This window comes from Mycolicibacterium stellerae (assembly GCF_003719305.1).
Taxonomy (GTDB): Bacteria; Actinomycetota; Actinomycetes; order Mycobacteriales; family Mycobacteriaceae; genus Mycobacterium; species Mycobacterium stellerae.
On record NZ_RARC01000001.1, the window covers coordinates 230,217 to 343,479 of the forward strand.

General features: G+C 66.8%; 107 protein-coding genes, 1 tRNA gene and 1 pseudogene (2 of these 109 only partly in view). 60 read left to right on the forward strand and 49 right to left on the reverse strand.

Annotated features, from left to right (window positions below; genetic code table 11):
• The 4 genes from D6M19_RS01095 to D6M19_RS01110 form a co-directional block, all read left to right on the forward strand.
• A protein-coding gene (locus D6M19_RS01095; RefSeq protein ID WP_123023309.1) for an SDR family oxidoreductase crosses the window boundary here: on the forward strand, window positions 1-494 show its 3' portion. The gene continues 268 nt to the left of window position 1, outside the view; the window shows 494 of its 762 coding nt (coding positions 269-762); its start codon lies off the left edge, out of view; the stop codon is at window positions 492-494.
• Between the two features lie 43 nt (window positions 495-537).
• Entirely contained in the window at window positions 538-1,119 is a 582-nt protein-coding gene (locus D6M19_RS01100) for a DUF1707 SHOCT-like domain-containing protein (RefSeq protein WP_123023310.1), read from the forward strand.
• Window positions 1,120-1,364: 245 nt separating this feature from the next.
• Complete coding sequence (locus tag D6M19_RS01105; protein ID WP_123023311.1) at window positions 1,365-2,930, forward strand: HNH endonuclease signature motif containing protein; 1,566 nt, start codon at window positions 1,365-1,367, stop codon at window positions 2,928-2,930.
• A gap of 141 nt (window positions 2,931-3,071) precedes the next feature.
• Window positions 3,072-3,362, forward strand: a complete 291-nt coding sequence (locus D6M19_RS01110; protein ID WP_164478276.1) for a hypothetical protein — start codon at window positions 3,072-3,074, stop codon at window positions 3,360-3,362.
• 2 nt (window positions 3,363-3,364) lie between these two features.
• Here the strand turns inward: D6M19_RS01110 and D6M19_RS01115 are convergent, their stop codons facing one another.
• The 11 genes and pseudogenes from D6M19_RS01115 to D6M19_RS01165 form a co-directional block, all read right to left on the reverse strand.
• Complete coding sequence (locus tag D6M19_RS01115; protein WP_123023313.1) at window positions 3,365-5,383, reverse strand: VWA domain-containing protein; 2,019 nt, start codon at window positions 5,381-5,383, stop codon at window positions 3,365-3,367.
• Window positions 5,376-6,758 (reverse strand): sigma 54-interacting transcriptional regulator, encoded by a 1,383-nt coding sequence (locus D6M19_RS01120; protein WP_123023314.1) that lies wholly within the window; start codon window positions 6,756-6,758, stop codon window positions 5,376-5,378. The genes D6M19_RS01115 and D6M19_RS01120 overlap by 8 nt, the downstream gene beginning before the upstream one ends.
• A 76-nt stretch (window positions 6,759-6,834) precedes the next feature.
• Window positions 6,835-7,488 (reverse strand): LpqN/LpqT family lipoprotein, encoded by a 654-nt coding sequence (locus tag D6M19_RS01125; protein ID WP_123023315.1) that lies wholly within the window; start codon window positions 7,486-7,488, stop codon window positions 6,835-6,837.
• A gap of 12 nt (window positions 7,489-7,500) precedes the next feature.
• Window positions 7,501-9,084: a bifunctional phosphoribosylaminoimidazolecarboxamide formyltransferase/IMP cyclohydrolase gene (gene purH / locus D6M19_RS01130; protein WP_123023624.1), complete on the reverse strand. Its 1,584-nt coding sequence runs from the start codon at window positions 9,082-9,084 to the stop codon at window positions 7,501-7,503.
• A gap of 14 nt (window positions 9,085-9,098) precedes the next feature.
• Window positions 9,099-9,728: a phosphoribosylglycinamide formyltransferase gene (gene purN / locus D6M19_RS01135; RefSeq protein WP_123023316.1), complete on the reverse strand. Its 630-nt coding sequence runs from the start codon at window positions 9,726-9,728 to the stop codon at window positions 9,099-9,101.
• Between the two features lie 9 nt (window positions 9,729-9,737).
• Window positions 9,738-11,246 carry a cell division protein PerM gene (locus D6M19_RS01140; RefSeq protein ID WP_123023625.1) on the reverse strand — a complete coding sequence of 503 codons (1,509 nt, stop codon included), beginning with the start codon at window positions 11,244-11,246 and terminating at the stop codon, window positions 9,738-9,740.
• 61 nt (window positions 11,247-11,307) lie between these two features.
• Window positions 11,308-12,177 carry a DUF5336 domain-containing protein gene (locus tag D6M19_RS01145; RefSeq protein WP_123023317.1) on the reverse strand — a complete coding sequence of 290 codons (870 nt, stop codon included), beginning with the start codon at window positions 12,175-12,177 and terminating at the stop codon, window positions 11,308-11,310.
• Between the two features lie 155 nt (window positions 12,178-12,332).
• Window positions 12,333-12,740 (reverse strand): annotated as a pseudogene (locus tag D6M19_RS01150) (hypothetical protein); the annotation flags it as partial.
• 13 nt (window positions 12,741-12,753) lie between these two features.
• Window positions 12,754-13,890 carry a type III PLP-dependent enzyme domain-containing protein gene (locus tag D6M19_RS01155; protein WP_123023318.1) on the reverse strand — a complete coding sequence of 379 codons (1,137 nt, stop codon included), beginning with the start codon at window positions 13,888-13,890 and terminating at the stop codon, window positions 12,754-12,756.
• Complete coding sequence (locus D6M19_RS01160) at window positions 13,859-14,380, reverse strand: hypothetical protein (RefSeq protein ID WP_123023319.1); 522 nt, start codon at window positions 14,378-14,380, stop codon at window positions 13,859-13,861. The genes D6M19_RS01155 and D6M19_RS01160 overlap by 32 nt, the downstream gene beginning before the upstream one ends.
• 47 nt (window positions 14,381-14,427) lie before the next feature.
• Window positions 14,428-14,811 (reverse strand): hypothetical protein, encoded by a 384-nt coding sequence (locus D6M19_RS01165; protein WP_123023320.1) that lies wholly within the window; start codon window positions 14,809-14,811, stop codon window positions 14,428-14,430.
• A gap of 105 nt (window positions 14,812-14,916) precedes the next feature.
• Here D6M19_RS01165 and D6M19_RS01170 point away from each other — a divergent pair, with 105 nt between their 5' ends.
• Window positions 14,917-15,765 carry an LLM class F420-dependent oxidoreductase gene (locus D6M19_RS01170; protein ID WP_123023321.1) on the forward strand — a complete coding sequence of 283 codons (849 nt, stop codon included), beginning with the start codon at window positions 14,917-14,919 and terminating at the stop codon, window positions 15,763-15,765.
• Here the strand turns inward: D6M19_RS01170 and D6M19_RS01175 are convergent.
• From D6M19_RS01175 to sucC, 5 genes are all read right to left on the reverse strand, one after another.
• Window positions 15,723-16,304 (reverse strand): TetR/AcrR family transcriptional regulator, encoded by a 582-nt coding sequence (locus D6M19_RS01175; RefSeq protein ID WP_123023322.1) that lies wholly within the window; start codon window positions 16,302-16,304, stop codon window positions 15,723-15,725. The two genes, D6M19_RS01170 and D6M19_RS01175, sit on opposite strands and share 43 nt — an antisense overlap.
• Window positions 16,288-16,722 carry an SRPBCC family protein gene (locus D6M19_RS01180; RefSeq protein WP_123023323.1) on the reverse strand — a complete coding sequence of 145 codons (435 nt, stop codon included), beginning with the start codon at window positions 16,720-16,722 and terminating at the stop codon, window positions 16,288-16,290. Before D6M19_RS01180 ends, D6M19_RS01175 begins: the two co-directional genes overlap by 17 nt.
• A 323-nt stretch (window positions 16,723-17,045) precedes the next feature.
• On the reverse strand, window positions 17,046-18,572 hold the full coding sequence (locus tag D6M19_RS01185) for an acetyl-CoA acetyltransferase (protein WP_123023324.1): 1,527 nt from the start codon (window positions 18,570-18,572) through the stop codon (window positions 17,046-17,048).
• Window positions 18,573-18,725: 153 nt separating this feature from the next.
• Window positions 18,726-19,628 (reverse strand): succinate--CoA ligase subunit alpha, encoded by a 903-nt coding sequence (gene sucD, locus D6M19_RS01190; protein WP_123023325.1) that lies wholly within the window; start codon window positions 19,626-19,628, stop codon window positions 18,726-18,728.
• 12 nt (window positions 19,629-19,640) lie between these two features.
• A complete protein-coding gene (sucC, locus tag D6M19_RS01195; RefSeq protein WP_123023326.1) occupies window positions 19,641-20,804 on the reverse strand; it encodes an ADP-forming succinate--CoA ligase subunit beta in 1,164 nt (387 codons plus the stop codon).
• 255 nt (window positions 20,805-21,059) lie between these two features.
• Here sucC and D6M19_RS01200 point away from each other — a divergent pair, with 255 nt between their 5' ends.
• Both D6M19_RS01200 and D6M19_RS01205 read left to right on the forward strand, forming a co-directional pair.
• Window positions 21,060-22,154, forward strand: coding sequence for a M23 family metallopeptidase (locus tag D6M19_RS01200; protein ID WP_164478277.1), 1,095 nt, complete (start codon window positions 21,060-21,062; stop codon window positions 22,152-22,154).
• A 2-nt stretch (window positions 22,155-22,156) separates the two neighbouring features.
• Entirely contained in the window at window positions 22,157-22,744 is a 588-nt protein-coding gene (locus D6M19_RS01205; protein ID WP_407665279.1) for a hypothetical protein, read from the forward strand.
• A gap of 116 nt (window positions 22,745-22,860) precedes the next feature.
• Here D6M19_RS01205 and pcrA read toward each other — a convergent pair whose 3' ends face one another.
• Window positions 22,861-25,185, reverse strand: a complete 2,325-nt coding sequence (gene pcrA, locus D6M19_RS01210) for a DNA helicase PcrA (protein WP_123023328.1) — start codon at window positions 25,183-25,185, stop codon at window positions 22,861-22,863.
• Between the two features lie 200 nt (window positions 25,186-25,385).
• On the opposite strand from pcrA, the gene D6M19_RS01220 reads away from it, so the two are divergent.
• The gene (locus D6M19_RS01220; protein ID WP_123023329.1) at window positions 25,386-25,685 is read left to right on the forward strand and encodes a chorismate mutase; all 300 of its coding nucleotides are present in this window, start codon (window positions 25,386-25,388) and stop codon (window positions 25,683-25,685) included.
• 9 nt (window positions 25,686-25,694) lie between these two features.
• On the opposite strand, the gene D6M19_RS01225 is transcribed toward D6M19_RS01220, so the two are convergent.
• Both D6M19_RS01225 and D6M19_RS01230 read right to left on the reverse strand, forming a co-directional pair.
• Window positions 25,695-27,749: an SGNH/GDSL hydrolase family protein gene (locus D6M19_RS01225; RefSeq protein ID WP_407665285.1), complete on the reverse strand. Its 2,055-nt coding sequence runs from the start codon at window positions 27,747-27,749 to the stop codon at window positions 25,695-25,697.
• 86 nt (window positions 27,750-27,835) lie between these two features.
• Window positions 27,836-29,284 (reverse strand): NAD-dependent succinate-semialdehyde dehydrogenase, encoded by a 1,449-nt coding sequence (locus tag D6M19_RS01230; protein ID WP_123023330.1) that lies wholly within the window; start codon window positions 29,282-29,284, stop codon window positions 27,836-27,838.
• A gap of 48 nt (window positions 29,285-29,332) precedes the next feature.
• Here D6M19_RS01230 and pgi point away from each other — a divergent pair, with 48 nt between their 5' ends.
• Window positions 29,333-31,000, forward strand: a complete 1,668-nt coding sequence (pgi, locus tag D6M19_RS01235) for a glucose-6-phosphate isomerase (RefSeq protein ID WP_123023331.1) — start codon at window positions 29,333-29,335, stop codon at window positions 30,998-31,000.
• 37 nt (window positions 31,001-31,037) lie between these two features.
• On the opposite strand, the gene D6M19_RS01240 is transcribed toward pgi, so the two are convergent.
• The 3 genes from D6M19_RS01240 to D6M19_RS01250 all read right to left on the reverse strand — a co-directional run bounded on the left by D6M19_RS01240 (window position 31,038) and on the right by D6M19_RS01250 (window position 32,632).
• Window positions 31,038-31,409: a hypothetical protein gene (locus D6M19_RS01240; protein WP_123023332.1), complete on the reverse strand. Its 372-nt coding sequence runs from the start codon at window positions 31,407-31,409 to the stop codon at window positions 31,038-31,040.
• A gap of 108 nt (window positions 31,410-31,517) precedes the next feature.
• Window positions 31,518-31,835 (reverse strand): hypothetical protein, encoded by a 318-nt coding sequence (locus D6M19_RS34100; RefSeq protein WP_164478278.1) that lies wholly within the window; start codon window positions 31,833-31,835, stop codon window positions 31,518-31,520.
• Window positions 31,836-31,882: 47 nt separating this feature from the next.
• Entirely contained in the window at window positions 31,883-32,632 is a 750-nt protein-coding gene (locus D6M19_RS01250; RefSeq protein WP_123023334.1) for an SDR family oxidoreductase, read from the reverse strand.
• A gap of 26 nt (window positions 32,633-32,658) precedes the next feature.
• On the opposite strand from D6M19_RS01250, the gene D6M19_RS01255 reads away from it, so the two are divergent.
• Window positions 32,659-33,228, forward strand: a complete 570-nt coding sequence (locus D6M19_RS01255; protein ID WP_123023335.1) for a chorismate mutase — start codon at window positions 32,659-32,661, stop codon at window positions 33,226-33,228.
• On the opposite strand, the gene D6M19_RS01260 is transcribed toward D6M19_RS01255, so the two are convergent.
• On the reverse strand, window positions 33,221-34,093 hold the full coding sequence (locus tag D6M19_RS01260; RefSeq protein WP_123023336.1) for an Fpg/Nei family DNA glycosylase: 873 nt from the start codon (window positions 34,091-34,093) through the stop codon (window positions 33,221-33,223). The two genes, D6M19_RS01255 and D6M19_RS01260, sit on opposite strands and share 8 nt — an antisense overlap.
• Before the next feature lie 28 nt (window positions 34,094-34,121).
• Between D6M19_RS01260 and D6M19_RS01265 the strand changes: the two genes are divergently transcribed.
• Window positions 34,122-35,303 (forward strand): aminotransferase class V-fold PLP-dependent enzyme, encoded by a 1,182-nt coding sequence (locus tag D6M19_RS01265; protein ID WP_206428413.1) that lies wholly within the window; start codon window positions 34,122-34,124, stop codon window positions 35,301-35,303.
• 7 nt (window positions 35,304-35,310) lie between these two features.
• Here D6M19_RS01265 and D6M19_RS01270 read toward each other — a convergent pair whose 3' ends face one another.
• From D6M19_RS01270 to D6M19_RS01280, 3 genes are read right to left on the reverse strand one after another with little or no spacing between them, the layout of a single operon-like run.
• A complete protein-coding gene (locus D6M19_RS01270) occupies window positions 35,311-35,709 on the reverse strand; it encodes a phage holin family protein (protein ID WP_123023338.1) in 399 nt (132 codons plus the stop codon).
• 9 nt (window positions 35,710-35,718) lie between these two features.
• Window positions 35,719-36,459 (reverse strand): precorrin-6A synthase (deacetylating), encoded by a 741-nt coding sequence (cobF, locus tag D6M19_RS01275; RefSeq protein WP_123023339.1) that lies wholly within the window; start codon window positions 36,457-36,459, stop codon window positions 35,719-35,721.
• Between the two features lie 15 nt (window positions 36,460-36,474).
• Window positions 36,475-37,524 (reverse strand): YihY/virulence factor BrkB family protein, encoded by a 1,050-nt coding sequence (locus D6M19_RS01280; RefSeq protein WP_123023340.1) that lies wholly within the window; start codon window positions 37,522-37,524, stop codon window positions 36,475-36,477.
• Window positions 37,525-37,653: 129 nt separating this feature from the next.
• On the opposite strand from D6M19_RS01280, the gene D6M19_RS01285 reads away from it, so the two are divergent.
• Both D6M19_RS01285 and D6M19_RS01290 read left to right on the forward strand, forming a co-directional pair.
• Window positions 37,654-38,565 (forward strand): AurF N-oxygenase family protein, encoded by a 912-nt coding sequence (locus tag D6M19_RS01285; RefSeq protein ID WP_123023628.1) that lies wholly within the window; start codon window positions 37,654-37,656, stop codon window positions 38,563-38,565.
• Window positions 38,562-39,344: a DUF4873 domain-containing protein gene (locus D6M19_RS01290; protein WP_123023341.1), complete on the forward strand. Its 783-nt coding sequence runs from the start codon at window positions 38,562-38,564 to the stop codon at window positions 39,342-39,344. Before D6M19_RS01285 ends, D6M19_RS01290 begins: the two co-directional genes overlap by 4 nt.
• On the opposite strand, the gene D6M19_RS01295 is transcribed toward D6M19_RS01290, so the two are convergent.
• On the reverse strand, window positions 39,302-40,519 hold the full coding sequence (locus D6M19_RS01295; protein WP_234834640.1) for an MFS transporter: 1,218 nt from the start codon (window positions 40,517-40,519) through the stop codon (window positions 39,302-39,304). The genes D6M19_RS01290 and D6M19_RS01295 overlap by 43 nt on opposite strands.
• Window positions 40,520-40,705: 186 nt before the next feature.
• Between D6M19_RS01295 and D6M19_RS01300 the strand changes: the two genes are divergently transcribed.
• The 5 genes from D6M19_RS01300 to D6M19_RS01320 are packed head-to-tail and all read left to right on the forward strand — an operon-like array spanning window position 40,706 to window position 45,934.
• Window positions 40,706-40,942, forward strand: a complete 237-nt coding sequence (locus tag D6M19_RS01300; RefSeq protein ID WP_123023342.1) for an ABC transporter permease — start codon at window positions 40,706-40,708, stop codon at window positions 40,940-40,942.
• A gap of 55 nt (window positions 40,943-40,997) precedes the next feature.
• Window positions 40,998-42,044, forward strand: coding sequence for a hypothetical protein (locus D6M19_RS01305; RefSeq protein WP_123023343.1), 1,047 nt, complete (start codon window positions 40,998-41,000; stop codon window positions 42,042-42,044).
• A 9-nt stretch (window positions 42,045-42,053) separates the two neighbouring features.
• Window positions 42,054-43,457, forward strand: a complete 1,404-nt coding sequence (locus tag D6M19_RS01310) for a hypothetical protein (RefSeq protein ID WP_123023344.1) — start codon at window positions 42,054-42,056, stop codon at window positions 43,455-43,457.
• Between the two features lie 19 nt (window positions 43,458-43,476).
• The gene (locus D6M19_RS01315; RefSeq protein ID WP_123023345.1) at window positions 43,477-44,658 is read left to right on the forward strand and encodes a hypothetical protein; all 1,182 of its coding nucleotides are present in this window, start codon (window positions 43,477-43,479) and stop codon (window positions 44,656-44,658) included.
• Between the two features lies 1 nt (window position 44,659).
• Complete coding sequence (locus D6M19_RS01320) at window positions 44,660-45,934, forward strand: hypothetical protein (RefSeq protein WP_123023346.1); 1,275 nt, start codon at window positions 44,660-44,662, stop codon at window positions 45,932-45,934.
• 3 nt (window positions 45,935-45,937) lie between these two features.
• On the opposite strand, the gene D6M19_RS01325 is transcribed toward D6M19_RS01320, so the two are convergent.
• Entirely contained in the window at window positions 45,938-46,210 is a 273-nt protein-coding gene (locus tag D6M19_RS01325; RefSeq protein ID WP_123023347.1) for a DUF4235 domain-containing protein, read from the reverse strand.
• A 75-nt stretch (window positions 46,211-46,285) separates the two neighbouring features.
• On the opposite strand from D6M19_RS01325, the gene D6M19_RS01330 reads away from it, so the two are divergent.
• Together D6M19_RS01330 and D6M19_RS01335 are read left to right on the forward strand one after the other, a co-directional pair.
• A complete protein-coding gene (locus D6M19_RS01330) occupies window positions 46,286-47,152 on the forward strand; it encodes a TIGR03619 family F420-dependent LLM class oxidoreductase (RefSeq protein ID WP_123023348.1) in 867 nt (288 codons plus the stop codon).
• Between the two features lie 31 nt (window positions 47,153-47,183).
• A complete protein-coding gene (locus tag D6M19_RS01335) occupies window positions 47,184-47,933 on the forward strand; it encodes an STAS domain-containing protein (protein WP_123023349.1) in 750 nt (249 codons plus the stop codon).
• Here the strand turns inward: D6M19_RS01335 and D6M19_RS01340 are convergent.
• Window positions 47,930-49,108, reverse strand: coding sequence for an ROK family protein (locus D6M19_RS01340; protein WP_123023350.1), 1,179 nt, complete (start codon window positions 49,106-49,108; stop codon window positions 47,930-47,932). The two genes, D6M19_RS01335 and D6M19_RS01340, sit on opposite strands and share 4 nt — an antisense overlap.
• A 146-nt stretch (window positions 49,109-49,254) precedes the next feature.
• Here D6M19_RS01340 and D6M19_RS01345 point away from each other — a divergent pair, with 146 nt between their 5' ends.
• A complete protein-coding gene (locus tag D6M19_RS01345) occupies window positions 49,255-50,481 on the forward strand; it encodes an MFS transporter (RefSeq protein ID WP_123023351.1) in 1,227 nt (408 codons plus the stop codon).
• Here the strand turns inward: D6M19_RS01345 and D6M19_RS01350 are convergent.
• Together D6M19_RS01350 and D6M19_RS01355 are read right to left on the reverse strand one after the other, a co-directional pair.
• The gene (locus tag D6M19_RS01350) at window positions 50,440-51,390 is read right to left on the reverse strand and encodes a cation diffusion facilitator family transporter (RefSeq protein ID WP_123023352.1); all 951 of its coding nucleotides are present in this window, start codon (window positions 51,388-51,390) and stop codon (window positions 50,440-50,442) included. The two genes, D6M19_RS01345 and D6M19_RS01350, sit on opposite strands and share 42 nt — an antisense overlap.
• Window positions 51,387-51,767 carry an ArsR/SmtB family transcription factor gene (locus D6M19_RS01355; protein ID WP_123023353.1) on the reverse strand — a complete coding sequence of 127 codons (381 nt, stop codon included), beginning with the start codon at window positions 51,765-51,767 and terminating at the stop codon, window positions 51,387-51,389. The genes D6M19_RS01350 and D6M19_RS01355 overlap by 4 nt, the downstream gene beginning before the upstream one ends.
• A 61-nt stretch (window positions 51,768-51,828) precedes the next feature.
• Here D6M19_RS01355 and D6M19_RS01360 point away from each other — a divergent pair, with 61 nt between their 5' ends.
• A complete protein-coding gene (locus tag D6M19_RS01360; protein ID WP_123023354.1) occupies window positions 51,829-52,251 on the forward strand; it encodes a DUF2834 domain-containing protein in 423 nt (140 codons plus the stop codon).
• Window positions 52,252-52,257: 6 nt separating this feature from the next.
• Here the strand turns inward: D6M19_RS01360 and D6M19_RS01365 are convergent, their stop codons facing one another.
• Window positions 52,258-53,097 carry an SDR family oxidoreductase gene (locus tag D6M19_RS01365; protein ID WP_123023355.1) on the reverse strand — a complete coding sequence of 280 codons (840 nt, stop codon included), beginning with the start codon at window positions 53,095-53,097 and terminating at the stop codon, window positions 52,258-52,260.
• A gap of 119 nt (window positions 53,098-53,216) precedes the next feature.
• Between D6M19_RS01365 and D6M19_RS01370 the strand changes: the two genes are divergently transcribed.
• On the forward strand, window positions 53,217-54,566 hold the full coding sequence (locus D6M19_RS01370) for an FAD-binding oxidoreductase (protein WP_123023356.1): 1,350 nt from the start codon (window positions 53,217-53,219) through the stop codon (window positions 54,564-54,566).
• Window positions 54,563-55,393: an NmrA/HSCARG family protein gene (locus D6M19_RS01375; RefSeq protein WP_123023357.1), complete on the forward strand. Its 831-nt coding sequence runs from the start codon at window positions 54,563-54,565 to the stop codon at window positions 55,391-55,393. Before D6M19_RS01370 ends, D6M19_RS01375 begins: the two co-directional genes overlap by 4 nt.
• Here D6M19_RS01375 and D6M19_RS01380 read toward each other — a convergent pair.
• Window positions 55,387-55,968 (reverse strand): TetR/AcrR family transcriptional regulator, encoded by a 582-nt coding sequence (locus tag D6M19_RS01380; protein ID WP_164478279.1) that lies wholly within the window; start codon window positions 55,966-55,968, stop codon window positions 55,387-55,389. The genes D6M19_RS01375 and D6M19_RS01380 overlap by 7 nt on opposite strands.
• A gap of 55 nt (window positions 55,969-56,023) precedes the next feature.
• Window positions 56,024-56,857: a class II fructose-bisphosphate aldolase gene (locus D6M19_RS01385; protein WP_123023359.1), complete on the reverse strand. Its 834-nt coding sequence runs from the start codon at window positions 56,855-56,857 to the stop codon at window positions 56,024-56,026.
• 92 nt (window positions 56,858-56,949) lie between these two features.
• Here D6M19_RS01385 and D6M19_RS01390 point away from each other — a divergent pair, with 92 nt between their 5' ends.
• The 6 genes from D6M19_RS01390 to rnhA are packed head-to-tail and all read left to right on the forward strand — an operon-like array spanning window position 56,950 to window position 62,227.
• Entirely contained in the window at window positions 56,950-58,272 is a 1,323-nt protein-coding gene (locus tag D6M19_RS01390) for an FGGY-family carbohydrate kinase (protein WP_123023360.1), read from the forward strand.
• Window positions 58,269-59,054, forward strand: coding sequence for a DeoR/GlpR family DNA-binding transcription regulator (locus D6M19_RS01395; protein WP_123023361.1), 786 nt, complete (start codon window positions 58,269-58,271; stop codon window positions 59,052-59,054). The genes D6M19_RS01390 and D6M19_RS01395 overlap by 4 nt, the downstream gene beginning before the upstream one ends.
• Window positions 59,051-60,004 (forward strand): 1-phosphofructokinase, encoded by a 954-nt coding sequence (gene pfkB, locus D6M19_RS01400; RefSeq protein WP_164478280.1) that lies wholly within the window; start codon window positions 59,051-59,053, stop codon window positions 60,002-60,004. Before D6M19_RS01395 ends, pfkB begins: the two co-directional genes overlap by 4 nt.
• Entirely contained in the window at window positions 60,001-61,083 is a 1,083-nt protein-coding gene (locus tag D6M19_RS01405; RefSeq protein WP_123023362.1) for an alcohol dehydrogenase catalytic domain-containing protein, read from the forward strand. Before pfkB ends, D6M19_RS01405 begins: the two co-directional genes overlap by 4 nt.
• A gap of 16 nt (window positions 61,084-61,099) precedes the next feature.
• Complete coding sequence (locus D6M19_RS01410) at window positions 61,100-61,735, forward strand: VOC family protein (protein ID WP_123023363.1); 636 nt, start codon at window positions 61,100-61,102, stop codon at window positions 61,733-61,735.
• A 36-nt stretch (window positions 61,736-61,771) separates the two neighbouring features.
• Window positions 61,772-62,227: a ribonuclease HI gene (gene rnhA, locus D6M19_RS01415; protein WP_123023364.1), complete on the forward strand. Its 456-nt coding sequence runs from the start codon at window positions 61,772-61,774 to the stop codon at window positions 62,225-62,227.
• On the opposite strand, the gene D6M19_RS01420 is transcribed toward rnhA, so the two are convergent.
• The 3 genes from D6M19_RS01420 to D6M19_RS01430 are packed head-to-tail and all read right to left on the reverse strand — an operon-like array spanning window position 62,217 to window position 66,080.
• Window positions 62,217-63,200, reverse strand: coding sequence for an FAD binding domain-containing protein (locus tag D6M19_RS01420; RefSeq protein ID WP_123023365.1), 984 nt, complete (start codon window positions 63,198-63,200; stop codon window positions 62,217-62,219). The two genes, rnhA and D6M19_RS01420, sit on opposite strands and share 11 nt — an antisense overlap.
• Window positions 63,197-63,778: a (2Fe-2S)-binding protein gene (locus D6M19_RS01425; RefSeq protein ID WP_123023366.1), complete on the reverse strand. Its 582-nt coding sequence runs from the start codon at window positions 63,776-63,778 to the stop codon at window positions 63,197-63,199. The genes D6M19_RS01420 and D6M19_RS01425 overlap by 4 nt, the downstream gene beginning before the upstream one ends.
• On the reverse strand, window positions 63,768-66,080 hold the full coding sequence (locus tag D6M19_RS01430; protein WP_234834641.1) for a xanthine dehydrogenase family protein molybdopterin-binding subunit: 2,313 nt from the start codon (window positions 66,078-66,080) through the stop codon (window positions 63,768-63,770). The genes D6M19_RS01425 and D6M19_RS01430 overlap by 11 nt, the downstream gene beginning before the upstream one ends.
• Window positions 66,081-66,192: 112 nt before the next feature.
• On the opposite strand from D6M19_RS01430, the gene D6M19_RS01435 reads away from it, so the two are divergent.
• Window positions 66,193-67,284 carry an NADH:flavin oxidoreductase/NADH oxidase gene (locus D6M19_RS01435; RefSeq protein ID WP_123023367.1) on the forward strand — a complete coding sequence of 364 codons (1,092 nt, stop codon included), beginning with the start codon at window positions 66,193-66,195 and terminating at the stop codon, window positions 67,282-67,284.
• Window position 67,285: 1 nt separating this feature from the next.
• Window positions 67,286-68,485, forward strand: a complete 1,200-nt coding sequence (locus D6M19_RS01440; protein WP_123023368.1) for an FAD binding domain-containing protein — start codon at window positions 67,286-67,288, stop codon at window positions 68,483-68,485.
• On the opposite strand, the gene D6M19_RS01445 is transcribed toward D6M19_RS01440, so the two are convergent.
• Both D6M19_RS01445 and D6M19_RS01450 read right to left on the reverse strand, forming a co-directional pair.
• Window positions 68,427-71,243, reverse strand: a complete 2,817-nt coding sequence (locus tag D6M19_RS01445) for a helix-turn-helix transcriptional regulator (RefSeq protein ID WP_164478281.1) — start codon at window positions 71,241-71,243, stop codon at window positions 68,427-68,429. The two genes, D6M19_RS01440 and D6M19_RS01445, sit on opposite strands and share 59 nt — an antisense overlap.
• A gap of 114 nt (window positions 71,244-71,357) precedes the next feature.
• The gene (locus tag D6M19_RS01450) at window positions 71,358-73,181 is read right to left on the reverse strand and encodes a helix-turn-helix domain-containing protein (protein WP_234834642.1); all 1,824 of its coding nucleotides are present in this window, start codon (window positions 73,179-73,181) and stop codon (window positions 71,358-71,360) included.
• 103 nt (window positions 73,182-73,284) lie between these two features.
• On the opposite strand from D6M19_RS01450, the gene D6M19_RS01455 reads away from it, so the two are divergent.
• The 7 genes from D6M19_RS01455 to D6M19_RS01485 all read left to right on the forward strand — a co-directional run bounded on the left by D6M19_RS01455 (window position 73,285) and on the right by D6M19_RS01485 (window position 80,635).
• Window positions 73,285-74,772 carry an aldehyde dehydrogenase gene (locus D6M19_RS01455; protein WP_123023371.1) on the forward strand — a complete coding sequence of 496 codons (1,488 nt, stop codon included), beginning with the start codon at window positions 73,285-73,287 and terminating at the stop codon, window positions 74,770-74,772.
• A gap of 38 nt (window positions 74,773-74,810) precedes the next feature.
• Window positions 74,811-76,175 carry an MFS transporter gene (locus tag D6M19_RS01460; RefSeq protein WP_123023372.1) on the forward strand — a complete coding sequence of 455 codons (1,365 nt, stop codon included), beginning with the start codon at window positions 74,811-74,813 and terminating at the stop codon, window positions 76,173-76,175.
• Entirely contained in the window at window positions 76,172-77,362 is a 1,191-nt protein-coding gene (locus D6M19_RS01465; protein ID WP_123023373.1) for an FAD binding domain-containing protein, read from the forward strand. The genes D6M19_RS01460 and D6M19_RS01465 overlap by 4 nt, the downstream gene beginning before the upstream one ends.
• A 38-nt stretch (window positions 77,363-77,400) precedes the next feature.
• On the forward strand, window positions 77,401-77,847 hold the full coding sequence (locus D6M19_RS01470; RefSeq protein WP_123023374.1) for a cupin domain-containing protein: 447 nt from the start codon (window positions 77,401-77,403) through the stop codon (window positions 77,845-77,847).
• Window positions 77,844-78,833, forward strand: coding sequence for an amidohydrolase family protein (locus D6M19_RS01475; protein WP_123023375.1), 990 nt, complete (start codon window positions 77,844-77,846; stop codon window positions 78,831-78,833). Before D6M19_RS01470 ends, D6M19_RS01475 begins: the two co-directional genes overlap by 4 nt.
• A gap of 408 nt (window positions 78,834-79,241) precedes the next feature.
• Window positions 79,242-80,042, forward strand: coding sequence for an alpha/beta hydrolase (locus tag D6M19_RS01480; RefSeq protein ID WP_123023376.1), 801 nt, complete (start codon window positions 79,242-79,244; stop codon window positions 80,040-80,042).
• Window positions 80,039-80,635 (forward strand): TetR/AcrR family transcriptional regulator, encoded by a 597-nt coding sequence (locus D6M19_RS01485; RefSeq protein ID WP_123023377.1) that lies wholly within the window; start codon window positions 80,039-80,041, stop codon window positions 80,633-80,635. Before D6M19_RS01480 ends, D6M19_RS01485 begins: the two co-directional genes overlap by 4 nt.
• 28 nt (window positions 80,636-80,663) lie before the next feature.
• Here D6M19_RS01485 and D6M19_RS01490 read toward each other — a convergent pair whose 3' ends face one another.
• A complete protein-coding gene (locus D6M19_RS01490; RefSeq protein WP_123023378.1) occupies window positions 80,664-82,931 on the reverse strand; it encodes an ATP-dependent DNA ligase in 2,268 nt (755 codons plus the stop codon).
• Between the two features lie 31 nt (window positions 82,932-82,962).
• Between D6M19_RS01490 and D6M19_RS01495 the strand changes: the two genes are divergently transcribed.
• Window positions 82,963-83,190 (forward strand): hypothetical protein, encoded by a 228-nt coding sequence (locus tag D6M19_RS01495; protein WP_123023379.1) that lies wholly within the window; start codon window positions 82,963-82,965, stop codon window positions 83,188-83,190.
• Window positions 83,191-83,218: 28 nt separating this feature from the next.
• Here the strand turns inward: D6M19_RS01495 and D6M19_RS01500 are convergent, their stop codons facing one another.
• The 6 genes from D6M19_RS01500 to D6M19_RS01525 are packed head-to-tail and all read right to left on the reverse strand — an operon-like array spanning window position 83,219 to window position 89,910.
• On the reverse strand, window positions 83,219-84,484 hold the full coding sequence (locus D6M19_RS01500; protein WP_123023380.1) for a DUF4032 domain-containing protein: 1,266 nt from the start codon (window positions 84,482-84,484) through the stop codon (window positions 83,219-83,221).
• A gap of 28 nt (window positions 84,485-84,512) precedes the next feature.
• Window positions 84,513-85,589, reverse strand: coding sequence for an ABC transporter ATP-binding protein (locus tag D6M19_RS01505; RefSeq protein WP_123023381.1), 1,077 nt, complete (start codon window positions 85,587-85,589; stop codon window positions 84,513-84,515).
• Between the two features lie 31 nt (window positions 85,590-85,620).
• Entirely contained in the window at window positions 85,621-86,493 is an 873-nt protein-coding gene (locus D6M19_RS01510; protein WP_123023632.1) for a carbohydrate ABC transporter permease, read from the reverse strand.
• Between the two features lie 23 nt (window positions 86,494-86,516).
• Window positions 86,517-87,491 (reverse strand): carbohydrate ABC transporter permease, encoded by a 975-nt coding sequence (locus D6M19_RS01515; RefSeq protein ID WP_123023382.1) that lies wholly within the window; start codon window positions 87,489-87,491, stop codon window positions 86,517-86,519.
• Window positions 87,491-88,867, reverse strand: coding sequence for an ABC transporter substrate-binding protein (locus tag D6M19_RS01520; protein ID WP_164478282.1), 1,377 nt, complete (start codon window positions 88,865-88,867; stop codon window positions 87,491-87,493). The genes D6M19_RS01515 and D6M19_RS01520 overlap by 1 nt, the downstream gene beginning before the upstream one ends.
• Before the next feature lie 11 nt (window positions 88,868-88,878).
• Window positions 88,879-89,910: a sugar-binding transcriptional regulator gene (locus D6M19_RS01525; RefSeq protein ID WP_407665280.1), complete on the reverse strand. Its 1,032-nt coding sequence runs from the start codon at window positions 89,908-89,910 to the stop codon at window positions 88,879-88,881.
• Window positions 89,911-90,026: 116 nt separating this feature from the next.
• On the opposite strand from D6M19_RS01525, the gene D6M19_RS01530 reads away from it, so the two are divergent.
• From D6M19_RS01530 to ku, 4 genes are read left to right on the forward strand one after another with little or no spacing between them, the layout of a single operon-like run.
• Window positions 90,027-91,025 (forward strand): NAD(P)-dependent alcohol dehydrogenase, encoded by a 999-nt coding sequence (locus tag D6M19_RS01530; protein ID WP_123023385.1) that lies wholly within the window; start codon window positions 90,027-90,029, stop codon window positions 91,023-91,025.
• The gene (locus D6M19_RS01535; RefSeq protein WP_123023386.1) at window positions 91,022-92,455 is read left to right on the forward strand and encodes a mannitol dehydrogenase family protein; all 1,434 of its coding nucleotides are present in this window, start codon (window positions 91,022-91,024) and stop codon (window positions 92,453-92,455) included. The genes D6M19_RS01530 and D6M19_RS01535 overlap by 4 nt, the downstream gene beginning before the upstream one ends.
• Window position 92,456: 1 nt before the next feature.
• Window positions 92,457-93,419: a carbohydrate kinase family protein gene (locus D6M19_RS01540; protein WP_123023387.1), complete on the forward strand. Its 963-nt coding sequence runs from the start codon at window positions 92,457-92,459 to the stop codon at window positions 93,417-93,419.
• A gap of 9 nt (window positions 93,420-93,428) precedes the next feature.
• Window positions 93,429-94,373: a non-homologous end joining protein Ku gene (gene ku, locus D6M19_RS01545; RefSeq protein ID WP_123023388.1), complete on the forward strand. Its 945-nt coding sequence runs from the start codon at window positions 93,429-93,431 to the stop codon at window positions 94,371-94,373.
• A gap of 12 nt (window positions 94,374-94,385) precedes the next feature.
• On the opposite strand, the gene D6M19_RS01550 is transcribed toward ku, so the two are convergent.
• Complete coding sequence (locus tag D6M19_RS01550; protein WP_123023389.1) at window positions 94,386-94,667, reverse strand: DUF732 domain-containing protein; 282 nt, start codon at window positions 94,665-94,667, stop codon at window positions 94,386-94,388.
• A 369-nt stretch (window positions 94,668-95,036) separates the two neighbouring features.
• On the opposite strand from D6M19_RS01550, the gene D6M19_RS01555 reads away from it, so the two are divergent.
• From D6M19_RS01555 to D6M19_RS01605, 12 genes are all read left to right on the forward strand, one after another.
• Entirely contained in the window at window positions 95,037-95,828 is a 792-nt protein-coding gene (locus D6M19_RS01555) for an SDR family oxidoreductase (RefSeq protein ID WP_123023390.1), read from the forward strand.
• 10 nt (window positions 95,829-95,838) lie between these two features.
• Window positions 95,839-96,924, forward strand: coding sequence for an NAD(P)H-dependent amine dehydrogenase family protein (locus D6M19_RS01560; RefSeq protein WP_123023391.1), 1,086 nt, complete (start codon window positions 95,839-95,841; stop codon window positions 96,922-96,924).
• A gap of 21 nt (window positions 96,925-96,945) precedes the next feature.
• Entirely contained in the window at window positions 96,946-97,272 is a 327-nt protein-coding gene (locus D6M19_RS01565) for a hypothetical protein (RefSeq protein WP_123023392.1), read from the forward strand.
• 37 nt (window positions 97,273-97,309) lie between these two features.
• A complete protein-coding gene (locus D6M19_RS01570) occupies window positions 97,310-97,552 on the forward strand; it encodes a hypothetical protein (RefSeq protein WP_123023393.1) in 243 nt (80 codons plus the stop codon).
• A gap of 79 nt (window positions 97,553-97,631) precedes the next feature.
• The gene (locus D6M19_RS01575; RefSeq protein WP_123023394.1) at window positions 97,632-98,858 is read left to right on the forward strand and encodes an Nramp family divalent metal transporter; all 1,227 of its coding nucleotides are present in this window, start codon (window positions 97,632-97,634) and stop codon (window positions 98,856-98,858) included.
• 10 nt (window positions 98,859-98,868) lie between these two features.
• Complete coding sequence (locus D6M19_RS01580; RefSeq protein WP_123023395.1) at window positions 98,869-99,930, forward strand: poly-gamma-glutamate hydrolase family protein; 1,062 nt, start codon at window positions 98,869-98,871, stop codon at window positions 99,928-99,930.
• A gap of 79 nt (window positions 99,931-100,009) precedes the next feature.
• Entirely contained in the window at window positions 100,010-101,317 is a 1,308-nt protein-coding gene (locus D6M19_RS01585; RefSeq protein ID WP_234834643.1) for an NAD(P)/FAD-dependent oxidoreductase, read from the forward strand.
• The gene (locus D6M19_RS34660) at window positions 101,311-102,048 is read left to right on the forward strand and encodes a DUF1365 domain-containing protein (RefSeq protein ID WP_234834644.1); all 738 of its coding nucleotides are present in this window, start codon (window positions 101,311-101,313) and stop codon (window positions 102,046-102,048) included. Before D6M19_RS01585 ends, D6M19_RS34660 begins: the two co-directional genes overlap by 7 nt.
• Window positions 102,045-103,319: an SAM-dependent methyltransferase gene (locus tag D6M19_RS01590; protein ID WP_234834645.1), complete on the forward strand. Its 1,275-nt coding sequence runs from the start codon at window positions 102,045-102,047 to the stop codon at window positions 103,317-103,319. Before D6M19_RS34660 ends, D6M19_RS01590 begins: the two co-directional genes overlap by 4 nt.
• Complete coding sequence (locus D6M19_RS01595; protein WP_123023397.1) at window positions 103,316-104,101, forward strand: DUF1295 domain-containing protein; 786 nt, start codon at window positions 103,316-103,318, stop codon at window positions 104,099-104,101. Before D6M19_RS01590 ends, D6M19_RS01595 begins: the two co-directional genes overlap by 4 nt.
• A gap of 5 nt (window positions 104,102-104,106) precedes the next feature.
• Complete coding sequence (locus D6M19_RS01600) at window positions 104,107-104,679, forward strand: sigma-70 family RNA polymerase sigma factor (protein WP_123023634.1); 573 nt, start codon at window positions 104,107-104,109, stop codon at window positions 104,677-104,679.
• Window positions 104,676-105,392 carry an anti-sigma factor gene (locus D6M19_RS01605; RefSeq protein ID WP_123023398.1) on the forward strand — a complete coding sequence of 239 codons (717 nt, stop codon included), beginning with the start codon at window positions 104,676-104,678 and terminating at the stop codon, window positions 105,390-105,392. The genes D6M19_RS01600 and D6M19_RS01605 overlap by 4 nt, the downstream gene beginning before the upstream one ends.
• Window positions 105,393-105,396: 4 nt before the next feature.
• On the opposite strand, the gene D6M19_RS01610 is transcribed toward D6M19_RS01605, so the two are convergent.
• Complete coding sequence (locus D6M19_RS01610; RefSeq protein ID WP_123023399.1) at window positions 105,397-106,491, reverse strand: glutamate--cysteine ligase 2; 1,095 nt, start codon at window positions 106,489-106,491, stop codon at window positions 105,397-105,399.
• 180 nt (window positions 106,492-106,671) lie between these two features.
• Between D6M19_RS01610 and D6M19_RS01615 the strand changes: the two genes are divergently transcribed.
• Entirely contained in the window at window positions 106,672-107,493 is an 822-nt protein-coding gene (locus D6M19_RS01615; protein ID WP_123023400.1) for an LLM class F420-dependent oxidoreductase, read from the forward strand.
• Here the strand turns inward: D6M19_RS01615 and D6M19_RS01620 are convergent.
• Window positions 107,490-107,672 (reverse strand): CsbD family protein, encoded by a 183-nt coding sequence (locus D6M19_RS01620; protein WP_123023401.1) that lies wholly within the window; start codon window positions 107,670-107,672, stop codon window positions 107,490-107,492. The genes D6M19_RS01615 and D6M19_RS01620 overlap by 4 nt on opposite strands.
• A gap of 63 nt (window positions 107,673-107,735) precedes the next feature.
• On the opposite strand from D6M19_RS01620, the gene D6M19_RS01625 reads away from it, so the two are divergent.
• The 3 genes from D6M19_RS01625 to D6M19_RS01635 all read left to right on the forward strand — a co-directional run.
• Window positions 107,736-107,808 (forward strand) — tRNA-Arg (locus D6M19_RS01625).
• Window positions 107,809-108,700: 892 nt separating this feature from the next.
• On the forward strand, window positions 108,701-109,180 hold the full coding sequence (locus D6M19_RS34525) for a hypothetical protein (protein WP_206428433.1): 480 nt from the start codon (window positions 108,701-108,703) through the stop codon (window positions 109,178-109,180).
• A gap of 31 nt (window positions 109,181-109,211) precedes the next feature.
• On the forward strand, window positions 109,212-113,263 hold the 5' portion of the coding sequence (locus tag D6M19_RS01635) for a choice-of-anchor D domain-containing protein (protein WP_123023402.1). The gene runs 115 nt beyond the window's last position; 4,052 of the gene's 4,167 nt are visible here — the first part of the coding sequence; the start codon lies at window positions 109,212-109,214; its stop codon lies off the right edge, out of view.

A 113,263-nucleotide genomic window follows, 5' to 3' on the forward strand; every position in this document is an offset into this window, starting at 1 on the left:
GCCGGGCCAAGACGGCCAACATCGTCTACGTGTCGATCGTCGGGATCGACCGCATCCCGCTGCCGTACTACACGGCCAAGCTGCGCGTCGAAGAGGCGCTGACGGCCTCCGGGCTCGGCCACACGATCACCCGGATCACGCAGTTCCACGATCTGATCGAGACGACATTCTCGATCCAGCGCTTCTCGCCTGCGCTGTTCACGGTCAAGGGCGTCCGCTTCCAGCCCATCGACACCCGCGATGTCGCGACGCACCTGGTGTCACTCATCGACAGAGGCCCCGCGGGTCGCGTCGACGACATCGGAGGACCGGCGGTCTTCGCCCACGACGAGCTCGCACGCATGTACCTGACCTCCCGCGGCAGCCGCCGACGCGTGCTCACGCTGCCATTGCCGGGTGGCATCGTCGCAGGTCTGAGGTCCGGCGCCAACCTCGTGCCTGCAAACCCCGTCGGGACCATCGGCTTCGCGCAGTACCTGGCGCGAAGTACATGATCGGCCTGTGCTTCCTTATACCTTCAACGTAGGCTCGTGACTGATGACCACTCCAGCGTCGCGAAACCGATCGGAGCCCGCTGCGGACACCGATCGTATGCAGGTAGCGCACCTGCTCGCCGATGCCGCGGCCGCTGGTCGGCTCCCGATGACCGAGTACGAAGCCCGCTTGTCCAAGGCCTACGCCGCCAAGACGTACGACGATCTGGAACGCCTTAGCGCCGATCTGCCCGGGGCTGTCACCGCCACCCGCCGGGGCGGCCCGTGCCATCCCGCGCCGTCCACGCTGCTGCTGGCCATCATGAGTGGATTCGAGCGACGCGGCCGCTGGAACGTGCCGAGGAAGCTGACAACCTTCACGCTATGGGGCGGCGGAATCGTCGACCTGCGCTACGCCGACTTCACCTCACCCGAGGTCGAGATCCGCACCTACTCGATCATGGGCGGTCAGACGATCCTCGTGCCGCCTGAGGTCAACGTCGATCTGCGCGGCCACGGCGTGATGGGCACGTTCGACCACCTGGAAACCGAGCAGGGTCTGCCCGGCGCGCCGCGGGTCAAGGTCCGCGGCTTCTCGCTGTGGGGCAAGGTCGCCGTCAAGCGCAAGAAGCGCAGGACCGGCTAGCGCAGCTCTGCGCGACTCCACGAATTACTCGCGGGTGCTGAATCGGCGCCACGCTGCTCGGGTCGCCCTTGAAGTTGCACTCGCGAATGGGAAATCCATTCCTCAACTGTGTGCGGCCGCCGCTAAGCGAGGTGCTTAGGCGTTCCGTGTCAACCGGCTTCGCCAGGTTATCCACAGTTGCGATTTCATCCACAGGGCCCGGAACCCTCAGAGCCATTCGAACATTAGTTCGATAAATTTGGGCCATGGACATCCAGCGGGACGAGATCCGCGCCGCACTTGATGCGGTCGATACGGGTTACGCCCGGCTGCGTGCCGCGTGCTCGGACTCCGTGGGCAATGCGTTCCGCGTCGAGGTCGCCGAACGACTCGAAACCCAGCATCGGGTCAACCGTGGGCTGATGTACCGGTTCTTCGGCGAGCTTATGGAACCGCCCGACGGACCCGACGACCCCGACCTGCCCGCAGGCACCGTCATGTCGAAGCTGCTGTGGAAGCGCCTGCGCATCACCACCGGCGAGGTGAAGCGCCGCATCGCGCTCGCTGCCCGAATCCGCCCCCGCCGCACCCTGACCGGTCCGGTCTTGCCACCTGAACTGCCGTGCCTGGCCGCCGCTGTCGAGGCGGGCGCCCTCGGTGACGACCACATCCGCGCCGTCTGCGGCGGCATCGACCTGCTGCCCTCGGCGCTGGGACATAAGAAAGACACCTGCGAGCGCATCCTGGTGCGCCACGCCAACGACCAAGACGCCAACTTCGTCAAAAGCATCGGCAAGGGCATCGCCGAACACCTCAACCCCGACGAACTGTTCGACGACACCGACCGCGCCCGCCGCCGCGGGCTCACCCTCGGTCCCCAACAACCCGACGGGCTGAGCCGAGTACACGGCTGGGTCGATCCCGAGATGCGCGCCTACATCGAAGCAGGCAGCGCAGCCGTGCGACCCGGCCGCCACCGGCCCGCTGAGCCTGAGTCCGCTGAGGACGCCCAGCCCGACCACGCCGACAATGGTGAATCAGCTTCGTGTGCGGACGATTTCGACAACCCCGAGCCGGACTCGGACGCTGAGGACCTCGTGGTGCCGCCCGGCTCAGACCCTACGGCTGAGCACGCCGAGAATGCCGAGCTCGTCGACGGGGCCGGGCATGTCGAAGTGACGCCCGACCCGCGCAACGCTCGCCAACGCCTACACGACGCACTCAAACTCGGTTTGCGAGCGGGGCTCGCCTCAGGCGCCTACGGCCAACACCGCGGGCTGCCTGTCACCGTGATCGCGACAGTGACACTGAGCGAGCTGAATCAGGCCGCCCGTGCAGTCAACGATCCATCGATTCCGATGCCCCCGCCCGCGCGCACCGGCGGTGGGTCGCGGCTGCCGATGCGCGATCTGATCCGGTTGGCCGCCAACTCCATTCACTACCTGGCGGTGTTCGACGATCACTCCAACCGCCCGCTATACCTTGGCCGTACGAAACGCATCGCGTCCGCCGACCAACGCATCATCTGCTACGCCCGTGACCGCGGTTGCACAAGGCCGGGCTGCACCGAACCCGGTTACCACTGCGAGGTCAACCACGACCCGTCCTGGGCCGCGGGCGGACGAACCGACGCCGACTGCCTCTTCTTCGACTGCGGGCCCGACCACACCCTCATCAGCAAGGGTCTACTCCAGACAAAAGTCACCGACACCGGCAGGCTGGCGTACAGCGACGGCAACGGGCCGTTCGAAGTCAACCTCGCACATCACCCCGAGGAGCTCTTGAGGGAGCTCTTCGAAAGCGATGATGGCCCGAACGGCGACGACCCCTAGCTGCATCAAGTCTGTTGCGCTGCAACACTTATCGACGCCTGCGTAAATCTATTGTTCGCCCAATACGCCGATGCGAAGGCGGTTTTGGGTCCATGCTGGCGTCGAGGGCAAATCACTGCCGCTCATCTGGGAGGGGAAGTCATGCGACGCATTTCAAGATTGGCCGGAATCGCTGCTGCGGCCGCAATCGCCGGAGCAACGGCGATGGGTGTTTCCGCACCGGCCGGGCCTGCCGGTACGTTCGCCCAGGAAGATCCTGCCTGCGGGTGGCTGGGCTGGGCGCATCCGGCGTGTGCCGGCGGCGCATTCGACGCGCCGGTGGACGACGGGATACCGGGAGACAACGCGGCGGAAGGCGGGATTCCGGCCCCGGCGATGGTGCCGAACGTCGATGGCTCGCTCAGTCCCCCCGGCACGCCCGGCGCGATATAGGACTAACGGCGACGCCGGCGCGACCGCAGGTAGTCGCCGACGACCGCCGCGCCCAACCCGTCCAGGTCGGGCAGCACGACGCGGCCCTCGACCCGTCGCGCGACCTGGTCGATGAATCTGGCCAGGCCGGGATCGTTGCCGAGCCGGAAGATCGTCACCTGTGCGCCAAGGCGGGCCATGTCGTCGAAGCCCTTCACGGTGTGGGCGATCGTTCGCGGATGCGGCGGATAGTCGAAGAACACCGACGGCGGCTGAGCCGCCGAACCAGCGCCAGCGCCGTCTCCATATCTCTCCAGGTGCGCGGTCGGCTCGCCGTCCGTCACGACGAGGACGACGGGCTGCGCGTTGGGGTGTCGGCGCAGATGCCTTCCCGCCAAAGCAAGCGCGTGGTGCAGGTTGGTGCCCTGCTCGTACACGCCCTCCAAACCGGTCAGCTCCGCGGGCGACACCGTGCGTGCGTACCGGCCGAAGGCGATGATCTGCAACGCATCCGAGCGAAACCTGGTGCTGACCAGATGGCTCAACGCCAGCGCCGTGCGCTTCATCGGCAGCCAGCGGTTCTCCATCACCATCGAGAACGAGGTGTCGACCAGCAGTGCCACCGCGGCCTGCGCGCGCGTCTCGGTCTCCGACACCTCCACGTCATCGACGGTGATTCGCAGCGGCGGCTCGGCCACACCCGTACCCGCCTGCCGCAGAACGGCATTGGTCAGCGTGCGGGTGACGTTCCACGGCTCGGTATCGCCGAACTGCCAGGGCCGCGTCGCGCCCGTCAGCTCGCCTGCCGCGCCCGCCCGCCGCGTCTCACGTTCCCCGTGCCGCCCCGAAAGCTGCTGAGCCACATCGCGCAAGGCCGTCTGCCCGAGCTGTCGCATGGCCTTCGGGGAGAGCCGCCACTGCCCGTCGGACCCCCGGTCAAGGAAGCCCTGATTGACGAGGGCCTTTTCCAGCTCGGACAGTGTCTGCGCATCGAGCGCGGCCTCCGGCCCGAGTTGGCGGGCCAGCGACTCGAGGTCGACATCGTCCATCGTCGCGCCCGCATAACTCTGCGACAGCGCCTCGGCCAACTGCTCGAGTTCGGCGATGTCCGACATCGCCTGCGCGCCCTCGCCCATGCCGAGCGGGTTGTCGCCGGAGAAACGCGACGACCCGTTCCAGTCCTCGCCGGGCCTGGCCGCCTGCAAATGTCCGTCGAGCCGGTTGAGCGCGTTCATCAACGACGGCGAGCCGAACGCCTGCTGCGCCAACGCATCCAGCTCGGCGCGCTGGTCGGGCGACAGACTGTTACGGAACCGCTGCGCCGCCGCGGCGCGCTGAGCCAGCGAGTCCAGCAGCTCGTCCACGTTCTGCGGGTTCTCCGGAAAGAACTCGCCGTGCTTCTTCATGAAGTCGTCGAAGTCCTGCTGGGTGTCCTCGCCACGGGAATGCTTGTCCAGCAGGTCATTGAGATCATCGAGCATTTCGTTGACGCGCTGACGATCCTCGTCGGTGGCGTTCTCCAGCGCCTGCTTCATTCCCGCGAATCGCTGGTCGAGCATCTCGCGGCCGAGCAAGTCCTTGATCTGGTCGTACTTCTCGCGCGCCTCGTCGCTTCGCCACTCGTAGTCGGACAACTCCTGCACGGCCTTGGCAGGCGACGGCGGCAGCGATTCGATCCGCATCTCCTGGAACCGGGCGTCGTCGTCGAGCGCGCGCGCCAATTCCTTGCGCTCGGCAAGCACCGCCTCGTCGAGCAGCTTCTTGATCTCCTGCAGGGTGCCGTCAAGGTTGTTGCGCTGCAATAGCTCCCGACGACGGCGGTTCGCCTCGGCGGCCAGCTTGTCGGCGCCGCGCATGTTCTGGCTGCCGCGCCGCAGCAGCTCCTGCATCGCGCGACGCGGCGACGAGCCCTCCATCACGTCCTGCCCGATCGCCTCGAGGGCTTCGCGCAGATCGACCGGCGGCGCCAGCGGGTCCGGGCCGCCGGTGTAGCCGGAGTACCGGGCCGAGCGCCCGTGGCCTCGTTGCAGGCCCTTAGCCATAGACGGTTTCGCCTTCTCCCGACACCTTGTCGATCCGCTTCGCGAGATACAACGCCTCGAGCGCCAGCTCGACGGCAGCGGCCCGCTGACCGTCGGACTTCGCACCCAGCTTCGACTGCACCTGGGCGATCGCCGACACCTCGGGCACCGCCGCCAACACGTCGCGCGCCGACACCCGTTCGCCGGTCGTCACGGCCGTGCCGCCCTCGATCGCCACCACCAGCGGCCCGACGTCGATACCGCCGAGCAGCCGCTGCGCGGTGTCGGCCGTCGCGCGCCGCAGCAGGTGCTCGAGCACCGCCTGCTCGCGGCCCTCCTCGCCGGACTCGAACTCCAGCTTCCCGCGCAGCACGTCTATCACCGTGCCGAGGTCGACCACGCGCGCCACCGGGTCGTCCTCACCGAGAATCGCCGAACGGTGCCGCGCCGCAGCGGCGACCGTCTCGGCGGCCGCGATCGCGAACCGCGCCGACACACCCGAACGCTGGTCGATCGAGCTCGACTCGCGCAGCAGCCGTGCGAATCGGGCCAGGATCTGCAGCAGGTACTCCGGCACCTCCGCGGCCAGATGCGCCTCCTGGGTGATGACGCCGATCTCGGCGGCCAGCGCCAGCGGGTAATGCGTGCGGATCTCGGCGCCGAACCGGTCCTTCAGCGGGGTGATGATGCGCCCACGGTTGGTGTAGTCCTCGGGGTTCGCGCTCGCGACGACGACCACGTCGAGCGGCAGCCGCAGCGTGTAGCCACGCACCTGGATGTCGCGCTCCTCCATCACGTTGAGCATCGACACCTGGATGCGCTCGGCGAGGTCGGGCAGCTCGTTGATCGCGACGATGCCGCGGTGCGCCCGCGGGATCAGCCCGTAGGCGATGGTCTCCGGGTCGCCGAGGCTGCGGCCCTCGGCCACCTTGATCGGGTCGATGTCGCCGACCAGGTCGGCCACGCTGGTATCGGGGGTGGCCAGCTTCTCGAAATAGCGCTCGCTGCGATGCCGCCACTCGATGGGCAGGTCCTCGCCCGACTCGCCAGCCCGCCGGATCGACTCCGGCGTGATCGGCGTGTACGGGTGCTCACTGAGCTCCGAGCCCGCGATCACCGGCGTCCACTCGTCGAGCAACCCCGACAGCGCGCGAAGCAGTCGCGTCTTACCCTGACCGCGCTCGCCGAGCAGCACGATGTCGTGGCCGGCGATCAAAGCCCGCTCAAGCTGCGGAAGAACGGTGTCCTCGAAGCCGAGGATGCCCGGCCACGCGTCGCGACCCTCGGCCAGCGCTGCCAGCAGGTTCTCGCGGATCTCGGCCTTGACGCCCCGCTCGCGATGGCCGGAGGCACGCAGCTCACCGACAGTCCGGGGCAGATCATTAGATGGGGTCACTACTCCACGCTACGACTGCTACCCCGGGAAGGCACTCGCTACGCCTTACGCGAACATGACGAGCTCCGGCGAGCAGCTAGGCGTCGGACGGCGGGAGCATCTGGAAACCGGTCAGGATCGTCTCGGCGTCACGCTGAAATACCGCGTTGTCCGGGTCGGCGCTCTGCACCGTCATCGTCATCGCGTACGTGTCGTCTTCGGTGTGCATCACCGCCGTCAGCACGCTGGCCGGATGTGGCGGCAGCATCCCGATCTGCGGCGTGGTGTAGTCGATGGTCTCCGCGGGCAGCTCGCAAACAGTGGTTTCGCTGACGCTCACATTCGTCGCGCCGATGGCGGACTCCAGCGCGTCCTGCTGCGCGTCGAACACCTCTCGCGGCTCGGCCATACCCGGATGGCTTTCGAGTGTGACCACCGCCGTCGGCGCGAAGCCGTCCTTCGCCAACGCCTCGTTGCGCATCGTGAACCGGATCAGTTCGGAGTCCATCATCGTCACCCGCTCCCAGCCTTCCGGCTGCGGGATCTTCAGCACGGGCTCTTCATCGGTGTGATCGGGGATCGAGGTCATCGGCGCGTCGACCTTTGTGCAATCGGAGGCCGTCGCCGCCGCCTTGCCCATATCCGGGGCGGCGACCACGCGGGCGTCGTCGACGACGCGGGTGCAGGCCGTCGCCAGCACAATCGTGGCGGCGCCGAGGACCACCGCCACCGCACGCGCAGCCATCGTCATGGCGGCAACCTATCAGTGCGCGAAGTGCCGCGCTCCGGTCACGTAGAGCGTCACGCCTGCCTTGGCGGCCGCCTCGGTGACCAGCTCGTCGCGCATCGACCCGCCGGGATGCACGATCGCCTTCACCCCGGCGTTGGTCAGCATCTCCAAACCGTCGGGGAACGGGAAGAACGCGTCGGATGCGCCGACCGCTCCACGCACCCGGTCGCCGCCGCGTTCCACCGCAAGCCGTGCGGCATCGACGCGGTTCACCTGGCCCATGCCGACGCCGACGGTGGCCCCGTTCGCGGCCACGACGATCGCATTGGACTTCACGGCGCGGCAGGACCGCCACGCGAAGACCAGGTCGGCGAGCGTGGCCGGGTCCGCGGGCTCACCCGTGGCCAATGTCCAGTTCACCGGATCATCGCCCGGCGCGTCGAGCGCATCGCGCTGCTGCAGCAGCAGGCCCCCGCTGATCGGCCGCACCTCGACGCCGCCGACCAACGGCTCCGACGCCACGAGGACACGGATGTTCTTCTTGCGCGCAAGCACTTCCACCGCGCCGTCCTCGTAGGCGGGCGCGATGATCACCTCGGTGAAGATGTCGGCGACCGTCTCGGCCATCTCGACGCTGACCGCGGTGTTGGTCGCGATGACGCCGCCGAACGCGCTCAGCGGATCGCACTCGTGTGCCTTGCGGTGCGCGTCGGCGACCGACTCCGACGAGATGGCGATACCGCACGGGTTCGCGTGCTTGATGATGGCCACACAGATCTGCTCGTGATCGAAGGCGGCTCGCCACGCCGCGTCGGCGTCGGTGAAGTTGTTGTAGGACATCTCTTTTCCGTGCAACTGCTCCGCCTGCGCCAGCCCCGGCCACGCCGCGTCATCGCTGTAGAGGGCCGCCTGCTGGTGCGGGTTTTCCCCGTAGCGCAGCACACCGGTCCGCCGCCACGTCCCGCCGAACCAGGCGGGCAGCTTCTGCGCATGCTCCTCGGGAGCCAGCGTCTCCCCCATCCAGCTTGCGACGGCCACGTCGTACTCGGCGGTGTGCCGAAACGCCAACGAAGCCAGTATCTTCCGCTCCGCGAGCGTGAAGCCGCCCGCACGAACCGCCGCCAGCACACCGTCGTAGCCGAGCGGTTCGACCACCACGGCCACACTGGGGTGGTTCTTGGCGGCCGCCCGCACCATCGATGGGCCGCCGATGTCGATCTGCTCGACGCACTCGTCGACGTCGGCGCCAGAGGCGACCGTCTCGCTGAACGGATACAGGTTCGCCACGACGAGGTCGAACGGCTCGATGCCGAGCTCCGCCAGCGCCGCGGCGTGCTCGGCCTTGCGAAGATCGGCCAGCAGGCCCGCATGCACCCGCGGATGCAGCGTCTTGACCCGGCCGTCGAGCACCTCGGGAAACCCGGTGAGCTCCTCCACCGGCGTCACCGGAACACCGACGCCGGCAATGGTTTTGGCGGTCGAGCCGGTCGAGACGATGACGACGCCCGCGTCGTGCAGACCCTTGGCCAGTTCGGGCAGGCCGGTCTTGTCGTAGACGCTGACCAACGCCCGTCGAATCGGCTTACGCGTGCCGCCGGAGGCGCCTGGCCCCGACATCGTGCCGCTGTCCGTCATCCGATTACCGCCCTTCGTCCAGTCCAGGTCACTCCGCCCGTTGCCAGCGCGGCCAGGACATCCACCAACAGTCTGCGTTCGACCACCTTGATCCGCTCATGCAGGGTGGCTTCGTCGTCGTCGTCGAGCACCGCGACCGGCTGCTGGGCCAGCAGCGGGCCGGTGTCGGTGCCCGCGTCCACCAGATGCACGCTGCAGCCGGTCACCTTGACGCCGTACGCCAGCGCGTCGGGTACGGCGTGCGCGCCGGGAAAAGCGGGCAGGAGCGCGGGATGGGTATTGATGATCCGGCCCATGAAGCGTGAAAGGAACTTGGGCCCAAGTATTTTCATGAAGCCGGCCGACACGATCAGGTCGGGCTCGTGCTCGGCAGTCGCGTCGGTGACGGCCGCGTCCCACGCGTCGCGGTCCGGGTAGTCGCCAAGCCGTACCCGGTAGCTCGGCAGCGACGCGGCCGAGGCCACCTCGACGGCGCGGCAGTCACGGTCGACGCCGACGGCGACGATGCGGGCCGGATAGTTGCCGACCGCGGACTCGAGCAGGGATTCCAGCAGCGAACCGGTGCCCGACGCCAGCACCACCACCCGCGCCGGTGCGCTCGGGGGCACACGGAGGGGTTGCTGCACGCGACGAGCCTAATCGTCGGCCGGGCGTTGCCGGCCGCCAGTGGGGCCAGGAGCGGCGTCGTCGTCGTCGATGTATTCCAAGTCCTCCGGATCGGGCAGGTCGTCGTCGAATCCGGCAGGCAAGGTGCGGACGATCGGCGTCGGCTCGAAGTCTTCGGGTTCGTCGTCCAGCGGCGCGTCCTCCAGGGGCTCGAAGGCGGGTTCGAGGTCAGATTCCGCGTCTGGTTCGGCATCGAAGGCGGGCTCGAAGGCCGGTTCGAAGTCGGCCTCGGGCTCGAAGTCGGGCTCTGGCTCGAAGTCGGCCTCTGGCTCGAAGTCGGCCTCGAGATCGACGTTTTGGTGGGCCGTACTCGCACTTTCCCGCCCAAACGTTGGTTTGGGCGAAGGACGAGTGCGGGCGATACCGCCCGCCATCGCCACCGTCAGCCCGCCGATCGCCACGAACCACAGGAACACCGCGGGCCCGAACGTGGCCTGATCGACCCCGACGTGGCCGAAGTTGCCCAGTTCGCCGCCGCCGGCATATCCCAGCAGCACCATCGTCGCCGCCCCGAGTGCCGACGCGATGACGAGCTTGCCCAGCGCGGGCAGAAGCGGCAGCGGCCGTCGTCCGCACTGCTGGCCGACCACCACGGCGGAGGCGGCCCCGACGATCAGCAGCGCAACCCAGATCGGGCCCAGCGGCGGCGTCGGCACCGCCGCGAGCACCGGAAGCGCAGGGATGTCGCCGCCGAACACGGTGAACGAACTGAAGGTCGCCAAGCCGACATGCGCGCTGGACCCCACCGCGACGGCGGACGTGCCGACGATGACGTTGGGCAGATAGAGCGCCGACAACAGTGAAAGGCTCAACTGGCCGAACGCCGAGTCGGTGATCGCATACAGCTCGTGCATCGTCGACCAGTGCACCACCAGCGACAACGCCGTGACCGCGCCGGACAACCCGAACAGCGCCAGCACCCCGGCCATCGCGGGCCGCCCCGCATCGGCCACCCACGCCGGCAGCCCGGCCAAGGTCACCAACCGTCGGCCTGCCCGGGAGCCGACGCCTATCGCGGCGCCGATCGCGTGCACGGCCAGCACCCCGGAGAACGCCCGCAGCGCGTTGGGCGTCTGCAGCTGGGTCAGCACCGACGAGGCGTCGTGGATGACGGCCAGCGAGATGGCCGCGATCAGCAGCGGACCGCCAAGCGCCGACGCGACGATCCACCGGATGACGAACCAGGATCCCTGCGGCGGGGTGGCGGCCGCCGTGGTGCGCGCGGTGCCCCACACCATCGCAAGCACCGGCAGCAGCGGCATCACGCCCAGCTCACGACCGCCGATCGAGACCGGCACCTGGTGCACGCCCAGCCACATGCTGGCGATCGCGCCCGACGCGCCGGTCATGTCGCTGTTGGCGATGAGCAGCTGCAGCAGCACCACAGCGGCGATGATGACCAGCGCCACCACCGACGGGCCGAACGCAACACGGAACAGGTCGCGAGCCTGGCGACTGCCGACCGACCTGTTCTCCACCACTAGCGGTATAGCAGTTCTTTGCTCGCGAGCGCGGGATTCACGCTCGCGCGGCCGGAGATTATGACGGCGAGTTGCCGGACTGATTCGACGAAGACGACGAAGACGACGACTGCGGCTGCGCGGGCGTCTGGCCCGTCGGCGCGGACGGCGTCGCCTGCGGCTGGCCGTACGTGGGGAAACCCGTCGGCGGGGTCGGCGGGCCGTTCTGCTGGCCGATCGCCTGGTAGCCGCCACCGGACGACGCTCCACCCGAATAGCCGCCGCCGTACTGGCCCGGGTAGGGCGGACGCTGCTGCTGTGCGCCCTGGTGCGGCGCGTGCTGGCCGTAGTACTGGTTCGGGGCGCCGTACTGGCCGTACTGCGGCTGCTCGTACTTCGGCTGCTTTGGCTTCGACACCGGTGCCGAGAGGATGCCCGCGTCGAGAAGCAGGGCGCCGATACCCAGCGCGGCCTGCAGGAACGTCAGGAAGATGACGACGTACAGCGCCCAGCCAAGGCTGACGCCGTCCGGGGTCTGGATGACCTCGGCGATCACGAGCAGGAACGCCAGCACGGCCACCGCGGCCACGATGCCAACCGGGGCCTTCTGCTTGGGCAGCAGGCTGGCCGCGGCGATCAGCGCAGACAGCAGCGCAGCGACCACGGCGAGGCCGAGCCCCAGCGACGTGCCTGTGGCGCTGCCCAACTGCGGGAAGTCGGTGTTCTCGATCTTGAACTGGGGACCGAAGCTGAACAGATACACCAGAAGGCCGAGTACCCCGATAGTGGCGAGCAGGATGAACGGCAGCTTGCTCGGACCCGCGGCGGTCGCGGCGGGACCCTGCGCCGACGGCTGGTCGACCTTGCCGAACTGCTGGGTCGGAGCGCTGAACTGAGTGGTCGGCTGCTGACTGGGCGGATATCCGGAACTGCTGGGCGGGTAGGTCATGACCTCTCCTGCTGATGTTTGAGCGTCGCTACGCGCGACGCTGCGTCGGAACGCCGTTCACGAATTCGTGGACGCGGACCATATGAGCGTTTCCACACCACGCTAGCGCACCGCGCGTTATGCAGAGACAAGCACAGGAGCGTCGGTCCACTTCTGTCAGCGTTCTCGATTTCGCGAACCAACGGCCACCACCCGCGATCCGAAGTACTCGATCTCCTCCTGAAAATGCAGGAAGCCACCGAGGATCAGGTCGACGCCCCGTTTGCGATACGCCGCAATACGTTCCGCGATCTGCTCGGCCACGCCGTCGAAGTCCTTGCCGTTGGAGAAGTACTTGCGCAGCACCTGCAGGAACTCCGCGCTTCGCCGATACCGCTCATCGTGCTCGAGCCAGGGCTCGCCGAGGTGGGTGAACTGCTCGTCGACTCGTGCTGATACTCGGCGCCGTGGCTGGCCTCGTAACGCACCTGGGACAGCGCGTAGTCGAAGCCGTTGTTCTCCGCGGTCGAAGCGAGCTTGATGTTGTAGTCGTAACCCCAGTCGGTGCGCTGCTCGATGTCGCTGGCTGAAGGAAAGTCAGACTTCGACGATCTTGGTGGCCGAGACCACGTTGAATTGCGTCGAAGCCACCGCCGGGTAGGCACCCATCATCGGGCTGACCACCACATCGCCGACGCCGAGCGTCGGCATCGGGTAGTCGCACGCGAACACGTCGGCCCCGTCACATGTCGGTCCCGCCAGCACAACCGGCTCGCAGTCGATGGGACCCTCGAGGATCTCTCGCAGCGAGAGGATCGGCGGGTGCACGTCGTCGATCCCGTCGTCGAGATAGTGCCAAAGGCGGCCCCCGCGCACGGCGCTGCCCGCCACGCCGGTCAGCAACGTCATGGCGTCGGCGGCAAGGAACCGGCCTGGATCGGCCAACAGGGTGAACTCATCACGCCGGTCACCGAGCGTCTCGTCGACGATGTCTGAGATTTTGTCGATCGTCGACCTCGGGTCGCGGAGGCTCACCGGAAGGCCTCCGCCGATTTCAATGACATCGGTTGTGACGCCGAGTGTTTCGGCGATGTGGGTGACGAGATCCAGGGTGCCACGCAGAGCTGAGCCGTACGACTCGGGCTTCGTTCCCCGACCGTCGACGTGGAAGCTGAAGCCGGCGAATCGGACCCCGGTGGCCAATACGTGCTTGACGACGAGCTCGGCGTCGGCGGGATCCACACCGAACTTGACGGACAGCCCCGACTTCGCCGACGGGTTCGGGAACGCAAGCCGAACAAGGATGTTGATGTCGGCAGGCAGGCCCGCGAACTTCTGCGCCTCGAGTGGATTGTCGACGACGAAGGTGCGGACCCCTGCCAGGTAGGCGCGGTCGATGTCGGTGAGCTTCTTGATCGGGTTGGTATTGATGCACCGGTCGATCGGAAGACCAAGCTTGCCAAGGAGATCGAGCTCTGCCCTTGCCGTCACGTCGAAGCCGCAGCCGCTGGCGGCGACCGCCCGCAGCACCGCCGGATGGGGCAACGTCTTCACCGCGTAGTGCAGGCCGAACCCGCGCAGATGCGATTTCAGCAGTCGGCACCGCTCGACGACACGGTAGGGATCGAGCACCAACAGGGGTGTGCCGTGCTGCGCGATGAGCGCGCGCCAGCCCTCGGCGTCGGACCTCGCTTTCAGCGAGTCACGCAATTGCGACCGCAGGGACGGATCCACCGTCGACCTCCTCGCTCGGTTGTCGGTGTCCCGCGACGAGGCCCTCGAAACGCTCGTAGCTGAAGATCGCCATCACGTAGAAGGCGACATCGGCGGCGATGCTGCCGGCGACCCAGCCGGCGGCCACATTTCCCAGCAAGAACGGGCCCGCATAGAGCGCGATCGGCCTGATGACGATGCTGTCGATCGCCTCGGCGGGACCGAACTCGACGGCGATGCTGCGGATGGCGAGCGCGTTGGCGATCAGCACCCGCTTGGGCCTCGTGCGCCCGGCCTGCGCGCGATACGTCCAGCAGACCACGTTGACGTATGCCGTCGCGTAGTAGCCGACGGAGGCCCCGATGGTCCCTGCGACGACGGCTGCCGCATACGAGCCCGTCAGGTAGTACGTCGCCGCGGCACCACCCAGCTCGCCGACCCAGCCTGCGATCTCATTGGGCAGGTAGCGCCGCACCCATTCGAAGGCCTTGACGCGGAATCGAGTCCCCATGCTTGGGAACACTGGCCGCGCGAGTTCGCTGGGTCACGCGTAGTCGGCTACGCCAGAGTGACGAGCACGTACACCGCGCCCGCTGCCAGAACAAGCAGCGCAACCAGCAGCAGCACCCACGTGACGCGCCGCAGGCGCGGGTCATCCTCGGGCACCGCGCGCACCGACAGCCGCCCCGAGCGGTCGAAATCGATGACCAACCGGTGCCACGGCTCGCCGATCTCGGCTGCTCGCCGCTGATGCGAAGCGATGTCCTGCAACGCCTCTGGTGAGATGTCCAGCCGAACCGCTTCGTCCGCCGATTCGGTGTCGACGGTGGCCGACGCCTTCACCGGGGTGAACACCGCGCGCAGACTGACCCAATCGGACGGTGCACCTGCAGCCATCGCAGCTACCGCCGACTCGACGGCCTTGTCCTGATCGTTGGGCATTTCACTACACCTTCGCACACTTTCGAGCCTGCGCTGACGGCGGAAATCGGCCGCTTCGGCACCCCGCCCTTGCCCGCCAGACTGGAACACGTTCTAATTCTGGGTATGGACTATGGGCTTGTTCTGTTCACCAGCGATCGCGGGATCAACCCGGCGGCGGCGGCCAAACTGGCCGACGACCACGGGTTCACCACGTTCTACGTTCCCGAACACACCCATATCCCGATCAAGCGGCAGGCCGCCCACCCGACCACCGGCGACGAGTCGCTGCCCGACGACCGCTACATGCGCACCCTTGACCCGTGGGTGTCGCTGGGCGCCGCGTGCGCGGTGACCTCGCGGGTGCGGCTGTCGACGGCCGTCGCATTGCCGGTCGAGCACGACCCGATCACGCTGGCCAAGTCGATCGCCACCCTCGACCACCTTTCCGGTGGCCGGGTCAGCCTTGGCGTCGGATTCGGTTGGAACACCGACGAACTGGCCGACCACAACGTGCCCCCTGGGCGCCGCCGCACCATGCTGCGCGAGTACATCGAGGCGATGCGCGCGCTGTGGACCGAGGAGGAGGCCGAATACGACGGCGAGTTCGTCAAGTTCGGGCCGTCATGGGCATGGCCGAAGCCCGTTCAGTCCCACATTCCGGTGCTCGTCGGCGCGGCGGGCACCGAGAAGAACTTCAAGTGGATCGCCCGGTCGGCCGACGGCTGGATCACCACGCCGCGCGATTTCAACATCGACGAGCCGGTCAAGCTGCTGCAGGACACCTGGGCAGGCGCCGGCCGCGACGGTGCACCGCAGATCGTGGCGCTGGACTTCAAACCCGACCCCGAGAAGCTCGCGCACTGGCAGGAACTCGGCGTCACCGAGGTTCTCTTCGGCCTGCCCGACAAGACCGAAGACGAAGTCGCCGCCTACGTGGAGCGGCTCGCGGGCAAGCTGGCCGCGCTGGTCTGAGCCCGGCGCAGCAGTTCGACGAACGCTTGGGCTGCGGCGTCGACGCCGTCGTCGTCGTCCGTGGCGACCAGGTCGAGCAGCAGGCCGCGCGTGACGGCCAGCCCGAGTCGCACGAACGCCGGGTCGGCAGTTCCGCCCGTCTTGGCGTCCACCTCGGTCAGCCAGGAATCGACGGCGCCGGGCAGCATGCGCGCATACGGCTGCTCGCCCTGCGCGCCGCGGGCGTAACACTCGAAGAAGAGCCGCTCGAACGGCCGCAGCTCGGACCTGCGGACGTCGGCCCACATCGCGGCCATCGCGTCGGCAGGCTCGGTGGCCGCGTCGGGCAGAACCGACATCTGCCGACGCTCGATCTCGTCGACGATCGTCAACATCAGCTCGCCTCGTGACCCAAAGTGGTGCAACAGCATTCGATGGCTGGTGCCGACCGCCTCGGCGATTTCACGAAGTGAGCGATCGCCGATGCCGCCGTCGGCAAAAGCGTCGATGAGTGCGTCGAGCAGATGTCGGCGCCGCTCGAGGTCAGGAGGTCGAGCCACGCAACTGCTCGCTGCGCGCCTTGAGACCCTGCGCCTCGAGCTCGAGGTAGCGCTTCGTGGTGCCGCGCATCATCCTGGCGACGAGCGAGCCGACTGGCCCATGCTGGTCGAGCCGCTGCATGACCTTCGTGCGGCCTTCCGTTGGATGCACCTCGTGAACGGCGATGGTGCGGCCGCCGGGCGAGTGCTGCTCCCACGTCCACGACCTGCCCTCGTCGAGCGCGGTCACCTGCCACACCAGCCTGGGCAGCCGCGGCTGCTTAATCTCGAACCGCTTTCCGACCGCGAGGCCCGGCCCGTCGAGCGCTTTCAGGCTGGTCACCGATGCGGTCCAGTCCGGCCAGCGCTCGACGTCGGAGAACACGTCCCACACGCGCGCCGCGGGGGCATCGATGTCGATGGCATGATCGGTAAACATGTACCAGATGGTACAAGAACGGTCGCGCGGTGTGAAGTAGTGGACCGCCCCGCACTCGCGTAGTCGACTACGCGTGCCCCGCCGTCCGGTCGGCACGAGAGTCGTAGACACCAGAGCTTCCGCATGACCCAACGAAAGGGAATCCCATGCCTTCCATCAGCCCGCTGATTGCCCGCGTATTCGATGATCCGCACGCAAACGTTCGCCACAACAGGCGGGCAAACCGGACCCGTGTCGAGTCCAAGGGACGCGTGGCCAAACGTCGCGCACGATGACCCGGGCCCCGCGATAGTCGATTTCGACTCATCACTGCTTGCGTGGGATTAGGCCAGGCGTGCGCGGTTGCCGTGCTCGGTGGACGTCACGACGATGTGTGCGCCGAGCGGATCGCCGTCGGACATCAGGCCGACGAGATCCTCGTCCTCCGCCAGCGCCATGAACCGGGAGTCATCGGCGTCGAGCCTGCCGATGATGACCCCGGTGCGCACCGGCCAGTCGTAATGCACAGAGTAAGTCTCGACCGTCGCGGGGCCGTCAACCTCTTCCGTCACGGAAACCGCTGGTAACGCAGCGATCTCGTCGTTCAGCTCCTTGCTGCGATCGGTCCGCCAATCGACCGGCATGGTCGAGTAGATGCCAACCGAATACTTGCTCATCGTTCCGCCGTTGGCGCCGACCAAGCCGAATCTGCCTGGCTTGTCGCGCATCTCGGCCACCGTCTCGGCAATCGCGTGCAGCGAATAGCTGTTCCCGGGCCCGCCGAAGTAGGGCAGCCCGCCCGTCAGCGTCAGCCCGCGCGGGTCGTCGCCGTTGATGCCAAGGGCTTCGCACGCGACGAAGACGGGAAACGGGAAGCAGCTGTAGAGATCGAAGGTATCGATATCGTCGACGCCGATCTGCGCGACGCGCAGTGCCTCCTCGACGGCATGCACTGCCGCGGGGCTGGCGCCCAGGTCGACGCGGTCCAGCAGGGCCTGCTCGACCATGTCGGAATGGCCGTGCACGTAGACCCACTTCTCCTCGGGCACCCCGAGGCGACGCGCGGCGTCCACCGACATCATCACCGTCGCCGCGCCCTGGTTGACCTGATCGCGAGCGACCAGCAGCCGCGGGTAGGGGTCACAGATCATCCGGTTGTCGTCGGTGACGGTGACGATCTCCTCGACGGAACGCTCAACCGGCGACGACGAAAACGGGTTCTTGGCAGCGATTTTCGACAGCGGCGCGAACAGCTCGGCCATCTGCAGGCGGTAGTCGGCGACGCTCTGGCCGAGCCTGGCGCGGCGGGCGTTGTCCAGCAGCCCGTACTGCACCGCGGCGCCCGTCAGCCCGTGTTTGGCGGTGTACTCGCTGATGTACTGCTGAATCTGGTGGCCGCGGTCTTCGATCTGCCCGTCGATGTGCTCGCTGAAGTCGGGCTTGTCGTCCCGCTTCGCGAAGTAGCGGGCCGTCGAACCCGGCTCGGAGCCGATGATCATCACGACATCGGCCTCGCCGTTGGCGATCGCGGTGCCGAACTCGGTGACGAGCTTCTGCGGCCCCTGGCCGCCGACGGGCTCGATCACCGAGCGGGCCGGCTGCCCGCCGAGCCGTTGCATGACCGACCGCGGGTAATTGTTCGACTTGCCAAGCCTGGCGGGCATCGGCCCGGAGATCTCGAACTGACGGAGGCCGACAACGGCATCGATGGCCTTGGCGACGTCGTCTCGGTCGGCAGCGGTGTCGGTCAGCGCGGCCTTGGCGGCCTCTGTAGCCAGCTCGACCGAGGACATGCCCCGGTAGTCGGGGTCATCGATCTTCTCGGTGAACTGGCCCACGCCGACGAGTACAGGGGTACGCGGGTCGACCATTACAGACCTCCTGACGACTGTTAATTCGTCAGGCTAACTGAAAACTGGAACGTGTTCCTAATCTTGCGGCGTCCGTCACACCGCGAGCGTGCGCACTTGTACGCGTTGCCGCGGCGTGTCGTGGGCAGACACGCACGCTCGCGGTGCAACGGGCTACAAGGTTTTCAGGATTTCCCGGGCCAGGTTCGCGGTCTCCGACGGAGTCTTGCCGACCTTGACGCCTGCGGCCTCGAGCGCTTCCTTCTTGGCGGCCGCGGTGCCCGACGAGCCCGACACGATCGCGCCCGCGTGGCCCATGGTCTTGCCTTCCGGCGCAGTGAAACCCGCGACATAACCGACGACGGGCTTGGAGACGTTGGCCTTGATGTAGTCGGCCGCACGCTCCTCGGCGTCGCCGCCGATCTCACCGATCATCACGATGACCTTGGTCTCGGGGTCCTTCTCGAACGCCTCGATGGCATCGATGTGGGTGGTGCCGATGACCGGGTCGCCGCCGATGCCGATGGCCGTCGAGAAGCCGAAGTCGCGCAGCTCGAACATCATCTGGTAGGTCAGCGTGCCCGACTTCGACACCAGGCCGACCGGGCCCGAGCCGGTGATGTTGGCGGGCGTGATGCCCGCGAGCGCCTCACCCGGCGTGATGATGCCGGGGCAGTTGGGACCGATGATCCTGGTTTTCTGGCCCTTGTCGACGTTGTAGGCCCACGCATATGCACTGTCCTGCACCGGGATTCCCTCGGTGATGACGACAAGCAGCGGGATCTCGGCGTCGATGGCCTCGATGATCGCGTCCTTGGCGAACTTCGGCGGGACGAAGACGACGGACACGTCGGCGCCGGTCTCCTTGATCGCCTCGGCGACGGTGCCGAACACCGGCAGCTCGACGTCTTTGCCGTCTTTGTCCTTGTGCGACACCGTCGTTCCCGCCTTGCGGGCATTGACGCCACCGACCAGCTGCGTGCCCGCCTTCAGCATCAGCGCGGTGTGCTTGGTGCCCTCGCCGCCGGTGATGCCCTGGACGATGACCTTGGAGTCCTTGTTCAGAAAAATCGACATGTCAACGGTCCCTTACTTGTTCGCCAGCTCGGCGGCTTTGTCGGCGCCGGCGTCCATGGTGTCGGCCTGGATCACGAGCGGGTGGTTGGCGTCAGCGAGGATGCGACGGCCCTCCTCGACGTTGTTGCCGTCGAGGCGGACGACGAGCGGCTTGTTGGCCTCGTCGCCGAGGATCTTCAGCGCGTTGACGATGCCGTTGGCCACGGCGTCGCAGGAGGTGATGCCGCCGAACACGTTGACGAACACGCTCTTGACCTGAGAGTCGTTAAGGATGACGTCGAGGCCCGCTGCCATCACCTCGGCCGACGCGCCGCCGCCGATGTCGAGGAAGTTGGCCGGCTTCACGCCGCCGTGCTTCTCGCCCGCGTAGGCGGTGACGTCGAGCGTCGACATGACAAGGCCCGCGCCGTTGCCGATGATGCCGACCTCGCCGTCGAGCTTGACGTAGTTGAGGTCGTGCTCTTTTGCCTTGAGCTCCAACGGATCTGTGGCGTCGCGGTCCTCGAACTCCGCGTGGCCGGGCTGCCGGAAGTCGGCGTTGGCGTCCAGCGTGACCTTGCCGTCCAACGCGAGGATCTGATCATCGGGCGTGCGCACCAGTGGATTGACCTCGACCAGCGTGGCGTCCTCCGCGACGAACACTTCCCACAGTTTCTGGATCGTCACCGCGGCCGCGTCGAGTACCTCGGCGGGCAGGTGGCCCTGCTCGGCGATCGAGCGCGCGGTAGCGAGGTCGACGCCCTTGACGGCATCGACGGGCACCTTGGCCAGCCGGTCGGGCTTGGTGGCGGCGACCTCTTCGATCTCCATACCGCCCTCGACCGAGCACATGGCCAGGTAGGTGCGGTTGGCACGGTCGAGAAGGAAGGAGATGTAGTACTCCTCGGCGATGTCGCTGGCCTCGGCGACCAGCAGCTTCTTCACGATGTGGCCCTTGATGTCCAGGCCGAGGATGTTCTGCGCGTGGGTGAACGCGTCGTCGGGGGTGGCGGCGTACTTCACGCCACCCGCCTTGCCGCGGCCGCCGACCTTGACCTGTGCCTTAACCATCACCGGCTTGCCGATCTCCTCGGCGATCGCCTTCGCCTCTTCGGCGGTGGTGGTCACCCGTCCGGGTGTGGTGGGAACGTTGTGCTTGGCGAACAGCTCCTTCGCCTGATACTCGAAAAGATCCATCAGCTCGCTGTCTGTTTAGGAACGCTGTCTGTTTGACTTCTGTGTATGCACCCGACGGGTTCGGGGGAACTTTATCGACACCAGTCGAAGACTCCGGCACCGCCCACCGGTCATGTGGCAGATCTCACCGGGCACCGAGGGTGATACAAGTCACATTCTTGGTAGGAATACTCTCTCGGGTTGCCGAGAACATTGGGATTTGGTTAACGTCTACCGGTCTAGATAACGTTCCGGTCACGACAATAAGGATTCAGGTTGGCGGGGCACCGTTCTTTCGAATCTCCTTCCGGAGGCGCGTCGAACGCTCGCAATAGATGGGTTGACCCCGAAGCCACTGAAATCACCGACATCATTCCTTTCAATGAGTTCGGAAAGCTGTCTGACCTGGAGTTTCATCACAGTTCCGCGTTCGATCGCGAATGCCAGGTCATGCACGCGCCCGAGCTGGACGACATGGCCGACACCGACGACCTGATCCCGATGCGCCTCGTCGTGCCGTCGGAATTCCGGCCCGACGTGCGCGAAGAGCGCGGCTCGTCGTCGCGCGGGGCGCGAAATACAACGCACGCGTACCGCGACAGCAAGACCGACGTCAGCGACGGCATGGCGGCCACCGACATCATCGACATCACCGCCCGCCGTGCCGCCCAGCACCGCAAGGAGACCGCCACCGCGGTCAAGGGCAGGCTGATGATCGCGGCGATGGCCGCAGGCGCCACCGCGGCCGCCGCGCACTCGGTGATGAACAACTCCGACACCACAACCACCGACACCGTGCTGGCCTCAGATCAGTCGACGCTCGCCGCGGGCGCCATCGCCGGCTCCACCGACGGGATGCAGGTGGTGACGGTCGCATCGGCCACCGAAGCCGTTGTGCACGCCGAGGAGATCACCAAGGCGGCCGCATTCGCCCAGGAGCGGGCCGAGCGGGAGGCGCGGCTACAGCGCCCGCTGTTCGTGATGCCGACGAAGGGCGTATTCACCTCCGGCTTCGGCTATCGCTGGGGCGTGCTGCACGGCGGCATCGACATCGCCAACTCGATCGGCACCCCGATCGTCGCCGCCGCCGACGGCGTCGTGATCGACGTGGGTCCGACCGCCGGCTACGGCGCATGGGTCAAGCTGCGGCACGCGGACGGCACCGTCACGCTCTACGGCCACGTCAACACCTGGACCGTCAGCATCGGCCAGCGAGTCTGGGCAGGCGACCAGATCGCCACAATCGGCAACCGAGGCAACTCGACCGGCCCGCACTGCCACTTCGAGGTGCTTCTGAACGGCACCGACCGCATTGACCCGGTCGGCTGGCTGGCCAAACGGGGTCTCAGCCCCGGCAGCTACTCTCCGTAGGTGTGACCGAACCGGACCTTCCCGATGAGTCCGAAGAGGATTCTGCTCCGCCCTCCGACGGGTTGTCCGCGCCCAAGACCAGCATCATCCGGCGTGCGCCGACGGGGTCACTGCCCACTCTCGACGAACCGCACACCACGCACATCAGTTCCGGCAGCCACCCGGAGCAGCCGACCACCTACTTCCCGCGGGCCACGCCGGTATCGATCCGCGGGCGCCGGACAGCGCGGCCGAAAATGGCGGCCGCGACGGCGGTCTTCTCGATCGTCAGCGGCTGGGCCACCGCGGTCATCGCCACCGACCTGATCACCGGCTGGTGGTCGTCGGACCGGCTGTTCTGTGTCGCTGTCGGATTCCTGACGTTGGTCTCCGCGGGTGCCCTGATCAGCGGGTTGATCGCGCTTCTGCTTCGACGCCGGATGGCAAGGACGCTTGTCGTCGTCGGTTCGGTGATCGGGCTGATGATCTTCGCGAGCCTGTTCATCGCCGGCGCGAAGCTGGCGCCCCTGGTTTACGCGATACCCGCGCTTCCGGTGATCACGATCGTGCTGGCGCTGCTACCCGCCACCGCGCGGTGGGCCCGGCCGTAATCGCGCGCCGAGTGTTCGCGCATCGCGGTGCCCGCATCTCAAACCCCGTACGGATGGGCGGCCTCGTCCGGATGGGCGGCGTGGGCGCACCGCGCCCGGCCGTATCGCCTGCGCGGCTAGAGCTTCGATACCGGAGCGTGGTTGTGCATCAGCTTCACGCGCCCGGCACTGCCGAAGTCGATCAGCGACATGGCGGATTCGCCCATCCCGGAGACCTCCTCCACCCGCCCGAGGCCGTACTTGTCGTGGGTGACGCGATCCCCCGGCTCCAGCACGATCAAGGCGCGCTTGCCCGCCGCCGAGCGGGTAGGCGACGGCCGGGGCGTGCCGAAGCGACCCGCCCCGCTGACCGGCGCCGACAATGACGGCGCGGGATCGACGCGCCGCCAGTCGATGAGCTCCTGCGGGATCTCGCGAAGGAACCGCGACTCGGGGTTGAGCATCGGCTGACCCCATGACGAGCGGACCTTGGCGCGGCTCACGTAAAGTCGTTGGCGCGCACGGGTTATGCCGACGTAGGCCAGTCGCCGTTCCTCGGACAGTTCGGTGGGATCGCCGAGCGCTCGCATATGCGGGAACATACCGTCCTCCCAGCCGGTCACGAACACGACGGGGAACTCCAACCCTTTGGCGGTGTGCAGCGTCATCATGGTCACCACGCCTGCGCCGTGCTCGGGCAGGTCGTCGGCGTCGGCGACGAGCGACACCCGCTCGAGGAACTGCGCAAGCACACTGGTGTCGGGCACGTCCTCGTCGTCCAGATCCGTTCCCAACGCCTCGGCATTCGCCAGGTCGATGCTGAATTCGTGTGCGACGCTGACTAATTCGTTCAGGTTATCCAACCGGGCCAAATCCTGCGGGTCGCTGGACGCCTCCAGTTCCGTGCGATATCCCGTGCGGTCCAGCACCGCCTCGACCAGCTCACCCAGCTCGCCGTCCAGACGCCCACGCAGTTCGTCGAGCATCTCGACGAAGCCGCCGATGCACTTCTCGGCGCGGGTGTTCAGCATCGGCACCTTGCCTTCGGCGGCCGCCTGCAGGGCATCGTTGAAGCTGGCGCCGGTGTTCTCGGCGTAGACAGCGACGCAGGCTTCGGCCCGGTCGCCGATCCCCCGCCGCGGGGTGTTCAGGATTCGCCGCATGCTGACCGAGTCGCCCGGGTTGTCGAGCACCCTCAGATAGGCCACGATGTCGCGGATCTCCCTGCGCTCGTAAAAGCGAACGCCCCCAACGACTTTGTACGGGATTCCGGCCCGGATGAACACTTCTTCGAGGGCGCGTGACGAGTTGTTTGTGCGATAGAACACCGCGACGTCGTTGTAGGTGATGTCGCCGGCACCGTTAGCGCCGTCGACCAGCGCGTCGATCTCCTCGGCGACGAACCGCGCCTCGTCGTGCTCGTTGTCGGCGACGTAGCCGACGATGAGTTCGCCTTCGCCCGCGTCGGTCCACAGCCGCTTCTCGCGGCGGCCGCTGTTGCGGGCGATGACGGAGTTGGCCGCCGTCAGGATGTTCTGCGTCGAGCGATAGTTCTGTTCGAGCAGAATCGTTGTGGCATTGGGGTAGTCGCGTTCGAAGTCTTCGATGTTGCGAATGGTCGCGCCGCGGAACGCGTAGATGGACTGGTCCGCGTCGCCCACGACGCACAGTTCGGCAGGCGGGACGGATCCGTCGGACTCGGTGGCCCCGCCTCCTACCAGCTCACGCACCAGCACGTACTGCGCGTGGTTGGTGTCCTGGTACTCGTCGACCATGATGTGCCGGAAGCGCCGCCGGTAGTACTGGGCGATCTGCGGAAAGGCTTGCAGCACAGCGACTGTCTCGCCGATGAGATCGTCGAAGTCCAGCGCGTTGGCCGCGCGCAGCCGACGCTGGTACTCACCGAAGACCTCGGCGATGATGCGGGCGAGCTCCTCTTCGGCCTCCGATGCCTCGGCCGCGGCCTGCTGGGGCCCGATCAGCTCGTTTTTGAGGTTCGAGATCCCGTTGGCCAGCAGCCGCGGCGAGTACCGCTTGGTGTCGAGCCCCATGTCCTTGCCGATCATCAGCAGCAGACGGCGTGAATCGTCGGCGTCATAGATCGAGAAGTTGGACTTGAGGCCCGGCAGCAGCGACGCCTGATTGCGGAGGATACGCACGCAGGTGGAGTGGAACGTCGACACCCACATCGACCGGGCCCGCGGGCCGACAAGCGACACGACCCGTTCGCGCATCTCGGCGGCCGCCTTGTTGGTGAACGTGATGGCCAGCACCTGCCCGACCCCGACGTCGCGGGCGGCCAGCAGATAGGCGATCCGGCGGGTGAGCACGGCCGTCTTACCCGATCCGGCGCCCGCCACGATGAGCAGCGGCGAGCCTTCGTGCAGGACTGCTTGGCGCTGCTGGGGGTTGAGTCCGTCGAGGAGCTGGTCGGCGGCCGAGTCGGTTACGTGCACACTCATGTCCGTCCTAACTTACCGCTGCGCGCGGACATTCTTTGCGCTGGCGGCGGCCGAGATGGCACACTTATTTGGTGCTCAACAGGCAGCATCGATTTTTCTACGGGTACCGGCCAGCGGTGCCCGTGGTTTAGCTGCTTCCAAGAGCCCCGCGGTCCGCTACCGGATCCGGGGCTCGTTTCTTGTGTGAGGCCCGAAACCGGATGAGACCACAACCCCCACACAATGAGGAGCCCACAATGTCTATCGAAACGGAACCCGTGGCCGAAATCGACGATCTGCGCCTGGAGATCGACCGGCTGGACGCCGAGATCCTGGCGGCGGTCAAGCGTCGCACCGAGGTGTCCCAGATCATCGGCAAGGCCAGGATGGCATCCGGCGGCACCCGGCTGGTGCACAGCCGCGAGATGAAGGTCATCGAGCGCTACAGCGAGCTCGGCCCTGAGGGCAAGGACCTCGCCATGCTGCTGCTGCGCCTTGGCCGCGGCCGCCTCGGCCACTGAGCGAAACCGCTACTTGCGGAGCGCGTTCTCGAGCCACGGCGTCAGCCAGTTCACCGCTTCCGGCGTTGGGTGCAGCCCGTCGATACGCATCTTGATGCCGTCGATCCTGTTGGTGTAAACGCCGTCGGGACCCAGCTTCTCGTTGAGATCGAGCACGGACGCGTACTTGCGCTGGCCGACGACACGGCGCAACAAGGTGTTCCACTCGTCGACGCGATCGGGCTCGTCCTCCGGGTAGAGCGACCCGTCCGGCTGTTCGCCGCGCCTGTTGTACGGGGTGGTCGTCACGACGACGCGGGCGCCGGTGGATCCGAGGATGTCCAGCGCGCGGCGCAGTTCGCCTGCGATGTACCCGTCGAAGCCCGGATCGCCGACGTGTGTCCAGTGCCCTTCGTTGACGCGGTCGACGGTCTCCCAGCGGCCGATGATGAGCAGCACAACGTCGGGCTTGGCGTGGCTGATCCGCTGGGCCCAGCGGGCAGGCCAGGTCTCGCATTCGGGCTTCTGGGTGAGCGTCTCGCCGGTTGACCGGTACGGCCCGCCGCGGGCGATGCCGCAACCGATGGTGGTGTAGTCGATGAACTTGAACCCCGGCGTCGGCGGCAGGTAGCGCATCATCGTCCACGCCATCGAGTCCCCGAACACCGCGACCGTGCGGGTACCCGGCGCAGGTGCAGCGTTCCCGCCGATCTCGACCGGCACCTCCGGCTGCACGGCGGCGGCGAGGACGTCGGGACCCTGGCGGCCTTCACCGGCCTGCTTGATGTCGACAGGCACCACGACCATCGTCGCGACCGCAGCGGTCGCCAACGTCGCGACGGCAAGCCGCAGCTGCGGAACATGCACCGGCCGCCAGCGCTTGATCGGCTGCTCGATCAGCCACCACGACATCGCGGCCAGAGTCACCGTCGCGAGCGCCCGGACCGCGAACAGCTCCATGCCCGTCAGGCCGGTGCGTTCGCCGTTGAGCGCGAGGAATACCGGCCAGTGCCACAGGTACACGCCGTAGGAGATCATGCCAAGCCACACCAGCGGCGGAAGCGCAAGCACCCGCGCGACGAGCCCGCGCTGCTCCAGCGCCACCGGGGCGACGATGAAGACCGCAGCGACGGCCACCACGGTCAGCAGTCCGCGGCGGAACTCAGGGGCGGTGCCGGTCGCGAAGTGCGCGACGACCCCGAGCATCGTCAGCCCGATGACCGGGAGTATCTGCGCGATCCAGCGGCCCCAGCGCGGCCGGATCTGCCTGCCGTAGCGGGCCAGCTCCGACCAGTCGCGCACCAACAGCGCTGCCGCGGCGGCGCCGACGAGCAGCGCCTGCACGCGGGTGTCGGTGCCGAAGTAGACGCGGTTGAGCGACGAGTCCGACACCATCAGGAGCGCCGCGGCCGCCGACGCCGCCGCACCCGCGATGGCGATGCCCGCGACGGCCATCCGGACGGTCCGCAGCTTCGGCCGGGTGTCTCGGTGCCTGGTGAGCAACGCGAGCAGCACGGCGACGGCCACCAGCACCAGCGGCCACACGACGTAGTACTGCTCCTCGACCGCGAGCGACCAGGTGTGCTGCAGCGGCGACGGCGGGTCGCCCTGCGTGAAGTAGTCCGTGCGGCGGAACACGAAGACCCAGTTGGCTGCCCAGAAGAAGGCGGCGACGGCGTCGTCGCGCACGGCGCTGACCGCTTCGGACGGGAACACTTCGCGCAGTACGACGACCGTCATCACGACGACGATCAACGCAGGCAGCAGCCGTCGGGCGCGGCGCACCCAGAACGCAGGCAGGTCTATCCCGCCGGTGCGGCCAAGCTCCTCGAGAAGCAGCGAGGTGATCAGGAATCCGCTAAGCACGAAGAACACGTCGACGCCGATGAATCCGCCGGGAACGCCGGGGATTCCGCCGTGATCGGCGAGCACAAGCGCGACCGCCAACGCGCGGATGCCGTCCAGCGCAGGGATGCCTGCCGGACCGCCGGTGCCACGCCGAGGTCGAGGCGACGCCCTCGGGGCGCCCCGATCGACGGCGCGCTCGGGCGGCGCGACCCACCGGTGGCCACTCACCGATGGAATCTTTCCCGCGCGAGCAGACGCAAAAGTCCCCGACACGCCGAGCGCCGGGGAGCTTTTGCGTCTGCTCGCGGGTTGGGCCCAGATCGCTACTTGGTCAGCGCTATGTACTTCGTCTCGAGGTACTCGTCGATGCCCTCGAATCCGCCTTCCCTGCCGAAGCCGGATTCCTTGACGCCGCCGAACGGCGCGGCCGGGTCGGAGATCACTCCGCGGTTGACGCCGACCATGCCGGCCTCGATGCCCTCGGAGACCCGAAGGGCGCGGTCGAGGTCGCGGGTGTAGATGTAGGCGGCCAGGCCGTACTCGGTGTCGTTGGCGGCGGCCACGCCCTCCTCCTCGGTATCGAAACCGGTGATCGGGGCGACCGGCCCGAAGACCTCCTCCTTGAGGATGCGGGCGTCGGCGGGCACGTCGGCCAGCACCGTGGCGGGGTAGAAGTTGCCGGGGCCGCCGGGTGCGACGCCGCCGACGGCGACGGTTGCACCCCGCGAGACGGCGTCGGACACCAGGTCGGCGACGGTGGCCACCTGCTTGGCGTTGATCAGCGGGCCGAGCGTGGACGACGAGTCGAGGCCGTTCCCGACGGTGAACTCGCTCATCCGCTTGACCAGCTTCTCGGTGAACTCCTCGCGCACGGAGTTGGCGACGTGGAAGCGGTTGGCCGCCGTGCAGGCTTCGCCGCCATTGCGCATCTTGGCCAGGATCGCGCCGTCGACGGCGGCGTCCACGTCGGCGTCGTCGAACACCACGAACGGGGCGTTGCCGCCCAGCTCCATCGACTGTCGAAGCAGCGCATCGGATGCCTGCTTTGCCAGCGCCTTGCCAACGCCCGTCGAGCCGGTGAAGGTCAGTTTGCGCAGGCGGCCGTCGTCGATCAGAGCGGTGGTCACCTCGCCGGGGTGCTTCGTGGGCAGCACCGAAAGCACGCCCTTTGGCAGGCCCGCCTCGTCCATCAGCTTGGCCAGCAGCAGCATCGTCAGCGGTGTCTCCTGGGCGGGCTTGACGATCATCGTGCAGCCGGCCGCCACCGCGGGCCCGATCTTGCGGGTGCCCATCGCCAGCGGGAAGTTCCACGGGGTGATCGCGTAGCAGGGCCCGACGGCCTGCTTGGTGACGATGATGCGACCGGTGCCTGCCGGGCTCGGCGTGTAGCGGCCGTGGATGCGCACGGCCTCTTCGGCGAACCAGCGGAAGAACTCCGAGCCGTATTTGACCTCGCCCATGCTCTCGGGCAGCACCTTGCCCATCTCCAACGTCATCAACGTGGCGATGTCCTCGGCGCGTTCGCTGATCTTCTCGAACACCGCCCGCAGCACCTCGCCGCGTTCGCGTGGCGGCGTTGCCGCCCATTCCGCCTGCACCCCGGCCGCGGCATCGAGCGCGGCGATCGCGTCCTCTGCTGTGGCGTTGGCGACCGAGGTCAGCACCGAGTCGTCGGACGGGTCGAGGACGTCGAACGTCGACGACGCCTCACGCTCCTCCCCGCCGATCCACAGGCCGGTGGGAACTGACTTCAGCAGCGCGTTCTTATCCATAACTCCCTCTTACACCTTTGGTCAATTAGCCGCACTAGGGTCGGGAGTATGACCGCCGACTTGCAGCACATCCCGGACATCTCGGCCACCCCAGCATGGCAGGCCCTGGCACGGCATCACGATCAGATTCGAGACAAACATATCCGCGAACTGTTCGACGAGGATCCGGCCCGCGGTACCGAACTGGCATTGACAGTCGGCGACCTCTACATCGACTACAGCAAGCACCGGATCACCCGCGAAACGCTGAGACTGCTGATCGATCTCGCGACGGCCGCCGGCCTCGAGCAACACCGCGACGCGATGTTCTCCGGCGTGCACATCAACACCTCCGAGGACCGCGCCGTCCTGCACACCGCGCTTCGGCAGCCGCGGGGCGTCGAGTTGACCGTCGACGGCCAGGACGTCGTGACCGACGTGCACGAGGTGCTGGACCGGATGGGTGAGTTCACCGACCGGCTGCGCAGCGGCGAGTGGACCGGCGCGACGGGCGAGCGGATCACCACCGTCGTCAACATCGGCATCGGAGGCTCCGACCTGGGGCCGGTGATGGTCTACGCCGCGCTGCGCCACTACGCCGACGCGGGCATCTCGTGCCGGTTCGTTTCCAACGTCGATCCCGCCGACCTGGTGGCGAAGTTGGCCGGACTCGAGCCTGCCACAACGCTTTTCATCGTCGCGTCGAAGACGTTCTCCACGCTGGAGACGCTGACGAATGCGACGGCAGCGCGGCGGTGGCTGACCGATGTACTCGGCGACGCCGCGGTGTCCAAGCATTTCGTCGCGGTGTCGACGAACAAGAAGCTCGTCGACGAATTCGGCATCAACACCGACAACATGTTCGGCTTCTGGGATTGGGTCGGCGGCCGGTACTCGGTCGACTCGGCGATCGGCCTTTCGGTGATGGCGGCCATCGGCAAGGAGCGGTTCGCCGAATTCCTCGCCGGCTTCCATATCGTCGACGAACACTTCAAGACCGCGCCGCTGGAGGCGAATGCGCCTGCGCTGCTTGGCCTTATCGGGCTCTGGTACAACAACTTCTTCGGCGCCCAGTCGCGCGCGGTGCTGCCCTACTCCAACGACATGTCCCGCTTCGCCGCCTATCTGCAGCAGCTGACGATGGAGTCCAACGGCAAGTCCGTGCACGCCGACGGGTCGCCTGTCACCACCGACACCGGCGAGATATTCTGGGGCGAACCGGGAACCAACGGCCAGCACGCGTTCTACCAACTGCTGCACCAGGGCACGCGCCTGATCCCCGCCGACTTCATCGGGTTCAGCCAGCCTACCGACGACCTGGCCACCGCCGACGGCACCGGCAGCATGCACGACCTGTTGATGAGCAACTTCTTCGCGCAGACGCAGGTGCTGGCCTTCGGCAAGACCGCCGAGGAGATCGCCGCGGAGGGCACACCGCCAGAGGTGGTGCCGCACAAGGTGATGCCGGGCAACCGACCGTCGACGTCGATCCTCGGCACCCAGTTGACGCCGTCGATCATCGGCCAGCTGATCGCGCTCTACGAACACGAAGTGTTCACCGAGGGTGTCATCTGGGGCATCGACTCGTTCGACCAGTGGGGTGTGGAGCTGGGCAAGACGCAGGCGAAGGCGCTGCTGCCGGTGCTCACCGGTGATGCGTCGCCGCCCAAGCAGTCGGACAGCTCAACCGACGCGCTCGTGCGGCACTACCGCGCCGAGCGCGGTAGAACGGCCTGAGTGCGGTTTCACGTCAAGAACTCAGGCAGTGGGCCCGCTACGGCGCGGGGATGCTGAGGCAGCCCACGTTCGGCACGCAGGCACTGGCACCGCCGCGATCGGCCGCGCCGGTCGGCCCGTTCCAGAACCCGCCGCTTGCCCCACCGCCGTCGGCGGAACCAAACGGGCCGTAGGGGACATCCCCGGTCGCACCGCCGCGGTCGGCCGATGCGCTCGGGCCGTACGGGATGTTGATGTCGGCACCGCCCGCGTTGATGTTTCCGAGGCCCGAACACGCCGAGCCGTCGGCGTTCACACACGGCGGCGGAGGTGGTGGATCCGCACCGGCGGCCGGGGCAAGCGCGACCGCAGCAGACGCAGCGGCACCGGCGAACAGCACGGGTATCAGTCGCGTAATTTTCGCCATCATGATCTTGGTTTACCACCAAAACGACGAACGCGACAACAGCACCGTCGATCGTGCTGTCGCCGCGTTTGTCAGGCGCTATTCGATTGTCGGACTACAGGTTTGCCAGAGTTACGGTGTCACGACCCGACACGGGCCACCGGGGACACAGGCTTCAGCGCCGCCGGGGCCGAAAACGGCCCACGGCCCGCCGGGAATGCTGGCCGAACCGGTGCCGTCGGGATGCGCCATCGCGCCAGGTCCGCCGGGCACTTCAGCGCCTGCACCCTCGGGTCCAGCCGCGGGTGCGCATGGCGTGCCGTCTGGGTTGAAGCACGGCGGCGGGGGTGGCGGGTCGTCTGCGGCGGCAATCGGTGCGAGCGCGATCGACGATGCCGCAGCGCCCGCGAACAACATGGACGTCATTGCTTTTTTCAGTGTCGCGTTCATGCATTTTGGCTACCCGCGACCGCGGAATTCCTAAACCTTAAGTTTGTCTAAGCAAACGGCTTCGTCAGGCGCGGTGGTAACACCTTCATCAGCTGCACCAGCGGCCCCCATGGCCACCACGGCACCGCCGCCCGGCCGGTTTCGCGCTCGATGGCGTTGACCATCGCCTTGGTTCCGGTCTCGTTGTCGACCATCAACATCGTCGAACCCGACTTGGCCGTCATCTCCGATTCGATGTAGCCGGGCTCAAGGACCGTCACCTTGATCGGGCCGCTTGGATACTCGGCGCGCAGCGATTCGCCCAGCGACGACACGCCCGCCTTGCTCGCGGCGTAGGCGGCCTTGACGCCGGGCACCCCCTTGTTGCCGAGCACGGATGAGATCAGTACCAGGTGCCCGCCGCCGCCATTGGTGAACATCTCGATGGCGGTTTCGATCTGGACCAGCGCTGCGACCAGATTCGTCTCGATGGTCTGCTTGTTGGCCCACAGCTTGCCCGATCCCAGCGGAGCGCCCTTGCCGATGCCCGCGTTGACGATGACGCGGTCGATGCCGCCCAGCCGGTCTTCCAGCTCGGCGAACACCTTCGGCACCTGCTCGTGGTCGTTGACGTCGAGCGTCGCTACGGCGACGGTGATTCCGGGGTGCCGCTCGGTCAGCTCGGCCTTGAGCTCGTCGAGCCGGTCAAGGCGTCGGGCGCACAGTGCGAGGTCGCGACCCATGGCGGCGAATGCCCGTGCCATGCCCGCGCCCAATCCGGAGCTGGCACCTGTGATCAAGATTTTCTGGCGAGTCACCCGGATAGCCTAAGCATGATGGAGCGATGAGTCGTAATCGAACTGCTTTGCTGCTGGTGGCCGGGTCGCTGCTGGTGGGCGCGTTTCCCGCCACCGCAGGCGCCGAGCCCGTGAACCCGCTGTACCGCCTCGTCGACACGGCCGCGCAGCGGCTGGCGACCGCAGATCCCGTCGCGGCGTCGAAGTGGATCAACGGCGGCCCCATCACCGATGTGCAGCGCGCCAACCAGGTGCTGGACGCTGTCGGGGCCGACGCCACCGCCCACGGCATCGAACCGCGGTACGTGCGGACGGTCTTCACCGACCAGATCAATGCCACCGAAGGCATCCAGTACACCCGATTCGGGCAGTGGAAGTTCGACCCGCCGACCGCACCGACCACCGCACCAGACCTGGCCGACTCGCGCACTGCGATCGACGGATACAACAAGACGATGGTCGACGAGATTGCGCTGCAATGGAATTCGCTGCACAGCCTGACATGTTCGGCCGAGCTGCACGAAGCGACCGACGCCGTCGCCACCGAACGTCGACTCGATCCGCTGTACCGGCAGGCGTTGTCGTCGGCGACGCGGTCCTATTGCCCGGCTACTTGAGCAGTCGCGACAAGCGCCGGTCGGCGAGCACCTTGCCGCCGGTCTGGCAGGTCGGGCAGTACTGAAAAGACTTGTCGGCGAACGACACTTCGCGCACCGTGTCGCCGCACACCGGACACGGCAGGCCGGTACGGGCATGTACCCGCAGGCCCGAACGCTTCTCGCCCTTCAACGTCGCCGCCTGCTGTCCGACCGACCGCGACACGGCGTCGGTGAGCACCGAGATCATCGCGTCGTGCAGCGCCGCGAGCTGCGCGGCGGTCAGTTTGTTGGCCGTCGCGAACGGCGACAGCTTGGCCACGTGCAGGATCTCGTCGCTGTAGGCGTTGCCGATGCCCGCGATCACCTTCTGGTCGGTGATGACGGTCTTGACCCGGCCGCCCTGCGTCGCGAGCACCTCTGCCAAGCCGTCGCGCGAAAGATCCAGCGCGTCCGGGCCGAGCGCGGCGATCCCGGGGACCTTCGCGGGGTCGTCGACCAGCCAGACCGCCAACCGCTTCTGGGTGCCGGCCTCGGTCAGATCGAATCCGACGCTTTCGTCCGGTGTGCTCGGATTTTTCAAGTGCACCCGTAGCGCGATCGGCCCCTTGCCCGGCTTGAGCGGCGCCGGGGCCAACCGATCGGACCAGCGCAGCCAGCCCGCCCTAGACAGATGCGTGATCAGATGAAGGCCACCCACCTGCAAACCGAGATACTTGCCCCACCGGTTGGCGCCGGTGACGTCGCGGCCGTGTAGCGCGGTCGTCGGCGGATCGAACGTCTTGAGTACGGATAGGGCGGACACGTCGACGCGTCCGACGGTGAGGCCGACGGCGTGCCGACGGAGGTGGTCGGCCAGGGCCTCGACCTCGGGCAGTTCCGGCATGAAACCAGTCTGCCTTACCCTTCCGGAGATGACGTCTGACGGCATGAACATCGCTGAACTGCGCGCTCTGACCCCCGGCTGCCAGCACCGCAACCACCTCAACAATGCGGGCGCGGGCCTGCTCAGCGCCCCGACGATCGCCGCCATGACCCACCAGTTGCAGCTCGAGGCGCAGATCGGCGGGTACGAGGCGGCTGAGGCGGCCGCGAGCCAGATCGACGAGACCTACCGTGCAGTCGCCGAACTCCTCGGCGCCTCCGCGCCGGAGATCGCGCTGTTCGACAACTCGACGCACGCGTGGAACGCCGCCTTCTACTCGGTGCCGCTCGCCGCAGGCGACCGCATCCTGACCGGCCGCAGCGAGTACGGCAGCAACGTGCTTGCCTACCTCCAGGTTTCGCAGCGCACCGGCGCCGAGGTCGTCGTCGTACCCGATGACGACAGCGGACAGCTCGACGTCGCCGCGCTGACCGACCTCGTCGACGAGCGGACGAAGCTAATCGGCCTGAGCTGGGTTCCGACCGCGAGCGGTCTGGTGAATCCGGCCGCAGAGATCGGCAGAATCGCCCAGGAGGCGGACGCCCTGTTCCTGCTCGACGCCACCCAGGTGGTCGGGCAGTTTCCGATTGACGTGCACGCCGTCCGGTGTGACATGTTGACCGGCACGGGCCGGAAGTTCCTCCGCGGACCTCGCGGCACCGGGTTCCTGTACGCGGGACCACGAGCGATCGACCGGCTCGAGCCGTTCGTCGCCGAGATTCGTTCCGCCACCTGGGACGGGGGGCGCTCGTTCACCTGGGCCGAGGGCGCGCAGCGGTTCGAGACCTGGGAGAACAGCTACGTCAACATCGTCGGCCTCGGCGTCGCGGTGCGCCAGGCGCTCGATCTCGGGCTGGCCGAGATCTCAACGCGCAGTAGCAACCTCGGCGTGCGATTGCGCGACGGTCTGGCCGCGGTCGACGGCGTGACGGTGCACGATCTCGGCCGCGAGCGATGCGCGATCGTGACGGCGAAGGTCGCGGGTGTGGCCAGCACGTCTGTGGCGGAAGCACTGGCGGCGCAGCGGATCAATGTCAGCACGACGGTGCCCGACCACAACCAGTTCGACATCCGCGGTGTGCACCCGCTGGTCCGTCTCTCGCCGCACTACTACAACACCGAGGACGAGGTCGACCGGGCGATCGAGAGTGTCGCGACACTGGCCCGCTAGCGAAACCTCAAGCGCGCGTGAGACGTTTGGTGTCGCCGACCACCAGCGACAGCACCCAGCTGACGATCGACAGCACGATCGCCGCCCAGATCGCCGTCCACCAGAAGTCGTCGATGTACAGACCCCAGTGCGTGGTGTGCTCGGTGATCCACGAGGTGATCCACAACATCAATGCGTTGATGACGATGTGGATCAGGCCGAGCGTGAGGATGTAGAGCGGGAAGGAGATGATCTGGACGATCGGCTTGATGACCGCGTTGACCAGACCGAAGACGAGCGCGACGAACAGGATGATTCCGACCCGTTGCAGGGTGGTGTCACCGCCGACGAAATCGATACCGGAAACCAGCAGCGTGACTATCCACAGAGCGAAGCCGGTCACTGCCACACGCAGCAGAAATGCCATACAGCGAGGTTACCTGTGTCGCAACAGATACGTGTCCATGATCCAGCCGTGGCCCGCGCGTGCCTCGGCGCGCAATTTCGCGATCTTCTCGCCGACCTCGCCGACGGTGCCCGACACCAGCAGCTCGTCGGGCGTGCCGAGGTAGGCGCCCCACCAGATGCGGGTCTGCGGCGGACACGATCGGAATGCGCAGTCGCCGTCGAGCATCACCACGGCGCTGCCCGCCAACCCGTCTGCTGCCAGTCGCCTGCCGGTGGTGATCAAAACGGGTTCACCGATGTCGTTGAGCGGGATGCGATGTCGGGCCGTCAGCGCCTGGATCGCGGTGATCCCTGGGATGACGTCGTAGGAGATCTCGACGCGCTGAGCCACCGTTTCCAGGATCCGCAGCGTGCTGTCGTAAAGCGACGGGTCACCCCACGCGAGGAAGGCGCCGACGCCGTCGGGTGCGAGTTCGCGTTCGATGGCGTCCGCCCAGACGGCCGCCCGCGCCGCATGCCATTCCGCGACGGCGGTCCGATACTCGGCGTCCTTGGCTCGCTGGGGGTCGGCGAGTTCGACGAACCGGTAGCCCGGCGTCTGAATGAACCGCTGGCAGATCTGCCGCCGCAGCGCTACCAGATCGGTCTTCGCTTCCCCCTTGTCCATCGCGAAGAAGACCTGCGTGTCGTTGAGTGCGCGGACCGCCTCCGCCGTCACATAATCGGGGTCGCCCGCCCCGATACCGATGACGTGGATCCGACGGGTCACGCTCGTGAGTATGCGCTAACGCTCCCCGCCCCTGGTGCGCCGGAGTTCTTCGGCGCGCTCGATGTCTTTTTCCTCGGCTTTTTCGTTCTTTTCGAGGACGCGGGTGTCGCGCGGGGGCAACTGAATGTCGCGCTCGGCGGGCAACCCCGCCTGCAGCTGACGGCCGCGTTCGAGTTCGGCATCCAGTTCGGCGCCGAACAGCAAGGCCAGGTTGGTGATCCACAGCCACAACAGGAAGACGATCACCCCTGCGAGCGTGCCGTAGGTCTTGTTGTAGCTGCCGAAGTTCGCGACGTAGAGACCAAACAACACCGACGCCGCGACCCACATGAGGATGGCGAACGCCGCCCCGATGCTGATCCAGCGAAACTTCGGCTGCTTCACGTTCGGCGTGGCGTAATACAGCACGGCCACGGCCAGCACGACGCAGACCAGGATCGCCGGCCACTTCGCGATGTTCCACAGCGTCACGGCGACCGATCCTGCTCCGATCGCGTTGCCGACGGTTTCGGCTATCGGCCCGCTGATCACCAGCATCACTGCCACTGCGGAAGCCAACACCAAGCCGGCCAGGGTGAGAACGAGCTGCAGCGGCCGTAGCTTCCAGACCGGGCGACCCTCGTCGATCTCGTAGATCCGGTTCATCGCCCGTCCGAACGCGCCGACATATCCCGACGCCGACCACAGCGCCGCCAACGCGCCGGTGATCAGTGCGACGCCCGCCGACGGCGATTGCACCAACTGCTCGATGGGGTCGCGCAGCAGATTCATCGCGTCGCTCGGCACCACGCCCGCAGCCAACTCCAGCACTGCGTCGACAGTGCGGCGGCCCTGTCCGACGACGCCCAGCAGCGAGACCAACACCAACAGCGCTGGAAACAACGACAACACCGCGTAATACGTGAGCGCTGCCGCGAGGTCGGTGCACTGGTCCTGCTGGAACTCCCGCGCGGTCTTGCGAAGGACGTAGAACAGCGACGGCTTGGTGAGATCTGTTGGCGATTCGGGCTTCCGCGGATCGTCGGGATCCGGTGGGCCGCTGCTTTCATTCCGGTGGAGGGCCATACGGGCCGATACCCGCTTACGGACGCGTCAAACGATCACAAGTCGAAGTATCCGGTACCGCGGGTATTGACATCTTTTGCCCGGCCTCCCTACCGTTGAGACACAACACCCATAAAGAGGGAGATGCGGATGACCGCCTCGATGAGGCAGCAGCCAGCACCCACCCGCCAGGAGTTCGCCGAGCGTCTGCTCAAGGGGTCGGTCAAGAAGTCCTACGCGCCGGTGGTCGACATCGACTGGGATGCGCCGCTGGACCCTGACAAGTTCTTCCTGCCGCCGAAGAGCGTCTCGCTCTACGGCACACCGATGTGGGACGCGATGACCCGCGAACAGCAGATCGAGCTGTCGCGACAGGAGCTCGTCAACACCCTGTCGGCCGGTATCTGGTTCGAGAACATCCTGAATCAGGCGCTGCTGCGCAAGATCATGCACCAGGATCCGACGTCGCGGTCCACGCATTACGAGCTGACCGAGCTCGGCGACGAGACCCGCCACATGGTGATGTTCGGCAAGGCGATCGAACACGTCGGCGCGAAGCCGGTGCAGCCGCGATGGTGGCACCGCGTCGTCATCAACGCACTGCCGTTGGGCTTCAAGGGATCGGTGCTCTGGGTGGCCGCGCTGATCGGCGAGGAGATCTTCGACTCCATCCAGCGACAGATGATGGATGACCCCGAGCTGCAACCGATGGTCCAGCGGCTCATGCGAATTCACGTTACCGAGGAAGCCAGGCACATCCAGTTCGCCCGCGACGGGCTACGGAAGCGCACGCCGACGATGGGCCGTCCGGTCAGGTTGTGGGTGTCCAATATCAACGGGTTGGGCGGGTACTTCTTCCGCTACCTGTTCACCAGCAGGGTGCCCTACTTGCGCGTGGGCCTCGACGCGGACCGGGCGCGCCAGCTCGCGAGGACCAGCCCGCACCGCCGCGAGGTTCAGGTCGCGGGTTTCGCCCCGCTGGCCGCGTTCCTCGAAGAGGTCGGTCTGATGGGACCGATCGCGCGCCGGTTGTGGCGACGCACCGGCTTTTTGCCGCAATGACGGAAGACCACTGCCACGACGTCGTCGTCGTCGGGGTGGACCGCGCAGAGAAGCTGCTCGCCCGAGCGGGCGTCACCGACATCGCAGTCGCCGACGTCCGCGATCTCAGCGGTGCCGCATTCGACGAGGCCACCCACGCCTGGTCACTGCCGACATGCCGGGCCCGGATCGTCGTCACGAGCCAAACCCGTTCGGGGCGCGAGGATCTCGCACCCTATCTCGGTGTCGCCGTGCACGGTGTGCCGAACTATTTCATGGTCACCGGCGCCGACGCCGTCGCCGAGGCACGGCTGGACTACATCGCCGAGTGCCTCGCCATGATGCGGCGCACGGGCCACACCCGCATCGAGGTGCTGTTCAGCACCCAACGCATGTTCACCCTCCGCGGAGCCGACAAGGCCGACCGCGCCGACGCGTCGTACTGGCGGAAGATGGCGAAGGCGGCGGCGAGGGCATTCGACCTGAGCTCGGACATCGGCGTCGTCGACGAGATCTACGACGGTGCGGCGACGATCGGCGTCGGCGACCACGGACGCCGGGTACGGGTCCGGCTGTCCGGCCACCTCGATCCCCTCGACGGCCGATATCACTGGCAGGGCACGGTTTTCGATGACCTAGCCGACGAGGTGCTGGCCGGGCCGGTGACGCTGACGATCGGCGATCGGACCGCCGAATGCCGGATCACCGAGCGCACGCCGCAAGGCAGGTACTCGGTCGTCGGCGTCGGGACGCCGCCCTACGCCCTTGACGACGTCGAGGTCGTCGTACCGTGCCGGTAGCGCGGCGCGGCGACAAGAAGCAGGACGGCGAACACCGCTCCGACGACGCCTGATACGAGTAACGGCAGGCTGCCGTCGGTCCCCCACAACAGACCTGCCCACACGCCCGCGATCAAGATCGCGAAACCGCTCGCGCCCTGGAAGACGCCCTGCGCGCTGCCCTGCAGGTCGGATCCGACCAGCGACGAAATCCACGCCTTGGCAACGCCGTCGGTGCATCCGGTGAACAACCCGTAGACCCCGATCAGCACCCACGCCGTGACAGTGTCGGTGGTCAGCCCGAGGCCGATGTAGCCGACCGCGAAGAACACCAGCCCGATCCCGAACACCGCGGGCCGCGGAATGCGGTCGGCGAGCAACCCCGCCGGGTAGCTCGACATCGCATACACCAGGTTGTAACCGACGTAGGCCAGGATCACCTCGACGACCGAGAAGCCGATCTCGTTGAGCCGCAGCAGCAATAGCGCGTCGGGGAAGTTGACGATGCCGAACGCGACCAGGACCGCGGTCACCCGCCAGTACCCACCGGGCAGGTCCCGCACCCGCGCGAAGATCGCTCTTCGCTGCGTGGGCACCACCCGCCGCGTCTCGCGCACCAGGAAGACCAGCGCGACGCTCAGCACCGCAGGCACGACGGCCACCCAGAGCAGCGGTGCGATCTGATGGTCGAGCAGTTCGTAACCGGCCAGCCCCAGCAGTGGGCCGACGACGGCACCTGCCGTGTCCATCGCCCGGTGGAATCCGAACACCCGACCACGTGCAGCGTCGTCGATGCCTTCGACCAGCAGGGTGTCCCGAGGGGCATCTCGGATGCCCTTGCCGAGCCGGTCGACGACCCGGCCCGCGAGCACACCGGGCCATCCCGTGGCCGCCGCCACGATGAGCTTGCCGAGCGCTGCCATGGAATAGCCGGTGGCGATCAGTGGTCGGCGGGCGAATCGATCACCAAGTGGTCCAGCAGCCAGCTTGGTCAGCGAGGCCGCACCCTCTGCGGCGCCTTCGACGGCACCGACAATCGCGGCTGGCGCGCCCAAGACCGATGTCAGGTAGATGGGCAACAGCGGATACAGCAAATCGGACGCGACGTCCTGTAAGAACGACACCGCGGAGAGAATCCTGACGTTACGGGTGAGCCACCGCCGCCGGGGATCGCCTTCCTGCACCTCGACCATCATGGTGCACACCGCACGCGGTGTGTGCGACAGTCACTCACGTCGAATCGACAATAGCGAGAACGTTCTTTCGCTCGAGGTCATTGTTGCGCGTCAATCCTCACCGGAACCGAAGATTCGATCAATTTAACAAGCGGGGCGCGTAGCATTCGATCGGCACAAAGGTCGATCGAGAGCAGGTGGCCGCAAATGGGGAATGCACGAATTCGCTTCTGGATTGAGGTTGCGTTGGCTGCAATTGCGGCCGCGCTCGCCGTACTGACGCTGATCACCCGGGAGTGGATCGAGCTGCTCTTCGGCGTCGATCCTGATCAGGGCAGCGGCGCACTCGAATGGGCCATCGCGATTGCCTTGTTTGTTGCCTCCATTGTGTTGGCTTTGGTTGCCCGCTGGGACCGAAGGAAGCACATCATCCCGGCGAGCTGAGCCGCGTCGCGCCAAGTCCTCTCGGAAACAACTAAACGAACCGAGGCATTCGGTCATGAAGACGCTCCTGCAGGCTTTCGTGCACGCCATTTCGCGAATTCCGGCGGCGCTGGCCGAGCTGCGGCACTTACCGCTGCAAATTCTGCAGATGTTGCGAGCGATATGCCGCCGCATCCGACTCCAGTGCAGAGGCGAATGGCCGACCAGGCCATCGACGGGTGGGTGTTGCCTGCACCTCACCGACGCCAGCGTCCGGCCCGATCCACTCATCTACTCGCAGCCCTACCTGATGGCGCAGGGACTCGCGGTGACATGGGACAACCCCGACATCGAACTGTTCGACGACGGGACCCCGGTCCCGTCAAGCGCCCTCAAACCCAACCACGACTACGACGTGCGGGTGCGGGTCTGGAACGGCTCGTACAACTCGGCGGCGATCAACCTCCCCGTGCACCTGTCGTTCCTGACCTTCGGTATCACCACCACTTCCACGGCCATCGCGGTGAAGACCATTCCCATGCTCGGCGCGAAGGGCTCCGCGTCCCACCCCGCCACCCTCACGTTCACCTGGCGGACTCCGGCGCAGGCAGGCCATTACTGCCTGCAGGCCTTTCTCGACTGCCCCGACGACGCCAACCCCGACAACAACCTCGGTCAGGAAAATGTCCAAGTCGGCGAACTGGCATCGCCGGCGAAATTCCGCTTCGCAGTGCGAAACACCGCTGCGGTGCGGCGCGCGATCGTGTTCGAAGCCGACACCTATGAATTGCCCGCCGGCACACCGTGCGGCGACGACTATGCCCACCAGTTCGGCGAGCGCCCGTACAGGTCGAGGCTGGAGGAAAGCCGCGCGCATTGGGCGTGGGCGCGGCGCACCCAGCCCTACGGTGCATTTCCCGTTCCCGACGATTGGTCGGTACGCATCGAACCAAGCCGAGTCGTACTCGCACGCGACGAGGAGCAGGCGGTCGACGTCACCATCGAACCGACGGGACCGGCCTTCACAGGCAGGAAGGCTTTCAATATCCGAGGTTTCGCGCTGTCCGCCGACAACGCCACCCGGCAGTCCATCGGCGGCGTCACCCTTCATGTGACGGGATGAGGGGTCGCCATGGCAGCCCGCAAATACACGCAGTGCTTCAACTACCCAGGCCCCCCGCTGCAGAAGCCGTTCAACCTGGACCGCGACATGCCGTTCATCGTCGCCTCGGTCGCATTCCAGGTGCTCAGCTTCGTCACCGTCGGCCTGGTGGTCGGCCTGATCTTCGGACCCGTCGGGGCGGTGATCGGGGTCGCCGCCGGCCTTCTGATCGGTATCACGACAAGCGTCGCGGGCACGATCGTCGACAGCGCTGACAAGTGGTTGAACCAACGACTGGTCTGCCTGGGTGCCGCCCCGGTGTGCGCAGTTGGCACGATCACAGCGAGCACCATCGGCCCCAAGAATGAGACCGACGACAAGTCGGGTCCGCGGCGCTCGGAGCTCGGGGCGCTGGACAACGACGAGTTCTTCGACCTCGTGCTGATGCCCCACCGCCCAGAGGACGACTACGTCGCGATGGCCGATCCGCGCAATCCGAATGCCACATCGCCGCGTTGGGGCGCAGTTCGCAAAGACCAGACAGCCAACATCGCGAACAATCCGGCCAACGAGATCTACAAAGACGGCTTCCAGGGGCAAGCACTGCTAAGGCCCAACCCCAACATGCTGCTGCCCGGCTCGCTGTTCCTGGGCTATCTCAATCAGGCCGAACATGGCGAGGCATGGCTCGAGGAGCACCAGACCCGCAGCCGCCTGCACGTGGAGGCTGAAGGCGACTTCTGGATCCGGATGAAGGACGCCGCGGCTCTTCTCGGCGTGCTGGCCACCGCCGCCACGGTGGTGACGGCCGTCGGCGCGGGTGCGGGTGCGTATGCGGGATCGTCGTGGGGCTGCGCCCTCGGATCATGGTTCTTCGGGCCGGTCGGCTGTGCGATCGGGGCGATCATCGGTGGGATCATCGGCGCGCTGGCCGGCGGCGCGGCCGCCGGGCTCGGCAGCAAGGCGGTGATCGAAGCGGTCATGCAGTCGATGTTCGACGAGGACCCCGGCGAGATCGACGATGCCAACGTCGGTGACCTGCCGCCCGGCGGCTACGCCGAAGGTCAGCACGTGGTGGTGTTCGGTGAGCATGTGTACGACGGCTTTCACCAGGGCTGGCACGAGATGCATCCGCTGCTGGCGATCAAAATGGTCAGCGACGAAAGCGGCTTCCTCACATGGAATCCGGGCGCGGCCACATCACCGGATGGCCTCACCGTCGAGGACATGAACCGCGGCATGGAGAGTCCGGCTTTCGCCGCCCGGGCGAAGGCCTATGTCGAGCAGGAGTGTCGCGGGATTCGCGATGCGCACGCGCCTGAAACACGCAGGCAGCAACAGAAACTCGAGAATCGGTGGTCGATTCACCCGCTCGTCGACGGGTGCCGGCCCGCCGATCCCGACCCCGATCCCGACCCCGCCGGTCCTCACTGACTTCGGGAAGGGTCCTGCCATGGGTCTGTCCAACTTGCTTCGCATCATGGGTCGGACGTTGGTCCGACTGCCACTCGAGATTGCGACCGCGCTGTGGCGGCTCATCGTGATGCTGGCCCTGCTGCTGTTGCTGCTCGCGCATATGATTGCCGAGTTCTTGGAGTGGGTGTGCAAGAAGCGACCGGAGCGACCGCCGCCGAAACACTGCTGTGAGGTGCCGCCCCACGTCAAGCGATCACCGGATCCGTGCCTCTACAGCCAGTTCTACCTTATGGCACAGGGCCTTTCGGTGACGTGGGACAACCCCGACATCTGGATCACGCTGCCGGACGGCACGCCGGTCGAGTCCCACGCACTGCAACCGGCCACCAAATACCTTGTGCACGGACGCATTCACAACGCCTCCTTCGACCCGGCGCTGGGCACCGCGGTTCGCTGCCTTTACCGTCCGTACAGCTTCAACTCGCCGGACCGCGTTCCCATCGAGGTTCTGCCCGATGGCAGCGAGCGGGTGATTGTGCTGCACATTGCGCCGTGGCAGAGCGAAGTCGCCGTCTTCAACTGGACCACCCCGCCGACTCCCAACCAACACTGGTGCCTACAGGTGGAGTGCACTCACCCAGCCGACAAGAACCCCAACAACAATCTCGGCCAAGAGAACACCCAGGTGCTCGGCGGCTCGTCGGGTTCACACGTGCAGACGGGTGCACGCCTGTTCAATCCGACCGACCGCACAATGCGCGCCCGCGTCACGATCGATCAGTACACGGTTCCGTCCGCAGAGGTGGCGCTGCAACTCGACACTCGCGTCCGGCACCTGCGCCGCAGACGACCGTTGGACAACATCCGCAACCTGATGCTCGTCGTCGATGGCCAGGGCAAAGTCCGACGGCATGGTGCGACCGGGCCCGTGATGGTCTCCTATGTCTATCGCGGCTTCCACCAACTGCGGCGCGGTAACGAGCGTGGCGTGCAGCCGCTGGATCCGGGCTGGAAAGCCGAAATCAACGGTCAGGTCGTCGACGCCGCGGGACACGTCGTCGTCGAGATGGCGCCCCGCACCGGAGTCGATCTTCCGATCTCTTTCACGATCCCGCCGATCATCACGCTGCAGCGCGCTCAACAGAAATTCAATGTGATCGCCACCAGCGATCGCGGAAAACTGCTGGGCGGGTTGACGATTAGAATGGATGCGAATTGACATGCCGAGGAATCTCCCGCAGTATGCGAATTGCGCCGCACCGGGTGACAGCTATCCGATGTCGGCGGGCAATATCGCGCTACTGACGTTCGGCAGCCTCTTCTTCGGTGCGCTGGCGGGCGGCCTGTACGCGATGGTCATGACGGCCCTGGAGACTACTGCCGAACTCGGCTGCATCCTGGGCATCCTGTTTCTCACGACGCTTGTCACCGGTGCCGCGATGTTCAAGACGTGGTACTACAACGCGCGGCTGATGTGCATTCGCCATGACCAGTGCACCGCAGGCACGGTCGTGGACGAACCCACCGTTTCCACAGACGGCGACCGCAAGATCAATCTGCTTCTCGCGCCGTTCAGCGTCGAAGAGACCGAGCAGCTGATGGTAGACACGCTGGACAGCATGCGCGGCACGTTGAGCAATGTCCCGCCGCTCACCGACCTGCAGAACCGGCAGATCCGGTTCGACTACGTCCGCGGTCTCAGCGACGCCGACCAACAGCGCGTCTACACGGAGCTGATCGACAACCGGATGTTCGGTCAGCCCGGCCGCGCGTTTCTGCGCCACTTCTATCGGCGCGACGAGGCACGCATGGGCACATCGGCCTTCAACGAATCTCCCGACGACACCGCCGTCCCGTCAAACCCGATGTACCGCTACGACGGCCCAATTCTGGTGCCCTACATCCACAATGAAGTCGACGGCTACATCCTTGGCAAGTTCCTCGACAACCTGCTGGCCGCCCTGGTGACCGCGCTCGTCGCCTACACCGCGCTGTGCGCGCTGTGCGTGACGGTGGGCCTGCCCGAGCCGCTGTGCGGGGCAGGCGCCGCGGCATTGGCGGCATTGCTGGCGTTGCTCGCGCTCATCCTGGCCACCGCCATCAACCCGCCGTCGGACGGAGACGCTTCGGAGGTCGATGTCGACGTGGAGGACCCCGACTTCGACGCACCGCCGACCGAGATGCGTCGCGGAGACGTGGTGTTCGTGTTCGGCAACTGGATCATGGACGAAGAGCACGCAAACTACTTCGAGATCCACCCCGTGAAAGCCTGGCACTTGCTGTGCCAGCGCGGCGGATTCGACCCCAACGACTGGGTCCTCAGCGACGACATTCCCAGATCCGAATGCGCGGTGGACGTCCGACAGATGACCGAGGCGGACTTCGAGCGCCTCTGCGGGATGGTCAAGGACGCGGAAACGACCGATCCCGACGACGGGATGCTGCTGAGGACGGCCGCGGCGTTGGCGACGGTGCCGCCTCGACCGGAACCGTGACGACTACTCGGGACTCTCGTTGGTGACGGCCCGATAGCCGTGCGCACTCGCGCGGCTGACGCCGGCACGGACAAGGCCGAACACCAACCCCTGCAGCGCGGCGGCGCCGAGCGCCTCACGTCCGGACCGGTTGAGATCCTTCGGGTCGGGCGGCTCCTGGTCCGACGGGCTGACCCGCTGCCAGATCTCGTTGAAGACCCAACCGGCGATCAGACCCCCGGCGACGGAGGTCGCAAGCTGCAGTGGCATGTACATGGCCTTGGATACCGTGCTCATGGCCTCGGCGTACCCGACGGCGCGGCAGCGAAACGCGACGAAGGCACAGATTAGAACACGTTCTAGTATTCACAGATGCGGTTCACCTATGCGGAAGCGATGACAGACCCCACCTACTACCTGCCGTTGGCCAAGGCCGCCGAGGATGCCGGCTATCACGCGATGACGATCGCCGACAGCATCGCCTACCCGTTCGAGTCGGACTCGAAGTATCCCTACACCCCCGACGGTAACCGCGAATTCCTCGACGGCAAGGCGTTTGTCGAAGCGTTCGTCCTCGCGGGCGCACTGTGCGCGGTGACAACCAGGCTGAGGTTCAACTTCTTCGTGCTGAAGCTGCCGATCCGCCCGCCTGCGCTGGTGGCCAAGCAGGCCGGCTCGCTGGCGGCGATCTTCGGCAACCGGCTCGGGCTCGGCGTCGGCACCAGCCCGTGGCCGGAGGACTACGAGCTGCTCGGCGTCCCTTTCGCCAAGCGCGGCAAGCGAATGGACGAATGCATCGACATCATCAAGGGGCTGACATCGGGTGACTACTTCGAGTTCCACGGCGAGTTCTACGACATCCCGAAAACGAAGATGACCCCGGCACCGTCCGAGCCGATTCCGATACTCATCGGCGGGCACGCCGAGGCCGCGCTGCGCCGGGCGGTCCGCTGCGACGGCTGGATGCACGGCGGCAGCGGCCGCAAGGAACTCGACCGGCTCATCGCAAGGCTGAACGAGATTCGCCAGCAAGAGGGCCGCACCGACCCGTTCGAGATCCACGTCATGTCGGCAGACGCGTACACCACGGACGGGATCAAGCGGCTCGAGGACAAGGGCGTCACCGACGCCATCGTCGGCTTCCGCAACCCTTACGTCATGGGCAACGACTCCGAGCCGTTGGACACCAAGATCCGCAACCTCGAGACCTTCGCCGAAAAGGTCATGGCAAAGGTGTGATCAAAACCCAGGTCTGGGTAACCAACGTTCAATGAGCCAAGCCTGCACACTGACGGTCACCGAGGATTCCGTGGACGGTGCGACTGTGCTCACCCCCGACGGCGTTCTGGACTCCTCCACCTATCGTGCCCTGCGCGACGAGGTGATCGAAGCGGCCCTCGGCGAGCCACGGGCGGTCATCGTCGACGTCAGCCGGCTGTCGGTGCCTGCCGATTCGTCCTGGTCGGTGTTCAGCAGCGCGCGCTGGCATGTCGACGGTTGGCCGAGTACACCGATCGTGCTCGTCTGCGAGCACCAGGACATGCGAACCGCTTTCGGCCGATGTGGAGCGTCGCGATGGGTCTCCGTCCATCCGACGATCAAGACGGCGCTGGCCACCCTGCAGCGCCGCGACGTCATGGCGCACCGAGCCAGGGCCGCGCTGCCCGCAGATCCGTCCAGTCTTCGTCGGTCGCGCGACCTGGTGGAGCGCTGGCTGACGGCATGGGCGCACACAGATCTGATCCCGGTGACTCAGGTGATCGTCACCGCGTTGGTCGAGAACGTCTTGCAACACACCGACAGCGGACCCGATATCCGGCTTCAGGCCGACGGTGCGACTGTCACGGTCGCAGTCGATGACGCCAGTCGTGTTCAGGCGAGCCTTGGCGAAACACCGACGCGCGCCGGTCATCCGTTGGGCATGCGGATTGTGAACGCGCTCTGCCGTCAATGGGGTAATGCGCCAACGCGCTCCGGCAAGACGGTGTGGGTCATCGTCGGCCGGGAGAACCGCATCTAGCTCTTCGCCCGGAGCGACTCGTCGATGAGACGCGGGCTCAGCACGTGGTCGAGGACCATGGTGGCGCTACCGATGACGCCGGACTGGTCCCCGTAGGTGGTCGGCACGACTTGAAGCACACGGGTCGCGAGCGCGGTCGCGTTGCCGTACAACGTTTCCCGCAGACCCGCCACGAAGATGTCGTATGCCCTTGCCATGTCGCCCGCGACGACCAGCAATGCGGGGTTGAGCAGGTTCACCGCGGCTGCCAGAACCTCGCCGACGTGACGGCCGCTGTCCCGGATCAACCTCCGCGCCTCGGCGTCCCCGCCGTTGGCTAGTTCCACGACATCGCGGATGTGGCCCACCGCGTGACCCTGTTGCGTCAGAGCCCGCACCAGCGCCCAACCGCCCGCGATCGCTTCCAGACATCCGGTGTCGCCGCATCGGCACGGCACCCCGTCGGCGGCGGGCGTTTTGTTGTGGCCGAACTCGCCTGCGGCTTGTACCGCGCCACGCTGCAGCGAACCCCCGGCGATGATGCCTGCTCCGAGACCAGTAGACGCCTTGATGACGAGCACATCGTCGACGGCCTGACGCTCACCCCGCCGCTCTGCCAGCGCAATGACGTTGACGTCGTTGTCGAGGATGACGGGCGCATCGGTCAGCTCGACGAAATAGGGCGCCAGCGGTACCCCGTCCCAGCCGCTCATGATCGGCGAGTCGAGGCTGCAGCCGCGATGCTGGTCGACCGTCCCGGGTAGGCACAGCCCGACGCCGTGAATGCGAACATCGCGGTGCCCCTCGAGCAGGACGTCGAGCCTCTTGGCCACGTCGGGCATCAACTCGTCGGGACCGATGCCGATCTCCTGGTCGATATCGGCTGCGGCCAGGATCTCGCCGGCGAGGTTGCACACCGCCAGCCGGGTCCGGCTGCGCCCGATCGCGGCGGCGAGCACGACGCCGGCGTCGGCGTTGAACGTCAGCAGCGCGGCGGGCCTGCCACCGGTGGACGGCGCCTGTTGACGTTCGGTGATCAGGTCCTGATCCGCCAGCGCAGCCACCCGAGCGGCCACAGCGGTGCGGGACAGGCCGGTCTGGTCACCGAGCTCGGCACGTGTGATGGCGCCCGCGGCACGGATCAGCCCGTAGACGTCGCCTGCCGAGGTGGCCGTCGAAGTTCGGAAAAAGGCCATGTCATCGATTCAAATAGGTCCGATCGGGGTTCTGGCCCAATCGTAACCTGCACCACTTTTACCGTCAAAATACCTAAGTCAGTTTGCTGACTGCCTAAAGTCTCGTTACCGTGGCGAGGGTCCAACCACAGGAAGGTCCAACGTTTGTGACCATCTCGCTTGACCGGCCCTTGACGGCCCCCGTCTCCGTCGTCGCTCCCGCACCCTCGGTGCGTTGGCTTGCGGTGTTGGCGCTTGCCCTCGGCGGGTTCGGCATCGGAACCACCGAGTTCGTCGCGATGGGCCTGCTTCCGGATATCGCGTCCAGCTTCGCCATCTCCGAACCGACCGCAGGACACATCATTTCGGCGTACGCGCTCGGCGTAGTCGTCGGGGCGCCGCTGATCGCCGCACTGACCGCACGCATGCCGCGAAAGACGGTGCTGTTAGCGCTGATGACAGTGTTCACGCTCAGCAACCTCGCCAGCATGTTCGCCCCGTCGTACGGGATGCTGATCGCGGCGCGCTTCGTCGCCGGCCTGCCCCATGGGGCGTTCTTCGGTGTCGCCGCGATGGTGGCCTCCTTCCTGATGGGGCCACGGAACCGAGCCAAAGCGGTGGCCCATGTCATGACCGGTTTGACCGTCGCGACCGTTGTGGGTGTGCCGATGGCCTCCTGGCTCGGCCAGGCCCTTGGCTGGCGCAGCGCCTTCGGTCTTGTGGTCGCCGTCGGAATGGCGACGCTGACCGCGATCGCATTCTGGCTCCCTCCGCTGCGGTCGATGCACGTGACAAGTCCCCTGACCGAACTCGGCGCGCTCAAACGCGTGCAGGTGTGGTTGGCGATCCTGGTGGGCATGGTCGGATTCGGCGGCATGTTCGCCGTGTACACCTACATCAACACGACGATGACCGACGTCGCGGGGATGCCGCGCGCGCTGGTCCCGTTGGCGCTCATGGTCTTCGGCGTCGGCATGGTGGTGGGCAACCTGGTCGGTGGCAAGATCGCCGACATCTCGGTGGTTCGTGGTCTGTATCTGTCGATGAGCGCCCTTGGCATCGCGCTGACGGTGTTCGTGGTGGCCTCCCACAACCCGTGGACGGCCCTGCTGGTGTTGTTCGCGATCGGCGCTGCCGGCTCGGCGATGGGCCCTGCATTGCAGATCCGGCTGATGGACGTCGGCCACGACGCTCGAACGCTGGCGGCCTGCCTCAACCACTCGGCGCTGAACATGGCCAACGCGATCGGCGCTTTGGTCGGCGGGCTCGTCATCGCGGCCGGATACGGCTACACCGCACCCGCGGCCGCAGGCGCGATGCTGTCTGCCGCGGGAATTCTGGTTCTCACCGGCTCATTGGCGTTGCAGCGAAGGACCCCCACCCCGGCCCTGTGATGGGTAGGCGTGGATCAGCGCGCTGCTCAGCCTCGGCACTTCGTGCATCAGCTCGTGCTCGGCGTCGTGGGCCAACCGGTGCGCCTCGTCCAGGCTGGTGCCGGGCTCGACGTCCAGTTCGGCGTCGGCGTGCAGGCGGTGACCGATCCAGCGCATCCGCACACTGCGTACGGCCTTGACCCCCGGCCGTGACGCCAGGGCAGCCTCGGCGGCGTCGACGAGTTCCGGATCGACGCCGTCCATCAGGCGCCGGAACACATCTCGTGCAGCGGCACGCAATACCGCGAGGATCGCCACGGTGATGACGATGCCGACCATCGGGTCGGCGAGCGGGAATCCGGCCGCGACGCCACCGGCGCTCGCCAGTACCGCAAGCGAGGTGAAGCCGTCAGTGCGAGCATGCAGGCCGTCGGCAACCAGTGCGGCAGAACCGATTCGGCGGCCGGTGCGGATGCGGTACAGCGCCACAGCTTCGTTGCCGAGGAATCCGACAAGGCCTGCGACGGCTACCCACCCGACATGATCGATCGGCACCGGATGGATCAGCCGGAGCACGGCCTCATAGCCGGCGATGACGGCCGAAAAGGCGATCATCGCAACGACGAAGAGCCCAGCCAGATCCTCGGCGCGGCCGAAGCCGTAGGTGTATCGGCGCGTCGCCGCTCGTCGGCCGAGCACGAAAGCGATCCACAACGGAACAGCCGTCAGCGCGTCGGAGAAGTTGTGAATTGTGTCGGCCGCCAAGGCAATCGACCCGGAGATCGTGACGATCGCGGCCTGCGCAAGCGCGGTGGCACCGAGCACAACCAGGCTGATCTTGACGGTGCGGATGCCGATCGCACTGGATTCCAACGCGCTGTCAACGCTCTCGACGGCATCGTGGCTGTGTGGCACGAATGCGTGCGTCATTGCCGGCCCGCCTTCCTGGGCGTCAGGGTTGCGGCGTCGCCACGGTGGTGGGCGGGCACGCCGGGTCCGGCATGCTCGGCGTTGAAGACCGCATCGCTGACCAGTTGACGAACGTGTTCGTTTTCGAGGCTGTAGTAGATCGTGGTGCCCGCCCTCCGGGTGCGGACCAAACGGGCCATCCGCAGCTTGGCGAGATGCTGCGACACCGACGGTGCCGGCTTGGCGACCAACTCGGCGAGTTCGTTGACGGAGAGTTCCCGATCGACGAGCGCCCATAGCGCCTGCACCCGTGTCGGGTCGGCCAGCATCCGGAACACCTCGACGATCAACCCCACCTGGTCGTCGTCGATTCGCGCTCGATCACTATCTGCATTCATACGCAGATAGTAGATGAAGTGAAAGTGCTCTTGAAGGGGCGCAGCCTTCTACCGTGAGCGGATGCTCATGTCCCGGAAACTGTTGTGCGTCGCCTACGTGGCGATCGCGCTGGTAGCGCTCGTCGCGACCTGGAGTCAGAACATCCTCTTCTTCCGCGGCGGCGGAAGCTTCTTGGGGTTCTGGGAGGCCACAAAGGCCAACCCCGCATCCCGATCGGTCACCGTCGATATCGCGCTGCTGCTGCTCGCGGTGGCGATCCTGATGGTGATCGAGGCGCGCAGGCTCGGCGTGAAATTCGTGTGGGCCTACATCGCCGGGGGCTTTTTGATCGCGATCAGCGTGGCGTTTCCGCTGTTCCTGCTGGCCCGCGAACTCCGCCTGGAGAAGTCGGACGCGACACAACTGCGCAATATCGACTCGATCCTGCTTGCCGCACTCGCCGGCTTCACGCTGGCGTTCACCATCTGGGTCGACGTGGTCTGACGGCGGCTAACCGCTGTCGGCGGCCTGCCTCGCTCGCTCCTTCATCGAGGCGATCACGCCACCGTCGTTGAGGATGTCGGTGCCGGTGAGGTAGCCGGCTTTGTCGCTGGCGCAGAACGCCAGCAGGGCGGCCATCTCCTCGGGCTTACCCCAGCGCGGCACCGCGGCGTCGGCGACCATCGCGCCTGCCCCTGCGTCGGCCTCCAACTGACCCATTTCGGTGTCGACCGATCCGGGCGAGACGGACAGGATGCGCAGGCCCTTGCCGTTGAAGCGTTCGCACTGCGCGACGGGGTACCACCTCACGAAGCTCTTGCTCACCGCATACGCGATTCCCGATTGCAACTCCTCGGGCACGATGCTGCACGCCGCCAGCATGTCCTTCATGAAGGTGTCCTCGTCGTGCAGAGCCTGCGGGAATTGCTCTGTGGGAACCATGTTCTCGGGCAGCATGTGCGCAGCCATCGACGCCACGTTGACGATCGCGGCGCCCTCACCCGCGCCCTCGTAGAACGCCTCGTTGACATTGACCGTGCCGATCGCGTTGGTCCGCATGACGTAATCGGCGGAGCCCATGCTGGGGCTGACACCGGCGGTGTGGATCACCGAGGCGACCGTGCCGAGCGCGAACGCGGTTTCGAACAACCCGTCGACCGCCTTACGGTCGGTGACGTCGCAGTTGACGGCCTTGACGGTGACGCCTTGGCCGTCGAGCGTTTCCACCGCCTGGTCGAGGCGGTCCTGCCGGACGTCGCAGAGGACGAGGGTGTGGTCGCGCCCGATGACCTTCGCCGTCGCAAGACCCATCCCGCCTGCACCACCGGTGATCACCGACACATTGCTCATGGCGCCTGATGCTAATCCGTCAGCCCTCGCCGACCCGCGCTAGGTTTATCCGGAATAATTCGTCCGGATAGCGGGTAGTAGTCACCAGAAGACCTTCCGCCGACCAAGGGGAGCACCCGATGACACCCGGCTCTGGACTCGTTCTGGCCGAACCCGGCAGCACGGCGTACACCGCCGCGACGCAGCCGCACAACTCGACTTCGGCACAACACCCGCGGCTCGTCGCCCGCATTTCCGACGCTGCGACAGGAGCTGACGCGGTCGAATACGCACGCACGACCGCCTTGAAAATCGTGCCGCAGGCCACCGGCCACGGCGTCAGCGGCAACATCGGAGACGACTCGTTGTTGGTGGATACCTCGGCTCTAGCCCAAGTCGTCGTCGACGCGCGGTCGCAGACGGCACGGGTCGGTGCGGGCGCAGTGTGGAGTTCGATCAACCGCGAATGCGAAAAGCACGGTCTGCTCGGCGCAGCGGGATCGGCGCCGGATGTCGGCGTGGCCGGATATACGTTCGGCGGCGGGGTCGGTTGGCTCGCGCCAACACACGGACTGGCCGCGGGCACACTGCGATCGGTCACGTATGTGGATGGATCGGGCCGGATACGCGTGGCCTCCGACGAGGCTGCCGACGACGTCGATCGCGAAGCGATTTGGGCATTTCGTGGCGCGGGCGGCGTAGGCCTGGCCCTCGAGCTCACCTTTGACGTGTTCCCCGTCGACCAGCCACTCGCCGGCTACATGTTATGGCCGGCCAATCAGCTGTCCGCCGTGATCACCGCGTGGCAGAACGCCATTCGCACCGACGACACCACCGTCGCGACCAGCCTTTCCGTCCTGCACACTCAAGACGCTCCGCCCATCCCGGAATCGCTACGCAATTCTGTGGTCGTCCACCTGGCCGCAGCGGCGCCCTTCGGCGCGGAGTCGGCAGCGTCGTTCCGCGCGGCGATGGCGCAGGCCCCACGACCGGTGGTCGACACATGGGGACCGGCGAACGCCGACGTACTAGCGGCCATCCATCTCGATCCTCCACCCGGGATTCCGGCACTGGGGACCGGTCGGTGGCTCGACGAGAAAGCGTTAACCGCTGCACACGACATCCTGGCCGCAGCGGTGACATCGAAAACCGTCTTGATGACCGAATTGCGCAACGTCGGCTCGCAGCCACCACTCCGCCACGGCGCACTGACCAGTGCGCCCGCGCCGTTCCTGCTCCATGCCGTCGGAGCCGCGCCCGTACCGACAAGGCGCGCAGCGGTTCTGGCCGGACTGGCTGACATTCGCGAGTCGGCCGCCACCGCCGATATCGGCCACGATGCGGCGTCATTCGCCGAGGGTATGGCCGGACAACGGGATGCGCTGCCTGCCGATGCGTGGCTGCGCCTGCAGAACGTCCGTACAGCGGTCGACCCCGAGGGGTTGTTCGCACAGACCCGATTCAACACAGCAGAAGGGACTCAACCATGACCATCACGGTGATAGGTGCTACCGGGCAACAGGGCTCGGCGGTGATCGACGCATTGATCGACCGCAACGCGTCGGTGCGTGCGGTGACCAGAAACCCACACAGCGACAACGCAACGAAACTGTCGCAGCGTGGCGTCGAGGTCGTTGCCGCCGATCTCAACGACGTCGCATCGGTACGTGATGCGCTTGACGGAGCGCAGTCGGCATTCGCCATGACAACGTACGACGGACCGGCAGGGACGGAAGGTGAAATCGGCCAGGGCCGAACCATCGCAGAAGCCGTCAAGTCCGCAGGTGTGTCACGCTTCGTCTACAGCTCCGTCGGCGGTGCCGAACGGCACACCGGCATACCTCATTTCGAGAGCAAGGCGCGCATAGAGGAGTTCCTGCTCGGAGCGGGACGGGTGAAATTCGTGCGACCGACGTTCTTCATGGAGAACTTCGCGCGCCTGATCCGCCGGGACGATGACCGTGTGATGGTGGCCATGCCGCTACCCGACGGTGTTCCGCTGCAGATGATCTCGGTGCGCGACATCGGGAAGGTCGCTGCGGCACTGCTGCTCGATGAGGCTTCCTCCATCCAAGCGGTCGAGATCGCCGGTGACGAACTGACCGGCTCGCAGATCGCCGAACGTGTCGGCGCCCATCTCGGGCTGCCAGCTGCTTATAAGGAAGCCCCCCTGGACGTCCTCGGCGAAGACGAGGACCGTAAAAAGATGTTTCAGTGGTTCACTCGGAGGCCCGCGTATCAGGCCGACTTCGATGCCACCAGGCAGTTGGTCCCGGACGTCGAGGATTTCGCGACCTGGTTGCGGCAGAATTACTGACGACGGATGCCGCGCACGAAGATTCGCACGTGGCGTGTCGCGGCATCGGCCCATCGGGGCTCGCTCGGCAACGGCAGGCCAATCATGGCGCCACATGCGATGACATCGAACTCGGTCACATCGTCGCGCACAGACTTATCGGCCTTTCCGCGGTCGAGGATCTCTTCGACGCCGCGATAGATCTGCGCGCGCGCCTTCAGCGCATCGGCATCGGTCAGGGGGTCGGCGCCCCGCAGCGGCAACACGAGCCGCTCGTCGAGACGCACACACTCCAGCAGATAGCTTTCGATGGCGTCGGCGCCGGCGAGGTCGGACGACTTGAGTCGCTCGATCACCTCCAGCAGCAACTCGTAGGCGCGCCGTTGCAGCGCCTGAACCAACGCCGCCCGATTGGGAAAACTGCGGTACAGCGTCCCCACCCCGACTCCAGCCGACGCCGCGATCTCAGCCATCGGCACGCTATCGCCACGTTCGCCGATCATCCGAGCGGCGATGGTGAGCACCTTCTCGCGGTTCAGAATCGCATCGCGACGTACCGCGCGCCGCCGCGCGGTACGCGGCACACCCGCGTCCATCCGCAAAGTGTCCCACGTCAACTCGACCAAACTGTCTTGTGACAGCTGGTGACCGTCAATCGATCGCACCGAGCACGGCCGTCACCGCATCGGCGATGGCGTTGCGCGCCGGAGCGAGGTATTTTCGCGGGTCCGTCACCGTGTCGTCGGACGCCAGGTAGTCGCGCACGGCCGCAGTGAACTGGACATTGAGCAGGGTTCCGATGTTGATCTTGGTGATGCCTGCACTCACGGCCTTGCGAAGCTCTTCGTCGGCGACACCAGAGGAGCCGTGAAGCACCAGCGGCACAGGCACCGCCGACCGCAGCTGTGCGATGAGATCGAAGTCCAACGATGCGGTCCGCTCCGACATGGCGTGGGAGCTGCCGACCGCGACCGCAAGAGCGTCGACGCCGGTGGCGGCGACGAACGCGGCGGCCTCCGCAGGGTCGGTGCGCACACCTGGCGCGTGCGCTCCGTCCTTTCCGCCGACCTCGCCCAGTTCGGCTTCGAGGAACATGCCCCGTTGGTGAGCCCATTCCGCGGCGACCTTGGTGGCTGCGACATTGGCGGCGTAGTCGAGTTTGGCCGCGTCGAACATCGCCGAGCTGATGCCGGCTTCGGCGCCGGCATGCAGGAGCTTCTCGGCCTCGATGTGGTCGAGGTGCACCGACGCGGGGATGGCGGCCGCCGTGGCGACCGCCGTTGTGGCGGCGGCGATCGGCGCCAGCCGGCCGTGGTGAAACTTGACCGCGTTTTCGCTCAACTGCAGGATCACCGGCCGATTGGCCTTTTCGGCACCCGCGACGATCGCCTCCGCGTACTCCAGGGTGATGACGTTGAAGGCCAGCACTCCCGTGCCCGACCGATAGGCGTCCGCGACCAGGTCAGCGGTCCGAGCGAGAGGCATCAAAGTCCTTCCTGTCGCTTGACAACGCTCCAACGAAATACAACTGTATCCATCAGATTCCAAATCACAATATGTTGTGGCCAAGGAGCGGCATGCACGGCACCCTGTTCGTCGGCCTCGACGTCGGGACCACCACAAGCAAGGCCGTGGTGTTCACCCAGGACGGCGATCCGGTCGCGTCAGGGCGCGCCGCCACTCCATGGACGGTGACGACCTCGCGCGCCGAACTCGATGCGACGGCCCTGCTCGAGGCGGCCAAATCCGCGGTAGCCGAAGCGTTGGCCGACTGTCCTGCCGGTGCGATAGGCGGACTGGGAGTGGCAAGCCTGGCCGAATCCGGCGTGCTGCTCGACCGACACGGCGAGCCCGTTGCTCCCGTCATCGCCTGGCACGACACCCGCGACCACGCCGAGCTGGCGGCGCTGGGTGAAACCGTTGGCGCACACACCTTCTCGGCCACCACCGGCCTACCCTTCCGACAGCAGTGGTCGCTGACGAAGCACCGGTGGCTGATGGACAATGTGCCAACGGCGCGCACCGCAGTTCGCCGACTCAACGTCGCGGAATGGATCGTGCGTGGCTTCGGGGGGGAGGAGGCCACCGAGCAATCGCTCGCCTCCCGAACCGGATGGCTGCGCCTGGCGCAACGCGACTGGTGGACGGACACGCTGGCGTGGTCAGGAGCCAACCAGTCGTTGATGCCGCCGCTGGTGACGGCCGGGACGCCGCTGGGCCGGGTCGGAGCCGAAACCGGGCCACCGAGGTTGGCCGGAGCGGTGCTCACCGTTGCAGGCCACGATCACCAGGCTGCCGTTGTCGGCGCCGGTGCCGACGGACCCGGCGACGAGCTCGATTCCTGCGGTACCGCTGAAGCGCTGGTCCGGACCATCGCGCCGGGCCTCTCCCCCGACGTCATCGCCGACCTCGCGAACGCGGGCATCACCACCGGCTGGCATGCGGTCGCCGACCATTGGTGCCTGCTCGGCGCAACGCAGGGCGGCCTTGCGCTGCAACGCATCCTCGCGCTGCTCGGAAAGGACAGCACCGACCTAGGGGCCCTCGACGCTGACGCGATCGCGTTGCCCATGCCCGAGATGCGGGTTTGCGCACCGGCATTCGGACGACTGGACATCTTGGGCGTCAGCGACGACGCCAGTCCCGCCGCTCTGTGGCGCGCAGCCCTCGAATCGGTCACCGAGCAGGCCGCCGAAATTCATGACGCAATGAGCGCCGTCAGCGGGCCGCACCGCACATTGGTGGTCACCGGTGGCTGGTCACGCAGTGACGGGCTCATCGCCGTCAAGCGGCGTCGCTTCGGACAACTGGTGCAGGCCGACGTCAGCGAGGCGGGTGCACGCGGCGCGGCGCTGCTGGCCGCCAAGGCAGCTGCCGCCGACTCGCCGGCGGTGTCATGACCGACAACGTCGAGACCCGCGCCCCGTATGCCGACCAACGCAAGAACCACATCATCGGCCGCCTGCGCAGCAGCGGCCGAATCGACGCGCTGGAAGTCGCCGAATCCCTTGGCGTGACCGGGGAAACGATCCGCAAGGACCTCATTTCGCTGGAGCGCCAGGGTCTGCTGCGCCGCGTGCACGGCGGCGCAGTGCCCGTTCAATCGCTGGCCTTCGAGCCGTCGGTCGAGACTCGAACGCAATTCTCCTCGCAGAAGATCCGCATCGCGAAGGCCGCGCTCAACCATCTGCCCGACCAAGGGTCGGTTCTCATCGACGCCGGATCTACCACCGCCAAGCTGGTCGAGCTGTTCCCAGGCGATCGCGACCTGACCGTCTACACCAACGCTGTCCCCGTGGCGATGTCGTTGCTGACTCGACCACGGCTCACCGTGTTCACCCTCGGTGGGCGGCTGCGCAACGTGACCTTCGCCGAGGTCGGCGACTGGGCGGCGCGGGCGCTCGCCGAGATCAACGTCGACGTCGCCTTCCTCGGCACCAACGGGATCTCGATCGAACGGGGCCTGACCACTCCCGACCCCGCCGAGGCGGCCGTCAAGCGACTGATGCTGGGCTGTGCCGCAAAACGGGTCCTGCTGGCCGACCACAGCAAGTTCGGGTTCGTGAAGGGCACCAAGCACGGCGACCTGGACGACATCGACGTGCTGATCAGCGATACCGGCCTCGACGAGGATCACTACGCGCAATTGCGCGCTGCCGGAATCGAAGTGGAGCGAGCGTGATCGTCACGATCACGCCTAACCCGAGCGTGGACCGTACCGTGCTGATCGACGACATCGTGCTCGGTTCGGTCAACCGCAGCCAACGCAGCTGGAGCGAACCAAGCGGCAAGGGCGTCAACGTCGCCCTCGCGCTGCATGCACACGAGGTGCCCGCGCGAGCCGTTGTGACGGCAGGCGGTTCGGTTGGCGCGCAGTTGCAGCAGATGCTCGGCACCGCGGGGCTTGACATCGTCGTCGTTCCGATCGCGGGCGAGATCCGCAGCAACATCAGCCTCACCCAACCCAACGGTTCCGTCACCAAAATCAACGAGCCGGGTCCCAGCCTCAGCGAGGAGGAGACCGATCGGCTATTTCGCGCTGTCGCAGAGCACATGCGCGGCGCAGCTTGGCTGGTCTGCGCAGGCAGCCTGCCCGCAGGCTTACCACCGAACTGGTACGGCGAAATCGTCGAACTCGGGCACCGAACCGGCGTGCCTGTCGCCGTCGACACCTCCGGGCAGGCGTTGACCGAAAGTCTTTCCGCGGGACCAGATCTGGTGAAGCCGAACGTGCACGAACTCGCCGAACTGACCGGCCGGGTGCCGGAGACTCTCGGTGAGGTCATCGACGCGGCGCATGAGGTACGCCGTCGCGGCGCCCACACCGTGCTGGCCAGCCTCGGCGGGGACGGTGCGATCCTCGTCGATGCCACCGGAGCCGTGTGGGGTCAGGCGCCGGTCGACAAGGTGGTGAGCACCGTCGGGGCAGGAGACGCCATGCTGGCCGGTTATCTGAGCTGTCCGCAGGGCCGAACCGAAGCGCTGGCCACCGCCCTGCAGTGGGCCGCCGCCGCGGTCCAGAACGAGGGAACGCTGTTCTCGCCCAACGCGTCTCGCGCGCAGGTGACGATCAGGGCCGCCTTCGACATGTCCCGCCCGCTGAACGACGGCACGACGAGGAGGTTCGGATGAGTTCGACCATGCAGGCCGTCGTGATACACGGCCGCGAGGACTACCGCCTCGAGCGGATTCCGGTGCCGGTTCCCGGACCCGGCGAGGCGCTGGTCAAGGTGGCTGCCGTCGGCATCTGCGCCAGCGACCTCAAATGCTTCCACGGGGCGCCCATGTATTGGGGCGACGGGCCAATCCCGCCCAACGTCGACCTGCTGGTCACGCCGGGGCACGAGTTCGTCGGCGAGATCGTCGCGATCGACGACCTCGGTCGGCAGCGGTGGGGTGTGGACACCGGCGATCGCGTGGTGGCAGAACAGATCGTTCCGTGCTGGAAGTGCCGGTTCTGTCGGCGCGGCCAGTACTGGATGTGCGCGCCGCACAACATCTTCGGTTTCCGCCGCCGCGTCAACGGGGCGATGGCGGAGTACATGATCTATCCCGCGGACGCCATCGTGCACAAGGTGTCGCGCGATATCCCCGCCGCGCATGCGGCGTTCGCCGAGCCGCTCTCGTGCGCACTGCACGCCGTAGAACGCGCATCTATCACCTTCGGTGACGTCGTCGTGGTCGCCGGCTGCGGTCCGATCGGCCTGGGCATGATCGTGGGGGCGCGCGCGAAGAGTCCGGCGCACGTGATCGCGTTGGACCAGATACCGGCGAAGCTCGACCTGGCCGCTGCGTGCGGGGCCGACATCGCCCTCAACGTCGACAGCGACGACGTCGAATCCGTTGTGCGTGACCTGACCGAGGGCTACGGCGCCGACGTCTACCTCGACGCCACGGGGCATCCGTCGGCGGTCCCCCAGGGGCTGAACCTGTTGCGCAAGTTGGGCCGCTACGTCGAATACGGCGTCTTCGCGGCACCGGTCACCGTCGATTGGACGGTCATCAGTGACGTCAAGGAACTCGACGTGCTCGGCGCGCACCTCGGCCCGTACTGCTGGCCGACGGCCATCTCGATGATCGAAGCGAACGCCCTGCCGCTGGATCGGATTTGCAGCCATCAGCTTCCGCTGCATGAGTTCCGCGCCGGAATCGACCTCGTGGGCCGCGGCGCTGAATCCGTCAAGGTCAGCCTGCTGCCCACCGTCGACTGACCGCCGAGGAGAGTCAATGACCGTCACCGTCGGCGGGCTCGAGGTCGCCGATCCAGCGGACGCGTGGACGCGAGCCGGGTTCAGCGTCGACTCCGATGCCGTTTGCCGGGTCGGCGGCGTTCGAATCCGGCTGGCGGCGACATTTAACACCGGCACGGGCATCGTCGGCTGGTCGTTGCGCGGGCTGCCGACCGACGACCCGCCCGATGACCTCGACGGCATCGCGACGACGAGATCGGTCGCGGATGGTGTCGCACCCGCCACTCACGCCAACGGCGTCACCGCGATCGACCACGTGGTGCTGTTGTCACCTGACCTGAATCGGACAGTCGACGCGCTGGCCGCGGTCGGCGTGACGCCGCGCAGGGAGCGCGACGCAGAACTCGGCGGACGGCCGATCCGGCAGATCTTCTTCCGGTTCGGGGAGGTGGTCATCGAGGCCGTCGGATCCCCGGAGACGGCAAGCGAGGGTCCGTCCACGCTCTGGGGGATCACCTACCTCGTGGCCGACATCGACGCGACTGCCGCGTTCTTCGGAGACCGCGCCACACCGGTCAAAGATGCGGTGCAACCCGGCCGCCGAATCACCACGCTGCGACATCACGACCTCGGCATGTCGGTACGGACGGCGATGATCTCGGCGCGTCGCTGAGCCTGCTGCCCGACGCCGGTGCCTATTCTCGGCGCCATGGGCACCGACGTCGTAGTCATCCACACCGACGGCGGGTGCAGGCCAAACCCCGGCCCCGGCGGCTGGGGGGCGGTGCTGCGTCTGCGTGAGCATGTTCGCGAGATGTGCGGTGGCGACTCCGGCGAGACAAGCAACAACCGGATGGAGTTGACCGCGCCGATCATGGCGCTCGAGGCGCTCACCCGACCCGTGGTGGTGCACCTCTACACCGACAGCACCTATGTCCGCAACGGCATCACGAAGTGGGTGCTCGGCTGGGAACGCAACGGCTGGAAAACCGCCGCACGGCAGCCGGTGAAGAACGTCGACCTCTGGCAGCGGCTGCAGGCGGCATGCGCGCGGCACCAGGTCGAGTGGTTTTGGGTGAAGGGGCACTCGGGCGTCGCCGACAACGAGTTGGCCGACGAACTCGCGACGCGCGGGTTGCTGGAAGCGCTCGGCGTCAGCGGCTGACGGCCGCCAACGTGAGCGCCCTGACCACGCCGTGGCGGCCGAGGTCGACCTTGAACTCGTTCTGGCGCAGCGGTTCGGCGCCCGCCATCGCCAACTGCGCCGCGGTGTGGAATGCCTCAGCGGTGGGCCGCTTCCCGACCAGGCTGGCCTCGGCGTCGGGTGGTCGCCACGGGGCAGCAGCCACCCCGCCCAGCGCGAGGGCGGCCGACGCGATCACGCCGTCGACGATGCGCAGCCCGGCCGCGACGGAAACAAGGGCGAACGCGTAGCTGTGCCGGTCACGGACCTTCAAATACCAGGAATGGTCGCAGAATTCAGACGCGGGTAATTCGATCCCGAGGATCAGCTCACCGGGCCGCAGCGTGTTGTCGACCTCGGGGGTGTGGCCGGGCAGGGCGAAGAACGAGTCGATCGGGATGGCGCGCCTTCCCGTGGAATCCTGCACGTGCACGACGGCATCCAGAATCGCCAGCGCCACCGCCATGTCCGAAGGATGTATCGCCACGCACTCGGCACTGGCCCCGAAGATGGCGTGTTCACGGTTGAACCCGTCCTTGGCCGCGCACCCGCTTCCGGGGTCGCGCTTGTTGCACGCCGAGAACGTCGGCGCCATGAAGTAGGGACATCTGGTGCGCTGCAACAGGTTTCCGCCCGTGGTGGCCATGTTGCGCAGCTGTGTGGTCGCCCCGCTCAGGATCGCGTGCGACAGCACCGGGTACTGGGTGCGGATCAGTGGGTGGTTGGCCAGCGCGCTGTTGCTCACACCCGCCTCGACGAACACGCCGCCGGTGTCGGTCGAGGTGATGGACGTCAGCCCCAGCCGTCGGAGATCGATCAGCGCCGATGGCCGTTCGACGCCGCTCTTCATCAGATCGATGAGATTCGTTCCGCCTGCCAGATACTTCGCCCCGGTGGCGGCAGCGTCGATGGCGTCCTCGACGCTGGCGGCGTGCCTGAAGTCGAAGGTCTTCACGGGCTGCGCTGTTCTGCCACGGACTCGATGGCCTCGACGATGTTGGCGTAGGCACCGCACCGGCAGATGTTGCCTGCCATGCGTTCTCGGATCTCGGGCCCGCTCAGCCGCGTGCATCCGCCGATCACGTCGGCGCGGGTGCCGTCGAAGGTGGCCGTGCTCAGATCACCGCGCTGGTACTCCTCGAGCATCGCACGCGCCGACGAGATCTGCCCCGGCGTGCAGTAACCGCATTGGAGTCCGTCGCAGTCGAGGAAGGCCTGCTGCACCGGGTGAAGCTCCGCACCGGCGGCAATCCCTTCGATGGTCAGCACGTCGGATCCGTCGATGGAAGCGGCCAGGGTCAGGCAGCTCACCACCCGCTCGTCGTCCACCGACACGGTGCAGGCGCCGCACAGCCCGTGATCGCAGCCCTTCTTGGTGCCCGTCAGGCGCAGTCGTTCGCGGAGCACGTCCAGCAGCGTCGCTCGGACGTCGATCGTGACGGTGTGGCGCTGGCCGTTGATGCGCAGCTGCACGACATGGTCTGGGGCGCAGCCGGATTCGGCGCCGGATGGTGCGATGGAGCTAGTGCTCATGGCTGGGTTCCTGCCACTGGTAGGGGGTCATCAGGTGTTCCAAGGTGATCGGCAGGTCACGCAGCCGCTTACCGGTGGCGTGGTGGATGGCGTTGGCGATTGCGGCGGGTACCCCGCAGGTGCCGATCTCGCCGATGCCTCGCACGCCGATCGGATCGAGCCCGTAGTCGGGATCATCGATGAAGGAGATGTCGAATTCGGGGCGGTCGGCGTGCGTGGGCAGGTAGTACTCGCCGATCGGAAGGGCCGTCGCCTCGTCGTACGGAATCTGTTCGAGCAGTGCCATTCCGAGCCCGAAGGTGATGCCGCCCATCACCTGGTTGCGGGCCAGTTTGGGGTTGAGCACCCGGCCGCAGTCCATGACAGCTACCCAACGGACGACGCTGGCCCGCCCGATCTGTTCGTCGACCTCGACCTCGCAGAAGTGTGCACCGAAGGACTGAAAGGCCTGCGCGCTCTGGGCCCCCGCATCGCTGCTGACCTCGAAGCTCAGCCGTTCGCGGTATGCGCCTGGAGCACTGCCTGCAACGTCCACCAGCGCGGGGTCGGCTCCGAAGTGATCCGAGTCGCGGTCTTCGACGAGCGCGGCGACGAAGCGGCGCCGCCATTCGGTGGCGGCGGCGAAGACGGCGGACCCGACGGTCGCCGTGGTCTGCGATGCGCCACTGTAGGGAGCCTCGGGGAACAGCGAGTCACCGGACAAGAAACTCACCCGCTCCATCGGAAGGCCGGTGACGTCGGCGGCGACTTGCGTCATCACGGTGCGTACTCCGGTGCCGACTTCATGTGTGGCCGAGGCGAATTGCACACGGCCGTCGGCGTCGGTCACGACGCGGCAGCCTGCGGGCATCCGTCGGCCGGGATAGGTCGCGGTGGCCATGCCCCAGCCGACCTGGACGCCGTTGCGCCGCATCGAGCGGGCCGCCGGCGGCCGGTTCCGCCAGCCGAAGCGCTGCGCACCGACCTCGTAGCACTGCAGGAGGTGTTTGCCCGACCAAGGTTTGCCGCCGGCCTGATCGACGTCGGCGTGGTTGCGGATCCGCAGCTCGAGCGGATCGACGCCCACCCGCTCGGCGAGTTCGTCGACGGCTACCTCCAGCGCGAACAACCCGGGCGCCTCGCCGGGACCGCGCATGAAACATGGTGTGGGAGCATTGATTCGGGCCGTCCGATGGGACACTTCCAGATGCGGGGATTCGTAGAGGAACCTGGTGGAAAGCCCGGCGGGTTCGCAGAAGTGGGCGACGGTCGAGGTCTCGGTCAGGGTGTGGTGCTCGGTGCTGCGAATACGGCCGGTGGCGTCGGCGACCAGGGTGAGGTCTTGTTCGGTGCGGGGACGGTGACCGGTCGAGGTGAACATCTGGTCGCGGGTGAGCACGAGCTTGACCGGGCGACCCACCGCCCTTGCGGCCACCGCGCACAACACGACGTGCATCCACAGGAAGCTCTTGGCCCCGAAGGCGCCACCCACCAGCGGAGACAGGATGTGCACCTGATCCTCCGACATTCCGAAATAGCCGGCCAACGCCTTTCGTTCGCCTGCGATCCACCGCGTGCTGTCGTGGATGGTGAGCTCATCGCCATCCCACTGCGCGATCGTCGCCGACAACTCGATCGGATAGTGCGCATTCATCGGCGTGGTGTAGTGCGCATCGACGCGGCTCACGACGGCTTCCGGTCCGGGTGGCGCACCGCGGCGGTCTTGCAGTTTCTCCTCCGCCAGTTTCACGAAGTGGTCGGGAAGATAGCTGCCGTGCCGGATCTGGCCGTCCTTCTCGTCGGGCGCCTGCGGCTGGGCCAGCACTGCTCGGGCGTTCAGCGCAGCCGGGGCAGGCGTGTAGTCCATGGCGAACAGTGACGCCGAATCGGTGGCGTTCTCGAGCGTGTCGGCCACCACCACGGCCATGTGCTGGCCGACGTGCTGGACGGTCAGATCCGATAGCGGCGGCCGTCGCTCCAGCGGCAGGTCGAACGTCAAGTCCTGCGGTAACGGCTGAAGCACGAAACAATTCAGCGGGGTCAGCACGTGCAACACCCCCGGCGCCTGGCAGACCCGGTCGGCGCTGGCGCGCAGCGACTCCTCGGTGACGCTGCCGTTGGCGATCTCGGACTGCACCAGTACCGCGTGGACGAGTCCGGGCACGTCGACGTCGGCGGTGTAGCGGGCCTCGCCGGTCACCTTCTCGACCCCTTCGACGCGGTTGACCGGTTGTCCCACGCTGTCCGACGACGTCGGCATGCTCGCGGCCCCCTCCCGTTTGCCGACCTGTTCCATGGTGACCGGCGCGCGTCGTGGCGTCATCAGTCATGTGACTGATGACGGCGCCCAGCCCGAGGTCGACACTAGAGCCACGCACCGGCGGTGCCCATTGTTGCCAGCCGGAATCGCCGAGTTACCACCAGGAGGCCGGGCCGTGCCACATCTGTTCTCACCGCTGACGTTGCGTGAGGTCACCTTCGCCCACCGGGCGTGGATGTCGCCGATGATGCAATTCGCCGCCGTGCCGACCGGTCCCGATACCGGCACCCCCACCGACTGGCATCTGCAGCACCTCGGGTCCCGCGCGGTGGCAGGCGCCGCACTGGTCATGGTCGAGGCCACCGCCGTCGACCCCGCGGGCCGCAGCAGCCATCACGACCTCGGGCTCTGGAACGAACGCCAGGCACTGTCGTTTCGCCGCATCACCGACTTCCTCAAGGCCCAGGGCACCGTGCCAGGAATTCAGCTCGTGCATGCCGGGCGCAAGGGTTCCACCGGCGTCCCGTGGCCCGACGACACGCGGCCGCCGCATGAGGACTGGACAACCGTCGGGCCCAGCGACGTACCGTTCGGCAGGCTGCCCTCACCCACCCAGCTCGACGCCGACGGCATCGCGGCCACCGTCGATGCGTTCGCCGCGGCGGCCAGGCGCGCCGCAGCGGCCGGGTTCCAGACCCTAGAGATCCACGGTGCGCACGGCTATCTCATCCACCAGTTCCTCTCCCCGCACTCCAACCACCGCCACGACGAATACGGCGGCCCGTTGGAACACCGCATGCGTTTCGCCCTCGAGGTCGTCGAAGCGGTGCGGGCCAACTGGCCCGACGAGCTGCCGCTGTTCTTCCGCGTCTCGGCGACCGACTGGCTGGCAGGCGACACCGACGACGAGCGGCCCGGCTGGACACTGGCCGACACCGTCGAACTGGCCGGTCGGCTCAAACGGCTCGGCGTCGATCTGATCGACGTGTCCTCGGGTGGGTCGGCCCCCGACGCCGCAATCCCCGTCGGGCCCAGCTATCAGGTCCCGTTCTCGGCCAGAGTCCGCAAGGAGATCGAAATACCAACTGCCGCAGTGGGACTCATTACCGATCCCGAGCAGGCCGACGCCATCATCACCGACGGGGAGGCCGACGCGGTGTTCTTGGCCCGCGCGCTGCTGCGCAACCCGGCCTGGATCCGGCAAGCCGCCGACCAACTCGGCCGACACCTCGCCCACCCGGTGCGCTACGCGCGGGCGTTCAGCTGACGTGCGCACCCTCGTCATCGGCGGGTCGCTTGGCGGCCTGGCCGCGGCTCACGAAATGCGTTTCGCCGGAGCCGACGTCACCGTCTACGAGCGATCCGTCGATCGCACCCAACCGCGCGGCGCGGGCATCGTCATGCAGCCAGAGGTGGCCGACCTACTCGGGCGGCTCGGCAGGTCGGTGTCCTCGGTCAGCGTCGCATTGTCCGAGCGCCAGCACCTTCACCGCCGTGGCGAGCCCGAGCGGTATTCGGCACCGCAGTGGATGACGGCGTGGGACACGCTCTACCACGCGTTGCGGGAACCGATCGCGTGCATGCGGATGGACAGCACCTTGACCGGGCTGAGCCGAGACGCGGGAGGCGTGACCGCGACCTTCGGCGACGGACCCGCCGCGGTCGGGGACTTCGTGGTCGGGGCCGACGGAATCGGCTCCGCCACAAGGCGACTGCTGACCGGGCGCGACGAGCTGCGCTACCCCGGATACGTCGCCTTCCGTGGGCTGGAGCCCGAAGCCGACGTGCCCGAGCACCTCGTCGGACTGCTCGCCGAGCGGTTCACCATGTTCGCCGTGCCGGGGCTGCAGATGTTGTGTTACCTGGTGCCAGGGGCCGCAGGCGAACGGGCAGCGGGTCAGCGCAGGGTGAACTGGGTCTGGTACGTCAACACCGCGCAAGCCCGGCTGGACCAGCTGTTGACCGGGCGCGGCGGCCAACGGTTCGACCAGTTCCTTCCGCCGGGCGAGTTGACCGACCGTTCGCAGTCCGCGCTGCTCGAGCTCGCCGAGTGTGAGCTTCCGCGGCCGTTCGTCGAACTGCTGGAGGCATCGCGGGTCTTCCTGCAGCCGGTATTCGACCTACCCCCCACGCGGATGGTGACCGACCACGTCGCGTTGATCGGTGACGCAGCGGGCACGGTACGTCCCCATACCGCCTCGGGGACGTCCAAGGCCTTCGGCGACGCCGCCGGACTGGCCGCCGCGCTTGCCGACTGGCGGCCCGGACGCGCACTGCCGTTGGCCGCGCTGCACTCCTGGCAACGCGCTCGACTGGCTGCGCTGCGGGCCATCGCCGACGCAGGCGTCCGGCTGGCCAGCAGGTCCGGACTGGGCGCCACGGGCCCGCAGTACCTGCGCCCCGACGCCGCTACCGGACCGCTACCGGTTCCTGACGACCCAACACGCGCAGTTCGTGACGCCTGCTGATGCCCAGTTTCGGATACACCTGATACAGATGCGATCCGATCGTGCGAGGGGACAGGTTGAGGCGGTCACCGATCTGGCGGTTGGTCAACCCCGAGGCGGCCAGCATCGCGATCTGTCGCTGCTGAGCGGTCAACGCGTCGAACGCGTCGGATGCGGGCGCCGATGCCGCAGAGATCCCGGCGGCCCGCAACTCGGCATTCGCGATCTCGGCAAGCGGCAATGCGCCAAGGCGTTGGAAGACATCGAGCGCCGCCGTCAACAGGGTGCGCGCTTCGGCGGCGCGGCGAGCCCGACGCAGCCACTCCCCGTAGTGCAGGCGGGCGCGGGCCCGTTCCAACGGCCAGTCGTCGCCCGCCGGATCGAGGCAGGCCAGCCGGTGATGCCGTTCGGCCTCTTGCGGGGTCGCGGCGACCAGCGCCATTGCCTGATGCCGCAGCAGAGCCAGCCGGACCGGCGGATCCGAACCCAGCTGCGCCGCGATCGCGGCGATCAGCGGCCGGGTCTCATCCGTTCGGCCGCTGCGGGCCGCTGACCACGCCAGGTCGGCGATGGCACGGTAGGACACCACAAAGTGCGCCGGCCTGCCCTCGGTGCCGAACATCTGCCGAAACCCGTGATGGGCGGTCTCGAAGTCGCCGACGCACACCGCCCGCCAGGCCGCGGCGCGCGTGAGTGCGACCTCGGTGGCGCGGGAGTCGCCGGCAGGCGACGACTCGCGGCGGGCCCGGTCCAGGGCATGCTGGGCACCCTGCCGATCGCCTCGGTAGGCCAAGAGCTGCGCTCGGCAGGCCCACGTTTCGGTGTCCAACAGCCGAAGCTGTGCGATGGCGGGCACCGCTGCGGTCTCGTCGAGCAGCTTCGACAGCGTGGTCCAGCGCCCGGTGTCCAGCAGCGCCCACGCAAGCGGCGCCATCGCGTAGCTGAAGCCGCGCTGGCCGCGCTGGGTGAGCAGTTCGATCGCCTTGGTGAGGTCCCTGGCGGCAGGCACGCTGTCTTCGGTCACGTAGGCCGCCAACCCGGCGACCAGCCTGCGGTACGGCTCGACCGCGGCCGGTCCGGGCTGCGTCAAACGCTCGTCAAGGCCGGCGGGTCGACCGTGCCCGGCATCGGGAATGTCGGCGTACAGCCGGATGTAGGCGCGCTGCAGGTCGGCCGAACCCGGGGGAAACGGAGCCGGGCGGTGCGATGTCGTGCTCGGCTGGCGGGCCGCTCGGGCAAGCCAGCGGTGCAGCAGCCGTCGATGGCTGGGCTCGCCGGAGTAGTAGGACGCCGACGCCGCGAGGCAACCCAGGTCGAGTACGAGGTTGCCCTGCGGGGTCGTCGGATCGTCCAGCACCGTCTGGATCAGGCTGATCGTCTCCACGGGATGTGCCGACTGCAGAAGGATCGACGCCTGGGTCAGTGCGGCGTGCCCCCGCACGTCCGCGTCGTCGGTGCCGTGCGCGGCGCGCTCGCTGAGCGCCAGCGCCCACGCGGGATCTCCTGCGAAGTTGGCCGCGGCGGCGGCCAGCCCGTACCGCCGGGCCTCGTCGTCGCGGCCGGGGCTCAGTTCGGCCGCACGCTGCAACCGGCGGGCGGCTTCCAGGTGTCCACCCGTGGCGGACGCCGCCGCCTCCTCGAGCGCGGCGGCCGTGGGTTCGTCGGGGTCCGACCTGGCCGCCGCGGTGTGCCAGGCGCGAAGGTGCGGATCCAGCCGCGGAGTCACGGCCAGCGCTTGATGGGTGGCGCAACGCCGCTGCAGGGTGCCGTCGGCGTAGGCCGCGGTCCGGATCAGGGGATGATCGAACCGCACGCGACGGTCGTCGGTGACGGTCAGCAGACCGGCCGACGTGGCGGGCTCCCACCGGGCGAGGTCGTCGCCGAAACCCGCCGCTTCGGTGATGGCGTCGATCGACTCGTGGCCAGTACCTGCGGCGGCGTGGTGCACCAGCGTGCGGCAGTCGGGCGGCAGGTCGGCCAGCCGGCCGACGAACTGCCCGAAAGCACCGCCTGGACCCGCGATGCCCTGGATGGGAAACGTCGTCGCCCCGCTGCGACCACACGCGCGGGCGGACTCGATCAAGGCAAGCGGATTGCCTTCCGCCCATCGAATCAGCTCGCCGCGCACGCTGAGTCCGGGCGGCCGGGGCTGGGCGTCGAGCAAGAGGGCGGCGCTGTGGTCCGGCAGCGGCGGCACCTCGACCATCTGTACCGTGCGGTCCAATCCGCGTGGCAGGTCGTTGCGTCGGGCGGTCAGCAGCGCCCTTGCGGGCATGCTGAACAACCTGTCGATGACGTAGGCCAGGGCGTCGCGTGAAGGCTCATCGGCCGCGTCGACGTCGTCGACCGCCAGCAGTATCGGCGTCGTCCTGGCCGCCGCGTCGAACAGTGCCAGCACGGCCTGGTGGACCACGACGGGGCCCCGCCCGCTCGCCGTCGCGGCCGGGCCGAGCACCTCGGAGACGGTGTTGCGCAGCGGCAAAGGCAAAGCTTCGGCGAAATCGACGATGGGCCACATCAATTGGCTCAACAGCCCGTATGGCTGCGTGGTAGCGGCGGCACCGCCCGCGGCGAAGAGCACACGGAACTCCCCTTCGGGCACCGATGCCATCGCGTTGCGCAGCAGAGTGGACTTGCCGATACCGATGGGGCCGAGCAACGCGCATGCCGTCGGTGCACCTGCCGCCCCGGTTGCGACGCCGACGGTCGCCTCGATCAACTCGTCGCGACCGATGATCGGGCCCGCGGCGTCTGGTCCGGTCGGAATCGGGGTGCTCACCTCTGTGAGTGTCACCTTGCCAGCGGCTCACCTCAATGTCGGCGAACACATACCCCTATGGGAACTATGTGCCAGCAGACATGCAGCCGGGTGTGCTACCTCCGTCGGCGCGCATCAGCGCCACACAGACGCCACGTCCTGGACGGTCAACGCCGCACTGAACTGCACGGCGACCGCCGGATCGGCGAGATCGACGTGGCACAGCGCCTCGATGCGACGCAGGCGCTGCGTGACGGTATTGGGGTGGACGTGCAGGGCGGCCGCCGCTGCGCTGCGGTCGAGCTTGCCCGCGAAGTAGGTGCGCAACGTCGCGACCAGCTCGGTGTGATGGGCTTCGTCGTAGGAAAGCAGTGGACCTAGCGTGCGGTCGGCGAACGACACCAGAAGGGCAGAGTCGTCGAGTTGCAGCAGCAATCCGATGACGCCCAAGTCTTCCAGTCGCACAACGGTATTCGTCCGCCCGGCGTGCACCGCGATGTCGAGCGCCCCCTTGGCTGCCCGGTAGGCCTCGCCGTAGTTGGCGGCACTACGCGGCGAAACCGCCACCGTTGCGGTCGCGGCGGTCGAGGCCGAGGCCATCGCGCGTTGTACCAGCGCCGCCGCCGAGTCCGCCTGCTCGGCAGCGTCGCCCGGCTCACGGGCGGTCCGTTCGTCCTCGATGGGCCACATCGTGACGATGTTGCCGCGGTACATCGCCGTCAGCGGGCGCGGCCGATGGGGCGCGACGAGTTCCGAGACCAGTGCAAGCGACCGCTGATAGAGCCGACCTTCGGCCGATTCGCCTTCTGCGCTGAGAGCGCCGACGATCGCGGCGTGCGGTCGCGTCAGATCATGGCCGAGGCGCTGTGCCCGCCGCACCAACTGCCCGGGTATCACCGGGCCGCTGCCGAGCAGCTCGGCGAGCAGCTCGCCGCGCAGCCGGTGTTCCACCTCGGCCGCGGTGCGCATGCGCAACAACTCCAGCGAGGTGACGATGGACGCGTGCTCGACGGCTCGCACGCCGACGTCGTCGAGCGATGTTTGCCTGTGGGGGAACCAGATTCGGGCCGCAGCCTCGTCGCCGAGCCTGGCCACGGAGACGAAGAACTGCGTGGCGTCGTCGACGTCGGAGCCCACAAGCACCGGCGCCGACGACTCCGAAAGTTCCACCACGGCCCCTGCGCGCCACTGCGCGTCGGGCAACTCGCCGCGGTCGCCCGCCGCCGCGAGGACGGCGAGGCTGGTGTCGTCGATAAGCACCGGTCGGGCGATCAGTTCGGTGAGCACCGCGGCGATACCGCTGAGTCCGCCCGACCGCAGCGTCACCGCAAGGAACCGGTCGTGAATCTCTGCCGAACGGGTCAGCGCGTCGCGTTGCTCGCGAAGCGACTCGTTGAGACGGCGGAGTTGCTCGAGCCGGCTCGCCGATGTCAACGCGATGGCGGCGTGATTGGCCAGCAGAGTCAGTCGCTCGATCTCGAAGCCGGTGAAGGTGTGCGCGGATGCGTAATAGCCGTTGAGGATGCCGAGCACCTCGTCGCCCGCCACCAACGGAACACAGACGATCGCGCGGTATCCCTGCTCCCGGGCGACCCCGCCCCATGGCAGGAACTCCGGTTCGAGGTTGATGTCGCGCAGCGCAACGGGCCGCCCGGTGCGGAACGCTCGACTCGACGGCGAGCCGCTGTTCAGGCCGATCGGGCGATCGCTGTTGACCCGGGCCACGTAGTCGGCAGACAGCCCGCTCCAGCCGGTGATGAGCAGGTCCTGCACGGCTTCATCGGGGGTCAGCACGCCGACGAAGTCGAATCCCAGCAGGGTGCGGGCGGTCTCGGCGACCAGGTCGAGGACGTGTTGGAGCTCGGTCGCCGACGTGGACACCGTGCTGAGCTCCCGCAGCGCAGCCAGCCATGTCACCAACTCCGAACCCACCCGGCCGCCGCGGGCTACTGAGGCCACATCCCAAGAATGCCACCTCGAGTGTCTACGGGTACACAAGACGAGGCGAATGGTGTCGCGAGCGACATTGAGCGGACCCCCGCGGTGTGACGACACTCATAGCATGACCCAGACCGTCAACCACATCACCAGGGCGGACGAGGCGCCGCGGATCTCCCGCACCATCGTCAACCCGGCGACCGGAGCCCCGATCCAGACCGTGCCCGAGCAAGGCGCCGCCGGAATCGATGCGGCGGTGGCCACCGCGTTGACCGCATTCCGGTCCGGGCCATGGCCGGCGATGGTCCGCAGCGAGCGCGCCCGGCTGCTGTTGCGCATCGCCGACGCGATCGAAGCCGCATCCGAGCGGCTCTACACCCTCGAAGCGCTCAACAACGGTCGACCCATCACCGAGACCCGGGCCCAGCTGTCGCGGGTGCCGGAGTGGTTCCGCTACAACGCGGGCCTGCTGGCCGCGCAGCGCCAGGCCGTGCTGCCCGGCGACGGGCCGTACCTGACGTACCAGCAGCGGCTCCCGCTGGGCGTCTGCGGCATCATCACCCCGTTCAACCATCCCCTGCTCATCCTCGCCCGCAGCGTGTCCGCGGCCCTGGCCAACGGCAACACCGTCGTGGTCAAGCCGTCCGAGCTGACCCCGCTGAGCACCCTCGCGCTGGCCGACATCATGTCGGAGGCCGGCCTGCCCGACGGCGTGGTCAACGTCGTCACCGGCGCCCGCGAGGCCGGCGCCCGACTGACCCAGCATCCCGACGTCGCCAAGATCACCCTGACCGGCGGCACCGAGGCCGGCCGGGCCGCCGCGCAGGCCACCGCGGCCCGATTCGCCCGCGTGACAGCCGAACTCGGCGGCAAGACCCCGGTGATCGTCTTCGACGACGTGGACCCGGTAGACGCCGCCGAGGGCGCCGCGTTCGCCGCTTTCGTGGCCGCAGGCCAATCCTGTGTCGCCGGTTCACGATTCCTCGTGCAACGCCGGAGCTACGACGCGTTCGTCACGGCGCTGTCCGATCGTGCAAGGGCCATCCGGATCGGCGATCCCAGCCTGCCCGATACCCAGATGGGTCCACTGATCAGCGCTCGGCAGCGCGACAAGGTGCGCGAGCTGATCGCTACGGGAGTCACCGAAGGCGCCCGCCTTGCCGCAGGCGGAACCGTGCCCGATCTACCAAAGTCATTGCAGGACGGCTTCTTTCTGCAACCCACGGTGCTCGCCGACGCCACCATCGACATGACGGTGGCCAAGGAGGAGATCTTCGGACCCGTCGCGGTTGTCATCCCCTTCGATGACGAGGAGGAGGCCGTCTCGATGGCCAACGACAACCGGTACGGGCTTGGCGCCGGGGTCTGGACGCTCGACATCGGGCGGGCACACCGCGTGGCCTCTCGCATCGTCGCCGGAATGGTCTGGATCAACGACCACCACCGGCTGGAACCGTCGCTGCCGTGGGGTGGGGTCAAGGAATCCGGAATCGGCAAGGACGCGGGCAGCGAGTCCTTCGACGACTTCTCCTGGATCAAGACCGTGGTGGCACGCACCGCCGCCGAAGCCGTCGATTGGTACGGCGGGCGTGAACAGGGCCGGCTGAACTGATGCGTTCGGCCCGGCCCACTACAGAGGAAGGCAACTCCATGTCAGCTGATACCTCCCGCGGGTGGCGCAGCGAAATCACCCGAACCCAATGGCTGGTGTTGGCAGGCACCACCCTTGGCTGGGGCTTGGACGGCTTCGCGGGCAGCCTGTACATCCTGGTCCTCGGACCGGCGATGGCAGACCTGCTACCGAACAGCGGAGTGCAAGCCGCACCGGCCTCCATCGGTTACTACGGCGGGCTGACCGTCGCGCTCTTCCTCATCGGATGGGCCACCGGCGGAATCCTCTTCGGCCTACTCGCCGATTACTTCGGACGCACCAGGGTGCTCTCCGTCGGGATCTTGACCTACGCCGTGTTCAGCGCGCTCGCCGCATTCGCCGACACCTGGTGGCAACTGGGCATCCTTCGCTTCATCGCTGGACTCGGGTCCGGCGTCGAAGCGCCCGTCGGAGCGGCGCTGATCGCCGAAACCTGGCGCAATCGGTACCGCGCCCGAGCCTGTGGCGTGATGATGTCGGGCTACGCAGCCGGGTTCTTCGTCGCCGCGGCGGCCTACGCGCTACTGGGCAGCCACGGCTGGCGCTTCATGCTGTTCCTTGCGGGCATACCGGCCCTGCTGGTGTGGTTCATCCGGCGCTACGTACCGGAGCCACCCGAGATCGAAGCCCACATGAAGGCCCGACGTGAGCGTAAGCGGTTGGGCACCAACACCTCTGAAGATCGGTTCGTGCTCCGCAGACTCTTCGAGCCGCCACTGCTTCGCCCAATGCTCGTTTGCACGGCACTGGCCTCAGGAGCGCTGATCGCCTTCTGGAGCGTCACCACCTGGTACCCGCAGATCGTGCGCCAGCTCTCGGCGGCCGACCAACTGCCCCACGGCGTGGCCGACCACCGGGTGGCGATGGCCGCCATGCTGTTCAACGCCGGCGGCATAATCGGTTACGCCTCTTGGGGTTTCCTGGCCGACGCAATCGGGCGGCGCAGGGCGTTCCTGGTGAGCTTCGCGGTGTCGGCCGTCTCCGTCGGCTGGACGTTCCCGTTCGACCGTGGGTACCAAGAGTTCCTGATCGCCATGCCCTTCCTCGGGTTCGGCCTGTTCGGCGCCCTGTCCGGGACCTTCATCTACGCACCCGAACTGTTTCCCCCGAGCGTGCGGGCCACCGCCCTTGCGGTGTGCAACAGCGTCGGTCGCTACGTCACCGCCTTGGGTCCGCTCACCGCGGGTGCGATCGCCACCTCGTGGTTCGGCGGCAACCTTGGCGTGGCAACGGCCTGCGTGGCTGCGCTCGGGCTGATCGCCGTCGTCGGGCTGGCCTTCGCCGGCGAGACTCGCGGCCAACCGCTGCCGGCCGACCCCACCCATGACCTGACCATCCACCACACCGAGAAGAGCGCGTCATGACCCACTACACCGCAGCGTCCGCCATCGTCATCGGCGGCTCGATCGGAGGGCTGACGACCGCGCTGCTGCTGCGCGACCTCGGGTTCACCGTCGACGTGTACGAGCGAACGGCGGGTCCGCTCGACGGGCGCGGCAGCGGTATCGTCCTGCAACCCGACACCGTTCGCTGGTTCACCGAGCGCAGCACACAGCACATCGACGACCTGAGCACGTCGACCAACTACGTGCAGTACCTGGACCGCTCCGGTGACGTGCGCTACCGCGAACAGTGCACATGGACCTACACGTCGTGGGGCACGTTCTACCGGGCCCTGCTCGCCGACTTCGGCACCGAGCATTATCACTACGGCGAATTCGCCTGCGGGTTCAGCCAGGACGACCGCCGGGCAACCGTCCGGTTCGTCAGCGGCAGAACGGAATCCGCCGATCTGGTGGTATTCGCCGACGGCGTGACGTCAATGGCCCGAGAACGGTTCGACGCCGACGCGGACCTGCGCTATGCCGGTTACATCGGCTGGCGCGGCACCGTAGGGCTGCGTGAGCTCGACGCCGGCACCCAGGCGGTGCTGCGCGACGCCATCACCTACGACGTGATCCCGAATTCGCACATCACGATGTACCCGATCCCCGGCGAGCACAGCCTGCGCATGGAAGACCGCCTGATGAACTACGTCTGGTACCGCAATGTGCCCGCCGGACCCGAGCTCACCGAAATGCTGCTCGACAAGCGGGGTTTCCCCGGAACGGTGTCCGTACACCCCGGCCAGGTTCAGGACCGCTACGTCGCCGAGCTCAAGGCGGCCGCCGTCGAGTTGCTCGCACCAGCAGTCGCCGAGGTGGTAACTGCTACCGAAACCCCTTATCTCCAAGTACTTTCCGATGTCCGCTCGACGCGCATGGCGCAAGGCCGGGTCGCGCTGATCGGCGATGCCGCCTGTGCCTCCCGCCCTCATGCCGCGGCGGGCACGGCAAAGGCCGCCGCCGACGGCTGGGCGTTGGCCGCCGCGCTCGGCGACGCAGGCGGTGACATCGCCTCGGCACTCGCCAAATGGGAACCCGCTCAACTGCAACTCAGCGATTCGCTGCTGCGCCGCGTGGTGGCGATGGGCGAGCGCTCGCAGTTCACCAACACCTGGACACCCGGCGACCCCGACCTGCGCTTCGGCCTCTACGGGCCGGGACGCTAACCCTCCCAACGAAAGTCCTCCCAACGAAAGGCAAACAGATGACCGACAACCGCTTTCTCACCGATCTTCCGCTGGCCGGCGAACTCGTCGCCTCCGGCTTCGACAGCTGGCCGGACTGGCTCAAGGACGAATTCCGCCAACACGCCGACGACGGTGAGGTCGGATCGCGCCTGCTGAGCGAGGATTCGCGGGTGCGGGTGTGGGAGATCCGGCTGGCCCCGGGAGAACGCTGGCACGCCCACCGCCACGTGCTGGACTACTTCTGGACCGCCATCAACGCCGGGAGCAGCCGCCAGCACACCCACGACGGGACTACCCGGGAAGTCTCCTATCACGCAGGCGAGACCCGCCACTTCCATTTCGGGCCAGGTGAATACCTGCTCCACGACATCGAGAACATCGGTGACGGCGAGCTCATCTTCACCACCGTCGAACATCTCGACAGCGCCAACGCCGCCCTACCGATCGGAGCGCCCAAGCCATGATCACCCGACCCCTCGCGGCAGGAGTGATCGACGTCCACGCCCACTGGTTGCCGCGGGAACTGTTCGAACTTCCCGGCAGCGGGCCGCACGGCGTGATGCACGACCGCGACGGCGAGCTGTACCTCGGCGACATCGCGCTGTCCATCGCGACCGGTTCGATGAGCGACGTCGCGGCCATCCGCGACGACATGCGCCGCGCCGACGTCGGGGTGCGCGTGCTGTCCGCACCGCCGTTCGCGTTTCCGTTGGAGCAGGGCACCGACGCGGACGGCTACGTCGCCAGCTTCAATCAAGCCCTTACCGATGTGGTTTCCGATGCCGAAGGCGCCTTGCTCGGGCTTGGCTTGGTAACGCTCGCCGACTCCGAGGCGGCGACCAAGCAGATGAAGGCCCTGGCCCAAACCGAAGGCATCGCAGGCGTCGCGATCCCCCCGCTGGCCAACGGCCAGTCGCTCGACGGTCCTGCGCTGCTTCACGTCCTGCGCGAAGCGGCCCGCCTTGACCTGGCGGTGCTGGTGCATCCGATGCAGCTACCTCGGCCCGAATGGGCTGCGTACTACCTGACCAACCTGATCGGCAACCCCGTCGAATCCACCACCGCCGTCGCATCGCTGATCCTCGGTGGAATCAAGGATGCGCTTCCCGACCTACGCATCTGCTTCGTGCACGGCGGCGGTTGCGCGCCGGGACTTCTCGGCCGATGGATTCACGGGTGGAACATGCGAGCCGACGTCCGCCGCGCGACCACCCGCCCGCCCCAGGAGCCGTTCGCAGAGCTGTTCTTCGACACCGTGACCCACGATCGGCATCAACTCAAGCTGCTGTGTGAACTCGCGGGCCCGCAACGGGTCGTGTGCGGCAGCGACTATCCGTTCGACATGGCCGAAGCCGATCCGGCGCGCTTCGCCGTCGCACACGGGCCCGGGCGGGAAGCGCTCATCAGCGCGGGCAGGGCCTACCTCGGGTTGTCCGAGCGCGACGACTGACCGCCTTCGGCTTGCCGCACCTGGGCATCGACGGACTCCGACGACAGTGCGGCAGAGTGGAACTCCTCGGATCGGAGCAGGCTCAGGTGGATGTCGTTTTCGGTATCGCGCGTCGTAGACCGCATCGATCTTGGCTCCCGGCACCCCGAACACGTAGCGCACGTCGTTGGCCTGCAGCACTTCGACGATACGTTGCGCTGCCCTCACCGGTGCCCTGCTGTCTTTGGCCATCCGGAGAGTCTGTCGTCCGCGATACGACGGCGCATCAGCCAGATGACTGATGGGTCAGGCTGTGCCCGCCGCGGATGCCGGGGAAATATTTCCAGCCGCCGAGCGGTTCTTGGCATTGCGATGCTTATGTAACGTCGTTCCATAAGACACGTCATCGCCCGAGAGACAGGAACCGAAATGACCAACGTCGTCTTCATCCACGGGCTGTGGGTCTCCCACACCGCCTGGCAGCCGTGGATCGAACACTTCGCCGCACAGGGCCATCACGCCATCGCGCCGGCATGGCCGGGCGAATTCGCCACGGTCGAAGAGACCCGCCGCCACGCCGCGGATCAAGCGGGCTTCGGCATCGATGAGCTGACCGAGCACTTCGCCGAAGTCCTAGAACAGTTCGACACCCCACCGGTGGTGATCGGCCACTCGTTCGGCGGCCTCATCGCCCAGAAGCTGTTGGGACAGCACAAAGCCGCCGCTGCGATCGCGATCGACCCCGCTCCGATCAAGGGTGTAAAGCCACTCCCCTTCGCTCAGCTGCGGTCGGCCTTTCCCGTCCTGGGCAACCCCCTCAACCGCGGGCGCGCCAAGGCACTGACCCAGGCACAGTGGCGATACGGCTTCGGTAATGCGTTGCCCGTCGAAGAGTCCGACGCCCTCTGGGACCAGTGGTCCATTCCGTCGCCCGGCAAGCCGTTGTTCGAAGCCGCGATGGCGAACTTCGCTCCGAACTCGCCCGCCAAGCTCGACACCGCCAACGACACCAGAGGACCGTTGCTGATCACCGGTGGAACCGCAGATCACACCGTGCCCTTGGTATCAGCGAAGGCGGCCCACGGACTGTACAAGAAGTCCTCTGCCGTAACAGATTTCCACGAGTTCACCGGACGCGGGCACTCGCTGACCATCGATCATGGATGGCGCGACGTCGCTGACACCGCGCTTGCGTGGATGGCCGACCGACAGGTAGTCGCCTCGGCATGAGCAAGGGCCCGGCCCGCCGCCGTACGGCCAGCCAACAGGTCTCGGTCGCGTTGCTCAACGCGGCCGAGACCGTGCTGGATCGCGATGGCGTCGGCGGCGTGACCGTGCGCGCCGTCGCCCAAGAGGCCGCGGTGTCACCCATGAGTGTCTACAACCGGTTCGAGAACAAGGACGGCCTCATCGTCGCGCTCGCGACACGGACGCTTGAGCAACTTGCAGAAGCCATCGACGTGCCCGGTGACGTCGACCCCCGTGAGCGCTTTCGCCTGGCATGCCGAAGCTATCGGGACTTCGCCATCCGCCACCCCGCCCGATACTCGTTGATCTTCGGGGCAGGCAGCCCGCTCGAAGACCGATCGTCGGAGGTGGCACACTCTGGTCGTGCGGTGTTCGACGTCCTGGTCGAGTTGATCCGGTCGATGAGAAGTGATGATTCGGAACAGGATTCGGCCGAAGACGCGCAGGTCGCCTGGAGCGCACTTCACGGCGCCGTCACAATCGAGCAGGCCGGCAGAGGTCAGACGCCCGACGCCGCCCACACCTTTGAGCGCTTGCTCGACCTACTCGTCAGCGGCCTCGCGTCCGGGCGATGAGCGGCCGTCAGCTGCAGAGGCTTACCGGTCATCCCTCCCAGACCACCTCGTCTGGCACCTTGTCCGGCCGCAGGCCACGCCAACTCGCTTGGCGAAGCCTGCCGTCGCCGGTTCGCTCGCTGTACCGGACCTCGCCGACCAACTCAGGTCTGACGAACGTCACGCCCTTGGCGTCCTGGGTGGAAAGCCTTGCGGTGAATGGTGATTCGTCGGTCACCAACGGCTTCAACAGGCCCTTGAGCTTGGTCAGCTCCTTCTCGGTGAACCCCGTGCCGACCCTGCCGACGAACTGCAGGCCGCCGTCGGCGGGGACCCCCAGCATCAGCGCGCCGATGCCGCTCGACCGGCCGCCTTCGCCTTGCCGCCAGCCGCCGATGACGACTTCCTGGGTGTTCCAGATCTTGTCCTTGATCCACGACGACGACCGTCGACCCGGCTGGTAGGTCGAGTCGCGCTTTTTGGCGACGACGCCCTCCCAGCGCTTCTCGCGCGCATGCGCCAGCGCTTCGGGCCCGTCACCGGGCAGCGCAGGCGGCACGATCACTCCGCCGCCTTCGGCAAGCGCCTCCAGAAGGCGTCTGCGATCGGAGTACTTCGCCCGCAACAGCGACCGGTCGTCGAGATGCAGGATGTCGAACGCCCAGAACTCGACGCGGGTGGAGCGGGCGCGGTTCTGCATCTCGCCGAAGCTGGGCACACCCTTGTCGTCGAGTGCCACCGCCTCGCCGTCGAGGATCACGTGATGGTCGGCGAGATCGGCTCCGAGAGATTGGAATTGCGGATACTCGTCGGTGACGTCGCGGCCGCGCCGTGACCGCACAACGAGCTTGCCGTGGTCGGCATCCACCAGGACGCGGTAGCCGTCCCATTTGCCTTCGAACGCCCATTGCGTCGACTTCAGCTTCTGCACGGAGCCCTCGGTGGACAGCATCGGCGCGAGATCGCCTGCGGTGGGCCGCTTCTGCTCCTTCATCCGATGGGCAAGCCAGTTCTTGCCGTCGGTCTGGATCAGCGCGTACCGCCCGTCGATCCGCTGGCCGTGCAAGGTGACGATCACCTCGCCGCCCTTGGCCGGCCCGTCGGGGCCGTTGTCGTTGAACTTCTCGGTCTCGTAGGTGCCGGAGTCCCAGATGAACACCTCGCCGCCGCCGTACTCCCCCTTCGGAATCGAGCCTTCGAACGTTCCGTATTCGAGTGGATGGTCCTCGGTGTGCACGGCCAGGTGGTTGACCGACGGGGTGTCCGGCAGGTTCTTCGGTACCGCCCACGACACCAGCACGCCGTCGCGCTCCAGGCGGAAGTCGTAGTGCAGACGTCGGGCGTGATGTTCCTGGATGACGAAGGTGTCGTCGTTACCCGTCGCGGGCGCCTTGTGCGGAACGGGTTCGGGCGTCTTACCCGGATCGCGCATCCGCCGGTAGGTCGTGAGTTTGTCTGCCAGCGGCACGTTTTCGTCGAGCCCGTCGAGCAGATCCCCGTCCCGTTCCACCCGCTCGAGCACCTCGTCGAAGCGAAGGTGACGAAGGTCGGGGTCTTCGATCTCCTCCCAGGTCCGCGGCGCAGCGACCGTCGGTTCCTCGCGTCCTCGCATCGAATACGGCGCGATCGTCGTCTTGGCCGAGCTGTTCTGGCTCCAGTCGAGGAACACCTTCCCTTCGCGCAGGCTCTTGGTCATCGTCGCGGTGACCTGCTTGGGCATCGTCTTCTCCAGCTGCTGGGCGATGCGCTTCGCCAGCACCGACGCGCCACGCGAACTCACCGGCTCGGCCAGTGGGGCGTAGAGGTGCAGCCCCTTGCTGCCGCTGGTCAACGGGTACGTCGTCAGCCCGATGTCGGTGATGAAGTCGCGCACCTCGTGCGCCACCTCGCACAGCTGGCGGAACGTGACGTCGTCGCCGGGATCCAGGTCGAAGACGATGCGGGTTGCGGGTCCCGGCTCTCCGTCGACGAACCGCCACTGCGGCACATGCACCTCGAGTGCGGCCTGCTGGGCGATCCACGCCAAGCCGTCGACGGAGTCGATGACCGGATAGGTCGTAGTGCCCGACCGGTGGGTCACGCTTTCGCGGTCCAGCCAGTCGGGTGCGGAGCTGGCCAGCTGCTTCTCGAAGAAGGACGGCTCGTCGACGCCGTTGGGCCAGCGCTTGCGGGTCACGGCGCGGCCTGCGATGTGCGGGATCATCGCCTCGGCGATGTTGACGTAGTAGTCGAACACCTCCGCCTTGGTAGTACCCGTCGCCGGGTACAGCACCTTGTCCGGGTTGGTCAGCTTCACCCGGCCGATTCGATCCACCACGCCAAGGTAATACCCGCTGTACCGTTGAGTGATGAGGCGAATTGTCGCCGCCTGCCTGATGGCGGTCGCCGCGGTGGCCGGTGGCGCTCCGACCGCCGCCGCAGACCCCGCCGATCTCGTCCCCTACTGCTCGGGCGATCAGACCCCGATGGACAACAACTGCCGCCTTGCACCCAGCCAGGTGTTCACCCACGACTCCGAGGGCGCAAACCCGCAGGTCGGTCTCGGCACCAATCCGGGCGAAGAACCCGTCATCTGATTCGTCGAGTTCTGCAGCCGGGCCGTGGCTAGTCGTCGAGTTCTATGGCGGGCATCGGCGCCGTCGGCACCTCGGCGATCGCCATCTTCGCCGCGGAGTCGGACGGGATGACGCCGCGGGCAAGCGCTGCAAGGGCTTTGTTCGTACCGACGTCATGGCCCGCCTGCTCACTGAGCAGCCACCGCACTTCGAGCAGATCGCAGTATGCCTGGATCGCGGTACCTTTCTGCCCGACGACGTCGTGGGCCAGTCGTTCGTAAGGCGTCACCACCTCGATCACCCACAACCGGGCAGCGGTCGACTCGTCGACGTCGTGTCCCGCCTCCTGGCATAGCTGCGCTTGATACGCGCGCAGGTCGCCAAGCAGGATGCGCGCCTGTCCCTCGCCGACGTCGAGGCCCGTCAGCTCTTGCAGCCGCTGTGCGTGATAGCGCCGATCACCCACGGCGACATGAACTTTGAGCTGGCTCGGGTCGTCGGTGACGGGTTGCAGGGAGATCTCGTCGACGGCGAAGCCCAACTCGTTCAGACGCCGGATGGTGCCCTCGACGCGGTACCGGTCGGTGAAGCCGAATACCGGCTCGGCGTGCAGCAGTTCCCACAGCGTCTCGTATTGGACCCTTACCTGTTCAGCCTCGGCGATCAGCGTGTCCTGCAACGACTCCGGCCTGCCGAGCCGCTCCGCCAGATCGACCATCCCCATCGCCACGTTCTCCACGGTGATGTCGAGATCGTGCCCGCGTTGCCCCCTGCTCAGGGTGGGGTGCACCTCGGAGGTTTCCGCGTCGACGAGCCAGGCCTGCAGTATCTGCCCGTCGCGGGAGAACAGCGTGTTGGCCAGCGAGCAGTCGCCCCAGAACACGCCATGGCGGTGCAACTCCACCAGCAGGCCCGCCATCGCGTCCAGCAGCCGCTCGCGGTGCTTGGGCTGATCCGGCGGCAGCCGCATGAACAGCCGCCGGTACTGCCACGAGCCCTCGAGATAACGCGTCACCAGGATCGCGGTGTCGAACTCGGGTTGCAGCACCACACCCGCGGGCCGCACTGCGGGCAGGCCCATCTCCTCGAGCCTGCGAAGGACGTCGTACTCCTTGACGGCGATCCGGCCGGGCATGTCCTTGACCGCCCACAGCAGCCCGTCGGCCTCGACGAACTTCACCAGGTGGCGGCTGGGGCCGACGGCGATGTCGCGCAGTGCCACGTCCGGGACATTCCACTGCGACAACGGCCGGTCCCAGGGCAACGCGAGCAGCCCCGCAGACGGTGCCCGAAGCCGGAACTCCGGTGCGCGCATCCTCTGACTCGCTGCTCGCGTGCGCGCGTCAGTTCAGACGTTCGCCCGTCTGCGGGTGGAACAGGTGAATCGCACCCTCGGGATGCCTGCGCAGGCGCGCCGTGTCGGCCAGCTTCGGCGCGGTGCGCGGGTTGCATCGCGCCACCAACTCGACGTCGCCTGCATGCGTGTAGACGAACGCCTCGCTGCCGAGGTCCTCGACCAGGTCGACGACCACTTCCACGCCGCCGGAGTCGGTGAGCTCGAGTTGCTCTGGGCGGATTCCGAAGGTGACCTCCGACAGGCCCGCGTCGGTCAGTTTGGAGAGCTGCTCGCGGTCGAGTTCGAGTGTCGATTCACCGATCTTGACGCCGCCCGGCGCGATCGGCAATGTCACCAGGTTCATCGCGGGCGAGCCGATGAACCCGGCGACAAACGCGTTGGCCGGCCTGTCGTAGAGCTCGTTCGGCGCCGCGAACTGCTGCAACTTTCCGAACCGCAGCACCGCGACCCGGTCACCCATCGTCATGGCCTCGACCTGATCGTGGGTGACGTAGACGGTCGTGGTGCCGAGCCGGCGTTGCAGCGCCGCGATCTGGGTGCGGGTCTGGACGCGCAGCTTCGCATCGAGGTTCGACAACGGCTCGTCCATGCAGAACACCTGCGGCTCGCGCACGATCGCGCGGCCCATCGCCACACGCTGCCGCTGACCGCCGGACAGCTTGGCGGGCTTGCGATCCAGGTGCTCGGTGAGGTCGAGGATCTTGGCGGCGTTCTCGACCTTCTTGCGCCGCTCCTCGGCCGACACACCACGCAGTTTCAGCGCGAACCCCATGTTCTCCGCGACCGTCTTGTTCGGGTACAGGGCGTAGTTCTGGAACACCATCGCGATGTCGCGGTCCTTTGACGGCACTCCCGTCATGTCCTTGCCGCCGATCTCGATGGCGCCCTCGTCGATGTCCTCGAGGCCGGCGAGCATGCGCAGTGCGGTGCTCTTACCCGACCCCGACGGGCCGACCAGGACAACGAACTCGCCGTCGGCAATGTCGAGGTTCAGGTTGTCCACCGCGAGCTTGTCGGAACCCTCGTAGATGCACGAGGCGTTCTTGTAGGTGATTGCAGCCATTGGTTTTTCCGTTCTGTTTTGAAGTGAGGGGTTACTTGATCGCGCCGAACGAGAGCCCGCGCACCAGCTTGTTCTGAGCGAACCACCCGCAGAGGATCACGGGCAGAGCCGCCATGGTTGCGGCCGCCGACAACACGGCCCAGTACTGACCCTCACCGGCGATGAAGCCGACGAGGTAAACCGGCATGGTCTGAGCGTTCACCGCGGTGAGGTTCACCGCGAGGAAGAACTCGTTCCAGGCGAAGATGACGCAGATCAGCGCGGTGGCCGCGATGCCCGGCGAGACCAACGGCAGGATGACCTCACGCACCGAGCGCCACAGGCTGGCGCCGTCGAGGCTGGCTGCCTCGAGGAGTTCGCCCGGTACCTCGAGGAAGAACGAGCGCATCATCCACACGGCGATCGGCAGGTTCATCGACGTGTAGAGGACGACCAGCGCCCAGATGTTGTCCAGTAGACCCAGATTGGACACGATCACGTACAACGGCAGGATCGCAGCCACCACGGGCAGCATCTTGGTGCTCATGAAGAAGAACAACGCATCCGAGGTCTTGCGGACCGGACGCAGCGACAGCGCGAACGCCGCGGGCACGCCGAGCAGCAGGACCAGGATCGTCGACATGGCGGTGGCGAACACCGAGTTCAACATCGCGGGCCCGATGCCCTGGTCGAACACCGCCGCGAACTGATCCAGCGTCGGGGTGAAGAAGAACGTCGGCGGGTTGGTCGCGGCGTCGCTCTCCTGCTTGAACGCCGTCAGCACCATCCAGAACACGGGGAAGAAGAAGCCGAGGCCGACGAGCCAGGCCACTATGCCCCACGGGCTGAACTTCTTGGTCTTCTTTTTGCGCACCGGGGTGGCATCATCTGCCGCCGTTGTTCTTTCGACAGTTTCTGTACTCATTTCGCTCCTCGCGTGCGCGGCCATCAGGCTGCCTCTTCCTTGCCGGAGAATGATTTGAAGATCAATCGAAGCGCGAAGCTGGCGATGATCATCGTGAAGATGACGACCACCACGCCCATCGCCGCGGCCTGGCCCATGTCGAATCCGAGGAACGCGCGCTGATAGATGTAGAACGGCAGATTCGCGCTGGCGACACCGGGTCCGCCCTGCGTCATCATGAAGATCGCGTCGAAGGTGTTCACCAGGTAGACCGCGCCGAGCACGACGCCCAATTCGATGAAGCGACGTAAGTGGGGCAGCGTCAACTCGCGGAAGAGTTGGAACGCGGTCGCCCCATCCACCCGGCCTGCCTCGAGTTGATCACGAGGCATGGACGTCAGGCCGGCGAGGATCAGCAGCATCATGAACGGCGTCCACTGCCAGATCAACTCGACCATCACCATGGACAGTGGGAACTGACCGATCCAGTCAACAGGGCCGATCCCGACGAGCGACAGCACCCAGTTGAGAATGCCGTTGTTGGGGTCGAGGATCGTCGTCTTCCAGATCAGCGCTCCCGCGACGGGTGTGATGAGGAACGGTGTGATCAGCAGCGTTCGCACCACACCTCGGCCGAGGAATGCGCGATCCAATAGCAGGGCGATCAACAAGCCGAGCAGCGCCGAGATCAGCACGACCCCGACGATCAGGATGACGGTGTTACCCGCCACCGACCAGAACTGACTGTCCTGAACGACTGCGACATAGTTGTTCAAACCGACGAACTGCCGCGAGCCGGGACGCACCAGGTTCCACGACAACGTCGAGTAGTACAGGGTGAACAGGAACGGCACCTGTGTCACCGCGATCATGAAGATCAGCGCGGGCAGCAGCGGCCCGCGCCGTCGCCACCCCTCGGCGCGACTCACGCCGACGTCTTGAGACTCCTTGATCTTGCGAACCCGTTCGGCGACGGCTTTCTCATCGGCTTCGGCCGTGGTGTCAGCGGTTAAGGTCATCACTTCTCCTGATAGCTCTTGCCGACGACCTCGGCATACAACTGTGCTTGTTCCATCGCGGCGTCGACGGACTTCTGCCCGGCAATCGCCGCACTGATCTGCTGGCTCACCCGCGTCCCCAGATCCTGGAACTCGGGAATCCCGACGAACTGCACACCGGTGTACGGCACCGGTTGAACCGTTGGCTTGTCCGGGGTCGCGTTGGTGATCGACTGCAACGTCAACGGACCGTAGGACTTCGAAATCGCCTCGTACTCGGGCAGTTCGGTGTAGGTGGAGGTGCGGCTACCGGGTGGAACACGGGCCCAACCCAGCTTCTCGCCGACCAGCCTCATGTAGTCCTTGCTGGTCATCCACGAAATGAACTTCCAAGCGCCGTCGGGGTTCTTGGCAGCCTTGGGGATGCCGAGAGCCCAGGTGTAGAGCCAACCCGAGTTGGGCTTCTCGACGATAGGGGCAGGCAGGTAACCGATCTTGCCGACCAGGTCCGGGTAGGTCTTCGGGTCCTCGAGGACCGACACCGCCGACGTCGCGTCGTACCACATCGCCGTCTGGCCCTGACCGAAAAGGTTGGCGCACTCCTGGAAACCGGTTGAGGACGCGCCCAATTCACCGGATTCCTTGATCGTGTTGACGTAGAAGTTGACGGCCTTCTTCACCTCGGGACTGTTGAGTTGCGCGTTCCACTGGTCGTCGAACCAGCGGCCGCCGAAGGTGTTGATGACCGTGTCCAGCGGTGCGAGCACCTCGCCCCAGCCGGGCTTGCCACGCAGGCAGATTCCCGCATCCGAGACCTGCTTGGCCTTGATCGTCTTGGCCCACTCGGCGACTTCCGGCCAGGTTGGCTGGTAGTTCTTATCCGGGTTGACCTTGATGCCCGCCTGCTCGAACATGTCCTTGCGGTACATCAGGAATGACGACTCGCCGTAGAACGGCACCGAGTACATGTTGCCCTCGTACGACAGTGACTCCCGCAGCGACGGGATGAAGTCGGCCTCGTCGTAGCCGGGTGTATTCTTCGCGTAGTCCGAAAGATTCAGCAGCCAGCCGTCTCTCGCCCACTGCGGGGTCTCGAAGTTGCTGATCATCACGACGTCGAACTGGCTGCCGCCCATGGCCGTCGACATGGTGATCTTCGCGCGGGCCTGGTTCTCCGAAAGCGAGATGAACTTCAGCTTGACGCCGGGGTTCTCCTTCTCGAACTCCGATGACAGCTTCTGCGCGTCCGTCATCTGCGAGTTGGACACCAGGGCGATCGTCACCTCGTTATCCGACGCCCCCAGACTGCCCGCACCTGCACAACCAGCGGTGAGGACCAGCCCCGCCGCGGCTGCACACAGTGCCAACCGGTGCACTGCTCTTCGTAACGGTTTCACCTTTACCTCCCTTAATCCTGCGCCAACAGCCAACGGGCACAGTCGATGTCACAAACCAATAGTCGGGCGAGCTTTCCTCGGAGCGCGCCGAGCGTTGCGTGGTGTTTGGCCGCGCCGCTGGAGATCAGAATCGTCTTCTGGCAGGCCTTGATGTCCTCGAGTGGAACCGACACGGCGCGCAGCTGTAGTTCGGTCTCGACCGGTGCGCCATGACCGTCGAAGAACCGCCCGCCGATCTCGCCCACCGCACCGAGCTTGATGAGCTCGTCGAGCATCCTGGTGTCGAGAAAGCTTCCCTCGAACAAGGTCGTCGAGGTGGAAACGGCACCGACGCCGAACAGCATCACGTCGGCACGCCTGCCCGCCTCGAGAGTTCGCGATATCAGCGAATCGCTGCGCATGGAGGCCACGGTCGACGGATCGGCATACAGCGGCGCGGGCAAGCGGATGGTCGTCGCCCGTAACACATCTGCACAGCGGCCGAGGATGAACTCGGTACCGGTCTGGTACGCGGCGCTGGACATGGCACCGTCCAGTTGGACCACCTCGCGGCAACTCGCCACTCCTGGTGCCATCGCGGTGGCGACCGCGACCTGTTCGGGGCCCCAGGTGAATCCGAGGACGTCGTTGGGTGTCAGCCTGCGCATCAACAGTGCGGCCGCCGCACGGCCGACGCTGGCGAACGCTGCCGGTCGTCCCGGCGCCCCGACGTCGATTCCGTGACCGGCGACCACCGCTTCGGTCAGGCCGAAGCGCTGCTCGAGTTCGCGCTCCTCGTCGGCATGCAGATCGTCGCGCATGTCCGGCGGGACGACGACGTCGATCCGGACCAGCCCGTTGGCCTTGGCCCGCGCGATCAGCCGCCCCGCGGTCGGCCGCGACACCCCGAGCCGACCGGCGATCTCGGCCTGGGTGAGGCCGTCGAGGTAGTAGAGCGTCGCCGCCCGCAGGGCCAACCGCAGGTCTTCGGGGCTGGCGCCGCGATCCTTGGGCGAGCCATCAATCGTCCCGGCGACCTCGCCATTTGACGTCGATGCGGCCACGGACTTCGACCTCGCTTTCCGGGCAACCCGTGAGCATATGCTCATGGGTGCGAGTAGATGCTCATCACGCTAGCATGGTCATTGTGACGTACACAACACTTTCCCCGGATACCCGGATGCGGGTTGCCGTTCTCGTTGAACCAGGCCGAATTGAGATGGAGCAGCGTCCGGTGCCGACACCGGCGCCCGGCGACGTGTTGATCCGGGTGTCGTCGGTCGGCGTCTGCGGGTCCGACACGCACTACTACCGCCACGGCCGGATCGGCAGCTTCGTGGTCAACGCTCCGTTGGTGCTCGGCCACGAAGCGGCGGGAACGATAGTCGGCGTCGGTGAATCGGTCGACCCGTCGCGCATCGGCCAGCGTGTGTCGATCGAACCTCAGCGCCCCGATCCCGATAGTGCGGAGACCCGCCGCGGTGACTACAACCTGTGTCCGCACATGCGGTTCTTCGGCACCCCGCCGATCGACGGGGCCCTGTGCGATTACGTGACGATCGGCGCCGAGTTCGCGCACGCGGTGCCCGACACCGTCTCCGACGACGCCGCCGCACTGTGCGAGCCGTTGTCGGTCGGCATCGCCGCGCTCCGCAAGGCGGGCATCGCCGAAGGAGTGAGGGTGCTCGTCACCGGTGCGGGACCCATCGGCATCGTGGTGGTTCAGCTGGCGCGCGCATATGGCGCCTCCGAAATCGCCGTGTCCGATCCGGACGAGTCGCGCCGTAACCAGGCACACACGCATGGCGCCACCGCCGCGCTCGATCCCACGACCGACGAGCTCGGCTGCGATTTCGATGCGTTCATCGATGCTTCGGGGGCGCACTCGGCGGTGACTGCGGGCATCCGCGCGCTCCGGCCGGCGGGAACAGCTGTGCTGGTCGGTTTGGGAGCCGAGACGATGGAGCTGCCGACGCAGCTGATTGCGAACCGGGAACTCACGCTGACCGGCGTGTTCCGCTATGCCAATACCTGGCCGGAGGCGATCTCGCTTGTCGAGTCCCGCCGGGTCGATCTGGATTCGATGGTCACCGGGCGATTTCCGCTAGAGAGGACCGCAGAAGCCCTGGACTCCGACCGCACGCCGGGTAGCGTCAAGACAGTGGTGGCCGTGTCATGAAGCTGAGCAGTTCGACGTTGGCGCAGATACCGATCAGCAAGCCGAACTACGATCGCGACGAAATCGGGGTCGGGATAGTGCATTTCGGGGTCGGTGGCTTCCATCGGGCTCATCAGGCGATGTACGTCGACCGGCTGCTCGAGATGGGCAACGAGAACTCCGGCACCGGATGGGGCATCTGCGGTGTCGGCGTCTTGCCTGCCGACCGCAAGATGGCCGACGTCCTCGACGCCCAGGACGGCCTGTACACGCTGCTGCTGGAGAACCCCGACGGCAGCCGCGACGCGCGCGTGATCGGGTCCATCGTCAACTACCTCTACGCCCCCGATGACCCCGAGGCCGTGATCGAGCTGCTGGCCGCACCGACGACGCGCATCATCTCGCTCACGATCACCGAGGGCGGCTACAACGTCGAGCATATCGACCCCGACGACGTCAGTGTGTTCGGTCTGGTGGTGGAGGCCCTGGCGCGACGCCGCGACCGCGGGCTGGCGTCGCCGACGATCGTTTCGTGCGACAACATCGAGGGCAACGGCGAGGTCGCACGGGAGGCGTTCACGACCTTCGCCGAACGCGCCCACCCCGGTCTTGCGGACTGGATGTCGGCCAACACCCGGTTCCCGAATTCGATGGTGGACCGGATCACGCCGGCCACCACCCCCGAGGTGATCGAGACTCTCGGGAACGAGTTCGGCGTCGAGGATCAGTGGCCGGTGGTCGCCGAGCCGTTCACCTCATGGGTTCTCGAGGACTCCTTCTCCGACGGCAGGCCGCCGTTCGAGGACGCCGGCGTGCTGCTTGTCGATGACGTGACGCCGTACGAACTGATGAAGCTGCGGCTGCTCAACGCGAGCCACCAAAGCCTCTGCTATTTCGCGTATCTCAGCGGCTACCGGCTCGTGCACGATGCCGCCGGCGACCCGCTGTTCGCTGAGTTCCTGATGCGGTACATGGACACCGAAGCGACGCCGACTCTGCTGCCGGTCCCCGGCATCGACCTGCCCGACTACAAGCGCACGCTCATCGAGAGGTTCGCCAACCCGGGTGTGCGCGACACCATCGCGCGGCTGTGCTTCGGCTCGTCGGACCGCATCCCGAAATGGCTGCTGCCCGTCGTCCGGGTGAACCTGGAATCCGGCGGCCCGATCGCGCTGTCGGCGGCGACGGTGGCCAGCTGGGCACGCTACGCCGAGGGCGTCGACGAGCAGGGTGACCCCATCGACGTACAGGACCAGCTCGCCGACACGCTGGTCCCGCTGGCCCGCGCGCAGCGCGACAACCCGACGGCCTTCATCGAAAACACCGACGTTTTCGGCGATCTCGCGACCTCTGGACGCTTCGTCGAGGCGTACACCTGGGCCCTGGACTCACTGCACCGCCATGGCGCGCGGGCGACTCTGGAGGCCCTGATGCGAAAGAGGTTGGAATGACATGAACTCCACTCAGCAGCGGTCGCTGGTCATCGGGGAAGCCCTCATCGACATCGTCGAGCGAGACGGCAAGATCCTCGGCGAGCACGTCGGCGGCAGCCCACTCAACGTCGCCGTCGGCCTCGCGCGGTTGGGCCGTGGCGTCGACTTCCTCACCCACATCGGCGACGACGAACGCGGAAGGCGCATCACCGAATACGTCAGGAGCTCTGGCGCAAAACTGGTTTCGGGAAGCGTGACGGCGGATCGCACCCCCACCGCGTTGGCGACGCTCGACGACAGCGGACAGGCGCAGTACGTGTTCGACATCGACTGGCAGCTGACAGGCACACCGGAGGTGACCCCGCCGCTTGTTGTGCATACCGGGTCCATCGCGACGGTGCTCGAACCCGGCTGCCGGGCGGCCGTGGCGCTGCTCGACGCCTACCACCTTTCGGCCACGATCAGTTACGACCCGAACGTGCGGCCGGCGCTCATCGAAGACGACGAGCAGGCGCGCGGCCGCATCGACCGCCTCGTCGAGAAATGCGATGTCGTCAAGGCCAGCGACGAGGATCTGCAGTGGATCGATCCCAACCGCACGCCCGAACAGGTGGCGAAGACATGGCAGGGCCTTGGTCCGGCGATCGTGGCGGTGACGATGGGTGAAAGCGGAGCGTTCGCGGTGTGCGAGGCCGGGGTGGCCCGGGTGCAGGCAAAGCCGGTCGACGTGGTGGACACCGTTGGCGCAGGCGACGCCTTCATGACAGGGCTGATCGACGCGTTGTGGTCGTTGGGCCTGCTCGGCGCCGACCAGCGCGCCGAGCTGCATCGCATCAGCGTCGACACCCTGACCGAAGTGCTGGAGACCGCCGCGCTGTCGTCGGCGCTGACGGTCGCGCGCGCAGGTGCGGACCTGCCGGACAAGGCGACCAGGGACGCCGCGCAGGGGCGCTCGGGCGGTCTGCAGGCACAACACGGCTAGGCTGGGCTTATGCGTTCGATCTGGAAGGGCTCGATCTCATTCGGACTGGTCAACGTCCCCGTCAAGGTCTACAGCGCGACCGAAGACCACGACATAAAGTTTCATCAGGTCCATGCGAAGGACAACGGACGCATCCGCTACAAGCGGGTGTGCGAGGTGTGCGGCGAGGTCGTCGAGTACCGCGACATAGCCAAAGCCTTCGAATCCGATGACGGACAGATGGTAGTCATCACCGACGAGGACATCTCCACCCTTCCGGAGGAACGCAGCCGCGAGATCGAGGTCGTCGAGTTCGTCCCGGCCAGCGACCTCGACCCACTGATGTACGACAAGAGCTATTACCTCGAGCCCGACGGGAAATCGTCGAAGTCCTATGTGCTGCTGGCCAAGACGCTGGCCGATACGGACCGGGTGGCCATCGTGCATTTCGCGCTGCGCAACAAGACCCGGCTTGCGGCCCTGCGCGTCAAGGATTTCAGCAAGCGCGACGTCATGGTCATCCACACGCTGCTGTGGCCCGACGAGATCCGCGACCCCGACTTCCCGGTGCTCGACAAGGAAGTCGAGATCAAACCCGCCGAGCTGAAGATGGCCGGGCAGGTGGTGGAGTCGATGACCGACGACTTCCATCCCGAGCGGTTCGAGGACACCTACCAGGAACAGCTCAGGGAGCTCGTGGAGGCGAAACTCGAAGGTGGAGAAGCGTTTACCACCGAAGAGGCCGAGCCCAAGGAACTCGACGAGACGGAGGACGTCTCGGATCTGCTGGCCAAGCTCGAGGCGAGCGTGAAAGCGCGACGAGGCGGCGACGGCGCATCGGGTGACGGCCAGGCCAAGGCGCCTGCCAAGAAGGCACCGGCCAAGAAAGCCGCGACCAAGAAGGCTCCCGCGAAAAAGGCCGCTAAGAAAGCCCCCGCGAAGAAGGCGGCCAAAAAGGCCGCAGCCAAGAAGTAGGGATCAGCGCCGTCAGCAGCCGAGATAGTTGATGCTGTTGACCACGATTTGGTAGGCCGCCGACGTCGAGATACCCAGGTCCTTGCTCACCTTGATGGTGTTGTCCGACGCAGGCACGCCGCTGCGCGCCGCGGCGCAGGCCTGGTTTCCCGCGGACAGCAGCTGCGACTCGCTCAGGTAGGCGTACGTCGGCTGCAGGCTCTTCAGGTAGGTGCTGGTGTCGGCAGCCGCAGGAGCGGCGAGGCCAAACGTGGTGGCCGCGACCGCAAAGAAGGCGCCGACCGCGGGGACCATCCTGGTCCACCTCGTAGCGGATGCGATTGTGGCTTGCTGCAACACGCGAATTGCTCCTATCCAGGGAGCGAACGGTACGGATTCCGTCGCCTTTATTTAACGTTAACACTAATTCCACACTAAATCGGCTCTCACCTGGGGTTTTACGTCTATCTGTGACCGAGATAACTTTGCTAGCCCGAGTGAATTCCGGGTCACACCGCTTGGCCGCGACTTCTGCGTCAGGGTCGCGCTTCCCGGGCGGGCCACCGCCCTCGTGCAGAACTCGGCACGGCCCCGTCGACATCAACTAGAACGTGTTTCAGAAATGCGGCATGTCGTGCGCGCGCCCTTGTTACGGTGACGCCCGGCGTAGGAAGAAAGGCTGACGTGATACTCGACAGATTCCGATTGGACGACCAGGTCGCCGTGGTGACGGGAGCCGGTCGCGGGCTGGGCGCCGCAATGGCCCTGGCGTTCGCCGAAGCCGGTGCGGACGTGGTCATCGCGTCGCGCACGCAGGCACAACTCGAAGAGGTCGCCGACCAGATCCGAAGCGTCGGCAGGCGTGCCCACATCGTCACCGCGGACCTCGCCCACCCGGAGGACACCGCCAAGCTCGCGGGCACCGCGGTCGAGGCGTTCGGCAAACTAGACATCGTCGTGAACAACGTCGGCGGCACGATGCCGAACACACTGCTGACCACGTCCACCAAGGACCTCAAGGATGCGTTCACCTTCAATGTGGCGACCGCGCATGCGCTGACCACCGCGGCGGTGCCGTTGATGCTCGAACACTCCGGCGGCGGCAGCATCATCAACATCACGTCGACGATGGGCCGGCTCTCGGCCCGCGGGTTCGCCGCATACGGCACGGCGAAGGCCGCGCTCGCGCACTACACACGGCTGAGCGCACTTGACCTGTGCCCGAAGATCAGGGTCAACGCGATCGCGCCCGGCTCGATCCTCACCTCCGCACTCGACATCGTCGCCTCCAACGACGAGCTGCGCGAGCCGATGGAGAAGGCCACCCCGCTGCGTCGCCTCGGCGACCCGCTCGACATCGCCGCGGCCGCCGTGTACCTCGCCTCACCCGCAGGCGGCTTCCTGACCGGCAAGACGCTCGAGGTCGACGGCGGACTCACCTTCCCCAACCTCGACCTGCCCATCCCGGATCTGTGAGGAGACGTTCGTGGCAATTCGCGTCGCGCTGATCGGCACCGGCAACGTCGGCAAGCCCGCGCTCGTGCACCTCATCAACGACGCCCGGTTCGAGCTGACCGGTGTCTGGGTCTCGTCGGAGGCCAAGGCGGGCAAGGACGCCGCCGAGCTCGCCGGACTCGACGGTTCGACGGGCATCGCCGCGACCAACGACCTCGACGCCGTCCTCGCGACCGATCCCGAATGCGCCGTCTACACCGCCCTTGCCGACAACCGGCTGCCCGACGCGCTCGAGGACTACCGCCGCATCCTGTCGGCGGGCGTGAACGTCGTCGGCAGCAGCGCGGTGTTTCTGCAGTATCCGTGGCAGGTCATTCCCGAGGAGCTGCGCAAGCCGATCGAGGACGCCGCACAGGCAGGCAAGTCAAGCTTGTTCGTCAACGGCATCGACCCCGGCTTCGCCAACGACCTTCTGCCCCTTGCGCTTGCGGGCACATGCCAGAGTATCGACCAGATCCGGTGCATGGAGATCATCAACTACGACACCTACGACAGCGCGGACGTGATGTTCGGCGTGATGGGCTTCGGCAGTCCACTCGACGAGATTCCGATGCTGCTGCAACCAGGCGTGCTCAGCCTCGCGTGGGGTTCGGTGGTGCGCCAGCTCGCGGCCGGTCTGGGCATCTCACTCGACGAGGTGAGCGAGACCTACGTCCGCGAACCCGCGCCCGAGGACTTCGACATCGCGTCAGGCCACATCGAGAAGGGCACCGCCGCGGCACTGCGCTTCGAGGTCCGCGGCATGGTCGACGGCAAGGCCGCCGTCGTCCTCGAGCACGTCACCCGACTGCGCAACGATCTGTGCCCGGACTGGCCGCAACCGGCGCAGGAGGGCGGGTCGTATCGGATCGAGATCACCGGCGAGCCGACCTATGCGATGGACCTCTGCCTCAGCAGCCCCAACGGCGACCACAACCACGCCGGGCTCGTCGCCACGGCCGCCAGGGTCGTCAACGCCATCCCCGCCGTCGTCGCCGCACCCGCTGGAATCAGGACGACGCTCGACTTGCCTTTGATAACTGGGAATGGGCTGTACGCTGGCAATAAGTCGGGCTGAACTCAATTTAAGGACACGCCTATGCGGACGCTCCTGCGCTATGTGACACCAATTCTTGCTGCGGCAGGCGCCGCGGCGGCGGTCGTCGCCGCGCCCGCCGCAGCAGCCGATCCGGATTCCACGCTGCCCCAATGCGAGAGCGTTGGCGGCGACCAAAGCGTCGGCACCGCGACGACCGAGTGCGCGACGCCAGGCAATGTTCAACTCAATGCCACCGCTCCGGACGTGCCCACGTACGCCTACCCGTGGGACGACGAGTTCTACGGACCCGCGCTGATCATCGGCGGCGGGGCCTGGGGCAACCACGGGATGGGCGGCGGCGGTATGGGTGGCGGCGGCCACCGTTAGTCCACATCTTTTTCCTGGCCCGTTGAGGAGGCCATCCATGCGTACGAAAACTCGTTATCTGACAACACTTTTGGCGACAGCAGGCGCCTGCGCCAGTATTGCCGTCGCGCCCGCAGCGACTGCCGCGCCCGAATGCACGAACACCGGACCTAATACGACGCAGTGTGAGAGCAGGGGCAACGCCCAGATCGTGACGTCGCCGCCGGCAAACAACAACTACGGCTACTGGGGCTACCCGATCATCGGATTCGGCGGCGGCGGCTGGGGCTTCGGATGGTGACCCCGGTCTAGCGACCACAGCACCGTTTCGGCTACCCTAACTTTTCTATTCGATCACCCGGATAGAAAGTGGGGGCGAGTTGCTGCGCGACACCGAGACGCGGATGCGTCCCAGCTGGTTTCTGCTCGGCCCGGCATTCGTCGCGGCGATCGCCTACGTCGACCCCGGCAATGTCGCAGCCAACATCAGCGCAGGCGCGCAGTACGGCTTCCTGTTGGTATGGGTCATCTTCCTGGCCAACGCCATGGCCGGACTCGTGCAGTACCTGTCGGCCAAGCTCGGACTGGTCAGCGGGCGCACCCTGCCCGAAGCCGTCGCCGACCACACCCGCACCCCGACCCGCATCGGCTACTGGCTGCAGGCCGAGCTGGTCGCCATGGCCACCGATCTCGCCGAGGTCGTCGGCGGCGCCATCGCGCTGCACCTCCTGTTCGACCTGCCGCTGCTGGTCGGCGGCGTCATCACCGGCGTGGTGTCGCTGCTGCTGCTTGCCGTGCAGAACCGCCGCGGCCAACGAACGTTCGAGCGGGTGATCAGCGGCCTGCTGCTGATCATCGCGATCGGATTCCTCACCAGCGTCTTTGTCGAACCGCCACCGCTCGGCGCAGCCGCCGAAGGGCTGGTGCCGCGCTTCGAAGGCCCCGAAAGCGTCCTGCTTGCCACCGCGATGCTCGGCGCGACGGTGATGCCGCACGCCGTCTACCTGCATTCGGGCCTGGCTCGAGACCGGCACGGCCACCCCGAACCGGGTCCCCGACGCAGCTGGCTGCTGCGGGTAACCCGCGTCGACGTCGGTCTTGCGATGCTGGTGGCCGGCGCGGTGAACCTGTCGATGGTGCTCATCGCCGCCACCAACCTGCAGGGCCGCGACAACACGGACTCCATCGAAGGTGCGCACGCGGCCGTGCGCGACACCCTCGGCCCGACCGTCGCGCTGTTCTTCGCCATCGGACTGCTCGCCTCCGGCCTGGCGTCGACATCGGTCGGCGCATACGCCGGGGCGATGATCATGGCTGGCCTGCTGCACCGCACCTACCCGCTGCTGGTGCGTCGCCTGGTCACCCTGGTTCCCGCCCTGGTGATCCTGGCCATCGGCATCGACCCCAGCCGCGCGCTGGTGATCTCGCAGGTCGTGCTTTCGTTCGGGATACCGTTCGCGCTTGTCCCGCTGGTGCGGCTGACCAGCAATCGCGCGGTGATGGGCGATGACACCAACCATCGAGTGACCACCGCACTCGGCTGGACGGTCGCCGCGTTGATCATCGCGCTCAACGTCGTGCTGATCTATCTGACGGTCCGTCGTTAAACTGGACTGAATGCTTGCTAGCAGCCACAGCTACTTCGCGTACGGGTCGAACCTGTGCGTGCAGCAGATGGCGCGGCGCTGTCCCGGCGCCACGAATCCCCGTCGGGCGACGCTGGCCGACCACGACTGGCTGATCAACGAGCGCGGTGTGGCCACCGTCGAGCCGTTCCACGGATCGCAGGTGCACGGCGTGCTGTGGCAGGTCGACGACCATGACCTTGCCACGCTGGACAGTGCCGAAGGCGTTCCGGTGCGGTATCGGCGCGACCGCCTCACCGTCGACACCGACGCGGGCCCAGCGGAGGCGTGGGTGTACATCGACCATCGCGTCGACCCCGGACCGCCGCGGCCGGGCTATCTGGAGCGCATCATCGACGGCGCGCTGCACCACGGGCTGCCCCATCGCTGGATCGAGTTCCTCCGCCGCTGGGATCCGTCGGAGTGGCCGGTACCCAAGGACAGCTCCAAAGCCGGGGCACCGCAAACTCTTTCAGAGTTGCTTGCCGATCCGGGCGTGGTCGAGGAATGCAGACTTCGGTCCCGATTCGGCTTCATGGCGATCCACGGCGGCGGACTGGAACAGATGACCGACGTCATCGCCGAACGGGCCGCGGACGCGGCTGGCGCATCGGTGTACCTGCTGCGTCATCCGCAGAACTATGCGCACCACCTGCCGTCGGCGCGCTATCGGGCCCAGGAGTCCGACCGGCTCGCGGAGTTCCTCGACCACGTCGACGTCGCGATCTCACTCCACGGCTACGGCCGGCTGGGCCGCAGTACCCAGCTGCTCGCGGGCGGCTGCAACCGGGCACTCGCCGCACACCTGGCCCGGCACATCACCGTACCCGGCTACCACGTCGTCACCGATCTGGACGCGATCCCCCGCGAGCTGCGCGGGATGCATCCGGACAACCCGGTCAACCGGGTCCGCGACGGCGGCGCCCAGCTGGAACTAACGCCGCGGCTGCGTGGCATCAGCCCGCGAAGCGCGCCCGCCGACGCCGACGGGTTGTCCCCGCCTACATCCGCCCTGATCCAGGGGCTGGTCGCGGCCGCTCACAGCTGGAAGTAGCTCTCCACCCCCGTCGCCCAAACCGATATTTGGGCGTCAGTCGGCGATCCGGCGCGCCGGTCGCTCCGAATACTCCGATGTGGAACGAAATGAGCCAAACGGGCGCTCCATCGCCGTCATCGGTAGCGGAGTCGCAGGGCTGACGGCGGCATACCTGCTGTCGGCCCGCGACCGGGTCACGCTGTTCGAGGCTGACAGCCGAATCGGTGGACACGCCCACACCCATTACCTGGACCGCGGTGACGGCAACGTGGTCGGGATCGACACCGCATTCCTGGTGCACAACGACCGCACCTATCCCACGCTGTGCCGGCTGTTCGACGACCTCGGGGTCGCCACCCAGCAGACCGACATGTCGATGTCGGTGCGCGACGACGGCAGCGGGCTGGAATACGCGGGCGCGAGGGGCATCGGAGGCCTGTTTCCCTCCTGGTCGACGCTGACCCGCCCCCGCTATCTGGCGATGCTGGCCGAGGTCAGGCGATTCCACCGAGCCGCCACCCGGTTGCTCCGCGACGAGTCCGCCGACGACGGCGAAACCCTCGCGGCGTTTCTCGACCGCCACGGGTTCTCGCGATACTTCACGGACTACTTCATGACGCCACTGGTCGCCGCCGTCTGGTCGGCACGGCCGGGTGACGCGATGCGCTATCCGGCGCGCTACCTGTTCGTCTTCCTCGACCACCACGGAATGCTGTCGGTGTTCGGCTCGCCCACCTGGCGCACCGTCACCGGCGGCTCGGCGGTTTACGTCGAGGCGATCGCGATGCGCCTGGCCGAGGTCGTCGCAGGCCTTCCGGTGACGTCGGTGCAACGGGTGCCCGATGGGGTGGCGGTCGCCGTCGGCAGCGGTCGGCCGCGATTGTTCGACGCCGCCGTCGTCGCGACCCACCCGGCGCAGGCACTGCTGATGCTCGACGAGCCGACGACCGCCGAACGCATGGTGCTCGGTGCGATCCCATACACCACCAACCATGCCCAACTGCACACCGACGAATCTGTGCTGCCGCGACACCACCGGGCGCGGGCGTCGTGGAACTACCTGATGGCACCCGACCGCGACGACGTGCTGGTCACCTATGACGTGACGCGGCTGATGCGGCTGACGGGTCCGCGCCGGTTCCTGGTCACCCTCGGTGGCCGCGGCCGCGTCGACCCCGCGACCGTGCTTGCCGAGATGATCTACGACCATCCGCTCTACACACCGGAATCCGTTGCCGCCCAAGGCCGTCTACCGGAATTGAACGACGACAAGATCGTCTACGCGGGCGCATACCACGGATGGGGATTCCACGAGGACGGCGCCGCGTCCGGGTTGCGGGCGGCGCAACGCCTCGGCGCGACGTGGCCAAGCGGACACCGGCGACGGGAGGTCGCGCCGTGTTGACACCCGCGCTCTACCGCACCCGCATCACCCATCTGCGCCGCGCCCCGGTGCACCACTACTTCGAACACCGAAGCTACAGCTGGTATGTCGACATCGACCGGCTGCCGGAGTTGCCGCGATGGCTGCGGCCATTCGCCCGGTTCGACGCCGCCGACCACCTGGACGGCACGCCCGACGACACACTTCGCGAACGCGTCGACAACTTCCTCGCCGACCACGGCATCGACCTGCGCGGCGGCACCGTCACCGCTCTTCTGCAGGCGCGGGTGCTCGGCTATGTGTTCAACCCGCTGAGCCTGTTCTGGTGCCACGACGCCGACGGAGTGCTGCGCCACGTGGTCGCCGAAGTCCACAACACCTACGGCGGCAGGCACGCCTATCTGCTGCCCCCGGACGCAGGCCAGCCCGCGATGGTGATGAAGAAGCTCTACGTATCGCCGTTCAACGCGGTCGACGGCTACTACCTGGTGCGGGCGCCGCGACCGGATTCCGAACTGGACGTGACGATTTCGCTACACCGGGAGAACCAACCGGCGTTCATCGCCACGATGCGCGGCGAACGGCGGCCCGCAGGCATTCGCCAGATACTCGGGCTGCAGTTGACGGCGCCGCTGGCACCCCTGATGGGTTCATTAGGCATCCGCGTCCAGGGCATCACACTGTGGCTGCGCCGAGTTCCAGTCGTGCCACGGCCCGAGGTCGCCGAGAAGGAAAGGGTCGAGCAGCTGTGACTGTCGATATCGCCCGGCTACCCGGTACCTCCATCAGCGCCGAGCGCTGGCCGGATGTCGCGCGGGTCCCGTCCGGTCCGGTCAGCATCGTCGCTGCACCGATCGCGGACCGCCTGTTCCGCAATGCCGCCGCCCGGTTGCCGCTGCGGATGGTCTATCCCGACGGCTCGGTGGTCGGCGCCGCCGACCCGACCCTGCCGACGATGGTGATCCACCGGCCCGACAGGCTGGCGCGGCGCATCGGCCGCTACGGGCTGATCGGATTCGGCGAGTCGTACATGGCAGGCGAGTGGAGCAGCGACGACCTTGCCGGCGTGCTCACCGAGTTCGCCGGCTCGGTCGGGGATCTGATCCCACGCTCACTGCAGCGCCTGCGGCCAATCGCCGTTGTCCGCCAACCGCGTTCGCAGCTCAACAGCCGGGAGCAGGCTCGACAGAACATCTCAGAACACTACGATCTGTCGAATGATCTCTTCGGCGAGTTCCTCGACGAGACGATGACCTACTCCAGCGCGGTGTTCGACACGCTGCCCGCCACGCGAGCACAGTTGGCCGACGCCCAACGGCACAAGATCGACCGTCTGCTCGACTCCGCGAAGGTCGGGCCAGGTAGCCGCGTGCTCGAGATCGGCACGGGCTGGGGTGAATTGTGCATCCGCGCCGCATCGCGCGGCGCCACGGTGCGGTCGGTGACGCTGTCGGCCGAGCAGCAGCAGTTGGCAAGGCAGCGCGTCGCCGCCCAGGGCCTCTCGGATCGCGTGGACATCGAACTGCTCGACTACCGCGATATCGACGGCTGCTACGACGCCGTCGTTTCGGTGGAGATGATCGAGGCGGTCGGATACCGCTTCTGGCCCAAGTACTTCCAGACCCTCGACCGGCTGGTATCGCCGGGCGGACGCGTGGCGATCCAGGCCATCACGATGCCCAACAGCCGAATGCTGGCATCGCGCAACACGTATACCTGGATCCAGAAGTACATCTTCCCCGGCGGCCTTTTGCCGTCGGTGGAAGCGATCATCGGCGTCACCGAGGCGCACACGCGGCTGCGGACGGTGGAGATGACATCCATCGGTCCGCATTACGCGGAGACGCTGCGGCTGTGGCGGGAACGCTTCATCGAGCGCTGGGACGCGGCGTCTGCCTTGGGATTCGATGACGTGTTCCAACGCATGTGGGAGCTGTACCTGGCTTACTCCGAAGCCGGCTTCCGGTCGGGTTATCTCGATGTCTTCCAGTGGACTTTCGCCCCGGCAGGAGGCTCCCGATGAACTTCGTCCTTGTCACCGCGGCGTCGATCGCCGTGTTGATAGTCATGCACGGCATAACCTTTGCCGTCGGCCGAAGCATCGGCCGCTACAACGTCGTCGACGTCACATGGGGTCTGGGTTTCGTCGGCGTCGGCGCCGTCGCCGCGGTCTTGGGCTCCGGCGATCCCTTCCGCCGCATTCTGTTGTTCGTGCTGGTGGCGGTGTGGGGGCTGCGGCTGGCCTGGCACATGATCCAGAAGTCGGCGGGCAGGGGCGAAGACCCACGGTATGAGGCCATGATGCGCGGCGACTTCTCCGCAGGCAGGGTGCTGCGGAAGATCTTCGGAATCCAGGCCGCCGCAACGTGGTTCGTCTCTCTGCCGCTGCAGGTTTCGGCCGTTCTGGGGCCGACGCCCACCGCGCTGCTCCCGGCTTTCATTGCCGGCGTGGTTCTTTGGGCAGTCGGCGTGTTCTTCGAGGCGGTCGGCGATCACCAGTTGCGTCGGTTCAAAGCCGATCCCGCCAACAAGGGTACGGTGATGGACCGTGGCCTGTGGGCATGGACCCGCCATCCGAACTACTTCGGTGACGCGTGCGTATGGTGGGGACTGTGGCTGGCCTCCGTCGCGGGGTGGATTTCCCTGCTGACGGTGCTGTCACCGGTGCTGATGACATACTTCCTGGTCTACGCCACGGGCGCACGCCTGCTGGAGAAACATATGATGGACCGTCCCGGATTCCGTGAATACTCTTCTCGTACTTCGTTTTTCATTCCGAGACCGCCCAGATCGCGAATACCGTGACGATCATGGCGGGGGTGGCTAGGCTACCGCTCGTGACCACCGACCTCTCCGCGTTGCTGCATCAGGTGGCCCAGCGGGATGTCGATGCGTTCGCCGCCTTCTACGACCTCACCCGGGCCCGGGTGTTCGGCATGGTAAGCCGCGTGCTGCGCGATCCCGGGTACAGCGAGGAGACAACGCAGGACGTCTACCTGCAGGTATGGCGGTCGGCGGCCGATTACGACGCGACCGTGGGCTCACCGCTGGCATGGCTGCTCACCTTGGCGCACCGGCGCGCGGTGGACCGGGTGCGCTCCGAGCAGGCGGCCAGCCAGCGCGAGTCCCGCTACGGGGCGGCCAACGTCGACCCGCCTGCCGACCACGTCGCCGATGCGGTCATCCTTCGCGACGAACGCCAACAGGTCACCAACTGCCTGGACTCGCTGACCGACGTACAGCGGGAATGCATCCAGCTGGCCTACTACGACGGGCTGACCTACGTCCAGGTCTCGGAGCGGCTGACAGCCAATCTCGCGACCATCAAGTCGCGGATGCGCGACGCCATCCGCGGACTGCGCAAGTGTCTGGGGCTCCCATGACTGATCCAACGACTCCCGATCTGATCGCCCTGGCGACGCCGTACGCACTGCATGCGACGACCGATTCCGAACGCGCCGAGATCGAGCGGCAGCTTGCCGATGCCCCACCCGAGGTGGCGGAGGCATTCCTTGCAGAGGTGCGTGCCGTGCACGAGACGATGGCCTTCATCTCGGCAGCGACGGCGGTCGAGCCGCCACCCACGATGCGCGACCGGCTGCTGGCAACCGTCGCCCAAGATCCGGTGCGCCAGCTGCCGACGAAGCGCATGAACCGCTGGGGTACAACGGTTTTGGCGGCAGCAGCGGTGCTCGCAGTCGGGCTCGCGGCACTCGGCGTCGGATACGCGATGCGGCCCGCCCCCACGGCGTCGACCGCGGAGCAGATCTTCGCGGCGCCCGATGTGCGAACCGTGTCGGGAGACATTCCCGGCGGCGGAAAGGCGACGCTGGTGTTCTCCCACGAGAAGGACGCGGGCGTGCTGGTGATGAACAACGTCCCGCCGCCGAAGGCGGGCACCGTCTACCAGATGTGGTTGGTCGGCGACAAAGGTCCGCACTCGGCAGGGACGATGGACGCCAAGGCCGTCGCCCCGTCGACCACCGCCGTGTTGCCGGATCTCGGCGATTCGCAGACGCTGGCATTCACGGTCGAGCCCGGCGGGGGGTCGGCGATGCCGACCAGTCCCGCGTTCGCCGAACTGCCCCTGGCCTGACGCGTCACTCCAGCGTCGCGGCGGCCGCCTCGGCGAGCACGTCGGCGATGTCATGGCCGCGCTGCCAGGCCCGTCGCTGGCGCATGGCGCCGTTGCCGTGTTCGGCGATGCGGGCGAGTTCGGTGCGGACCATGTCATAGTCGCCGACCGCCTCGAGCGCGGGCCGGATGCGGTCGATGAGTCCGCCGAGCAGTTTCACCGCGGGCGCAGAGGCGTGGCTATCGGTCAGGTCTATCGCATGGCCGTCGAGCCCTTCTCGCGCCGACTTCCAGTACGCGGCCTTGAGAACGTGCGGCGCCAGCGGAGCGAGGGTCTCGCCGCGTTGCTCCGCCTCCAGCGCCATCATCACAGCGCCCCTGACCAACGCCGCGAGCAGCACGGTCTCCGCAACGGTTGCGGGAACGTCGGAGACGCGCACCTCGATCGTCGGGAAATTGGCCGACGGACGGACATCCCAATAGACCATCCCGTCGTCCAGCATCGCGCCGGTGTCCTGCAGCATCGCGACGACGGCGTCGTACTCGTCGGCGGACTCGAAGTGCGGCGGCGGTCCGGCACTGGGCCAGCGCTGCCAAAGGATGCCGCGCCAGCTGGCATACCCGGTGTCTGTGTTGCGGTAGACCGCCGAGTTCGCGGTCAGCGCCAGGAGCAGCGGCAGCCATGGCCGCAGCCGATTGCTCACCCGGATCGCGGTGTCGCGGTCGGGCACGGCGACGTGCACGTGACAGCCGGAGATGCCCTGCTCGTGGGCGATCATCCCGAACCGCTCCGCGATCCGGCGGTAGCGGGGTTTGTCGGTGATCGGAAACTCGCGCGGCACGGTCGGCGGCAGCGCGACGGCAAGCAACCGCGCACCGTCGGCCTCGGCGGCCTCCGCGGCGATGCGGCGCAGCCGGGTCAGCTGAGTGCGCAGTTCGTCACTGGAGCTCGCGACATCGGTCGCCGTCTCGACCTGGCAGGTGGTCAGCTCGAGTTGCAGCTCGACGCCGCGCGCCTTGGCGAGCCGGGCGACGGCCCCGTTGCGCGCGACCGGCTCGCCGGTGTCCGGGTCGACGAGCAGGAACTCTTCTTCGACGCCGACGGTGGGATGGCTGGCCATGACTGCCTCAAAGTATTGATCCGGCCCGCCGGAAGAATCTCACGACGGGCCGGATCGCGCGGTGGCTCTAGTGCGGTTGTACTCCGCTGGGCCGCGAAGTCTGGCGGCTGAGAATTGACCGAACCCCCCGCCGTCAAACATAGGTCTTTCGAGAATTCTTTGGGGCCATACCATCGTGGGGTGACCAAGGATTTTCGGTTCGGAGTCGGCCTGCGCGGCGCCAAGTCAATCACCTCGGTTCAGGACGAGGCGCGACGAGCCGAGGACCTCGGCTTCGATGTCCTGCACCTGCCCGACCACATCGGGGCGCCGGCACCGTTCCCCACCCTGATGGCGGCGGCCGCGGCGACCAAGACACTGCGGATGGGCACGTTCGTGCTGAACGCGTGCTTCTACAAACCGGCGTTGTTGGCGCGCGACGTCCAGGCGCTGCGCGATCTGTCCGACGGCCGGTTCGAGTTGGGGTTGGGCGCGGGCTATGCGCAGCACGAGTTCGAGGCCGCCGAGCTGCGCTATCCAAGCGCGCGCGAACGAATCGAGTACTTGGCACACGTCACCGAGTACATGGCCGAGCACCTGCCCGATGTGCCGGTCCTGATTGCCGGCAACGGCGACAGGCTGCTGACGGTGGCGGCGCGGCAGGCGAACATCATCGGGCTGACCGGAGGGCAACTGATCACCAAGGACTCCGATGCCCTCGCCGAGCGCGTCGACTTCGTCCGCACCGCCGCAGGCGACCGGTTCGACGACCTCGAACTCAACCTTGCGATCACCGCGCTCCCCAGGGACGCTTCGGGGAAGCCCGACCTGTCGATAATCCGTCGAGCACTTCCCCACCTGTCCGACGACGAGTTGGTGCAGACGGCCGCCGTGCTGTCGGGTTCGCCGAGCGAGATGGCCGACACCATTCGCGGATATCGCGACACCTACGGGGTGAGCTATCTGATCGTTCAGGACAAGCACGCCGAGGCGTTTTCGAAAGTGATCGCCGAACTGCGCTAGTACCTGCGACCGCGCAGCGCATCCTTGACCCGCTCACCCGTCTTGCGCATCCGGGCTCTCACCTGATCGGTCCGGCCCTCGTTGCGCATCCGGGCGTTGCCCGTCGCGTCACCGATTCCTTCTTTGGCCCGGCCGACGACGCGGTCGAACTCGGCCTTGGCTTTCCGTGTTGCACTCATGGCTACAGTGTTTCCCCTGCGCAGCCAGTGGAAACCTGGTGCACGGTAAGCTCCCTGCGTCCCGCCCTCGTAGCTCAGGGGATAGAGCACGGCTCTCCTAAAGCCGGTGTCGCAGGTTCGAATCCTGCCGGGGGCACTGTGTGATGTCTCGGGACATCGTTGACAGGTGTCCCGAGACATCGGTTACATGTTGATCCGGTTTTCGGGTGATTTTCCGCATTTGACGCCGCGTGGTTGGTAGTCGCGGGTGGGGTCGAGAGTGAGTTTGCGGATCAGTGCGCCGGTGGTGTGGTCCAGGACGCGGATGTTGAGGTCGTCGATGAGGACGAGGACTTGGTGCCGCGCAGGTGTTTGGACAGGCCGATGTGGTGTAGCCGGCTGTTGTAGCGGATGGTGGTGACGCGCCTTTCGACATGGCCGACCTCCCGGCTGAGCAGAGGTGTCAACTATGTCGCGAGACAGCTGCCAACTATGTCGTGGAATCAGACACTGCCGGGGCACCCCGTGATCTGTATGACCTCGGTTGATGCTTGACGTTTCTATGTCGGTTGATGGCTGACAGTGTTTCGGCTGATGCTTTACACCTACTTCGGTTGATCCTTGACACTCCCTGTCAAGGATCAACCGAAACAGATCCGTCAACAATCAACCGACGCTGAACAGGGGCACAGGTCAGAACCCGTGATTAGCGCACTCTCTAACTTGATTCATCGCTTATTCATTGTTTGTGGTTCGGTCCAAGTGGTCGGCCACTGCGGCGTCGACGCGGCGCGCGCGATGTGCTTGCCTTCAGCCAGACTGACCACCTTCAGGTAGTGCACTACTCGTGACCATCGCCCGGCGGTCTGGGAATGTCTAAGTGGCCCAAGTGACCTGGGGAATAGCGATACAGTCGGCGAATGCTCACAGAGATGTGGGTGATCGCATGGCGCGGGTGTTTTGAGTCATTCCAGCCCCAGGGCAGTTGAGCGCAATGCGATGCGCGATCGTCAGCGAAGGCGCTGTTATAGGCGAAAGAGGGTGGCACCATGGTCGCCAAGAAAACGCCGGCCAAGAAGGCCGCCGCCAAGAAGGCCGTGAAGGCCCAGGCACCGTCCAAGAAGGCTGCCGCCAAGAAGGCCGTGAAGACCCCCGCCAAAAAGACCCCCGCCAAAAAGACTCCCGTCGCCCGCGAAGCCCCGGCATCGGCCAAGAAGGCTGCAGTGCCGAAGAAGGCCGCAGCGGCCCCTAAGAAGGCGGCGCGGCGGCCGAGGCTAGGCAATCCAAACGCCAATCCGGCAAAGATCCATCGCGAGTACGTGGAACGTTATATCGGCGCAGGCGCAGAGCCGACCGAGAGGGCCTGCGCGGAGCCGACCGAGAGGGCGTACGCCGACGGCCTACAGAGGGCGTACGCCGACGGCCTGCGGCAGTGGCGAAACCTTCCGGGCGCCGTCAGCTCTTCGCCAAGCGTTATCGAGCAGCCGGAACCGGAATCGGGCGACCAGACCTCCGATCAGGACCAATGAACTAGAGCGGGCACACCCATAAGGAGGAGCGATGGCTCTTGCTGGAACAGTCTGGCGGCCGATCGGGCCGAGTCCGCTCAACCAGTCAGGCCGCCAAGACAATGGGCTGGTCACGGCGGCCGCGGTGAATCCGAACAACGGCAACGTCGTCTATATCGGCACAGCGGGTGGAGGCGTTTGGCGGACACCGGACGGCGGCGCCAATTGGGTGCCAATCTTTGATCGTCAGACGTCCCTCGGCATCGGAGAGCCGAGTGCGTTGGCGATCGACCCCAACGACACCAGCACGATTTACATGGGCACCAGTGGCCGGGTGGGACGGCAAGTACCGGCTGGGCTGTTCAAGTCGACCGACGGCGGCGCCAGCTGTGTACGTCTGGGCTCCGGCTATCCGGCGGGTAACAATGGCAACGCCAGTCAGTTCACTGGTCAGTGGATCAACGCCATTCTCGTTGATCCCGCCAACTCCCAGACCGTATACCTGGCATCGACGACGGGTGTCTTCCGTTCCACCGATGGGGGCTTGAATTGGACGTTCGGAGCCGGCACTGCCGGGGACGCGCGCTCCCTGGTGCTCGATCCGACGTCGCCGGCCGCAGCCCGCGTGCTGTACACGGGCATCAGCGGGCAGGGCGTGTTCCGCAGCACCGATGGCGGCCTGAATTGGAATCGGATCCTCGGCACCGCGACCGCGCCGGTCGCCGCCGCCCTCGCCGCCACGCCGGGTGCGGGGATCGGAAAGGTCGTCGTCGATCTCGCTCCGCCGACGTCGCCGCCGAACGCGAACGGCATCCAGGTCATCTACGTGGCGCTGGAAGGGACAGGGGGGGCTCCGGACCCGCTTGGACTGTTCATGTCGACGGATCGAGGCGCGAACTGGACGCAACGGCCGGCGACCGGGATGCCGACTGGGACCCAGGGTGGCTACAGCTTTCACATGGCTGTCGATCCAGGCTCGCCCGGGGACGGTGCGAACGACATCGTCTATGTCGGCACGGTCGGTCAGGGTCGCTCCACGGACGCCGGCGGCAACTTCACTGCCCTCACCGGGTTACACCCGGACACCCATTCATGGGCATTTTTCCGCCCACCCGGCGGCGGAGCCTCGACGGTCTACTGCGGCAACGACGGCGGAATTTACCGGTCCGCTAACGGCACGACCTGGACGGCGCTCAATTCCGGTGGCTTTCAGTCGGCGCTGTTCTACAACCTCGCGGTGAGGCCGGATGCGACAGCCAGCGTGACGCTCGGATCCCTGCAGGACAACGGGCTGTTGACGACGTCGGGGGCGGCGAGCCCGGCATGGAACAGTCCGCAAGGCGGTGACGGTTGGGACGTCGCCTACGACGGTGTCACCGCTGGGCGCGCGTACGGAACCAGCGGCTTCTGGTCCCCCGCCCCCTGTACCCGGGTGTGGCGGTCCGACAACGACGGCGCCAGCTGGCCCACCGAAATCACTCCGTGGGGCACGACCAGCGACGCCGGCTGCTACCTCGCTTGGATCACGACCGACCCAAGTGCCGCCGGGACGGTCTACGTCAGCGGCAATCAGAACATGTGGCAGTCCCAGAACGCCGGCGGCGCATGGCGAAATCTCGGAGCGTTCCCCGGCGTGCCCTCGGTCGCGCCGACCAACGGCAACAACGTGGTGATCGCGTCAGGCACACAAGTCTGGGTGACGACGAATGCGTTGGCAGCCACCGTGGGGGCGCCGACCGGCGTGACGTTCGCCAACATCACGCGAGACCTGCCGAACCGCAACGTTTTGCGAGCAGCGTTCGATCCGATCGACCCTACCGTCATCTATGTCGTGCTCGGTGGCTTCAACACACTCGGCCAGACCGGTCACGTCTTCCGCACCACCGTCGGCGGTACGGCGTGGGAGGACCTGTCGCCGAACCTCGACGTGCCGTTCGGCGCGATCGCCCTCGACGGCTCGGACACCCCGACAACCATCTACGTCGGCACCGACCTCGGAGTGCTCCGGTCCGTCGACGACGGAGCCAGCTGGACGGTTCTCGATGACATCCACTTGCCCCGCGCGTCGGTCACCGAGCTCGTGCTTTCGCGCCAAGGTGGGATCTTGCGCGCCGCCACCTACGGTCGCGGTGTCTTCGAGTTCCGTCAGGCAACCGGACCGGCGATCACGGTGAACCTCGAACACGGACTGGACTTCGGCACCGCGTGCGAGGAGGGCAACTCGCTTACCGTCCAGGTGTTCAACGTGGGCGGCGCCGACCTGGTGATCACGAGCGTGCAGCGCTTGATGGGGTCGACCGGTATCACCGTATCGCCGCTTCCCGCCACGCCGGTCATCATCCAGCCCGGCGAGGAGCTCGACTTCACCGTTCGGTTCGTCCCGACCACGCCGGGTACCCCCGAGATCGCGACCATCCGGATCAACAGCAACGACCCGGGCGCACCGGTCGTCGATCTCACGGCGACCGGCACCGGTGGCGTGCCTTCCCTTGAGGTCGCAGTCCCGGATACCGGGCAGTTCGGCAACGTCTGCCTGGGCTCATTCGTGGACCGCGGCGTCGTACTGAACAATCGCGGGCCGTGCGAATTGCACATTCTTTCAATCAGCTCGTCTTCGCCAGACTTCATTGCCCCTGGGGTTTTGTTCTACCCCCTTGCCGTTGAAGCCGGCGACTCCATCGAGTTGCCGATTCGCTTCCAGCCAAACCAGTTCGGACCCGCGTCGTCGACAATCACAGTCCACAGCAACGACCCGACCGGGCCCAAGACCGTGGTCGTATCAGGAACAGCACCACCGCCAAACCTGACGATGGTCGTCCCCGACAACGGCGACTTCGGTGAGGTCCGCCTGGGCAGGTTCACCGACCGAGACCTCATCATCAACAACAGTGGGCCATGCCAACTGAGCGTCACCGCCATCGTGTCATCGGCGACGATCTTCGTGACACCCCAGGTGGCCAGCTTCCCCATCACCGTCGACGGCGGCGACTCCATCGCGGTCCCAATCCGATTCGAACCCACCAAGCGAGGAGCTGCGACTGCCACGCTGACGTTCGTCAGCAACGACCCGACCGGCCCAGCTGTTGTCAACGTCAGCGGTACCGCGTGGCCGCCCTTGCCGGTAGCAGAAACCGCCCTCGAGAGCTTCCGGCTCAACACGAACAGTCAGCACGTCTTCTTCATCGGCACCGACAAATACGTCCACGAGCTCGACATCGCGGCCGGTGGGATCTGGGACGACAACGACCTGACCACCCTGGCCGGTGCCGTGCCACCCATCCCCACCAGCGCCCTGGCCGGCTTCCGGCTCGGCACCGACAGCAAGCACGTCTTCTTCATCGGCACCGACAATCACGTCTATGAGCTCTACTTCACCGCCGGCTCGGGCTGGGTGTTCAACGACCTGACCTCACTAGCCCGCGCCGTGCGACCCTCCCCTACCAGCGCCCTCGACGGCCACCGGCTCGGCGACGACAGCAAGCACGTCTTCTTCATCGGCACCGACAGCCACGTGCACGAGCTCTTCATCGGCCCCGGCGGACGCTGGGCCGACAACGACCTGACCAACCTGACCAGCGCCGGCGCCGGCGCCAAACCACCGACGCCCACCACCGCCCTGACCAGCTACCCGCTCAGCGACGACAGCCAGCACGTCTTCTTCATCGGCACCGATAACCACGTCCACGAGCTCTTCATCAACGGCGGGAGCTGGATCGACAACGACCTGACCAACCTGACCAGCGCCGGCGCCGGCGCCAAACCACCGAGGCCCACCACCGCCCTGACCGGCTACCCGCTCGGCGACGACAGCCAGCACGTCTTCTTCATCGGCACCGACAACCACGTCCACGAGCTCTTCATCAACGGCGGGAGCTGGACCGACAACGACCTGACCAACCTGGCCGGCGCCGTGCCACCCACCCCCACCAGCGCCCTGACCGGCTTCCGGCTCAGCAATAACAGCCAGCACGTCTTCTTCATCGGCACCGACAACCATGTCCACGAGCTCGACATCACCGGCGGCGGGAGCTGGGCCGACCACGACCTGACCACCCTGGCCAGCGCCGTGCCACCCACCCCCACCACAGCCCTGACCGGCTACCG

What these genes read in the sequence shown, in the direction of transcription:
- D6M19_RS01100 (WP_123023310.1), top strand. Translation starts at nt 538, where the DNA reads ATGACCACTCCAGCGTCGCGAAACCGATCGGAGCCCGCTGCGGACACC.
- D6M19_RS01105 (WP_123023311.1), top strand. Translation starts at nt 1,365, where the DNA reads ATGGACATCCAGCGGGACGAGATCCGCGCCGCACTTGATGCGGTCGAT.
- D6M19_RS01110 (WP_164478276.1), top strand. Translation starts at nt 3,072, where the DNA reads ATGCGACGCATTTCAAGATTGGCCGGAATCGCTGCTGCGGCCGCAATC.
- D6M19_RS01115 (WP_123023313.1), bottom strand. Translation starts at nt 5,383, where the DNA reads ATGGCTAAGGGCCTGCAACGAGGCCACGGGCGCTCGGCCCGGTACTCC.
- D6M19_RS01125 (WP_123023315.1), bottom strand. Translation starts at nt 7,488, where the DNA reads ATGACGATGGCTGCGCGTGCGGTGGCGGTGGTCCTCGGCGCCGCCACG.
- purH (WP_123023624.1), bottom strand. Translation starts at nt 9,084, where the DNA reads ATGTCGGGGCCAGGCGCCTCCGGCGGCACGCGTAAGCCGATTCGACGG.
- D6M19_RS01145 (WP_123023317.1), bottom strand. Translation starts at nt 12,177, where the DNA reads ATGACCTACCCGCCCAGCAGTTCCGGATATCCGCCCAGTCAGCAGCCG.
- D6M19_RS01160 (WP_123023319.1), bottom strand. Translation starts at nt 14,380, where the DNA reads ATGGGGACTCGATTCCGCGTCAAGGCCTTCGAATGGGTGCGGCGCTAC.
- D6M19_RS01165 (WP_123023320.1), bottom strand. Translation starts at nt 14,811, where the DNA reads ATGCCCAACGATCAGGACAAGGCCGTCGAGTCGGCGGTAGCTGCGATG.
- D6M19_RS01170 (WP_123023321.1), top strand. Translation starts at nt 14,917, where the DNA reads ATGGACTATGGGCTTGTTCTGTTCACCAGCGATCGCGGGATCAACCCG.
- D6M19_RS01180 (WP_123023323.1), bottom strand. Translation starts at nt 16,722, where the DNA reads ATGTTTACCGATCATGCCATCGACATCGATGCCCCCGCGGCGCGCGTG.
- D6M19_RS01185 (WP_123023324.1), bottom strand. Translation starts at nt 18,572, where the DNA reads ATGGTCGACCCGCGTACCCCTGTACTCGTCGGCGTGGGCCAGTTCACC.
- sucD (WP_123023325.1), bottom strand. Translation starts at nt 19,628, where the DNA reads ATGTCGATTTTTCTGAACAAGGACTCCAAGGTCATCGTCCAGGGCATC.
- sucC (WP_123023326.1), bottom strand. Translation starts at nt 20,804, where the DNA reads ATGGATCTTTTCGAGTATCAGGCGAAGGAGCTGTTCGCCAAGCACAAC.
- pcrA (WP_123023328.1), bottom strand. Translation starts at nt 25,185, where the DNA reads ATGAGTGTGCACGTAACCGACTCGGCCGCCGACCAGCTCCTCGACGGA.
- D6M19_RS01220 (WP_123023329.1), top strand. Translation starts at nt 25,386, where the DNA reads ATGAGACCACAACCCCCACACAATGAGGAGCCCACAATGTCTATCGAA.
- D6M19_RS01230 (WP_123023330.1), bottom strand. Translation starts at nt 29,284, where the DNA reads ATGGATAAGAACGCGCTGCTGAAGTCAGTTCCCACCGGCCTGTGGATC.
- pgi (WP_123023331.1), top strand. Translation starts at nt 29,333, where the DNA reads ATGACCGCCGACTTGCAGCACATCCCGGACATCTCGGCCACCCCAGCA.
- D6M19_RS01240 (WP_123023332.1), bottom strand. Translation starts at nt 31,409, where the DNA reads ATGATGGCGAAAATTACGCGACTGATACCCGTGCTGTTCGCCGGTGCC.
- D6M19_RS34100 (WP_164478278.1), bottom strand. Translation starts at nt 31,835, where the DNA reads ATGAACGCGACACTGAAAAAAGCAATGACGTCCATGTTGTTCGCGGGC.
- D6M19_RS01255 (WP_123023335.1), top strand. Translation starts at nt 32,659, where the DNA reads ATGAGTCGTAATCGAACTGCTTTGCTGCTGGTGGCCGGGTCGCTGCTG.
- D6M19_RS01260 (WP_123023336.1), bottom strand. Translation starts at nt 34,093, where the DNA reads ATGCCGGAACTGCCCGAGGTCGAGGCCCTGGCCGACCACCTCCGTCGG.
- D6M19_RS01265 (WP_206428413.1), top strand. Translation starts at nt 34,122, where the DNA reads ATGACGTCTGACGGCATGAACATCGCTGAACTGCGCGCTCTGACCCCC.
- D6M19_RS01270 (WP_123023338.1), bottom strand. Translation starts at nt 35,709, where the DNA reads ATGGCATTTCTGCTGCGTGTGGCAGTGACCGGCTTCGCTCTGTGGATA.
- D6M19_RS01280 (WP_123023340.1), bottom strand. Translation starts at nt 37,524, where the DNA reads ATGGCCCTCCACCGGAATGAAAGCAGCGGCCCACCGGATCCCGACGAT.
- D6M19_RS01285 (WP_123023628.1), top strand. Translation starts at nt 37,654, where the DNA reads ATGACCGCCTCGATGAGGCAGCAGCCAGCACCCACCCGCCAGGAGTTC.
- D6M19_RS01290 (WP_123023341.1), top strand. Translation starts at nt 38,562, where the DNA reads ATGACGGAAGACCACTGCCACGACGTCGTCGTCGTCGGGGTGGACCGC.
- D6M19_RS01295 (WP_234834640.1), bottom strand. Translation starts at nt 40,519, where the DNA reads ATGATGGTCGAGGTGCAGGAAGGCGATCCCCGGCGGCGGTGGCTCACC.
- D6M19_RS01300 (WP_123023342.1), top strand. Translation starts at nt 40,706, where the DNA reads ATGGGGAATGCACGAATTCGCTTCTGGATTGAGGTTGCGTTGGCTGCA.
- D6M19_RS01305 (WP_123023343.1), top strand. Translation starts at nt 40,998, where the DNA reads ATGAAGACGCTCCTGCAGGCTTTCGTGCACGCCATTTCGCGAATTCCG.
- D6M19_RS01310 (WP_123023344.1), top strand. Translation starts at nt 42,054, where the DNA reads ATGGCAGCCCGCAAATACACGCAGTGCTTCAACTACCCAGGCCCCCCG.
- D6M19_RS01315 (WP_123023345.1), top strand. Translation starts at nt 43,477, where the DNA reads ATGGGTCTGTCCAACTTGCTTCGCATCATGGGTCGGACGTTGGTCCGA.
- D6M19_RS01320 (WP_123023346.1), top strand. Translation starts at nt 44,660, where the DNA reads ATGCCGAGGAATCTCCCGCAGTATGCGAATTGCGCCGCACCGGGTGAC.
- D6M19_RS01325 (WP_123023347.1), bottom strand. Translation starts at nt 46,210, where the DNA reads ATGAGCACGGTATCCAAGGCCATGTACATGCCACTGCAGCTTGCGACC.
- D6M19_RS01330 (WP_123023348.1), top strand. Translation starts at nt 46,286, where the DNA reads ATGCGGTTCACCTATGCGGAAGCGATGACAGACCCCACCTACTACCTG.
- D6M19_RS01335 (WP_123023349.1), top strand. Translation starts at nt 47,184, where the DNA reads ATGAGCCAAGCCTGCACACTGACGGTCACCGAGGATTCCGTGGACGGT.
- D6M19_RS01340 (WP_123023350.1), bottom strand. Translation starts at nt 49,108, where the DNA reads ATGGCCTTTTTCCGAACTTCGACGGCCACCTCGGCAGGCGACGTCTAC.
- D6M19_RS01350 (WP_123023352.1), bottom strand. Translation starts at nt 51,390, where the DNA reads ATGACGCACGCATTCGTGCCACACAGCCACGATGCCGTCGAGAGCGTT.
- D6M19_RS01355 (WP_123023353.1), bottom strand. Translation starts at nt 51,767, where the DNA reads ATGAATGCAGATAGTGATCGAGCGCGAATCGACGACGACCAGGTGGGG.
- D6M19_RS01360 (WP_123023354.1), top strand. Translation starts at nt 51,829, where the DNA reads ATGCTCATGTCCCGGAAACTGTTGTGCGTCGCCTACGTGGCGATCGCG.
- D6M19_RS01365 (WP_123023355.1), bottom strand. Translation starts at nt 53,097, where the DNA reads ATGAGCAATGTGTCGGTGATCACCGGTGGTGCAGGCGGGATGGGTCTT.
- D6M19_RS01370 (WP_123023356.1), top strand. Translation starts at nt 53,217, where the DNA reads ATGACACCCGGCTCTGGACTCGTTCTGGCCGAACCCGGCAGCACGGCG.
- D6M19_RS01375 (WP_123023357.1), top strand. Translation starts at nt 54,563, where the DNA reads ATGACCATCACGGTGATAGGTGCTACCGGGCAACAGGGCTCGGCGGTG.
- D6M19_RS01380 (WP_164478279.1), bottom strand. Translation starts at nt 55,968, where the DNA reads ATGGACGCGGGTGTGCCGCGTACCGCGCGGCGGCGCGCGGTACGTCGC.
- D6M19_RS01385 (WP_123023359.1), bottom strand. Translation starts at nt 56,857, where the DNA reads ATGCCTCTCGCTCGGACCGCTGACCTGGTCGCGGACGCCTATCGGTCG.
- D6M19_RS01390 (WP_123023360.1), top strand. Translation starts at nt 56,950, where the DNA reads ATGCACGGCACCCTGTTCGTCGGCCTCGACGTCGGGACCACCACAAGC.
- D6M19_RS01395 (WP_123023361.1), top strand. Translation starts at nt 58,269, where the DNA reads ATGACCGACAACGTCGAGACCCGCGCCCCGTATGCCGACCAACGCAAG.
- D6M19_RS01405 (WP_123023362.1), top strand. Translation starts at nt 60,001, where the DNA reads ATGAGTTCGACCATGCAGGCCGTCGTGATACACGGCCGCGAGGACTAC.
- D6M19_RS01410 (WP_123023363.1), top strand. Translation starts at nt 61,100, where the DNA reads ATGACCGTCACCGTCGGCGGGCTCGAGGTCGCCGATCCAGCGGACGCG.
- rnhA (WP_123023364.1), top strand. Translation starts at nt 61,772, where the DNA reads ATGGGCACCGACGTCGTAGTCATCCACACCGACGGCGGGTGCAGGCCA.
- D6M19_RS01425 (WP_123023366.1), bottom strand. Translation starts at nt 63,778, where the DNA reads ATGAGCACTAGCTCCATCGCACCATCCGGCGCCGAATCCGGCTGCGCC.
- D6M19_RS01430 (WP_234834641.1), bottom strand. Translation starts at nt 66,080, where the DNA reads ATGACGCCACGACGCGCGCCGGTCACCATGGAACAGGTCGGCAAACGG.
- D6M19_RS01455 (WP_123023371.1), top strand. Translation starts at nt 73,285, where the DNA reads ATGACCCAGACCGTCAACCACATCACCAGGGCGGACGAGGCGCCGCGG.
- D6M19_RS01460 (WP_123023372.1), top strand. Translation starts at nt 74,811, where the DNA reads ATGTCAGCTGATACCTCCCGCGGGTGGCGCAGCGAAATCACCCGAACC.
- D6M19_RS01465 (WP_123023373.1), top strand. Translation starts at nt 76,172, where the DNA reads ATGACCCACTACACCGCAGCGTCCGCCATCGTCATCGGCGGCTCGATC.
- D6M19_RS01470 (WP_123023374.1), top strand. Translation starts at nt 77,401, where the DNA reads ATGACCGACAACCGCTTTCTCACCGATCTTCCGCTGGCCGGCGAACTC.
- D6M19_RS01475 (WP_123023375.1), top strand. Translation starts at nt 77,844, where the DNA reads ATGATCACCCGACCCCTCGCGGCAGGAGTGATCGACGTCCACGCCCAC.
- D6M19_RS01480 (WP_123023376.1), top strand. Translation starts at nt 79,242, where the DNA reads ATGACCAACGTCGTCTTCATCCACGGGCTGTGGGTCTCCCACACCGCC.
- D6M19_RS01485 (WP_123023377.1), top strand. Translation starts at nt 80,039, where the DNA reads ATGAGCAAGGGCCCGGCCCGCCGCCGTACGGCCAGCCAACAGGTCTCG.
- D6M19_RS01495 (WP_123023379.1), top strand. Translation starts at nt 82,963, where the DNA reads ATGAGGCGAATTGTCGCCGCCTGCCTGATGGCGGTCGCCGCGGTGGCC.
- D6M19_RS01500 (WP_123023380.1), bottom strand. Translation starts at nt 84,484, where the DNA reads ATGCGCGCACCGGAGTTCCGGCTTCGGGCACCGTCTGCGGGGCTGCTC.
- D6M19_RS01505 (WP_123023381.1), bottom strand. Translation starts at nt 85,589, where the DNA reads ATGGCTGCAATCACCTACAAGAACGCCTCGTGCATCTACGAGGGTTCC.
- D6M19_RS01510 (WP_123023632.1), bottom strand. Translation starts at nt 86,493, where the DNA reads ATGAGTACAGAAACTGTCGAAAGAACAACGGCGGCAGATGATGCCACC.
- D6M19_RS01515 (WP_123023382.1), bottom strand. Translation starts at nt 87,491, where the DNA reads ATGACCTTAACCGCTGACACCACGGCCGAAGCCGATGAGAAAGCCGTC.
- D6M19_RS01530 (WP_123023385.1), top strand. Translation starts at nt 90,027, where the DNA reads ATGCGGGTTGCCGTTCTCGTTGAACCAGGCCGAATTGAGATGGAGCAG.
- D6M19_RS01535 (WP_123023386.1), top strand. Translation starts at nt 91,022, where the DNA reads ATGAAGCTGAGCAGTTCGACGTTGGCGCAGATACCGATCAGCAAGCCG.
- D6M19_RS01540 (WP_123023387.1), top strand. Translation starts at nt 92,457, where the DNA reads ATGAACTCCACTCAGCAGCGGTCGCTGGTCATCGGGGAAGCCCTCATC.
- ku (WP_123023388.1), top strand. Translation starts at nt 93,429, where the DNA reads ATGCGTTCGATCTGGAAGGGCTCGATCTCATTCGGACTGGTCAACGTC.
- D6M19_RS01550 (WP_123023389.1), bottom strand. Translation starts at nt 94,667, where the DNA reads ATGGTCCCCGCGGTCGGCGCCTTCTTTGCGGTCGCGGCCACCACGTTT.
- D6M19_RS01565 (WP_123023392.1), top strand. Translation starts at nt 96,946, where the DNA reads ATGCGGACGCTCCTGCGCTATGTGACACCAATTCTTGCTGCGGCAGGC.
- D6M19_RS01570 (WP_123023393.1), top strand. Translation starts at nt 97,310, where the DNA reads ATGCGTACGAAAACTCGTTATCTGACAACACTTTTGGCGACAGCAGGC.
- D6M19_RS01580 (WP_123023395.1), top strand. Translation starts at nt 98,869, where the DNA reads ATGCTTGCTAGCAGCCACAGCTACTTCGCGTACGGGTCGAACCTGTGC.
- D6M19_RS01595 (WP_123023397.1), top strand. Translation starts at nt 103,316, where the DNA reads ATGAACTTCGTCCTTGTCACCGCGGCGTCGATCGCCGTGTTGATAGTC.
- D6M19_RS01600 (WP_123023634.1), top strand. Translation starts at nt 104,107, where the DNA reads ATGGCGGGGGTGGCTAGGCTACCGCTCGTGACCACCGACCTCTCCGCG.
- D6M19_RS01605 (WP_123023398.1), top strand. Translation starts at nt 104,676, where the DNA reads ATGACTGATCCAACGACTCCCGATCTGATCGCCCTGGCGACGCCGTAC.
- D6M19_RS01610 (WP_123023399.1), bottom strand. Translation starts at nt 106,491, where the DNA reads ATGGCCAGCCATCCCACCGTCGGCGTCGAAGAAGAGTTCCTGCTCGTC.
- D6M19_RS01620 (WP_123023401.1), bottom strand. Translation starts at nt 107,672, where the DNA reads ATGAGTGCAACACGGAAAGCCAAGGCCGAGTTCGACCGCGTCGTCGGC.
- D6M19_RS34525 (WP_206428433.1), top strand. Translation starts at nt 108,701, where the DNA reads ATGGTCGCCAAGAAAACGCCGGCCAAGAAGGCCGCCGCCAAGAAGGCC.